Origin of the sequence: Paenibacillus sp. FSL K6-1096 (assembly GCF_037977055.1) — a bacterium.
Classification (GTDB): Bacteria; Bacillota; Bacilli; order Paenibacillales; family Paenibacillaceae; genus Paenibacillus_AQ.
Window position 1 is genome coordinate 1,672,472 of sequence record NZ_CP150274.1, and the last position, 115,343, is coordinate 1,787,814.

A 115,343-nucleotide genomic window follows, 5' to 3' on the forward strand; every position below is an offset into this window, starting at 1 on the left:
CCCTTCTCGTATCCGAACAGCTCATATTCGAACAAGGCCGGAGCAATTGCGGCACAATTAATGGCAATGAAGGGCCCCTTCCACTTCTCGCTTTTGAGATGGATATATTTCGCAATGACCTCTTTGCCCGTGCCGGATTCACCGTAGATTAACACCTTGCTGTCATAGGAGGCAATCTGGTTGCAGACCTTGATAATCTGCTTCATCGCCAGACTCTCGGCGATCAGGCCCTCCCGCTTCTCCGCTGCCGCTTTGCCGAGTTGCTTGTTAATCTGCTGGGCGACCGGCACATTCGCTTCATAATAGTTATGCTCCTGGCTGAATTCATTGGAGGTGGTGACGACCAGCTGTACCTCCCCGTCCTTGTCCAGAATGGGAATGGCCGACGAGAACACGTGGAAGCCTCTGGAGGTATTGACGGTCCTGGACACCTTCTGCTTGGTCGCTATCGCCTCCATTGTGATAGAACTGTTGTAATAGCCTGCCCGAACCAGGTCCTGAACGTTGGCCTTCAATAACTCTTCCAGATGAATGCCGAGGGTGAGCGCGGTAAATTCATTGGAAATTAAGATATTCCCGTTCTGGTCGGTGACAAACAGGGTCGAAGGATATTCTTCTACGAATTCGTCGAGCGCGGGTTTACCTGTGTTTTTGTTTTTTTTGGTCACATTCATCAGTCCCAATCCATGATATTAACGCTTACATTCAGGTTAGACAAAAAGCCAAACAGCATCATTAGATCAATGATACCATTTGGCCGGTGCAGAGCAAACTTTAATCAGGCATGAACCGCGGAATCAAAAGATACTTTGCTCATCTTCTCCATGACTTCCTGCGCCTCAGCGAACATGGTGGTAATCATCTCTTCCACGGTCGTAATCTTGTTGACCAACCCGCAGATCTGGCCGGCCATCACGGACCCGGTATCGGTATCTCCCTCAAATACAGCTCTGCGCAAGGAACCCAGGCTTAAGCTCTCCAGCTCTTCGCGCGAAGCCTTTGCATCCTCCAGTCTGAGGTACTCGGCAATCATGCTGTTCTTGATGCTTCTGACAGGACCGCCCAGGCTGCGGCCGGTTACGGTGGTGCTGGTATCATCGGCATTCACTACAGCCAGCTTGAAGTTCTCATGCGTCGGGCATTCCACCGTAGCCAGGAACCGGGTTCCGACCTGCACACCCTGTGCTCCCAGTGCAAAAGCTGCGGCAATCCCGCGTCCATCGGCAATCCCGCCTGCACCAATGACCGGAATCGATACGGCACTGGCTACCTGCGGCAGCAGGGCCATGGTAGTGGTCTCGCCCACATGTCCGCCCGCTTCGGTTCCTTCCGCGACAATGGCGTCAACGCCGAGGGCTTCCATTTTCTTGGCAATTTTGACCGAAGGGACGACCGGAATGACGATGATGCCGTTCTCCTTCAATGTCTTCATATAAGGGGCCGGTGTGCCTGCACCCGTAGTCACAATCTTCACGCCTTCTTCAATAATGACCTGAATCAGCTCAGGAATATTGTTCATCATCAGCATCAGATTGACGGCAAAAGGCTTGTCGGTGCTTGCCTTGGCCTTGCGGATCTCGTCACGGAGACGGTCAGCAGTGAAGCCGCCGGAGCCAATGATGCCCAGTCCACCTGCATTGGAGACTGCGGCTACCAGCGGGGAAACAGCGATCTGAGCCATACCGCCTTGGAAAATTGGATACTTAATTCCTAATAGTTGTGTAATCGACATTGTCATGTACCTCCATGTGTTATGTGAATTTGTATTGATATTGAGATTGAGATTAAAATCACTTCTTAAGCAGCCTTCACTATTTCCGGTTCAGGCTTCTTCTTCTCCATCGCCTGGTAGACGAAGGTCAGGGCGAAGCCGACCAGGGAGATCACCAGCGCGATATAAAAAGCGTTCGTGAAATTGCCGTTGTTCGCGGCGGCCACACTGCCGGCAATTCTCGGTCCGAAGAACGCGGCTCCCGAATAGCCGATGAAGGTGACGCCGTAGTTCACGCCATAATATTTCATCCCGAACTTCTCACCGACAATCGACGGGAAGATGCCCATCGTTCCGCCGAAGCACAGGCCAATCCCGGCAATTGCTACGGCAAATCCGGCTACGGAAGATGTTAAAGCAATCGTAAGCATCATCGCCGAAATGACGAGATAAATCATCAGCAGGCATTTCACACGGCCGATTCTATCAGATACTGCACCCCAGAATACGCGGCCAAGACAATTGCTCAGCGAGTACAGGCTCACGTACAGAGCGGCGGCTGCGGCGGTTAAGCCGAACATTTTCTGCCCAATGACCGAGGCATTTGCGGTTACCATCATACCAGACAGGGCCCCGATCAGGAACAGGCACGCTATCACATAGAACAAAGGCTTCTTGATCATCTCATTCCATGGGATGTTGACTCCGCCCCTCGCGGCTGCGGCAGCCGGAGGCGTCCAGCCCTCAGGAGCATAACCGGCAGGCGCGGGCTTCACCAGCAGGCCCAGGCCCAGAACAATGATCAGGAACGCAACGCCGAGCGTGATTAAGGCTGACTGCACACCATTACTGCTGATCAACGCATTGGCGATAGGAGCGATTACGATGGTGCCGCCGCCATATCCGGCTGTAACGATACCTGCTGCCAGCCCTCTTTTATCCGGAAAAAGCTTCACGCTGTTCCCGATCGTCGAGGAGTACACAATCCCCTGGCCAATCCCGGTGATCACGCCGTAGGTGATATACAGCATCCAAGGAGCAGTCGCCAGACCCGAGAGGATGAAGCCGAGGCCGAACATGGCCCCGCCGATGAAGACCGCCTTCTTGGCCCCTCCTTTATCCACCAGCTTGCCGCCCAGAATCATCGGAATCGGAGAAATCGCTGCATTAATGGTAAAAGCCATCATAATATCCGGCATCGTCACATCAAATACCTTGGTCAGCGGCAGTGCAAAAATACTGAAAGCATAAATGGCGCCTACACAGATGTTAATAATGGTTGAGGCAATCAAGATCCTCCAGCGGTTCAACTGTACGTTCATGATCTCATCTCTTTTCTGATATGGTTTATGATTACAGCATGCTGATGCTTACACTTCCTGCAACACCCGGTTCTTATCGGCGATAATCGATTTCAGCTTGCCCCAATTCTCCTGGAACATGGCGGGGTCCATCACCTTCAGCTCGGGCGAGATAACCGGCATGAATTCCATCTGATCCAGAACCTCCGTCTGCAGATCGATGCCTGGTGCGATTTCCGTCAGCGTTACTTTGCCGTTCAGCAGTTCAAAGACTGCGCGTTCCGTAACATACACGACCGGCTGCTCCACCTTGGCAGCATACGAGCCGCTGAAGGTGATCTGCTGCACCTTTCGGATGAATTTCTTGGCCTTGCCCTCCTGGATGATGTGCAGCTTGCCGTTCTCCACCTCGATCTGTAACCCGCCAGCTGTAAAAGTACCCGCGAACACCAGCTTCTTCGCTGCCTGGGAGATATTGATGAACCCGCCGCAGCCCGCTACCCGTGTACCGAACTTGCTGACGTTGACGTTCCCGTATTCGTCGGTCTGCGCCAGGCCAAGCACGGAGAGATCAATGCCGCCGCCGTCATAGAAGTCAAACTGTGCATCATGATCGACAATTGCCTCGGAGTTGTACGCATGGCCGAAGTCCTTCAGTCCGGCAGGAACGCCGCCAATTGAGCCGGCCTCGGTGGTCAGAATCAGCTGGTCGCTTACGCCCTCTTCAGCAGCAATGTTGGCCACATTGACCGGAATGCCCACGCCTAAGTTCAGGATCGTGCTTGGCTGAAGCTCAACGGCGGTGCGGCGGGAGATGATTTTGCGCTCGTCGAGCGGCAAGATTTCAATCGACTCCACAGGAACTTTGACATGGCCCGAGAACGCCGGATTATACTGCGTATTCTCGGTCTGGTAATGATTCTCCGGTGTGGACACCACGATGTAATCGACGAGAATCCCCGGAACCTTCACATCCTTCGGGTTCAGCGTGCCGTTCTTCGCTACGGTCTCGACCTGGGCGATTACGATGCCGCCGGAGTTGCGGACCGCCTGGGCGATCGGCAGGACCTCCATGTGCAGGCCTTCCTTTTCCAAGGTAAGGTTGCCGTTCTCATCTGCCACGGTGCCGCGGATCAGGCCGACCTGAATCGGGAACGATTTGTAGAGCAGCCATTCCTCGCCCTCCAGCTCAATCACCTTCACAATATCTTCCTTCGTGGACGGTGACATTCTGCCGCCTTCGACACGCGGGTCAACAAAAGTCTCCATCCCCACCTTGGTGATCACGCCCGGACGCTTGGCGGCAATCTCACGGTAGAGCTGAGTGATTACCCCCTGGGGCAGGTTGTAGGCTTCGCATTTATCCTCTTCGATCAATTTGGCCATCCCTGGAGATGCAATGGCAATCCCGCCGATCCAGCGCTTGATGAGTCCTTCATGGCCCAGGTGGCTCATGCCCTTGTCGCGGCGGTTGCCGACGGCACTGGCATGCATCACGGTCAGATTCTTCGGCTGTCCGGTCTGTACAAAGCGCTCTTCAATGGCGATGCCCATCTCCTCTGCCCAGCAGGATAATCCAAATCCGCTTGCTGCTACTGTGTCCCCGTCCTTGATGAGTTCCGCTGCTTTGGCGGCTGAAATTACTTTGTTCATTTCATCTGCTCCTCTTTATGTGAATATTTTCACTACAGGTGTTAAAAAAATAACGGCCTTCTGTGTGTCTCTCTCATCCTTCTGTGTCTCTCATTATCGCTGCTCTGTGGTGCCTCGTTTTGTTTGTGAAATATTTCGCAATGTCATCGTAATACAGAAAAAAGCAGCGGTCAATAGGGCGGAAATGGCTTAAAATCAAGGTTTTTAAGTGTTGTAAATTTGCGACTGTCTCCGCTGGACCGTCTGGAATCTCTGCCGTAATGTTCGTCAAAAATTCACAAGCCCGCCCCCATCGCCCCGCTGTTCCACACCGGATTTCCCTCAACCAGAGGCCGGGCATGAGTCGCAAAATATCCACACTATTTCCTTGCGCCCGGTATGAGCGTTATCCAGACAACCCGCAGGCAGGCTTCATCAAGCTGCAAATAGTGCAAACCCGTGAAGAACATGGTGCTGACCCGGGAATCTGGCATAAAAAAATTTTATTTTATTTCTCAGCAGACGGAATTCGCAGATTTGCAACAGTGGAATCGGGCTAAACCGGCCTATTCCGGGGGAAGGATCAGCTGGGTGGGACTGGAAGAGTTGTATGATTTCATCCTCCTATGCTATATTCGGTTCAACTTCGTATTGGAGAGAGAGGGAGCGTTGTCATGGGGAATTCTGCGATGAAGGAAGCGATTGTGCGGGGAGATACCTCGCTGGGTATCGAGCTGGGGTCCACACGGATCAAAGCGGTGCTGATCGACCGGCAGTATGCTGTTGCCGCATCCGGCACCTATGAATGGGAGAATCAATTAATCGGGGGGTACTGGACTTACGATCTGAAGGAAATGATTGAGGGCGTACAGGCGGCCTATCAGCAGCTGAAGCTGGAGGTTCAGGAGCGTTATGGGGTAACGCTGCAAAGAATCGGCTCCATCGGCTGCTCGGCCATGATGCAGGGGTATATTGTGCTGGACCAGGATGGGGAGCTGCTGGTTCCCTTCCGTACCTGGCGCAATGCCACCACGGCTGAAGCCGCAGCGGAGCTGACTAAGACCTTCCAGTTCAAAATCCCTGAACGCTGGAGCATCGCCCACCTGTATCAGGCCATTCTGAACCATGAGCCGCATGTGGCCGGCATCCGGTATATGACTACCTTGTCGGGTTATATTCACTGGCTGCTGACCGGCAACAAGGCGCTGGGCATCGGGGATGCCTCCGGGATGTTCCCTGTGGACGAAGCGGCGAAGCAATACAATGAGGATATGGTGCAGCAGTTTGACCGCTTGCTGGAAGGCAGAGGCTACTCATGGACCCTGCAAGAGATTCTGCCCAAGGTGTACACTGCCGGGGAACATGCCGGGAATCTCCATGAGGCGGGGGCCCGGCTGTTGGACCCATCAGGCAGCTTACAGGCAGGCATTCCCCTGTGTCCTCCCGAAGGCGACGCCGGGACCGGCATGGTGGCGACGAACAGTGTCAGGAGACGCACCGGTAATCTGTCTGTGGGGACCTCGATTTTTGCCATGTTCGTACTGGAGAGGAATGTGTCCGCCGTCTACCCCGAGATCGACATCGTGGCTACGCCGGAGGGCAGTCCTGTCGCGATGGTGCTGGCGAATAACTGCACAAGCGACCTGAATGCCTGGGTGGGCTTGTTCCGCGAATTCTACGAAGCCATGGGACAGAAGCCCGATGCGGACCAGTTATTCAGCGTCCTGTTGGGCCAGGCGCTGGAGGCAGACGCCGATGGCGGCGGCTTGTTGAGCTACGGCTACTATTCAGGCGAGAACATCACCGGGCTGGCCCAGGGCCGTCCGCTGTTCGTGCGGTCGCCGCAGAGCCGCTTCACGCTGGCCAACTTCATGCGGGTCCATCTGTTCAGCGCCTTCGCTGCGCTGCGGCTCGGGATGGATATTCTGACACAGCAGGAGCAGGTCACGTTTCAACAGCTTACGGCACATGGCGGACTGTTCCGGACCCCGCAGGTCGGCCAGCGGATCTGTGCCGCTGCGTTGAACGTTCCCGTATCAGTCATGTCCAACGCCGGAGAAGGCGGCGCGTGGGGAATCGCCCTGCTGGCCGCTTATATGCTTCATAAGGAGCCGGACGAGGAACTGGCGGATTACCTGAGCGCCAAGGTATTCTCTGAGGCAGAAGGGGAAGAAGTGCCTCCTGACCGCGCCGATGTAGAAGGCTTCAACGTGTATCTGGAGCGTTACCGCGCCGGACTGCCTATTGAGCAGGCGGCGGTGGATTATTTGGTGGAGAACAAGTGGCCATGAGGCTTATCTTACAAGCAGCCATCATTTCTTGTCTGCTGTTATCAGGATGCTCAAGCAAGATCACTATGGACAAGGCAAATGAAATCGCATTGGCAGAGTTCCAGGCCAACTACGAAGAAACCTTCAGCAATTACTCTATGGAGACCAACGAAGGATATTCCTTCAGTGAAAAAAATGGGGATCCAATCGCTTGCTATGATGTCACCTTTCTTGACGATCAAGTGGTTCCTATTGCAACCTATTTAATCTCTAAGAAAGATGGTGTAATCATTAAGTCGTTCAAACGCTGAAGGACAAAGTTACTTTAACGTGCACCTTTGCGACTACTGAATACATTCGGCCCACGTACCTTTTGATCTCCTATCCAACAACAGACTAAGGCAGTCCCGGACGAAATATCCCCAGGACTGCCTCAGTTTTCCCCTATATCTCACAAATACACAAACGGCTCCTTCGCATCCACGAACGTCACCGGCAGGCCGTCCACCAGCGGGGCGAGCCATTCGGCCATATACTTCATGCCCCATTCCTCGGAGCGCTCATGGCCGATCACAATCATCGCCTTGTTCATGCCCAGCATGGCGGCATCGTTGACGTAGGCGCAGAGCGTCCACTCGGTAATATCGCCGCAGATCATCACATCGAGGTTCTTCGCCTGCATCAGCTCCATCGGCATCTGCTCCCGGCCTAAGCCGAGACTGCCGCCGCCGACCAGGATGCCGATACGGGAGCAGGGCGTTTCCAATTCACCGACAATCTGGATCACCTTCATGCCGAGCCGTTCCTTCAGGAAGCCTGCCAGCTCGCCCACCGTAGTCTCCTCAATCAGATACCCCCAGGCATCCTTATCATCCAGCTTCTTGTCCGCCCAATCCAGCTCCTTCAGCAGCCCGTCATAGATCCGGTCCGTATCCGCCAGATGCATATGGTCGTGGAACCTCCAGATGACAATGCCATGCTCCTCGATGAGCCGCTTCTTGGCCAGATAGACCGGGTCCTCCTGCAGCCAGTCCAGCGTATCCTTTCCTGTAAAATACGTCGGCTCATGGGTAATAATCAGGTTGGCCCCCAGCGCAATGGCTTCCCGGATCACCCCCACCGTCGCCATGAACGTGGTCACGATACCGGTGACCTCTGCCTCCTCACTGCCGCTGGCGAGTACATCACAGGTCTGTTCCAGCCTCCGTCCTCCGCAGCAGTCGAGCAGAATCCGGTCAATTACCTCCTGCACTTTCATACGCTCATTCTCCTTTGCCTAATGGTTGTTAGCCTTTGACAGCGCCTATTACAACGCCGCGGGTGAGATACTTCTGCATGAACGGCAGGACGAACAGCACCGGCACAATGCCCAGCACCGCCATCGCCATCCGCACCGCTGTACTCGGGAGCTGTACTGTTGCCGTGCCCAGCACACTGCCGGCCTGGCCGGAATTCAGGAATTGAATATTGGTCATGAGCTGCATCAGCAGGTTCTGAATCCCGTACAATTGCGGCTTGGATACAAAATATAACGCATTAATCCAGTCATTCCAATACGCGAGGCCCATGAACATCCCCACGGTTGCCATCACCGGCATGGACAGGGGCAGCATAATGCGGAAGAAGGTCCGCAGCTCCGAGGCACCGTCAATCTGGGCCGCTTCGATAATCTCCAGCGGGACATTATTCTTGAAATAGTTGCGGACCAGCAGGACGTTGAAGCCGTTCGCCAGCAGATTCGGCAGAATCAGCGCGAGCAGCGTGTTTTTGATATGGAAATACTGGGTCCACATGATATACGAAGGCACGATCCCGCCGCTGAACAGCATAGTGAAGAATACGACGAAGGCCAGCACATTATGATACTTGAAATCGGAACGGGACATCGGGTAAGCCAGCATACTGGTGATCAGCAGCCCGGCGGCGGTGCCCAGCAGGGTCACCAGGAAGGACACCCCGTACGCTCTCACGAACACGTAGGCTGAGGAGCGGATATACCGGTAAGCGTCCAGGCTCAGATGCTCGGGGAAGAAGCTGTATCCGTTGCGGACCAGCGCCGTCTCATCCGTGATTGAGGCAATCACAATGAGCAGGAAGGGTACAAAAGCAAAAACCGTCAGCAGGAGCATCACAGCCGCAGAAAACACCGTAAATGTCCGTTCTCCCCTGGTTTGGATCATAAGTAGTTCCTCCTAGAACAATGCGTTTTCGGGATTAACCTTCTTGACGATGGCATTGACCGTAAGCACAAGCGCGAAGCCGACAACGGACTGGTACAGGCCGGCTGCGGCCGACATTCCGATATCGTTCAGCTGCATCAAGGCGCGGTACACATACGTATCAATCGTCTGGGTGGTGCTGAACAGCGCACCGGAGTTCATAGGCACCTGATAGAACAGGCCGAAGTCCGAGTTGAAAATCCGCCCCATCGACATCAGCACCAGCACGATGACCGTCGGCTTCAGCAGCGGCAGGGTGATCATGCGGATCTGCTTCAGCTTGCCGGCGCCGTCGATTTTGGCCGATTCATAGATGCTCTTGTCGATCCCGGCAATGGAGGCGAAGTAGACGATGGAGCCATAGCCCGCGGTCTTCCAGAGCTGAATCAGCACCAGCAGATACGGCCAATACTTCGGCTCTGAATACCAGTTGATCTCCGGGAGGCCGAGCGGCCGCAGGATCGAATGGTTGACGAACCCGCTGTCGGCATTCAAAAAAGCAAACACCAGCAGCGACAGCACGATCATCGAGATCAGATTCGGCAGAATCAGTCCGGTCATGAACAGCTTCGAGTACAGCTTGGTCAGCAGCTCGGACATCAGAATGGCAATCAGGATCGACACCACCGTGCCCAGTGCGATGAAGACCAGGTTATAGAGCAGCGTGTTGCGGGTCATGATCCAGGCGTCGCTGGTCTGGAACAGGAAGGTGAAGTTCTTTAGGCCGATCCAGTCGCTGCCGAAGATGCCCTTCGCATAATTGACATCCTTGAAGGCAATGAACACACCGAACATGGGAAAGTAGCTGTTAATGAGAAAATATAGCAGTCCGGGAGCCGCTAGAAGGAGCAGCGGGAGTGTTTTTTTGAGCGGCTTCGCCGGGGACTTGCGTCTGGCAGTCATGCCGGATTCACCTCCATGGCCGGGGGCAGAGCGCTGTTGCTGCTCCACCCTCAGCGAATTCAGATATTGGTTTATTTCTGCGCAGCCAGCCACTCATCGAGCTGTTTCTGCTTGCTGTCAATGATCGCCTGGGCACCCGCATCCTTCAGCGCACTGACGAACTTCGGAATAATCTCACCCGGGTCCACCGAGCCGCTGACCAGCGCCGGCAGATATTGACTCACCACGTTGTTCACCGCACTGATCTGTGTCTTCACCTCACCCTGGTCGAAAATAAATCCGAAATACGGTGATCTGGCCGTATCCTTATTCTCCTTCAGCTTCAGCTCCACATCCGACCAGTTGATGCCTTCGAGCTGGTACTGCAGCGACTCGGAGCCGACAATCCCGGAGCTCAGCATAGCGGTGTAAGGAACGGTGTTGGCGTCCAGGCCATCCGGGAATTTCACATGATGGTCATCCACCTTGACATAATCCTCCCCTTCAATGCCGAAGAGAATGGTGTTGATCAGGTCTTTGTCCGTGTAGAGCAGATTCAGGAACTTGACCGCAGCTTCCGTCTGCTTGGAGGTACTGGAGACCATCCAGGTCACAGAATTCACGGCACTGGTATCAAAATAGAACGGGGCGATCCGCTTCGTCTCAATGTTTTTGCCGACCTGCGCGCTCAGCTGCTTGCCAACCTCCATACCGCTGTAGCCGCCCAGGAAGGAGAAGCCGCGCCCGGAGGAGATCATCTCCATCGCCGTAATCGTCGTAGTTGCGGTATCCTTCTGCAGGTATCCGGCATCGTACCAGTCGCGCATCATTTGAATGCCTTTTTGGAAGACATCAGTCTCATAAAAGTTAACGACCTTGCCGCTGTCACCGATCACGACGCCAACGCCGGTGGTATCCGTCAGGTAGTCGACCTTGCTGGCACCCTTCATCCAGTTCACAATTCCCGTCTCTGTCGGATTGACGCTGATCGGGCCGAACGGCACCACATCCGGCAGCTTCTCCTTGACGGCCGCAAAGACGTTGGACAGATCCTCGACGGATTGGATGCCGTCTGCCGCTACGCCCGCTTGTGACAGCATATCCGCGTTGTAGATGAAATTGGTCGGCAGCGCCATGCCTTTATTGACCGGAATACCATAGACATGTCCGTCCATGGTGGTCGTTTTGAGGATATCTGCGCCAAAATCCTTCTCCAGGATCGCCGTCAGCTCCTTGCCGTGCTCAGGCAGCAGCTCTTCAAGCGGGGCTACCTGGCTCTTGGATACATAATTGGAGAACTGGCCGAGCGTAGTGAAGACATCCATCTTCTCCCCGCTCTGCAGTGCCAGATTCACCTTCTGGGCATAATCCGCAGGCCCGAAGAGCCGGAAGTCCACCTTCACTCCGATCTTCTCCGTAGTGATCGCATTAATCGCATCCGTGACCTTACTCAGATCATCGGGAATCCGGTTGAAGGACGGCAGGGCGAATACAATCTCAGCCGGCTTGGGCTTAGCTTCCCCGGATGCGGAGTCCGTGGAGGATGTATTGGAATTGCCGCCGCAGGCGGAGAGCAGCGAACCGCAGATCATTGTGGACAACAGCAGTGAACCTAACCCCTTTTTATTCATCATGTCTCTTGCCTCCTGTTCTGTATTTACACTCTCATTGTACCGGGCGCAGAGAGGGCTTACTTTCAAAAAGACGGGCTGTTTTTATAAAAAGCCGTACTACAGGAAGAAGCTCCGCCTCTACGCAGGGAGATGCGGAGCTTCTTGCTATAGTGCGGCCTTGTGCCTCAAGCGGTAAGCGGCCGGCGTCTCGCCTGTCAGCTTCTTGAATACCGTGGAGAAGTATGAAATCGTATCGAAGCCGGTATCCATCGCAATCTCGCCGATGCTGGCTGTGCTCTCGATCAGCAGCTGCTGCGCCGCCCGGATGCGGCATCCGTTCAGGTATTCGTTGATGCTCTGCCCGGTCCCGTTCTTGAACACCTTCGCCAGATAATCTGCAGTCAGGTACACGCTGGCGGCGACGTCCTCCCGGCTGAGCTCCCGGGTGTAGTTCTCCTGGATGAACCGCTTCGCCCGCTCGACGACCCCTTCGGACTCCAGCACCTCCTTGATCGAATCCACCGTCTTGTCGGTCAGCGCCTGCGCCCATTTCATGAAGTCGAACACACTGCTCTCGGCAGCCTGGGCCAGCCGCTGGCTGTGTGCGTCGGCGAAGAGCCGGTGCGCCTGAATATGGTGGCGCGAGAGCAGCGAGTAGACCACCTGCACCAGATCCTCCCGGATGGAATGGAGAGTGCCCGCGTCCAGCTTGCTCAGGCTGGCCAGCCGCTCCAGCTCCTTCTTCAGCCGGTTCACAATCTGCGCCTTCTCCTTCTGGACGAACAGCAGGGTGAACAGCTCGGTATCCAGGGTGAAGCGCTCGGTAAGATCATAGTGGAAGGGCTGGCCCGGCACATGCACCCTCCCCCGGAAAATAAGATTAGACTCATCCGCCTGCTCCAGCTCCGTCTTAAGCTGCGCAAGGCCGGTGATCCCGGCGGGCTCACTGAAATAACAGGTCGCTGCACATTTCAGATAGTCTCTGCACAGCTGAATAATCTCCTCTGCCCGCTCCTGCAGCCAGCTCATATCCACCGGACTCTCGGCGACAACCGCAATGAAGAATACCTTGTCCACCTGGTAAGGAATGATCCGGCCACCGCTCACCCGGCTGCTGACAATTTCCGTGACCAGATTCGAGAGCGCGTAGCTGAAAATACTCTCGTCCCACTCCCGCTCGATTCCCGAGCGGGGCACACTGACGAGCAGCAGCAGGTAATCCGCGTGGGCAGAGACGGACAGCTCCCGCTTCTGCACCTCGCTCTGGATCAGCTGAAGCCTTGGCGATATCGCCGCCGTCAGCACATCGCTCCAGAAGCTGCGCTCCAGCAGATCCTGGTTTTTCAGCCAGGCCTGGCCCAGCTTGCGGTATTCGCCCATCATAATTTTCTGCTTCAGCGTATCCATCGACTTGCGCAGCGCCGCCTCCAGCTCCTGCTTGTCCAGCGGCTTGACCAGATAGGAATCCGCATCATACGAGATGGCTTTGGAGGCGAAGCTGAAGCTCTCATGGCAGGTAAGGAAGATGAAGCCGCCCTCATACTGCTGCTCTCTGGCCCACTGGATCATCTCGATCCCGGAGCCTCTGGGCATCTCAATATCGCAAATGATCAGATCCGGCTCGCCGCTCCCGAATAATTGCTTCGCATCCTGGATGTTATGGGCGGCTACCACTTCGGTAATTCCGAATTCTTCCCAGTTCACAATGCCGCGCAGGGCTTCCACTGTAGGGATATCATCATCAATCAGCATACAACGCATCTTATTCCTCCTTCTGGATAGGGGGGTCTGCCGGTCTCACCGGAATCCATAGCTCCACTCTTGCGCCTGCAGACTCTGTATTATTGGACAGCTTAAGCAGATCATCCCGTTTGTAGAGAAGCTGCAGCGTCCGGCGGATATTGGCAATGCCGACCTTGGCTCCATCCTCCGCTGTCTCCGCTTGCTCCTGGGCGTCCAGCCACTCCCGGGCGAAGCCCGCGCCGTTATCCTCAATTACAATCCAGGCCATCAGGATGCCGTCTCTCAGGGTCATTCGCGCCCGGATGAAGATCGACAGCAGCTCCTGAACGAACATCGCATGCTTGAATATATTCTCCGTGAAGGTCTGAATGATGAACTGCGGAACCGGTACGTACCGGACTTCATCGCTCATCTCCGTCATGTAGAAGATTTGTTCAGGATAACGGATCTCCTGCATCCGGATATAATTCTCGGTGTGGCGGATCTCTTCCTCCAGCGTCACTTCCGTCAGCCCGCCCCTGAACATATACCGGAGATGCTCCGACAGGGAGTGAATCAGGCTGCGGATTTCTTCATTTTTGTTCTGATAGGTCAGGCTGGTGATGGTCGAGATGGCATTCAGGAAAAAATGCGGGCGGATCTGCATCTGCAGATATTTGATCTCCGCACGGCTGGTCTCGATCTGCTCCTCATACGACTGGATCTTCAGCGCCTTGATCTCGCTGACCATGGACTCCAGCGCATGGAACAGCTTCCTGAACTCCAGCGAATACGGGGCTCCCCGCGGAATTTGGTACTCGGTCTGCCCTTGCTCGACCGCCTTCGCGGCCTTGACCAGCTCCAGAATCGGCCTCAGCACATCCCTGGCCAGGAACCGTAGCACAAGCGGCACCACGATGACGGAGAGCACGGCCAGCAGCGCAATCCCCCACTGGATCAGCTTCAGTCCCGAGAACAGACTGCCCTTGGCGACCATATTGGTGATCCGGCCGAACTCGCCGATCGGCTCGGACACAATCAGGTAGCTGCCATGGTACGTCCGGGTTAAGCTCTCCAGTGTGATCTCCGCCTGGGGCAGGCCGATATGACTGGCAGCCAGCACCCTGCCCTCCGTTGTGCTCAGCACATACCGGTTCTGGTCGCCCGCCCCTCTGTCTACCATCGCTAACAGGTTCCCGGCCTGGACGAAGCTGCCGAAGCTGACCCCCGAATAGGTAATATATTTATACAGATAGTACTCGCCCCGCAGCCGGAACACCTGCCATTCCCCGTTCTGCCTGGGCGCAGCAGCACTGAATTCCTGCGTATTCAGATAATCCACCAGCGCCAGCTTGTCCTCCGATCCGATCCGGGCATTGAATTGCTCCAGGACCAGCCCTCCGGGCAGCCGGATGAACATACCGTCGCTGGAATAGCTGCCGGCCATTTTGGCCTGCAGATTGTTTTTGAGCTGCTGGACCTTGAAGTATTTACTGCTCTCATCCAGCCCTGCTGTATTCACTGCGGCATCAATGTTGCGGTCGAACACCTCGATCAGATCCTTGGAGAAGTTATTGAAGTTGTTGTGGATGTTCGCCTGATAGAGGGCAAGCGTATTGCGCGAGCTTGTTAAGGCATTGCTGCGCAGCACCTCCAGGGAGTAGATATTGCTCAGCACAAGGACTGACAGCAGGATCGCCAGAATCACGGCCATCTGTAAGGTGAATTTGAATACGATGCTGTTCGTTCGGATCATAGGCCTGCCTCTTCCTCCCTGGAATTCAGCACGCCCCTGAGCCAGCCGGACCCAGGGGCGTACAAGAGTATTATTTGCAGTTTTAGTTAATTAGCCGACTTGGTCGCCCAGCCCAGCGCAGCCTCGATATGCTTATCCCAGTACACCCAGTTATGGTCGCCAGGGCCTTCTTCATAGTAATGGGCAGCCTGCTCATCTAGGAGGAACTGGTGGAACCGGCGGTTCACATCCAGCAGCATGTCCTCGGTGCCGCACGCCATGTACAGCTCCGGCAGGGCAAGCCCCTGCGCCTTCACATCACGCACCAGCTGCTCGGGGTCCTTGTCGCTGCCGAGCAGCTTGCTCAGATCGCCGAAGACGCTGGCATAGTAGGAATAACTGGCAATTCCGTCTTTATAGTCTGGGGCAATATTGGCAACTCTATACGGAATTAAGGCCGAGGACAAAGCGATAATGCGCCCGAAGCGCTCCGCATATTTCAGCCCGTTACGGATCGCTCCGTAGCCGCCCATCGATAAGCCGCCGATCCAGGTATCCTCGCGGGCCGCCGACAGCGGGAACAGCTTGCGGGTGAAGTCTACCAGCTCCCTGCCGATATACTCCCCGTAGTATTCCTCCCGCAGCTCATCATTCACATAGAAGCGGTTCTCCCCGGCCGGCATGAACACCGCCACCTGATGCCTGTCCGCCAGCTCCCTGATTCTTGAGAAGTTCAGCCAGTCGTTATGGCTGCCGGAGAAGCCATGCAGCAGATAAAGTGATTTCAAAGGCTGGCCCGACCAGGCCGGCAGTCCCCAGCCCTCCGGCAGATCCACCGGCAGTATTGCACTAATCGTGACTTCCCGCTTCAGACTTGCCGAGAACAGGCTGATTTGCATTGTAGCCATCATCTTTTCCCCCTAACGAATTAGAATCAGACCCAGTATACCGCTTCCTGTCCCTGCTCATCTATATATTCGATAACAGTCTGATAACTTTGCAGGTTAATATGCAGCTTGCAATGTTCCGAACCCTGCTCCCACATCAGCCGGATCTCGTCATCGGCCGCATCCAGCACCCGGAAGTTTCCTCCGAAGGCACCGTACTCATTGCGGAAGCGGATCAGCTTCATCAGCCGCTGTACCACCTCGCGCTGCGATTCGGCTTCAATCTCCTCCAGCGTATAGTTATGGCGGTTAATCTCCCGTCCTTCACCCGTTAGGGCCACCTGCTCCAGGTCGTTTCGGCCAGCCAACAGACCCACATAATAGACCTGTGGAATCCCCGGCGCGAAGAACTGGATCGCCCTTGCCGCCAGATACGCGTCGTCATCCTCATTCAGCGCACTGTAATAGGTACAGCGGATCTGATGCACATCGAAGCCGTCCGGCGCTTTATGCTCCTCCGACAGAATCAGGCTCAAGTTCGCTCCCCGCTCTACGCAGAGGTCTACCAGCTCCCGGGCCTCCTTCGTATCGATCAGATCATCCAGATCGGGCTTCACCGGAATGCCGTCATGGCAATCCAGCATGGTGAACTGCTTGTGCGGGCGGGTCCGCAGATAATCATACAGCGCTGTATTGGTTCTGCCGGTCAGGGCTTCAAGCACCCGGTAAGGCAGGATGAAGTCGTAGATCCAGCATCCGTAATCGGACAGCTTCTGTTGAATGCTGTAGTGGGAATGCACTTCGGGCAGCAGCTCAATCTCCAGCGAGTCGGCCATCTCTTTGATCCAACCCAGGAATTCATAGATCTCCGGCTCCACAAAAAAACAGCTAGTGCCCAGCTTCTTAATCACATACCCGACCGCATCCAGCCTGACAATCCGCACATTCTGCTGCTTGAAATTCAGGAAGAACTGCCGCAGCAGGTCCCGGGTCAGCGGAGAATGAACGTCAAGATCAATCTGCTCGGAAGGATCGGTCTTGCCGAAGGTCGTCCAGACCTTCTCTTCTTCCCCGCTGCCGAGGGTGTAGGAGGAATAAGGCAGAGGACGCCGCAGGAACATTTTATCAATGTCGGACTGTACAGGGACTCCATCCTCCCATATTTTATCCAGCGTAAGGAACAGATCGGCATATTCCGAGGCCCGGCCCTTAGCCAGGAAGTCCTGGAAGTACGGTGACTGCCTGGAGATATGATTCACCATCAGATCCACCAGCACATCGAATTCAGCGCCGATGCGGCGTATATCCTCCCAGGTGCCGAACGCAGGCTCAATCTCCAGGTAAGTCAAAGGAGCGAAGCCGCGGTCCCCCGAGGACGGAAAAGGCGGAAGAATGTGAAGCCCCCCGGCGAACAGGCCGTCAAGCGGTCCATGCAGCACCTGATGAAGCTGCTTCAGGCCGCCGCCCAGCGAATCGGGATAGGTAATCAGCTGTACTTGATTCTTCAGTGTCATCTTAAGAAGCCTCCTACAGGTTATATTCTTCTTGGATCGCTTCCAGCGCAGGCAGCGCTACTACCGCACCTGTATATTTCAATTTATAAGCGCTGACGGCAAGCCCGGACTCCAGCGCCGCTCTAAGCGTGTAGCCTTTGACTACAGCGGTGTAGAAGCCCGACCAGAAGGCATCTCCTGCTCCCGTCGTATCTTCGATTCTGTCCGCCTTGGTAGGGAACGCCAGCGTCTCATGTCCATTGGAGACCAGAGCGCCATCCTTGCCCAGCGTCAGAATGACCAGCTTTGCACCCAGCGCCAGGAATCTGGCCAGCTGCTCCTCCGGGGTTCCGGGACCGAACAGGCGCGCGGCATCATCCTCCGAGGGCTTAATGATGTCCACCTGCGGGATCAGCGCTTTGACATAAGCGGCCCCGTCCTCCCCCTGCTGCCATATCGCCGGATGATAATTAGGATCGAAGCCAATCAGCAGCTTATGCTTCCTGGCGGCTGCAATCACCCGTTCCAGCGTATTCCGTGACGGCTGTCTGGAGACCGGCCAGCAGGAGAAGTGAACGATTCTCGATTGAATCAGGGCCTGCTCCAGCGCCTCGTTATACTCCAGCCGGCAATCCGCTGCGCGGTAGAAGATCGGGACCGGTGTCGCCCGGCTTTTCGTAATCACCACCATGCTGGTCGATTCCTCCACCTGCTGAATGCCGCTGATGTCCATACCGGCATGCTGTAATGTGTTAATCAGGAAGCTGCCCAGGCTGTCCCGTCCCACCGCAGAAGCAACCTGCGACCGGATGCCCAGCTTATTCACATTGAGGGCAATATTCGACGGCGACCCGCCGAAATGCCGGGTATAGCCGTTACATTCGATGGCATCGCCATACTCATTGGAGATCATATCCACGAGCAGCTCGCCTACTGTCAGCACATCATTCTTCTTCTCTTCAAACGGTATGGCCTCGTCAAAATTAAACATCCGTACTCCCCCTAACACTCCAGTATCCTGTGGTCATCTCTATTCTATGGTTTCCGGACAGGCGTTACTTTCAAAAAACCGTGCACTTTTTACAATTCAACGGGTAATTTCCCGGAGCACGGCATGACTTAAGAGTTCAGGGCCTTCGCCAGCGCATGGATATACTCCTGCATCGCTCTGCGGCTAACCTCGGCCTCCGGCACCACATGCTCGAAGCCGTGGTACCCGCCCGGGTACAGATGGAATTCCACCGCCACACCGGCCTGCGCCAGCCGGGTTACATATTCCATCGTCTCATCGCGGAACAGGTCGAGCTGCCCGATGCAGATATAGGCAGGCGGCAGGCCCGCCAGATCCCCGGCCCGGGCAGGAGCCGCATAAGGCGAAACCTCCGCTCCTCCGGCAGCGGCGCCAAGAACCATCTCCCAGGCGGTCAGATTGTTCGCCCGGTTCCACAGTGCAGGATGGGTAATCTCATGGCTGGAGGGGGTCAGATTGCGGTCATCAAGCATGGGGTACAGCGGAAGCTGGAAGCAGAGGGCGGGACCGCCCTTATCCCGGGCCATCAGAGCCAGGGCCGCCGCCAGACCGCCGCCTGCGCTGGCACCCCCGACAGCAATCCGTGAACGGTCAATCTTAAGCTCATTCCCGTCTTCCGCCAGCCATGCCAGTGCCGTATAGCTGTCCTCGATGGCTGCCGGGAACGGATGCTCCGGAGCCAGCCGGTAGTCGGGCGACACAATGACACAATTGGCCGCTTGGACGAAGCGGCCGCATAGAGCATCATCCCCGCCGGGATTTCCCAGAATATAGCCGCCGCCATGCGTCCAGAGCAGAGCAGGCAGCGCATGGTCATTTCTGTTGGCCGGCTCGTAGATTCTAACCGGTACAGGCTGAGCGCCGGACACGGACACTACCCGTTCTGTAATGCGTACGCCGTCCAGTGATTCGGCAGGCATGGGAACACTGCTTCTGGCGGCGGCCAGTCCTTCCGGCAATTGCAGCGGCGGCAAGCCGGCTGCTCCCTCTTGTAATTCAGGGGCAATGCGGTGAATGAAATCCATCTATGGTTCCTCCATATCGTTCGTGTGTGAATGAATCGCTGTGTACAGTCCGTTTAAGTGGTTCCCCTCTCGGACAACCGGACAGGTAGAATCGTCTCCAGCGGGACCGGCTCCCCGGCAATCTGCTGCAGCAGATATTGCACGGCCAGCTCGCCCATCTGCTTGATCGGCTGAACGATAGTCGTCAGATCCTCGGCCTCCAGGGCCGCAATGCCGTCGTAGCCTACAACCTTGACCTGCTCCGGCACCGCCCTGCCCAGCCGTCTGCACTGCTTCAGCACCTGCATCGCCAGCATATCGCTGCTGGCAAATACCCCGTCCAGCTCCGGACGCTCCTGAAAGAGGCTGCTGACCAGCTTCTCGTAATCCTTGTATTTGAAGCCGTTCAGATCGGTCTGCCGCACGGTATATTCAACATCTTGTCCGCTGACCTGCTCCAGGAAGGCGTCATGCCTTTGCTTGGCCAGCAGATTCAGGCGCAGATTCCCGCTTAGATAGGCGATGCTCCGGCATTGTTTGCGCAGCAGCAACCGGGTAGCCAGTACGCCGCCCTGATAGTTATCGGAGGCAATGAACGGGATCGTCTTCGAGATCTGCCGGTCCAACGACACCAGCGGCAGGTTGATCGACTTGTAATCGTTAACGCTCATTGTATGGCTGCCCATAATGATGCCGTCGACCCGGCTGGCCCGCAGCAAATCGATGTATTCCTTTTCTTTTTTCTTATGATGCAGGGAATTGCACAGCATGAGCTTGTAGCCTTGCTCGTAGGCATAAGCCTCAATATGCTTCGTGACCTCTCCGAAGAACGGATGAGAGATATCGGGCAGAATCAGTCCAATAATATTAGACTTCTTGCGCAGCAAGGAGCGGGCTACCTCGCTTGGATGGTAATTCAGCTCCTCCATGGCGCTGTTTACCTTGTGCTTCAGCTGCTCGCTCAGATACCCCCGGTTATTAAGCACACGGGAGACAGTAGTGACGGACACGCCTGCCTTCTCTGCGACATCTTTGATCGTTACAGTCATCCGTACCCTCCTGGCCCGGGTCAGCCTGCCGCCTCTGCTTCATAGGAAGGGACGGGGCTCTATGTTAACCGGTTAATATAATAGCCCAGTATCAGCTTTAAAACGATAAGAATGGCTTAATTGCAATCTGTACAACTAAATCGCCAGATATGCCGCCGAATCTCAGTTTAGCTGTATTTCGTGCATTTAAAATACCTCTATACCTGGATTTTCGCCCATTCCAGCAAATTTAGTTGTATGGAATACAGTTAGGACAGGAATGCCTTCCTTCTCACTGTTTTTAGTTGCACCGAATACACTTATCTCTGATTATTCCCTACGCTTGATGAGTAAGGGATGCTGCCAGCTGCCGGGTCAGGTTGTGCCGCGTTCAATCACCGTTACCGGAAAAGTATTCACCTTCGGCACCGCCTGGCCTTCAATTTGCTGAATAACCTGATCGATAATGGCTTCGCTCATCGCTTGAACCGGCTGCCGGATGGTGCTTAGCCGCGGCGAGATCAGTGAGGCGAGCTGTACATCGTCATAGCCCACGATACGCATCGCTGAAGGAATCGGCTTATCCAGCAGGTTGCAGGCATGAATGACCTCGGCGGCAATCACGTCACTGCTGGCGAACACCCCGTCGATTTCAGGATGCTCCTGAAGGTATGCGGCAATCGCCGTGTCGCCCCCAGTGTAGCTGCCGTCCTGCACTTCAAGCTGCAGGTTCACCGGCGCAAGTCCCGCCCGCTCCAGCTCCTCTTCATAGCCCTGCCTTCTCAGGCTGGCCAGCATGAAGTGATGCTGAGGACCGTCAATCCCCCGGTAGATATGGACAGGATGCTTACAGCCCTTAGAGATTAATAGCCGGGCCGCAAGCCGCCCGCCCTCGAGATTATCCGAGGTGACCACCGGAATATCGTCCGAGATCACCCGGTCGAAGGAGACAACCGGCAGATCGAGATGCAGATAATGCTGAACATCCAGTACGGCACTGCCCATGATAATGGCATCGGCCTGATTTTTGGCCAGCATCCCGATGTATTCCACTTCCTTCTGCACATCGCGGTTGGAATTGCACAGCAGGAGCTTGTAGCCCTTCAGGTCTGCGTAGTATTCAAGATAGCTGGTTAACTCTGCAAAAAACGGATGGGAAATCGTCGGGATAATCAGCCCGATCATATTGGACTTCTTACGGAATAAGGCCCGGGCCATCTCATTCGGCTGATAGTTCATTTCCTTCATCACCCGGTAGACCTTCTCCTTGGTCTTCTCACTGATATACCCTCTATTGTTAAGCACCCGGGACACGGTATTGACCGACAGCCCCGCCTGCTTCGCGACATCCTTCAGATTCGCCATAGGAACCACCTTGCTTTTTTAGTTCCAATTATAGAGGAAATCTGCCTGAATTTCAGCTATATTGGCGACCTCCCCTTATTTCAGCGCACCCTCCGTGATTCCCTTGATGATCTGCTTTTGCAGGAAGAGGTAGATGATCAGCACCGGAATAATGGTCATGATCAGCCCGGCCATCAGCGGGGCATAGTCCACAGAATAGGAGGAGAAGAAGGTGTACGTAGACAGCGGCAGAGTCTTCTGGTCGGGCGACAGCAGCACAAGGCTGGGCAGGAGATAGTCATTCCAGATCCAGAGCACATCCAGCACCAGCAGCGTTACGAACACCGGCTTCAGTAAGGGCAGAACAATGCTGAAGAACGTCCGCAGCGTAGAGCTTCCCTCGATAAAAGCCGACTCTTCCAGCTCATAGGGAATCCCCTTGATGAAGCCGTGGAAGGTGAAGACGCCGAACGGCACCCCGAAGCCGAGATACATGAACAGCAGCGTCAGCTTGGTATTCAGCAGCCCCATATTCCCGTACAGCATCACCATAGGAATCATGAGCACCTGGAACGGAAGCGCCATCGAGGCCAGCATCAGGAAGAAGATCACGCCATTCACCTTCCATTTGAAGCGGACGAACAGGTAACCGGTCATTGCCGAGAAAATAATTATAATCGCAACAGACACTCCCGTGATGATCAGGGAATTCATGAACCCCTGCAGGAAATCCATATTCTTAAAGGCGCTCGCATAATTGCCGAAGTGAATCGATGTGGGCAAGGACAAGGGACTCTCGAAGAATTGCTGGGTGCTCTTGAAGGAGTTCATGATAATCAGCAGGAATGGTGTCAAAAAAGCCAGCAGCAGCACGTACAACAATCCTGTCTTGAATCCGGCGAAAATGCGCTGGTTCGTCATTAGGATTCCACCTCCAGCTTCTTGAGCAGATAGGATTGCGTCAGTGCAATCACCGCCACAACGGCGAACAGGACCACAGCTTCGGCCTGGCCGACCCCGTATTGATTGGACAGGAAGGCCTTTTGCACGATATGGTAGGTAGCCAGCTCGGTTGAATTGAACGGCCCGCCCTTGGTTAAGGCCAGGTTGATGTCATACGTCAGGAAGGAGCGGGACAGTGAAATGAAAATACAGATGACAATCGCCGGAACGGTAAGCGGCAGAATAATTTTGCGGATGACCGAAGCCCGGCCCGCTCCGTCAATGCTCGCTGCCTCCAGCACATCTCCCGGAACGCTGGTGAATCCGGCGATGTAGATGATCATCAGATACCCGACAAGCTGCCAGGCGGTCGCAATAATCAGCGCCCAGAAGGCGGTTCCTGTGTCCGTCAACCAGGAGGTCTGGAACAGTGACCAGCCGTATTTGTTGCCCAGGTAAGGCAGCACCTGCGAGAATAAGGTCTGCCACAGATAGCCAAGTACGATCCCGCCGACCAGATTGGGGGTGAAGAAGCCGGTGCGCAGCCATTGCTCACCCTTCCCGCCCCGCGATAAGGCCAGCGCAATGAAGAAGGCGAACAGATTGGCAATCACCACGGTGAAGAATACATACTTCAGGGTGAACCACAATTGGTTCAGGAAGACCTTATCCCGGAATACCTCGACATAATTCGCGAACCCGATCAGGCTGCTGTCCCCTGTCCGCACATCCCAGTTCGTGAAGGTCAAATATAAGCCGACAATGAACGGTATGATCACAACGGCGGTAAAAGCCAGGATAGAAGGACCGCCAAAGACCAGAAAGGTCCCTGCGTTCCTTAGTGATAACTTTTTATTCATGGCGCTGCCCCCTTTCCTGCTTACAGGATGGGCCGTGGGAATCCCTCAGTCCATCCTGTTCCATCAGAAGCTTATGAAGCTAAAGTCTCTATTTCCCGGCGTAGGATTTCCAGTAATCCTGAACCTCCTGGGCGAGGCCCTGTCGGTCAATGTTACCTACGAGATATTTCTGCATCGAAGCGCCGGTCTTAGCCCAGTAATCCTGCGGGAGGTAATTGATGACACCAATGTTGATGATCTTTCCTTGCTTCACGTATTCGCTGACGGCGTTCGACATGATGTTGGTGCTCTCTGCCTTCAGATCCTTATACGGCATAGACAGGCCCATATCGGTAATAATGGCCTTCTGCCCTTCTTCACTGGTGACCATCCATTCGATGAAGGCTTTGGCAGCTTCCTGCTGCTCTGGTGAAGACTTGGAGTTGTCAATGGCGAACAGCTTCGGCTCGCTGTAAGCGACTTGCGTGTTGCCGAAGTCCTCCGGGTTGTTGCTGATTGGCAACGGCAGAATACCGAACTCCGCATCGCGGCCTTCAAGCGATCCGATCACCGCCCAGCTCCAGTCACCCATGAAGTAGAAAGCGGCATTGCCCTTGGCGAAATCGGCGCTGTCCCGGTTATAATCGGAGACCAGCGGGTCGCTCTTGCGGGCATTATATTGCTTCAGCAGGTCGAAGGTATCCATCAGGCCGGTAAACTGCGGATTCTCCGTCAGATTGACCTTCCCTTCCTTCAGCTCCTCTACGAACTTACGGTTGTCATCCACATTCTGCGACTGCAGGGAATAGGTCAGCCCCAGATAGTGGGCGCCGAGCGACCAGTCTGCCCCATGAACCATGACCGGCGCCTTGCCGGCCGCTTCAATCTTCTTGAACACCGCTTCCAGATCGTCGCGGGTCTTCACTGATGCAGGATCAAAGGTCCCGCCGATGCCCTCTTCTACGGCGCGCTTATTGTACAGGAGGCCGTACCCTTGAGCGGTCCAGGGAATCCCCAGGAATTGGCCGTCCAGCAGCGCGCCTTCAACAGCACCCGGGTTGGTGAGGGATTCATATTTGGCTTTTTCCGGCTCTAAATCAAGAAAATCATCTTTATACTGGAGAATCGTTCCGGCATCCAGATTGACCATCGTGGCCGGATTGCCGGAGGCCAGCAGGGACTGGAACTTCTCCAATTGCGCGCCTCCGATCGGTGTAGGAATCAGTTCAATCGTCACCTGCGGATTCAGCTCATGATATTTCTTGAACAGCTCTTCAAACACAGTGTTCACTTCTGCGGAGGTATTGAAGAAGGTAAGTTTAACGTCTTTGGAGGCCTGCTCTGTCTGTGTTCCCCCATTCCCCTTGTCTTCCTTGACAGCATTGTTTGCCGAATTCCCTTTGGAGCAGCCTGCGAGTAAACCGGTGACCACCGTCAGAGCGATAGCGAAGCTTGCAGCCTTTCTCAATTTCAAGTGAACTCCCCCTTGCTTTCGATTGGAATGAATGCGCATTCATTCTGAATGCAACTTTATGATAACCGGTTAACATATTTATGTCAATCGGTTATCATATTTAAATTTTAGCTAATGAAATACGCTCATGCGCCGCTCCCGGTCCCATTGTAATCGGTTTTTCACATACATTCAGTCCACGCGCCTCCCCCAGCCCAATTGTATTCGGTTTTTCACATACATTCCGTCCTCAGCCCCCGCAGCCGCCGAATGTATTCGGTTTTTCACATACATTCCGCCCTCAGCCCCCGCAGCCGCCAAATGTGTTCGGTTTTTCGCATACATCCAGCTAAAAAAGGCCCCGGCCCAAATGAGCCGAAACCTTTGCTGTTCGCGGAATAAGCATCAGCCTTCCCCCTACAGCTTCCCCCGGTAATCCTGGGGCGTCATGCCGAATTGCTCCTTGAACACCTTGATGAAATACTGGCTGTTGGCGTAGCCGAGCTGCTCCGAGATTTCATAGATTTTCAGATCGGAATCCCGGAGACTCGCGACCGCCTGCTCCATCTTGAGGTTGAGAATATACTCGCTGATGCTGGTGCCGGTTACCTGCTTGAACAGCCTGGAGACATACGCGGGATGCAGTGAGACGGCGTCCGCCACGAATTGTTGACTGGCTTCAGCCAGATTAGCGGCTATACAGCTCTGAATATCCTTGATGATGTCCAGCCGGTTGTTGCGGGTGTCCCGTTCAAGCTTGCCCTGCAGGGTATCCACCATCGTCTCTCCCCAGGTGATGAGCTGGGAGACCGAACGGAAGAGCGTCTTCTCCAGCAGCTCCCGCCCCACCAGATCCGATAACAGGGCATGATTCTTATGGGCAATATAGTGAAAAGAGCCCAGGATCATACTGCGGATCTCCTCGATATACTCTTCGTTGTAAGCGGGCAGACTGTTGCTGAAGTCCTTCATCTGCTGCAGCCTTTCCTTATAGCCCTGCCACTGGCCGGTCTCCAGCAGGTGCATCAGCGTCGGGGAAGCATACAGGTCCTTCAGCGGCTGAACCGGCGAGCTTTTCTGCTTATCCGTCAGAGAGATGAAATATCCTTGGTCATTGCCCACCTGCTGCCTGAGCGCAGACAGGGAATCGTCATACATGGAGCGGATATCCTGCGGGAATATGCCGGGATAGGATAGAATGACTGAAATGCCGCCGTTCAGATACTCGTTCACGCTGCTATGCAGCTGATGGGTTTTGTGGGTGAGCTGCTTTAGGATTTTGCCCGGGTCCGCCGTCTCCCCTTCCCTGCTCTTCACCAGAAAGACCAGATTCTCATAGGCATCCCGGCAATGCCATACCTCGAACCCCTCTTCCAGCAGCTCACAGGCGATATTCGTCACCGCATACTCGAACAGCAGCTGGCTGTCCAGCCCGAAATTGGTGAAATGCTCCTCCAAACGGATCAGGAACAGGAATACTGGATCTTGCAGGTGAAAATTCAGTTGATATCCGGCCAGCTTGTCCTTCAATCGCTCCTCCGGATAAGCCTTGCCCTGAATCAGCTCAGCCAGCAGCTTGTCCTTCAGCGCCGGAAGATGCTCCTTGAAGGCCAGCAGCGCCTGCTGATAGGATGCTGTCCGGTCCAGCTCAGTCTGTATCGTCTTGATCGTGCTCTCCAGCGCCGCGCGCAGCTTCTGATGATCCAGCGGCTTGACCAGATACTCGACAACCCCTTGCTGAAGCGCCTCGCGCGCATATTCAAACTCGGCATAGCCGGTAAGCAGAATACATTTGATCCTCCTGTGGGTCCGCCTCACTTGCTTCACCAGCTCCAGGCCGCTCATTCCCGGCATAGCTATATCCGTAATGACGATATCCACCGGGACCTGCTCCATAACCTGCAGCGCCTGCGGCCCGGAGTACGCCTTGTATACTTTGTCGATGCCGAATTCCTGCCAGGGAAAAGCAAGCTCCAGATCGTCCACGACATATTGTTCATCATCTACCAGCAGAATTTGCAGCATACGCCTCCGCCTCCTTTGCGATTCGTATCCAGTAACAGGTTCCTTCCGGTAGTGAGGATTCCAGGGATAGCCCGGAGTCCTTGCCGAAGTAGAGGCGTAGCCGCTGATTCACATTCCTCAGCCCGGTTCCAAGCCCTTCATTACTGATGATATTGTCATCGATATGGCGGCGGATCATGCTCAGCCTATCCTCCGTCATGCCGATACCGTTATCCTTCACCGTGATCAGGAGCCAAGAAGCCTCCTCCTTGGCCGTAATCTTGATAATTCCGGGCCTGAGGCCCGGTTCAATCCCGTGCTTGATGCAGTTCTCCACCAGCGGCTGGAGGATCATCCTCGGCAGACGGTATTTGCCCGCCTCCGCCGAGACATCGATCTCGAAGGTAATCTCTTTTTTGCGGAGATGCACCATGTGCAGATAATGCTCTACGAACGTAAGCTCATCCTGCAAAGTGGAATCGAGCTGTTCGATCTTGTGAATATACCGGCAATATGAAGCCAAATGAAGCGTCATCGCGGTCACCGCCTGATAGTCCTCAATGCTGGCCTTGCTCTGGATGAAATTAAGGCAGTTATAGAGAAAATGCGGATTAATCTGCGCCTGATACTGCTTCAGCTTCGCTTCCTTGACCTCAATCTCGCCCAGCAGCACCTGCTCAATCAGCGTCTGGGTATTCTCCGCCATCCGGTTGAAGGAGTTGCCGAGCGCCTTGAACTCATTGACCTCCAGATCGACGGCGCGGCTGGAGAAATCGCCCCTGTCGAACCGGTCAATCGCCTTACGCAGCGTAATCACAGGCTTCTGAACCTGCTTGCGGAGCAGCAGCGTGTAGAACATAATGCCGACCAGCACCACCAGCACCGCATAGAGGAACAGCCGGTTATTACGGTTAATCGGTTCGATATACTGGCGTTTGGGATAAACGTCAATGAAATACAAATCCAACAGATCCGCCTTCATGTAGTTGATCAGATACTCCGTCTGGTTCGCATTCATGGAGAGGGTGCCTCTGGCCCCGCTGATCAGAGGTCTGATGGACTCCATCAGCTCACCCGGGAATTCGGCCCTGCCCTGAATGAACTTCTGCTGCGAGGCATCATACAGAACCGGCGTGCCTGATACATATTGCTCCAGCATCTTCACCAGATTATCCAGCGAGATGCGGACTTCTATGAGCAGCGAGCTGATGTGGCTGCGGACCACATTGGAGTAATAGCCTTTACCGTCCTTATCCATGTGCAGCACCCAGCGGCTCCGCGCCTGCTCCGGAGGGCTGAAGGTGCTGAACGAGAAGGAGGAATCGGAGGATACCGTCTCTTTCTCATCCTCATAATACAGAATAACCGTATTCTTCCAGGAGGTGGAGGCCGTGTTCAAGGCCAGCTTATCAATGATGGTCAGCTTCATATCATATCGGGCATACTGATCACCGAACTTCAGAATATACGGATATCCACGCACAGACTGGTCCTGTGACAAAGTAATGGTATTTGTCAGCACCTGTTCAAACTGCGTGGATAGCTGGGAGGTCATGAATTCAACCTCGTACATTTTATTTTTTCTCAGCTCGCTCTGAATGTCCTTGACGTTCAGCCTGTAGATCAGCCAGAACGCCCCGACAATAATCAGGAGCATCAGCATCAGGACTAACGATAACCACTGAAAGATAGACAGACGATATTTCACACTTTGCTCCTCCGCATGAAAGGACGGCCTGAGGGGCCGTCCTTATCTGTTCATTCTGTTACTTCTGAATGGACTCGTACCACTCATTGACCTCTTCGGTTACTTTATCGCCGCCTGTGGTTTTCCATTTCTCTACGAAGGTATCGAATTCGTCCACGGATGCTTTGTCATAAATGATTTTGTTAAGAATTTCCTTCTCCAGCTTCTCCAGCATATCTCCACGGGAGAGCTGAGTTTCTGTAGGTGTACCTGTGAACATCTCAGGCATTACGCTGTCCTTCTGATCGATGATGATCTTGGCCGCAAGGATCTGCTCTGGAATACGTTCAGACAGGTTCTTCTCGTACTGGTTGGCAGGCTCTGCACCGTCAGCCAGCTTAGCCAATGTGTTCATCATCAGGTTCGGGATAATCGCACCGTCATAAGTCAGCGTGTAACGGATGGCATCCACCCAGCCGCCCGGTATTTTATCCGTATCCTGCTCTTTCAGGACGGTTCCGTCTTCAGCAATATCATAGTCGTAGCCTTTGGCGAAGCCATTAACGAAGGTAGTGCTCTCCGGGTTGGCCCAGTTGTCAAACAGATAGTTCTGGTAGACGAAGAAGGCATCCTTATGCTCCATATCCTTGTTGATCAATACAGCCCCGGAAGCGATCTTCGTACCGTGTCTGCCCACCTTGCCGTCAGGTCCTGCCGGAAGCGGATACGCCTTATGCACAGCACCCGGAACGTTCTTCTGCAGATCCGGCAGCGGCCAGCCTGTCATCCAGTAAGGGCCGACAATGATACCGGCTTTGCCTGCTGTGAAGGCTTCTGTCGCTTTGTTCTCATCATACAGACCGGATTCGGAGGAGATATATCCTGCCTTCATCCATTTCTGCATGGTTGCCAGGCCTTCCTTCATCTCCGGCTGAACAGAGCCGTAAGCCAATTTGTTATCTGCGGTCTTGTTCCACTGGTTCGGCATAGCACCGAACATCCCAAAGATCCAGCCGGCTTCAGACATCCAGGTATTGAGGTTATTTTTGAAGCCTACCGCGAGTCCCGTCGTATCCTTCTTGCCGTTGCCGTCAGGGTCCTGGTTCGTGAACGCATCCAGCACGGTTTCCAGCTCAGCCAGATTGGTTGGCGCCTTGAGGTTCAGCTTCTGCAGCCAATCTTCGCGGATATACATAACCGGGTCATTATTATAAGCGTTTTCGAGAATCGGAATCCCCATGCGCTTGCCGTCTCTCATGTAAGGGTTCCATACGCTCGGCTCTTCAGCCATCGCTTGCTTATAGATATCGGAAGCATATTTATCGAACAATTCGCCCGCATCCGTGAACTGGCCGCTGTCGATCAGGTCGGAAATCAGGGAAGGACTTCCACGGAAGGAGATGATGTCCGGCATTTTCTCGCCTGAGGTCAGCATCAGACGCAGCTTGGTTTCATAGGCGTTGTTCTGGTCGCTGACCGTCCAGAGATACTTGATGTCAATGCCCAGCGTATCCTTGGCCCATTTGGTGTGAACGTTGTTCTCAATGTTCTCGCCGTTCTTGAATTTCAGACTGCTTGCAATCGGGAATACGGTGGAAATCGTTACAGGCTCAGTGTATTTCCCATTCTCAAAAGGAGCGGAATACATCGAATCTTCACTTGCCGCAGGCTTGTCTGCTCCGTCTGTGTTGCTCTTGGCCGCATTATTGGTATCGCCGCCGCATCCTGCCAGCAGGCCCGCCAGCATCGCTGTAGATAACACTGCCCCGGCCGAGAATTTCATTTTCTTTATCATTTTAATCTTGCACCCCTTTAGATAAAATTTAATCATATTAACTATATGAGTCAATCTTTTTTAGCTTCCATCCAGCGCGTGCATCACCCCCTTTAGTAGGAAGGGCGGCTATTCCTTAACCGCCCCGAGGACAATTCCCTTCACGAAGAAACGCTGCAGGAACGGATACACGATGAGGATCGGCGCCATTCCGATGAAGATCTGGGCGGCTTTGACCGTCCGCTGCGAGATATTCTCCAGATCCTCCGGACGCACGGTCACTTTACTGAAGTCCTGCTGGACAATAACCGACTGCAGGAAGGTGGCCAGCGGATAGTTGCGGTGATCCGTCATATAGAGCAGGCCGTCGAACCAGGAGTTCCAATGCCCGACGATCGTGAACAGCGACAGTGTAGCAATGGCCGGCATAGATACCGGGAGATACACGCTGAACAGGGTTCTGAAGTGGCCGGCACCGTCGATGAAGGCGGCCTCCTCCATTTCCTTCGGCACAGCCCGGAAGAAGTTAAGCAGCAGAATGACGTTCCATACCGAGACGGCCCCCGGCAGAATCAACACCCATAAGGAGTTCATCAGGTGCAGCTTCTGAATCAGAATGTACATTGGCACCAGACCGCCGCTGAACAGCATCGTGAACACCAGCAGCCAGATGTACAGATTCCGGCGTCTGAACCGGGCGCTGTCCTTGGACAAGGCATAGGCGGCGAGAATGACGATTCCCATACTAAAAGCAGTTCCCAACACCGTCCGCTGCAGCGTCACCCAGATCGAACGGGTGAAATTCTCATTGGCTACGGTCTTGGTATAGGCGTCTATTGTGAAATCCACCGGCCACAGCCCGACCAGGTTGGCATTGGCTGCCGATTTGCCGCTGAACGATACAGCAAGAACGTGAATCAGCGGAACCAGACACATGATCGAAATGGCGATCATCAGAGTATAGTTGAGCACGGTGAAGATGCGGTAAGGTTTTGTTTTATGATACATGCCCTATTGGCCTCCATTCTAGAAAATACGGTAGTTAGCAAATTTATACGACAGGCGGTAAGCTGTTACGATCAGGACAAAGCTGACAACGGATTTGAACAATCCGACCGCTGTAGAGAAGCTGAACTTACCGTCAACAATTCCTAGTCTGTAGACAAATGTATCGATGATGTCCCCTTTATCGAAGACAAGCGCGTTGTACAGGTTGAAGATCTGGTCGAAGCCGCCGTTAAGCACGTTCCCCAGCGCCAGTGTTCCAACTACGATGGTAATCGGCAGCATAGCCGGCATTGTAATCGCCCAGGTCTGCTGCCAGCGCCCTGCGCCGTCCACTTCAGCCGCTTCATAGAGCGCCGGGTTGATTCCGGCCAGCGAGGCCAGGAAGACAATCGTATTGAAGCCGAACTCTTTCCAGACATCACTCACTACAACAACGAATCTGAACCAGTTCCCGTCACCCAGGAAAAATATCGGCTGGATGCCGAATACACTGACCAGCACCTGATTGATTAAGCCTCCATCCCGGGCCAGCAGGTCGGAGAGGATACCGCCCAGGATTACCCAGGACAGAAAGTGGGGCATATAGACAATGGTTTGTACCATTTTCTTGAACGCCATCTTGCGGATCTCATTCAGCAGCAGCGCGAACAGGAATGGAACGATCAGGTTCGCGATCATTTTCAGACCGGCAATAATCAGGGTGTTCCAGATGACCTGTACGTTCTCGGGAATGCTGAACAGATATTCGAAGTGCTCCAGTCCCACCCATTTGGAACCGTTGAAGCCTAAACCAGGCTTGTAATTTTTGAAGGCAATCGCCAGGCCCGTCATTGGGATATAGGCGAAGATCACGGTCAGGATCAGAGCCGGCAGGACCATCAGGTCCAGGCTGATCGTCGATTTCCATTTCGATTTTTTTCGGGGCTTCCCCGCATTGACATCCAGTTTCTCGCCTTTTACGCTCGCTGGCGTAACCAAGTTTTTCATGCTTCTGCTCCCCTTTGCTGGTCAACGTGTATCCGTTTACTTTGTTTATAGATTTATCATACCTAGCGGGGCATGGCAGTTACATGATAAATCCAGAGCATCGATAACAATTTGGTAACCAGGTTAAGTGTGGGATTTGGAGTTGCATGAGTTGTTGGCGCTTGGGTGGACGCTCGGAGCGATTAACGAGACGTTGTTCGAATCGCTTTTCCACAATCGTTCTGTGCTTTTCGCTATTTAAGCGGAGGGCAATATTATTGCTAAAGAACACATTAGTTGGAAAAACGTATCTTAATTTAGCCGGTTTGGAGCATTTGAGGAAATTAGGTGGATTTACGCTATTTATTTTCGAGAAAATCTTCTTTTTGTTCTGGTCCTGGTGTAACAAGTGTCTTTTTTCCAACTGTTGTCCCGCTAGGTCTATTCCGCGCGCGAACAAGTGCCTAAAATCCAATTATGTCCTGACGCAGAGGCCGGACTAAGCGGTAAGGCAGACAAAACAGCGGCCCTCCAAATTCGGAGAACCGCTGCTCTGTCCACTCTATCCGTTTGTTCTATAGACTACTCGTTCAAGCTGAAGGTCCGGTACACCAGCACTGCGGCCTGGGCCTTGGTCATCCGGGCCTTCGGCAGGAAGTAGCCGTCCGGTGTGCCCTGAATCAGCCCGGCTGCCCGCAGCTGCCCGGCAGCGGCCGAGGCCTCAGGCGTCAGTTGGCTCTGATCCTTGAAGCCTTGCACTGCTGCAGGAGACGCCTTCAGCGTAATCTGCTGCAGCTCAGCAAGTCTGTACATCATAACCGCCATCTCCTGGCGGCTGACAGCATCGTCCGGGCTGAACAGCCCGCCGGCTCTGCCTTTGATAATGCCCAGGGTGCCAGCAATACCAATGGCTTCGGCATAAGGCGAATCCTTGCTGACATCCTTGAAGCCCGGAGCGGCTGCGCCAGCCTGAAGGTCAAAGGCATTGACCAGCAGTTGAGCGAACTCCGCCCGGTTCATCAGGGCACCGGAGGCATAGGAAGCCTCTGTCCCGATAGGGAGAATCCCTCTGGCCGCCAGAGCCTCAATGCTCTCTCCAGCCCACTTGCTGTCCTTCTGCTCCGGGATGCTGACTGTAGACACGGCATACTGGCCAAGCTGCTTCGGCTGGAAGGATACGGTAGAAGAAGCCGGATCGTATTTACGGTCCTTCACTGCCGCAAGCTTCCCGTTCTCCAGCAGCTGGTATACAGCTATCTGGTGCGCGCGTTTGCCGGTCTTAAGCTCATAAGGCAGCTTAAGCGTAAGGGCATCCGCGCTGACCTCTGTGACCGCTGTTCCATGGATGGCAAGCGAGAAGTCCAGTACAGCGGCCCCATCCAGGCGGGCCTTTACCGCTGCCGGCAGACGATCCTGCGTTATGCGCTTCACTTGCAGCTGAAGCACGTCACCGGCCTGTGTGTTCTGCAATTTCAGCAGCTCCGTATTCAGGCTTAAGACTGCCCCGAAGCCGCTCTCAATCTGAATCTCCTTAATCTTCGGCTGTGCAGCGAGACTCTGGAGCGGCAGCCCCAGCTGTAGCACTTCAGCTCCTGCCGCAGGCTGGACGGCAATCCTCAGAATGCCGCTGTCCAGCGACTGCTGCACCGCCTGGCTCACCGCATCCGGCGCGAGATTCACCTTCACAAGTCCGGCCTGATCCGGGGCAGACTGTATGACAAGCTGTCCACCGGTGAAGCTCACTGCCGCAGCAGTGGCCTGGGAGGATGGAGCAGAGCCTGATGAAGTGGATGGAGACGAAGAGGTTCCATCTGTAGGGGTTTGCGGTACCTCCTCAGGTGCAACAAAGGTCAAAATCCCGAAATTAGACGTATCCTTCCACGTATTCTCTCCCTTGTCATTCCATTTGCTGGTACTGCGTGTGCCGTCGCCCCGGTCATCATTGATCTGGAGGTCCAGCCCGATCGCGCTTCCCGCCTTGGCCTTAATGGTTCCGAAATCGATCTTCGCTTCCACGCGATACCCGGTGTCCGTATGGACTACCGCGCTGGTCAATCTGTTATCCGAAGCCCCTCCGCCGAAGGAAGCTACATTATTGATATTGATCCGGTACTGGCCGTCGTCTCCCTCATAATAAGGGGTCCGATTGAAGTTCTCATCGATGAAAATCTCCACCGAGTCCTGATCCCACGGATCGACAGCATCTGCCTTAAGCACGGCATCCTTCACGTCAACGATCAGATAGAGGCTGTCCTCTGACCACATCGATCTGGCTTCTGCGGTGGTGCTGTATGGAGCGGAAGTCAATTTGACTGCAAAAGCCTTCGCCTGCTCCCAACCCGCATCCATCTGCCCGTCAATCTGCACCTCGCCCTTCACCGACTCCGCCGAATTAGGCATTGCAGCGAGCTGGAGCACTCCGTAACGGCTGGTATCCGTATCCTGGGACAGGCTTCTGTCGTTCCAGTAGGCAGGAACAGCATCCGGTGCACCGGCATCGCTGACACGGATATCGAAACCAAGCTCCTTCCCTGCGGAACCTTTGACGGTAACGAGCGGTATTTTGGCTTCAATAGAATACCCACCCTCACGTTCGGTGCTGGTGAAGCTGATGCCTGCTGTCCCTGTGCCCGAACGCTGCAGGCTGATCTTGCGGTCATCCGGCTCATAGACTGTGGTCTTCCCGTTGTTCTCATCCAGGAAAAGCTCCACCTTGTCTTCCCCGTTCACACTGGCATCGGTAACGTCTGCCTTGACATACAGGTTATCCGTATCCCACAGCGTATGAACCTTGGCCGTTACTGTACTGCCCTGTTCAAGCGCAATTCCCGCCGTCTTGCTCCACAGCGCTTGCCCGACTGCGCCTGTCTGAGGCGTACCCTCCAGCGCTGCGGCTACATTATGGATGTCCGGCAGCTTGGAGGGATCAGCCGCCCCCCAGAAAGCAGGCTTTGCCTTCAGCTGCTCATCGAATAACATGGCATGGTTATTGTAGCTTTTCTCATCCTGCACGCCCCAGATGGAGACTGAGGAGATCGTGTCCTTGTATTTCTTGTATAGCTCAAACAGATCATTATAGCGCTTGCCCTGCCTTGCAGCGATATCCGCCGGCAGCGGGGAGGACGGGCTGATGCCCGAATCGACATCCAGCTCGGTGATCTGAATATCCAGCCCCAGCTGGGAGAACTGCTGAATGGTCTTCTCAATCTCCGGAATGGACGGTGAATACAGTCCGTGATGAGATTGGAGGCCCACACCGTCAATCAGATTCTTCGCCTTGAGCGTCTTCAGCAGCTTGTAGATATGCTCACGCTTTTCGGGAACCTCGGTGTAATAGTCATTGTAATAGAGCTTCGCTTCCGGGTCGGCCGCACGCGCGAATTCAAACGCCTTCTCAATGTAATCCGGGCCGATCAGGGTATACCAAGGCGTGATTCTCATGCCGTCCGGACCGCCGCCATTGTCAGCAATCGCTTCGTTGACTACATCCCAGGCATAGATTTTGCCCTTATAGCGGTGCATCACGGTCTCAATATAATTCTGCAGACGCTCAAGCAGCAGCTCCCGGCTGGCCGGCTGGCCGTCAGGACCCGTGAACATCCACTCCGCAGCATCGATGTGCCACAGCAGCGCATGTCCCCGCAGCCCCATCCCGTTCGCCTGGGCATACTCCACATATTTATCCGCCCCGTCGAAGACATAGGTGCCCTCGGAAGGCGCAAGGAACTTGGGCTTCATTTCATAGGTGGCTGTGATACTGTTGAAATGCTTCTTCAGCAGCTCTCCGTAGACCCCTTCCATCTGCCAGGAATACGCTGCGGCTCCGATGGCGAAGTCGTCAGCGTAGATGTCTTTTAACGACGGAATATCCTGTTCAATGCTCAGCTCGGGAGCAGGTTCAACGGTTACATCATCCACATAGAAGGATAAGGTATCGACGGTATCCTCTGTAATATAAGGCGTCTCCACGAACAGGTTCAGCTCGGTCGGCTGGTCGCTGTACTGGAAATTCCCCTTCAGCAGATGCCATTGATCCCACTCATCAGCCTTAATGCTAACCTTATCGATTGCATTCCAGCTCTCGGAGCCGGCCTTCTTATACACGGTCATCTGCAGGCTTTTGTCGGCCTCCGGCTGCTCCTTCAGACGGACATACAGCGAGAACCGGTAGCTCTTGCCCGGCCGCAGATGCTCCTTCACACTCAGGCTTGGCCCGTAGAAGCTGCGCTCTCTTCCCTCAACCAGCATACTGCGGGTCCCGGTATTGGCGGTATCCTGGCTCACGGACAGGGACTCCGGTCCAATCCGGTTCTTCCAGCCCTGAAGCGTTCCGTCCTCAAAATCCGTGCGCAGCCCTTCCTCCCCGTCCGGGAATTCAACTGCGGCGGCGGTAATTGTGACATCATCCACGTAAAATGCAGTTCCTGCTGCAGCTTCCGCGTAGATTTCGGTGAAACCTGTCTTATCGCCTGTAACATAAGTGCCTTCCAGATAAGTCCATTCCTCCGACCACTGCCCGCCGTTCAATTCCGCTACAGCCTTCCAATCCTCAGCTTCGCCGATTTTGGTATGTACCGTGAATTTGACCGGCGACGGCGATTTCACCCATGCGCTTAAAGTATAAGCTGTGTTCGGAACCATATGGTCCGTCAGGACCTGATTGGGGCCCTCCCAATCCTTTGTCCGTCCATCCACATACAGGCTGTAGGCGCCGCCGTGATAGACCTCGTTCGTGACTGTAAGCTGTTCGTCGCCTTTCTTGGTCCAGCCCTGCACGGTGCCGTCCTCATAGTCCGAAGCGAGAACAACGGCCGGGCCTCCCTCAGCCGCCGCATGAGCCGGTGTGCGCATAGGCAGCACCGAGGCTGCGAGGACGACCAGCGCCAGCCCTAAGCTCATCATTCGTTTACGTTGAAGCATCTGTACCCTCCTTAGATTCATTATAATAAAGCGCTTACATAATGGATTATAGCCGATTGGAAATCGTTTACAAATAACAATTTGATAGGATTGATAACAAAATGATAAGCAGAGCGGGGGAAATAGCGGTTTTTCGCATACACCCGGCTCCCCTTGCGCCCAGTTGGTTGTTGCGCTGTCGCACACCACCAGCCAGCGCAATTGTATGCTGTTTTCCACATACATCCAGCCCGCACAGTACCAGCCAGCGCATTGTATGCTGTTTTCCACATACATCCGGTCCGCACAGTACCAGCCAGCGCATTGTATGCTGTTTTCCACATACATCTGGTCCGCACAGTACCATCCAACGCGAATGTATGCTGTTTTCGACATACATCTGGTCCGCACAGTACCATCCAACGCGAATGTATGCTGTTTTCCACATACATCCGGTCCGCACAGCACCAGCCGGTGCAATGTGATCGGTTTTTCGATTACATCCGGTCCACGCGCCCACGCAACCCAAAATGTGATTGGTTTTTCGCATACATCCGGTCCACTCGCCTTCCCGCCTGCACATTGTGTTCGATTTTCCGCATACATCGCGAACCCCTCGTTTACCCGCCGATCTCTGCCCCGCCGTAATCCGGTAGACTCCCCACTCCACACAAAAAAGCAGCACACTCCATCCCTCTGAAGTGTGCTGCAAACTGTACAGTCTATGAGTTACTCTTCCTTATTTACTCTACCCACATTACTCCGCATACCGCACAACAATGCGCTCCCCGGCCTGCAGTTGAACCCGCACCAATCCGTCTGATCCAGGCTCCATACGCTGCCGGAGTTCATCGCGTTCCACCGCTAACGGGCGGCCTGCCAGAATGGAGCATTCCCCGCCAAGAGGAGCGGTGATCTCCGCTTGCCCAAGGCTGCCTTGGCTCCAGACCAGGCTCACTTCGTAGCCGCCCCGGGCCCGCAGCCCCTTCACCCGGCCCTCGCTCCAGCTTGAAGGCAAGGCTGGCAGAAGCTCCAGATACCCCTGATGCGATTGCAGCAGCATCTCAGCGATTCCGGCGGTAGCGGCGAAGTTCCCGTCAATCTGGAACGGCGGATGGGCATCGAACAGATTCGGGTAGACCCCGCCGCGTTCATTATTGATTGCATCCGGCTTGACCAGAGTAAGCAGGTTGGAGATCAGCTGCTTGGCGCGGTCGCCCTGCTTGAATCGGGCCCATAGCCCGATTTTCCAGCCCAGGCTCCAGCCGGTTCCGCCGTCCCCGCGAATCTCCAGCGACGTTCTGGCCGCTTCGAACAGCTCAGGCACCAGCGACGCCGTGACCGATCGTCCCGGATAGACGCCGACCAGATGGGAGACATGGCGGTGGTGCACATCCTCGTCCTCCACATCCGCCGACCATTCCTGCAGCCGGCCGCCAGCACCAACCTGCAGCGGCAGCAGCCGCGCACGGGCGGACTCCAGCTCAACTGCGAACTCCCCGTCCAAACCAAGCTGCTCCGCAGCCAGGATACAGTTCGTGAACAGCTCAGTGATCAGCGACAGGTCCATCGTGGCCGCTTCGCCGACCGCATACTTCATGTCTCCGTTTACACTCTTATGCTCCGGGGAAGTGGACGGCGAGGTGATCAGATAGCCGTCCTTGTTCTCAATCAGCCAGTCCAGGCAGAACAGGGCCGCCTCCTTCATCACCGGGTAGGCCGTCTCCCGCAGATAGGACAGATCGCCGCCGAAGGCATAATGCTCCCACAGATGCTGGGTGAGCCAGACACCGCCCATCGGCCAGAAAGCCCAGACCGGGTCACCGTCGCCGAAGCCGCCGACCGGGGCACTCTGTCCCCAGAGGTCGGCATTATGATGGGCTACCCAGCCGCGCGCGCCGTAATTCGTGCGCGCCGTCTCACTGCCATTGACTGCCAGCCGCCGGGTATAGTCAATCAGCGGCTCGTGCAGCTCTGCCAGATTGGTGACCTCCGCCGGCCAGTAATTCATCTCCGCGTTAATATTTAGCGTGTAATTACTGCTCCAAGGAGCACGGGTATCCTGGTTCCAGATCCCCTGCAAATTTGCCGGCTGCGTCCCCGGACGGGAGCTGGCAATCAGCAGGTAGCGGCCGTAATGGAACAGCAGCTCGACCAGGCCCGGGTCCCCACTGCCATATGTAGCAATTCGCTGGTCCATCGGCATTCCTTCCGGCGCGAGGCTCTCCCCAAGATGCAGCTCCACCCGGTCAAACAGCTCACGGTGGTCGGCAACATGACGGCTCCTCAGCCCTGCATAAGGCTCATTGATGATCCGCTGTACTGCCCCCTCAGTCTGCTGCCTTACATCGTAATCCGCCTTCACCGTGCCGGACTGTGCATCGAAGGAGGTCGCGGCGCTGAAATACAGGACAGCCTCCGTGGCCTCTGTGACCTGGATGCCGTCAGCAGTAGCTTCAAGGCTGCCTCCGGTCTGCACTACGGCCAGACGGCCGTGGAACTTCAGGCTCCGTGGCGATTCGCCGCCGTAACGGACCGGCTGGTCGACATCATAGTAGTTCGGAGCCACATATTCAGGGGCATGTCCGGCAATTGTGTAATGCCCGTCCTCCACCGCCGAACGGAAGCGGAGCGGGCTGTCCAGCTTCGCCCGGAAGCTGAGCTTATGCTCCTTATCGGCTGTGAGGCGCATAACAATCACCTGATCGGGATGGGAGGCGAAGACCTCCCGGGTGTAGCGGACGCCGCCGATAACATAGGAGACGGTGCCAACCCCCGTGGACAGGTCCAGATGGCGGCTGTACTGATCCGCAGTCTGCCCGTGCCCCATCGTCAGCAGCAGATCCCCGAATGGCAGATAGGACTGCGCGTAGGGGCCCATCATTTTTTTGCATAGCTCATCTGCTTCCCCGTTGCGGCCTTCTGCAATCAGCTCGCGCACTCTCGGCAGCACCTCGCGGGCCTCCGGGTTATTCCAGTCGGTCGGATACCCCGACCACAGGGTGTCTTCATTCAGAGCCAGACGTTCCTGCTCAATGCCGCCAAAAATCATCGCCCCCAGCCGTCCGTTCCCGACTGGAAGCGCCTCCACCCAATAATTCGCGGGGGTATTAAATGATATATTCATTATGCCTGCTACCTCCATGCACCTCTATTTCTGAACCGTCAGATTCTAATCTATCCTGACAACACTACCATTATAGCTGCATCTGTCAGGAAAGACGAATCCTCATCGTGTAGTCCAGCGGAGTGATCAGCGTGACGATAACCTTCTGACAGCCGTCCGGGTAATTCATGCCGCGGATCGCTGCCAGGTGATGCTCGTTGCAGCCCTGCTCCAGCTCCATCCAGTCCTCCCCGGTGCTGTAGCGCAGCGTGCCGGAGGTCCAGAAGGATGCCCCGCTCATGTCCGGCACCGGAATCAGTCCCGGGCTGTCCAGACTGCCCTCACTGCCGAACAGCAGCACGATCTGGGTCAGCACATCGGCCGGAGACGATGCCGTGAAATGCAGCTCCCAGCCGTCCTCCCGCTCGCTTACCCCGACTTGAACGCTGCTCGTCTGGTTATGGGTCAGCGGCCGCTCGCCATGGGGCAGCAGATACCACGGGCTGGTAGGCAAGCCGGTGCGCGAAGGCAGCTTATCGGCAGGAATGGTGCCGTAGTACCCCTTCCCGGCTACAGACTCCAGACGATAGCCGCCCGGCAGCTCCGTCAGTGAATCCATCGTCACCAGCCCCGGCTCGAAGCTGGAGGCCAGTTGAACCCCCAGCAGTCTGGCCCGGCCATGCCGCAGCGAGAACAGGGAGGAAGCCTCGGTCATCACACTTACGCTGGTTGCTCCGCTGCGGACCCGGGCGACCGGTGCGCCGAATTCGGTGTGCTGCTTGCTGTGGCGGACAGGGCCGCCGTAGCCATTCTGCCCGATCAGGCTAAGCAGCTCCCCACGGTTGAACCCGCCGTTGATTACCTTGCGGTAGCGGTCCGGCAGCTCCGCCGGACGGACGGAATCCGCCTGCATCTGCGGGTATAACAGGAAGCCAAGCATAATCTGATTGGGCAGCGACCCCGGATGGGTAACCGAACGGCCCGCCAGCTCCGCCAGGGCAGCGAATTCGGGATCGCGGTCATGCTCGGCCATCAGCTTATAGCAGAGATAATAGTCAGCCAACGAGAATACACTGCCGAAGTCCTGCCGCCCGGAATAATCCGTAACCACCTCACCGTCCGGGTGAACGAGATATTTCATCATCCGCAGGTTCAGGCGGACCGGCTCCAGCAATTCAGGCCGGTTCAGATCCTGCGCGGCATAATAGAGCATGATGTCACTGACAGTATTGTAGATCCCGTTACTCCGCTCGGTCCATTCTCCGTCCGGGGTAATGTCCATCCCCTCCTGGAGCCATTCACCCGCTCTGAGCCGCAGTGCCTCCAGCCCGAAGATGCGGTACAGGGAGCCCAGCGCCGCCGTCAGCACCCAGCGGTGATTCGGCGTATGCACCCCGCCGCTCAGCATGGCCGGAATTGTCCGCTCAAGGAAGGTCCGGATCTGCTCAGCCACCGGCTGAAGCGGCGCCCAGCTCTGCCGCTCCAGCAGGGTGAGCATATTGGCGAAGCCCACCACCACGAACGCCGTATCCGGCGGCGAGTGGTAATTCGTCCAGCCCGGCGAGACCGTGCCGTCCTCATGCTGGAACCGCAGCATGAACGCCATGCCCTCCCGCAGCCGCTCCAGCAGCGCGGGATCATGAACATACCGCGACTGCGGATTCACCAGCGCCGCCGCCCAGGCCGCCAGATACTGGGCGGTTCCGGTATGATTAGGCCAGGCTACGCCGCTGTAAGGATCACGGACGCCTCCGAAATACCGGCTCTCCCGGTCCAGGATCTGCTGCTCCATGGATTCCTGTGTCCACTCGTCATTAATTGCCGTAATTTTGTTGAACATCTGCCTGCCCCTTCCTTAGCCTTTGACGGCCCCGGTCATTACACCGGACACGAAGTATCTCTGCAGCCAAGGATAGACCAGCAGAATCGGTACGGTAGCGAAGACCACGGTAGCCGACTTCAGACTCTCAGGTACGACTGTGCTGACCGCATTGCCCTCCATCCGCATCAGATCTGTCACCTGGCTGTTCTGAATCATATGGTACAGCTTCAGCTGGAGCGGATACAGCTCCGGCTTCGTGATATACATCAGCGTATCCTGGAACCCGTTCCACCGGCCCACCGCATAGAACAGACTCAAGGTAGCCAGCACCGGCATGGACAGCGGCAGAATAATGCGGAGCAGTGTACCGAACTGGCTGCTGCCGTCAATCTCTGCGGACTCCTTCAGCGCGTCAGGAATACCCGAGAGGAACGAGATCAGGATAATCATATAGAAGGGACTGATCAGCCCGGGCAGAATCAGCGCCCAGACCGTATTCAGCAGATGCAGCTCCCGCGTCAAAATATATTCAGGAATGATGCCGCCGCTGAAGAACATGGTGACCACGATGATGAACATGAAGATTTTGCGTCCCTTGAGATCCTTCTTCGACAGCGCATAACCGGCAGCAACCGTCATCATCATGCAGAGCGCCGTGAACAGGGCGGTCAGGAAGACCGTGAAGATCAGCGAGCGGATCATGGCCGCATCACTGAACACTTTTTTATAAGCCTCGATGTTGAAGTCCAGAGGAATTAATGTCACCTTGCCCGAAGCAATCGGGACCGTTCCGCTGAAGGATACAGCCAGAATATGCACGAATGGAATCAGGCACGCCAGCACCGATAAGGTCAGGCAGAGCACAATCCATGTATCAAACGCCTTGTTAGCTGCTCTTTCACTCATAATGTACACTCCCGATCCAATGGTTGATTATAGGATGCTCTCGTCTGTAAGCTTCTTGGAGATATAGTTCGCCGCCAGCAGGAATATCAGTCCCACCACCGCCTGGAACAGCCCGACCACCGTAGCCAGCGTGTACTGCCCCGACTCCAGACCGATCCGGTAGACGAAGGTACTCAGCACATCCGAGTATTCCATGACCGCCAGGTTGCCGATGACGAACGGACGCTCGAAGCCAATCGAGATCATGTTGCCCAGGTTAATAATCAGCAGCGTAACAATCGTCGGCTTGATTCCCGGAATTGTAATATGCAGGATACGCTTCAGCCTTCCGGCTCCATCGACCTCGGCCGCCTCGAACAGCTCTTTATTGATGCCGGTCAGCGCCGCCAGATAGAGAATCGTTCCCCAGCCTGCGCTCTGCCACACACCGGTCAGCAGGTAGGTGATCAGCCAGTAATTTTTATCAGAGAGAAAAGGAACAGCATCCAGCCCCAGGCCCGTCAGCAGGTTGTTGATCATCCCGGACTGGTTGCCGAACAGCTGATACACAATCCCGCCGATGATTACCCAGGAAATAAAATGCGGAATATACAGAATCGTCTGAGACAGCTTCTTGAACCACACCACCTTAAGCTCGAACAGCATAATGGCAATAATCAACGGTGCCGGAAAAGAAACGATCAGATCGAGAAAATTCAGCATCAATGTGTTGCGCAGCGTAATGTAGAAATCCTGGTTGGCAAACACCTCACGGAACCCGTCTAGGCCAATCCATTCACTGCCGCCGATCCCTTTGAAAAAGTTGAAATCCTTAAACGCAATCTGCACACCGTACATCGGACCGTATTTGAAAATAATAAAGAACAACATAGGCAGGACCAGCAGTGCGTACATCTGCCAATTTCTGCGGAAATAACGGGTGTATCCCACAACGATTCCTCCTCCACTGGGCCTTAGACACAGGTGTAGGGGGCCGCAAGACCGGCAGCCCAGCCGCCCCCTTACCTTCATGAATTATTTCTGCTCGCTGTAAGCCGCCTTGCGTTCATCGAGAATCGCCTGTCCGCCGCTGGACATATAGTCCTTCATCATACTCTCATAGGTGGCATCGAATTCGCCCGGGGACACCATGATCGATTTCACCATGAGCTGCTTCACCTTCTCAGCCAAGGTCGTGCCGTATTTGCTCTCCGCCTCAATCGGACGGCTGGTGTACACTTGCTCAATCGGATTCGTGTTTGAAATGTCCAGCGCCTTGGCAACGATCTCCTGGTACTTGGTGCGGAAGCTTTTCACGAAGGCTTCATTATTCTTCTCCTGGCTCTCAAAAATCCGTCCGTTAGCGATAATCCCGATATCCCCGCCGCCCATCAGCTTGTTGGCAGACTCCTCGGACATATCCGGAATGGATACTGGCACGCCATCCTCCAGCTTATAATGCTCTCCTTCAATCCCGTTCTGGATATATTGCAGATGATCCTCAGAAGCCATCCAGTCGAGATACTTCACTGCCTCCACCGCATGCTTGCTGGACTTCGGAATCATGATGTACATACCGTTCGGAGCGGATACCGGCTTGGCCGTCTTGCCCTCGCTGTTCGTGTACGGGTCAATGGCGGTCAGCACTGCATTCGGATTATTCTTCGACAGAATGTCGTAGGTTCCGTCAGGATAGAAGATCGCGTCATTGTCATCACTGAAGGCTCCTACAAGCCCGTTCCCGATATTCTGGGTAAGGGTCTCTTTATTCTCATCCAGGGCAAAATCCTTGCTGATCAGCCCTTCGTTATACAGCTTGTTCAGATATTGAATCGCATCCTTGAAGCCGGGCAGCAGCACCGGGTAATCGCGGGAGCTGAGGTTCTGCGTCAGCTCGAAGCGCTCCTGCTCGGAGACCGGCTTGATGAACGACCAGACCAGCGAATCATATTGCGCCGCAGCAATCGTCATGCCCAGCGGAATCACCTTGCCGCCGGTTCCGCCCGGGTCTTTTGTCTTGAAGGCGGTCAGTGTATTGTACAGCTCCTCCGTGGTTGCCGGAACCGGCAGCCCCAGCTTATCCAGCCAGTCCTGGCGGATGAAGGAAGCGTATTTGCCTACTGTAGAACGTTTCGCCGGGATGCTGAACTGGACGCCGTCATATTGGCCGTAGCGCAGCGTATCCTCACCAAGGAACTTGGTCAAGTTCTGCCCGTATTCCTGCAGCAGCGGGGTCAGATCGGTCAGTCCGCCCTGCTCGGCATATTTGTTGAAGGTCCCGGAATCATAGGTGAAGACGATATCAGGGACATCGGTTCCGCTGGCCATCAGCACATTCAGCTTGGTGACTTCTTCCGAACGGGGGATAGGGACAAATTCCACATTGATATTGTTGGCCTTGCCGAAGTTCTCTTTCACATAATTGGTCAAAAAGTTGTCCGAGGCGGTCAGACCCGCCGGAGCATTGCCGCGGTCAAAAATTTCGATCTTCAGACTGCCGGCTTTCTCTGTGCCGCCGCTGTTGCCTGCGGCAGAATTCTCCGATGAACATGCGGACAATACAATGGAAGATACAAGAACTGTCGAGAGACCAAGCGCCACTTTTCTTTTACCGTTGCCAATTGTCATATTTCCTATCACCTATCCCTTTCGAATTGTATTTCAATCAGCCCGCTGTCTCTACGTTACGTTTCAGGCTTGACCATGTGATGAATTATTACACTGAACGATTAATTGTACAATATACATGTTTCCTGTCGTTTTTTCATGAAAAACCAGCAATAACGCAGCATTTTTCATTGTAAATATACAATTATCGCAAAGGTTTATCGACGAAAATGATTGTAAAGGCAGATATATATCACACATATATAACATGTATTGTCGTTTATATCAGAAGAACACCAAAAAAAAGCGCAAACCCGGATTCTCCCTCCAGGCTTACGCGGTACTTATTCATTGTTCTGGAGCCTCAGCTTGCGGTAATCCCCCGGCGTCATTCCTGTAATGCGTTTGAAGACCCGCCCGAAGGTGATGGAATTAGCATATCCAATCTGCAGCGCGATATCCTGAATACTGTCTGAGGTATTCTCCAGCAGTTCCTTAGCCTTCCCTAGCCGCAGCTCGGCGAGGAAGTCCACAAACTTCATGTTGAACTCTTCCTTGAACAGATAGCTCGCATATTTGGCAGAGATCTGGAACCGGTCGCTCAGATGGTTCAGGGACAGGTCCGGGTTGGCATAATGATCTTCAATGTAATGCTTAACCTCCGTAATCATGACACGGTGGCTCTTCAGCTCATTGGCTGATACATAGACATGGTAGGTTTCATTCAGCCAGTCCGTTAAAATCTCCCTGATCTCTTCCAGATCGGTGCTGCTGCGGATGCGTTCCTTCATGCCCCCGGTCCATGCGGCGGCAAGCTGCCGGTCAAGCGTCTCCGATAATCCCTTCAGCTCCTGCTCCAGGGCCTGAAGCAGGACCTCCAGCAGCATATAGATTTCTTCATCCTTCAGGCGGTCCTGACGGAATGATTCGAAGATCTCCTCCAGCCTCATGCGCCAGTTCTCACCGGATAGCCGGAATTCCCGGACCAGCTGCGTGAAGCTGCCGAAGTACTTATAGCTCTTCAGCCCGGATTCCTCCTGCCGGTCTGCGTGGGCCGCCGCCACCCCCGTGCCCAGCGAGAGCCGGTGGCTCAGCACTTCAGCCGCTGCCGTATAGGAATGCCGGATCTCCTGCCAGTTCGTCACCGCCGGGCCAATCCCGAAGGTCAGCGAGAGCCGCAGATTGTCCATAATCCAGCTATGGCAGCCCTTGGCCAGCTCCAGCAGAGTATCCGGGTTATTCTCTCCCGGGGGCTGCCGCAGGCCGATAATGATTCCGAGCCGCTGGCCGCTGATCCACTCGGACCAGGCCTGAAGCTGTTGACCGGCCATCAGGTCGCCCATCACATTGGTAAGTGCGAACTTCAGCAGATTCTGATCCTGCACCGGCAGCGAATGCCAGTCCTTCTCCCGGTTCAGCTCTGCTGTCATGACCACGAAGGCTGCGAAGTCCCGTGTGCCCTCGAAGGGGTCCACCGCATCCAGCCGCTCCTCAGCATCCTCCAGCCGCTCACCGCCCAGAAAGTCCATGAACAGCTCCCGGCGCTGAATGACCAGATTCTCATAACGCTCCCGCTCATAGTCGGTCGTGACCTGAACCAGCCTGTCCAGTGCATGATGCATCAGCGCCAGCTCATCCGAAGCTGCAGCCGGGGCTGCATCAGCCTTCCGGGCCTCCGGCTGCAGAGACTGAATCCGCACCATCAGCTGATGGATCGGCCTGTAATTCCGCCGGGTGATATAGATGATATAGAACACGCCCAGCGCAATCGTGGCCAGTCCGATCACGAACCAGACATAAGAGATCACCGAGATCCAGTCGAATAAACGTCCGGCTTGAAGACCGCTCTCGAAGGTCCAGCCAAGATCCTTCGCTTCAATCGTAGACAGCGTTCTATTCTTCCCGCCGTCCTGGGCCGGCGAGGAATCGTAGATCGGGTTGCCTGCGGCATCTCTGATGCGCAGGAAGGACAGGTCTTCATTGGTCAGGCTCTCCACCAGCCGTTCCAGCCGGTATACGCTGACATTGATTACAATATAGCCTTCGGAGCCCCAGGGAATCGGAAGCCTGCCGGCCATGCTGATGACCGGACGCAGCTCGCCGGAGTTCCTGGGCTGAACCTTCCGCACTGTGCTCCAGCCGTTTGTCTCCTTGCCCGTGGAGAGGCGGTTCAGGTACTCCGCCTCACCGGACTGCTCCAGATTCACATATCCGCTCTGACCGAGGATCTGCTTGTCCTTGCTGCGATAGACATAGATGGAATCGATGAGGCTGAAGCGCTCAGAGAGCCGGTTCATGCTCTGCACAATCTCGTAGGAGCCGCTGACCGGCGAAGCGCCGCCGGAGGGTGCGTCCAGGTAATCGTTATAGGAATAGTTGCTCCCGATCTCCTGCAGCACCCCCAGCTCGATATCGCCAAGCGTCCGCTCCACCGTATCGGCAATGTAGCTGGTCGAGATATAATTGGCCTTCCGGGTCTCGCTGCGCGACAGCTCAGTCACAATCATGAAGGCCAGGAAGATCAGCACGGTTACTACCAGCAGAAAGACAGGGAAGTATGAAAATAGCATCCGACTATACCAACTGCGTTTCATCAATCTTCCCCCTCCTTCTTATGAATGCTGCTGCGGCGCGCGCGAGGCCGACTTGACCCGGTACAGCAGCACTGCGCCCAGCGCAGCACTGACGGTACACGAGAAATACATCAGCCGCGGTCCGCCGGTATCCAGCAGATAGCCGTTCAGCAGATTCCCGGCCATGCCGCCGAGACCTACGAACACCATATTGAACAGGCTCTGTCCTGTGGCCTGCAGCTCTTTGCCGGTGATGGAGGCCACATACTCCACGGCGGCGATATAGAAGAAGCCGAACGACAGGCCGTGCAGCGTCTGGACTCCTATCATAACAGCCGGAACGGGAATGAGCCACTGGATGGCCCAGCGGAGCATGTAAGCTATGGAGGCGAGCATCAGTGTTTTCTCATAGCCGTATTTGCTGAGAACCTTGGAGGCAACGAGCATAGCCGGGACGCTGGTGATCGAAGCGATCAGGAGCGCAATCCCGGACCAGGCGAAGCTGCCGCCCGCCATCTGGAACGTCAGAACAAAAAAGGAGTTGAACGCCGTCAGCGTCTGATTCACCAGGAAGCAGCCGGCCAGAAAGAGCAGGAAGACCCGGTTACCCAGCAGCCGCCGGATGCCGCTGGTGAAGGTGACATTGTTCGTCCGCCGCTCCACATTCACCGGAATCGTGATGACCAGCATCAGAGCCAGCAGATTGAAGAGCAGGAACGGAATCCACAGCTCCGTAACCCCCAGCCAGTTCAGATATAATCCGCCAAGGTATCCGCCGAGCGCCGTCCCGATACTGCCGAACAGGCGGATCGTCCCGAAGGAGGTGCCTGCGGCAGTAGCCGCACTGACAGCATAGGAATCGGCAATCGGCGTCTGTGTACTCTGAAAAATCGTATATATACTATATACCATAACGATAACTGCAAGCCATTTGACATTGTACAGATAGACTATCGTTCCCGGAACAACCAGGGTGAGCATCAGCACCAGCCTTGTCCGCTGATAGCGGTCCACCAGAATCCCCCACAAAGGCTGAAACAGAATCGCAAGCAAGGTGCCGAAGGCCATCATCGTTCCGATGTTCCGGCTGGTCATCCCCTGATGCACCAGAAGAGAGGTGACGTAAGGGTTGAAGCTGCCTCCCGCCAGGCCCGTGAACAGATAGAGCCCGCGCATTTTCAGGAGTGTGCTGCTTTCCTTGCTGCTTACATTGAATCTCATTATGCTTGTTCCGCGTTTCATGTTCAATCCCTCAATTCTTTCCTGTGCCGGCGGCCAGCCTGCTTCTTGCAGCACCGGCGGCGCCGAGTGCCCCGGCCTGATTACCAAGCACCGCCTGCCGGAGCGTCAGCTCCTGCCGGGGAGCATAACGATAGACCCGCCTTGCAATCTCCTGCACGTAGCCCGGATTCTTCTCCACGACTCCGCCGCCGAGCACGACCAGCTCCAGATCAAGGGTGAGCGCGATGTTCTTCACTGCCGCCGCCAGCTGCTCATAGGCCCGGTCCAGCAGCGCAGTTGCCGTTTCATCCCCTCTGTGCGCGGCAGTGAATACATGCTCTGCTCGGATCGGCCCGCCCTGTGCCAGTTCGCGGATCAGCGAGGGACGGCTGTGCTTGTGCAGCTCGGCTGCGGCCTTGACCCCGATCCCCGTGCCGGATACCTCCATCTCCAGCGGTCCGAATTCACTGTAATCCGCAGCGGATTTGGCGCTAACGGCCCCGGGCTCCACGATCAGATAGCCGATCTCCCCGGCAGCGTATCCGGCACCCCGGTACAGCCGCCCGTTCAGGAACAAGGCGCTGCCCACTCCCGTGCCCACTGTGATCATAATGAAATGCTCTGCACCCGCAGCCGCTCCGGCGTAATATTCCCCGAGCGCCGCCATATTCACATCATTGTCGAGCACAACCAGCCCCCGGTAATAGGAGGCGATAATCGGACGGATATCGGTGTCCGGCGGCCAGTTCAGGGCCGGAGCATTCGTGAGCGTCCCGGTCTGCTCATTCATAACGCCCGGGAATCCGATGCCCACCCCCTGAAGGGAGGACAGTCCGCCTCCGTTACGCTGGCAGAGCTGCTCCAGCTCAGCGAATAACCAGCGGAAGAACTCCTCCGGGTCCCGGCTCAGCCGGGTCTCCAGCTTATGCTGCACCAGGACAGCTCCTGCCTCATCGGTCAGGCAGATCAGGGTTTTGGTTCCGCCGACATCAATTCCGGCACTATACATTTCCATTCCGCATTCACCCGCATTCTAGTAGATTCTGAATTCGTGTTCATTGTTCACGCATGTCCCGCAGATGGCGGAACGCAGACTGCACCGCAATCTGCACCGCCCCAAGGACAACATCCCTGTCACCGTTGCCGGAAGCGGCCAGCCTCGGCTTCCGCTGAAGCCCGCTCAGCCGGGCTTCCAGCCTGGGCAACAGCACATCCCCGTGACGGCCAAGCTCTCCTCCAAGGATGATCGTCCCGGGAGCCATCACCGCGCAGATACTGCCGACCGCTTCGGCAAGCAGGCTGCAATAGGCATCGATGACTGCCAGGGCCAGCGGCTCCCCTTGGCGTACATTCCCGATGAGCTGCTCTGCCGTAATTGCCGTTTCCGCCAGCCTTGTTTCTGCCGGGTTGCCGTGCTCCCCGGCCTTCTGTGCAGCCAGCCGCAGCAATCCGTCTGCGGACAGCACCTCCTCCAGCCTGCCTGCGCTCAGCATCAGGTTCGCGAGCTCACCCGCACCGCCGCCATAGCCCCGGTAGATCTCGCCTTGGATAATCAGGCCGCCCCCGGTTCCCTCCCCAATGGAGAAGTACAGCAGGGATTGGCCCGCCGCTGCGCCGGAGCCGCTATACTCCGCCATGGCGGCGAGATTGACATCGTTCTCCGTCACGACCGGCACAGGGAAAAGCTCCGCCAGAGCAGCCTTGCTTAGCGCTGCCTCGCATCCCTGCAGCGGCGCTACAAGGTCAGACACTGTGCCGTCTGCCGGGTCGACCACGCCGGGAATTCCGAAGGCTGCCGCCCGGATCTTGTCCCAGCCCTGTCCGGCTGCGGCAAGCAATCCGTCCAGCGCCTGCACCAGGTAATCCTGAAGCGCGGTCCCGGTTGCAACGTTCTCCGGCAGCGGAAGCTGTTGAACATGCACTACCCCGCCGCTCATATCTGCCAGCGCCAGTCTCATGCGGCTGCCCCCCAGCTCCGCGCCTATGATATAGAAGCAAGTCGGGTTGAATTCCAGCAGCGTTGCCTTGCGGCCTTGAGCGTTCTCCGCCCTGCCGGTCTCCCGGACCAGCCCGCGTTCGATCAGCTGGCCAATCGCCGAAGAGACGGTAGGCTTGCTCAGGCCGGTATGGCGGCTAAGATCCGCCCTGGATTGCGGGCCGCCGGATATGATTTTGTCCAGAATCAGATATTCATTCAGATTACGCATGGCCTGGGGCGTCCCGGCCGTCTGCATCCTCATGACTCATACTCCGTTCTATTTTCTATATTGTTAATTAACTTTACTAACTTAATATACCTGCTTCCGCTTGATATTGTCCAGAGTTTATTCTCATACAGATTGATGCCATCCGGCTGCCATCCTATTCGTTTCAAGCCGCACAAAAATCCCGATCCTCCAAGCGAACCGGGAGAACCGGGAACAACATCGGGCAATTCGCTAATCCAGCAGCTTCTCCATATGCAGCACTTTAGTGAAACCGGCATGAGCCGAGAACAGCCGGGTATTCTGCACCTTGAAGGTTCTGAAGCCCACCCGCTCATACAGCTTCTTCGCCAGCGGATTCGTATCGACAACCTCCAGCAGCACCTTGCGGCGGTCCGCCTCCTTGGACCACGCGAAGACAGCCTCCAGCAGCCGGGTGCCGATGCCGAGGCCTCTCGCTTCGGCGGACACTACAAGCGGATCGATATGCACAGAGCTCGGAGGAGTGCTGCCATGGAGCAGGCGGAAGATGCCGTAGGCAGCATAACGCCAAGCGCCGCCGGGCACACCGAAGGTCTGCCTGAGCGCACGGTAACTCAGCGCCATGAAGAAGCCGTCTCCCGTCTCCAGACCGGCAAAGCCAACAACTTTCCCCTCATACACTGCATACAGAGCGTTCTCATAACGCAGGCAGCGGCTCAGCACCTTCACAATATCCTGCTCTTTACGGGAGAAGATCCATATCCCATTGAATTTCAAGACAAACGCCTGATAAAATAGCCTGGCGACCTCAAGTTTCTGTTCTTCATCCAGCCGGCTCACAATCTCTACTTGCAGCGTTGACATACCGCATCCCCCTTCTGGTCCTGCTTCAGATTCTGCCCGTTCTCTTTGCGGTTACCCGCCATCTCTCTGTCCTGTGCCGCTGCCGAAGCCCTGGATGACTGTAGTGACGAGCAGCTGCGGAGCGTCGTTCTTCGCCAGATTCCCCTTCTGGATCTCCTGCCAGGCAACGAACAACAGATTATACATGACCGTTATGATCCAGTGGGCAGGCATTCCCGCATTCAGCAGACCGCGTGCCTGCCAGCCCTCCACGGCTTCCCGCAGCGGCTGCTTAATCCGCGCTTCCTCGGCTACAATATGCGGATTCTCATCCACGGAGGCTGCATAACTGAGAAAAAACACCTTGCTGCCCAAAGGAATCAGCACCTCGAACACTTCCGTAAGGAACCGGAGCATATCGTGCTCCTCTACGGTAACTCCCCCCAGCGCTTCCTCCACCAGTCCGATCGCATTCAGCGCCAGCGCATCCAGCAGCAGCTCCCTGGTGGAGAAATAGCGGTGCAGCGTCGCAATGCCGATCCGTGCATGATCTGCTATCTCCTGCAGCGTAGCCGTCTGCTTGAGCGCCAGCAGCTCCGTGGCTGCATCCAGAATGGCCTTGCGTTTGTTATCTTTGACACTGGTTTTCATGGACATCTGCCTGCCTCTGTTGTAGGATGAGTGATATCTTTGTTAATATAATGATATTTAAGTTTTTATAATGATATGTTTATCTATCATTTTAGCTTATTTTATACCAGATGATTGGTGGGTGTCAAACTTCCAATGCACCTTGTCGGAAGGTTAACTGTAATTTGTACAACTAAAATGAACAATGCAGCCTCTATATGCGGTTTAATTGCATTTCGTACATCTATTTATAAGTAAATCATCTAAAAGCCTGATTTTGCCTCTTTTTAATTGTACAGAATGCATTTAACTAAGATTATCCGGGTTTTGGGCTACTTTTAGCTGTACGGAATACAATTAAACTCCCCCCCCCACAAAAAGAAGGGAAGACGGCAACCTCCCGTCTCCCCTTATCCTCTTATCTATGGTTTATCTGCGTTCATTTACACCAAGTTGCTCCTTCAATGCATCCTGTAAAATCCGTGAGTAATTCACATTATTTGTCGCGGCGAGGTCATCCAACCACTTGGGAATAGTTAGTGTTTTTTTCACAGAACGTTCTGATATGGAATTCCGGTAGGGTGGCATGAACACTTCAATAAGGGCAGCAACTTTCCCAGTCCCTGCTGTAATTTGATTGAGCGCATCAATACCAGAGGGCACAGGGATTAAGTCGCCATCCTCCTCCATTCCAAATAGGTGCAGAGCCAGGCAATCTTTGGCCATCTGGACAGCTTCGTCTATATTCTGACCGCAGGTAATTGCACCGGGAAGATCAGGGAATTCTACATTAATTCCATCTTCGTCCTGCTCAAAGGTCGCAAAAAAGCGGTAAAATTTTACTTTATCCTTCATTTGTATGATCTCCTTTCGATGGAACTATTGAAGCCCTGCCTGTTTGAGGATACTTATGATGGTTTTCTTAGGCAGATCTTTGTTGGAATGTGGCTAGAATAATACGTATTAAAACACGTGTCAATAGATGAATATGAGCCTTAAACATATTTAAAAACCCCTTAAAAAGCTCTAATAAGCTTCTTAAGAGGTTAGAATTTCGCCCGCTCAGATCACTCCGCCCCACACTCCATCCGCAGCACATGGAACGACTTCGGCTCCATTTCATAAATCATCCGGCTGGCGGTCTCAAGCGTCACACGATTAGGTGCGATGTTGCGCGGCGCTTCGATCGAGTTCACATCCGTCTCCTCGCCCTGCATTACATAGGCCTCCCCGCGTCCGGTCAAGCTCAGCGCGGTTTCCAGCTCCACCTGAACCTTGCGGTCCAGCGTATTCACCAGCTTCACGTAGAGGACCTGCTGCTCCTCATCATAAGAGACGGTGTAAGGAATCTCCTCCTGGTCGTGCACCGTCTGCAGCACCTTCGTGCCCATCAGCGTGCTGTACATCTGCTGCACATAATAGCTTGGCGTGCCGTAGCTGCTCTCGCCGTCGAACCAGATCATGTCCGGCGACCACTGGGCGTAGCCGAGTCTGGCGAACAGCGGAGCATAAGAGGCCAGCACCACCACATCGGCATTGCGCTCAAGGCCAGTAAGGAATGCGGCTTCAGCCAGCGCAGCCCCCCAGCTGTTGAAGTGCGGCGTATTCATCCCGTTGCCATAATGGCCCGCATACTCTCCGGCGAACACCTTGATATCCCGCGGATACTCATCATAGAAATGTACGTTCCCGCACAGCCATTCCGGCTTCACATAATAATGCTCATCGACCGCGTAGACGAAATTCGGGTTACCCTCAGCCCGCTTACGGTAGTATTCCCACGCCCGGGTGTAGTTGTCTGAGCTGACATCCGGCCCTGCGGAGCCAATCAGCTGCACAGCAGGATACTTGGCATGAATCGCTTCCTCGAACAGATCGTACCTGGTGAAGAAGTCCGCATGCTCCGTCTCCCACTGTTCATTGCCGATCCCGATCATCTCCAGACCGAACGGCTCCGGGTGGCCCATCTCACTCCGCAGGCGGCCCCACGGTGAATCCACCGGACCATTGGCGAATTCCATCAGGTCCAGCGCATCCTGGATATACTCCTGGAAAGCTTCATCGTGTACACCAACATGCTCGGTAGACTGGAACTGGCAGGCCAGCCCCACATTCAGCACCGGAATCGGCCGCGCGCCCAGATATTCACACAGCAGAAAATACTCATAGAACCCGATCCCCAGACTCTGATTATAATGGCTGTACTCGCTGGTGAACTGATTCTCTTCATTATTACCGTGCAGTGCCCAGCGGCTGCTGTTATTCTTGCGCTGCTCAGCGGCGCCCACACTCCGCTTCCATTGGTAACGGTTCTCCAGGTTATAGCCCTCAACAATACATCCTCCCGGGAACCGCAGGAATCCAGGCTTCATCTCCTCCAGCAGTCCGACCAGATCCCGGCGGAACAAGCCCAGCACTGCATCGGAGGGAATCATGGACACGAAGTCGAAGCAGACCGTGCCAGGAGCATTCAGCCGGATGACGAAATCTCCATAGGACACAGGCTCATCACAGCTAAGCTGTACCGTATAGCGTGTCCACTCTGCCCCTACCGCCGTCGCGATGACAGCCTGCGCCTTAACCGCGCTATTTTTCTCAACCGAAACTTCAATACTACCTGCATACCCCTCCGCTCTGGCATAGAAGGATACCTCATACGTAAGTCCCGGCTTCAGGGACACCCCATCATAGGCTTTATTGGTAAAAGCATTTTGCGTCTCCCCGGCGGTAAACGCCAGGTAATGGGGATTGACCTCATTCTGCGGATACTCCGCCCCAATCTGCAGCGTGGCTCCGCTTGCCTCTGCGGGATAAGCCGTCCAGCCATAGAGGCCGTCATAGCTCTCGCTGTAGCTCCCCCGGTCGCCCTGCGCCTTCATGAACTCGAAGGAACGGTTCTCAATCATCTCGGCATGCAGTCCGCCGTCCAGCCCGTAGTTGATATCCTCGAAGAACAGCCCGATCATCCCCTTGGAGATCGATACACCGGGCTTATCTGTGATTTGTAGTTTCATCTACTTCCCCTCCGCCGCTTTACCTTGTCTGTATAATTTCCAGTTCTCAATAGTACCGCTTACAAATAAGAAATAATCTCAGGCGTAATGCTGCTCTCATAGCGGTCGGAGATGCCGAAATCCATTTTTTTATAGGTCCATGCGGCCCGGCCGATCTTGTATTGCTCAAACACTCCATGCACGTCCTTGTACCAGTTCACCACGCTCTGCGATGGAGCTTGCTCAATGACACCGTACTCCCCGCAGTACAAATACACGTTTCGCTCGGCGGCAACATCAATCGCATTCTGGATCAGGCTGGTCATATACACCGGACCCATCTCGCTGATCCCTTCTGCATGAAGCCCTGAGCCAAAAGCGCCAATAGCTGCCGAAGTGCTGCGGTAGTTCTCCAGGTCCCCCGGATACTCCATGCTGCTCTTTGGCATCTGCTCCACCCAAGCCGCACGCTGGTGTGTGAACAGGAACGGTTCATAGAAGTGGAACGTGTACACGATATTCTCGTCATACGGCTGATCCAGCAGTCCGAGGGTATGTACGCTGTTCCACTGGATGCCGCCGATGACGATTTTGGTTTCCGGGGCGTGCTTGCGGATCTCGGCAATCGTCCGGTGAGCCAGTGCATTCCAGCGGCTGCTGTCCTTTTCCACAATCTCATTCAATAATTCAAAAGCCACAGTATCCTTATAGCCGGCATACCGGCTGGCAATCGATGTCCACAGATTCAGGAACCGCTGCTGGAGCGCCGGATCATCGAACAGGGAATTCTCGGCCACACTGTTGAAGGAGAAGCCCGGCGTCTTATGCAGATCAATAATAAGATTCAGCCCATTAGCAGCACACCAGCGGATGCAGTTGTCGATATGCTTGAACCCGGCGTAAGTCTCAGCATTCCCCGTATCCTCAATCACTTCATAATCCACCGGCAGCCGGACATGGTCCAGGCCCCACGAAGCAATCGTCTCAATATCCTTCTCCGTAATGAAGCTGTCATAATGGGAATGCTGATACGGACACTGGGACAGCCAGCCTCCTAAATTTACACCTCTGGTATAACCCGTCCATTCTTTCATCACGATCATCCTCTCCGGCCTCAGCCTTCAATGTATACTCAGCTTGCTTACCTGCCTTAAGCATAGATAAACTCGGACCGCAGTACAATTACACATCGTGCGTAAGTACTAACTTATTGTGCAATCGCAGTTTACTTGGCGGCCTGTTTGCTTTTACAATAGATCTATCTGCTAGGCGGGAGGCTCCTATGAACATACACAACATCGGCTACAATCACAGCCATGACGCGGACTTCATCATTAACCGGCCCCAGGGCTCGGGAGACTATATGCTATTGCTGCTGAAAACCCCGGCCATCTTCACTTTGAAGGGAGAGAGCCGGGTAACGGGGCCGGACTCCTTCATTCTGTACAGCGAGCATACGCCTCAGCTCTACCGGGCATACGGGCCGCAGTTCACCAATGACTGGTTCCATTTCCGGCTGGACAACCCGGGCGATGAAGCGCTGCTGGACCGGCTGGCGATTCCCACGAACGAAGTGGTCCCGATTGGCGATCTGAACGAATTGTCGATGATCATTAACCATTTGTGCTATGAAGCGTACTCCGGGAACCCGCATAAGGACGAGACGATCGAATTATATCTGCGCCTGTTCTTCATTAAGCTGAGCAACCGGATTCATTCCGCCCAGAAGGAGGTAGGCAACACCCACTACAACAAGATGTCCCTCATCCGCACCAAAATCTACAACCAGCCCTTCCTGAACTGGACCATCGACGGACTCTCTCACGAACTAACCATGAGCCGGTCCTGCTTTCAGCACCTCTATAAGGACTTCTTCGGCGTAAGCCCGATGGCCGACGTCATTGCCAGCCGGATCGAACATGCCAAGTATCTGCTCACCACCACAGACATCTCCGTCAAAAAAATCGCCGAGATGAGCGGCTACGCCAGCGAGATCCACTTCATGCGCCAGTTCAAGCAGCAGACGGGGCAGACGCCCACTCAGTACAGGGAGCACAAAATAAAGCCAAACCGCTGATCAGCAGTCTGGCTTTAAGTTCTCACTCCCAGAAATCAGCAAAATGCTCCAGTACAGCCTCGCTGCACAGTGCATCCTCCCCATTCCATTGCTCATGCAGATAGTAGACTTTACCTGCTCTTACCGCAGGCAGTCCATCCCAGTCCGGCAGACGGTGAAGCTCATTTCTAGCCTTGGCCTCACTCAAGCTGGAACGGTAAAATACAAACAGGCGATCTGCATGAAGCAGCACCGCCAGCCGCTTGGGATCAAGCGAAATATAATAGCTTCCGCGCTGGGGCCGCAGTTGGCCGTGTTTCTCACTCATGCGGAAGCCCAGCGGGTGATAGAGGATTTTGGCAAGTCCCCTGCGCCGATGAAGCAAATAGAGATCGCCGTTGTCAGTGTAATAGAGTACGGCAGCAGTCTCCCCCGGCTCAATACGGGAGCGCAGCTTATGCCATATCGCTTCACGCCGTTCAGAATACGCATGAAGCCACCGCTGCGCTTCATCGCGCAGATCCAGAATCTCCCCAAGCTTCAGCATCCGGCGCTCCATCGGGGCATATTCATTGAGCCCCACAATCGGGGCCATCTCCGAGATCGGTTCAGCATGCTCGTAGCCATATCTGCTCAGCAGCACCAGGTCGGGCTGAAGCGCACGCACCTTGTCCAGCTCCAGCGGGAATCCGATCTCCTTCGTCTCCTGGAGCTGCTCTGTGACCGGGTAACAGCGGATATTGGCCCCAACCGGCGATATCCCCAGCACCAGCAGGTCGCCTAATGTACTGGCATCATCATAAATAATACGCCTTGAGGCCAATGGCACGTTACACCGATTCCCCCGCCAGTCTGTTACCTGAAGTGCAATACGGTTCAGCCTTGCATACTCCCCCGGCGCAATACCGGTAACCTGCTTGAACCTCCGGTAGAAATATTGCTCATCCCGATACCCGACCTGCAGTCCTATCTCCCACACTTTGCCCTCCGGCTGCCGGAGCAGCTGCTTGGCCTTCTCCATCCGAAGATATGTAAGATAACCGCTGGGCGTATTCCCTGTTAACTGCTTGAACACCCGCAAATACTGCCAGCGCGGAAGCCGGGCAGCATCGGCCAGACTCTGCACCGACAACACGGAGGCATAATTCTGTTCAAGATATAGAATAGAATTCTGTACGCTTCTTCTCGGGTCCCAGGCCTTCCCGTCTTCTGCCACCAGCCGCAGCTCCTGTTCTTGATCCATATCAGACACCCCGCTTAGAACGGATTATTGTTAAGCAGGTCAGGGAAGTCCTGAATAAGCTTGCGGACGGTAACGACATCGCTGTCGTTGTACTCGAGGGGGATATAATGAATTTTTCCGTTTTTGACTTGCGGAAGCATCTGGAACAACGCACTTTGCTTCAACTGCTTGAAGCCCTCCTGCGCCTCATCATTATGGTCATAGACCAGGAAAAGATGATCCGAGACAATGGTATTGGTTATGGCTTCCTCATTCACCTCAATATAAGGGGAACTGCTGCTGGCCGCCAGCTTCTCTACTTCGGGCGACATTTTCATCCCGGACGGGTGATTGACAAGATCGAAGACACCGAAGTTTTTCATCAGATACATCTTTTTGTTCCAATAATAGACTACAACTGCTGCCGTCTCGTCCTTGCCGATGGTCCCCTCTGCATGAAGCTTGTCCCACATCTCTGCGGTCTGCTGATTAATATCAGCTACAATAGCCTTCGCCTCAGCCTGCTTCCCCACGAGATCACCAATCACCAGCAACCTGTCCTGAAAAGGAAGCGATTCATCAAAAGCGGCCACCGGCGCAATCTTCTCCAGCAGTTCATATTCGCCCTCTTGCGTCTCATACCCGAACACGATCAGATCCGGATTACTGTCCAGCACGGCTTCCAGGTTCGTCGGCATCCCAATATCCACGGCCTTCGCATTCAATCGCTCCCGCGTCTCCTTCAGAATCGATGAATCTGCCATATATCTGTATGGATAAGCAATCGGCTCATATCCCAGCTCCAGCAGATCAATTGTCGCACCGGAGCCGGCCACAGATACAATTCGCTGCGGAGCTGTAGGAATTACGCTCTCTTTTCCATTGAAATCCTTATATACCTTCGTAGAAGAAACTGTTTCCTTAGCTGCTCCGGACGCATCCTGAGTAGTGCCGGTTGCCGAAGGGTTCGGACCCGCCGGGCTACATGCCCACAGCACCAGCAAGAGAGATAGCACTCCTATACTTTTCCATGTAAAAGACCATGATGTTCTCATATCCAATCATTTCTCCATTCCCTATGTATTAATAATAATAATCATTATCATTTATACATAAGGATACCGTAACCCTTCAGCAAGTTTCAATGGACAAAAGTTACGAATCAAAGCCATTCCAAGAACTCAAGACGATTCCCAAAAGGATCATTGACATAAAAGCGCCTGACGCCTTCCTCCGCCCTTGCTTCATCATCCGTGACTTGAATGTTATGCTGCAGCAGATGCTCACGCAACTCATTCAAGTGCTGTACATGAAATGCCGGATGCGCTTTGGTTGCGGGAACAAAATCCCGTTGCACCCCGATATGTACCTGATGACTCCCACATTGGAACCATACTCCGCCGCGCTTTTGCAACAGTTCCGGTTTGGGAATCTCCGCCCAGCCTAACAAGCCATTGAAGAATTTTCGGACCTCAGCTTCACAGCCTTCCGGGGCTGCCAGCTGTACATGATCCAGACCATAATAATTGTAAGCCATCCATCTTCCTCCTCAATAGTTTCATCTGATGAAAATTAATTTCATAATAGAATTCTATATTATAGTAATATTCGATAAAAATCCATAAAAAACAGCCCGTCTAAGGCGGACTGCTTCATAACTAACGGTCCCGCAGGATCTTCGCAATGAACCTGCACATTGTATGCGTTTTTTCGTATACATTTTGTACACACACACTCTTACATCAAATTGTATTCGGTTTTTCGCATACATTCGGCCCACGTGCTCTCTCTGCATCAAATTGTATTCTGTTTTTCACATACATTTGGTCCATTCGCAATCCTACATCAAATTGTATTCGGTTTTTGGCATACATTTGGTCACGACTCTCTCAACTCCCCCGCCCCTACGCATACCACTTCCCCCGCGCCTCATACATCGTCCGGTACTCGCCCGCCGTGGCGGCGAAGCCTTAAATAAAAATGACTGTGCCGGAATTGGCAGCAGTCATTTTATTTGAACCAATTGTGGTATTCCCTTTAGGGCTGAATATAGGTGCTTATTTCAAGCTCTGCCCGCGGTAGTCCTGGAGCAACCGCAGTAACCTTAATCGTTCCGGAGACGGCTCCGGCCCGGATATAGGCCAGCAGCTTGCCGTGATGGGTATTGCGGGTATGGGAGCGGTAAGGCTCCAGATCCTGCACATTTCCATTCTCCAATCCCAATAGTTCACCCGCTCCTTCTACGGTCACCGTGACAGGAACCTCCGCGCCATATACGCTGGTGCCCGCCGAATCTACAATTTCGAGCTCCACATGGACGATATCACGCAGGTTTGCCCACAGCTGCAGAGTATCCGCTGTCAGCTTTAACTGCTCCGCCGCTGCTGCCGTGTGCAGCTCCCGCTTGACCGTTCGGCCCCGTTCGTCTGTCCCCGTTAAAAGCAGCGTTCCCGGTTCAAAGGTCACTTCCCAGCTCAGCAGCAGCTCCCCGCTCTCATCAGGACGTCCTCCCCCGAGCAGCTTGCCGTTAAGATACAGCTCCGCAGCCGCTAAATTGGTATACCCGTCTACGATCAACCGCTCGCCCGGCTCCCAGTTCCAGCTTGGCCCGCCGCCTGACCGGCCACCGGTATCTGATATGCCTGGTTCATTTGCCCTGCGGACGGCGAGATAAGCCATCGGCGTATCACTCCACAGACTCTGGCGGTAGTAATAGCTTGGTTTCGGGAAGCCGGCAAGGTCCATGAACCCTGCCTGCGAGGCCCGTATCGGCCAGCCATGCGCTTCTCCCAGATAGTCGATTCCAGTCCATATAAACTGTGCGCAGATATCGGGGTTATCGCGGACCGCCAGCCACTCCGGCAATCCCGGCGAATTCTCGCTGCCGTAGAGCACACGATCCGGGTAAGCGCTCCGATCCTTCTCGTATAAAGACTCCCTGTAATTATAGCCGACCACATCGAGCACATCGGAATAACCGATCAGATTGGCTAGTTCAGGATAAGCCAGCGCTGCCGTTACTGGCCGTGTCTTGTCACAGGCCTTCACAGCCTGCACCAGTCTACCGGCTATGACAGTAAGACGTTCAGCATTTGGCTTGTTCGGATCGTATACACGTTCTTCAGCAGGCTTGTTGGCATCATTGTTGCCGGTCATCGTCTGGAAGGAGGGGTGACAGTAAGGATCGTTAGGATAGTCTACCTCATTGCCAATACTCCACATAATAATAGAAGGATGATTCCGGTCGCGCTGCACCATCTCCTGAATATCCGTTATGCCCCAGTCCGGGAAATCCTCATAATAGCCGAAGTGCTTTGGAGGATAAACATTGTGTCCGGTGGACCACTTGTTTTTGACACCTTCCCATTCATCAAAGGCTTCGTCCATCACCATAAATCCCATTTGATCGCATAAATCCAGGAGAACCGGAGCCGGCGGGTTATGGCTCATGCGGATGGCATTGCAGCCCATCTCCTTAAGGTAGCGCAGCCGCCGGACCCAGACATCGCCGGGAACGGCAGCGCCGAGGCAACCGGCGTCATGATGTACACAGACTCCCTTGATCTTAAGAGCCTCTCCATTCAGCTTGAACCCTGCTGCCGGATCGAAATGAATGCTCCGGAGGCCGACGGGAGTGCGGACCTCATCCACCGTTGCCCCCTTCCAGATAATCTCTGTAAGCAGCGTATACATGTTGGGGGCTTCCGGCGACCAGAGCTTCGGTTCCTTCACTTGAATGACCTGTTGACTGAGTTCCGTACCGCCCGCCGCCGGCAGCAGTTCCACCGAGGTTCCCGCATTGATGCCATCATCATCTATAAGGGTGTGACGTACGCTGATCTCTGCCGGTTCCCCTGTTTCGTTCAGAATCCTGGTCTCTACCTGCAGCTCCGCCCCTTCCCGGCCAATTTCAGCTGTCGAGGCAAAAACACCGTACTCTGCAACATGAATGTCATGCGTTAATGTCAGATAGACATCACGGTAGATCCCTGAACCGGTGTACCAGCGGGAATCTGCTGTCTCCGCGTGGTTCACTTTTACCGCAATGATATTCTCGGCTCCGCCATACGCCAGCAGGTCCGTGATTTCATAAGTGAACGTGCTATAGCCATAAGGACGTTTGCCCAAATAATAGCTGTTTACCCAGACCTGCGAATGATTGTATACGCCCTCAAAGGTAAGGTACGCACGTTTACCCTCCAGATGGTCCGGCAACACAACATGCTTGCGGTACCAGCCGGTTCCGCCGGGCAGATATCCGCTGCCGCTGGAATAATCTTTGGAAAAATCAGCCTCGACGGCCCAGTCATGCGGAAGTGTGACTTCCCGCCAAGCTTTGTCGTCATATCCCTTATACCATGCTTCGGATACATCGCCCCGATTAAAGCACCACACCGCATTAAGCCATATCTTGCTTCTGGACTCGTTCATGCGCTTCTCCTTTATCCGGAATTAAGAATTGGTTATGAGCTGTTTATTGCGCTGCTTCCATTTTTTGCTTGAACGCATCCAGCTGCTTCTGCAATTCAGCCTTGACCTTATCATATCCGGCAGTCTTGATTTTCGCTCTGAACTCCTCCACTGCTTTGGCCGGATCACTTACCTTCCCGAAGTTGATCGCCGGCCCAAGCTCCCCGGCCACCTGCGAGATCGCAGTCAGTTCACTCTCTACAGGAGATTTGTCAAAGACAAACTGGCCGTAAGGATACGGAATTTTGATTTTGTCGTATTCGTCATAGAGTGTGCCGATTTCACTCCACACCGTTTCGCTCGGGATTTCGAATTTATCCACCCGGCCGCCCCAGAAATCTGCATAGAAGCTGTCGGAAGCTTCGTTGTAGTTGGCGGGCAGCGTTCTTTTTCCATCCTTGATCTCATATTGCACGCCTTCGATACCATAGTTGATCAGATGATAGATTTCCTCATTGTTGCGGATCAAATCATACGCCATCAGCGCCCGCTCCGGATTCTTGCTGTGAGCGCCCAGGGAGGTACCGCCGTGTGTAATCGACAGCTCCATCAGATTCTTCCCGCCAGTCCGGTTGAACGGGAACATCTGCAGCTCAGAGCCTGGCTGGGCTTTGTCCATCTCTACACGCAGCGTGGAGAAGGTCTGTGTGTGATGCTGGTCCAGACCGGATAATCCGGCTTTGAGGGCTATACGGTTGTCATTTTTGTTATTGAGCGCATCCTCGCGCCAGAATCCTTTATCGGCCCATTCTTTCATCAGCTTGGCATAATTCAGGAAGAGATCGCTGAAGATCGGCTCAGCCACGGTATATTTCTTATCGTTCGATACCGCTGTAAATACTGGCATGTAGCCTGTAGAGATCGGGAGGTCCAGGTTATCCGTATAGGACTGAATATAGCCGCCCCATGTCACCGCACCCGAGGCCATATCCCATGGAATGACGTCCGGCTTGTTGTCTTTGATATATTGCAGATATTGGCCGATCTCCTCCCAATTCTTGATCGGTTCGTTCAGCCCGGCTTCCTTCGCCCAGTCGCCGCGGTAGAAGAAGCCATGATTGACCCATTGCGTGTAATCGTTCTCAGGAATCAGCACAATTTTGCCGTTGTAACGGCTCTCGTTCCAATCCTTCTCCGGAATGGATTTCCAGGTTTCCGGTGCATACTTGGGAAGCAGCTCATCCAGATTCATGAAGGCCCCGCGCTGCGCGTTGGCCCATGTATCGAGCCAATCCGTTCCGATGGTGATCAGATCAACCGCCTCCCCGGAGGCCAGCAGCAGGTTGTATTTGGTCTGCCAATCGGCCCATTCGACCCATTTCCATTCCAGCTCGGCATTGATTTTTTCCTTCATAATTTCATTGACCTTGGCCAGCACCTTTTCGAATTGCCCATTCTTCGGCTTATCGCCCAGCACCACATAACTGATTTTTACAAACTTAGAGGTATCCGGCGCCAAGCTGTCTTTGTTTCCAGTGTCATTCGTCGTCTTAGCCCCATTGTTAGCCGCATTATTCCCGCCACCGCAGGCGGCCAGCGTAAACAGTAAGAGGAACGTCAACATCATGCTTAATGCTTTTTTGATCCCCATTCTTGTACAACCTCCCTGTAGTTAATTTACTCTATGTGAGAAGGCTTGATGGCCTTGGCACATCGTTGCAGCAGAAGTTTCTGGAAGATCAGCCCTTTACGGCTCCTACGGTGATTCCCTTAATAAAGTAGCGCTGTACGAACGGATAGAACAAAATGACCGGACCTGTGGCCACTACAGCTGTTGCCATCTTCATGGACTCCAGTGGCACATCGCGCAGCTGCACATTCGAGGCGGCAGCGGAATTGCGGACAAAATCGGCGCTCGTAATCACGTTATACAAAAATAGCTGCAAGGTGCGATATTTCATATCCGGCGACAGAAACAGCATGGAATTATACCATTCGTTCCAGTACCCCAGGGCGATGAACAGCCCGATTGTGGCCAGGGCGGGCGTGGTCATCGGCAGAATCAGCCGGAGGAAAATCGTAAAATCGCCTGCCCCGTCAATCTTCGCCGACTCCGTAATCGCGTGAGGAATAGAGCGGACGAAGCTTTTCATCATAATGATCAGGAACGGACTAAGCAGACCAGGGAGCAGAACCGCCAGGTAGTTATCTTTTAAATGAAGATACTGGGTGATCAGCAGGTAGAACGGCACCAGACCTCCGGAGAACAGTGTAGTGAAGTAGATGAAGAAAGAGATTTTGTTGCGGTACATGAAGTCCGGCCGTTGCAGCGCATATCCCGTCATAGCCACCAGCAGCAGGCCAACCGCCGTGCCTACGATCGTCATTAATATGGTTACTATATACGAACCGATGATCAGATCGGGGTTCTCGAACACGATTTTATAAGCGAACAGACTGAACTCCTTGGGCCAGAAGTTGAAGCCGGAGAGCTTGATGGCCGACTCTGAGGTGAAGGAGGTGCCCAGCACCAGCAGGAACGGCAACAGGCAGCAGAGGGCGAACAAGCCGATAAACAGATATCCGATCCACTGAACGACAAGTCCGCTGGCGTCGGTTTTTTTGCGTGCGCTTACCAAAGTCTCATCCATGGGCAAGTCCTCCTAAAAAAGTGAATTGTCAGGCGATACCTTTTTGACCAGCCAGTTAGCAGATAGAACCACGAAGAATCCGAACAAGGATTGATACAGGCTGACCGCACTGCCCATTGAGAAGTTAAAGTTGGTCATCAGCGAGCGGAACACATAGGTCTCGATAATATCCGTAGAGGCGTATAACGCTGTGTTGTTAGCACCCACCAGATTGAAGAATAATCCGAAGTTCCCCTTCAGGATTCCGCCAAGCGAGAACAGCAGCAGAATGATGAAGGTCGGTTTGAGCCAAGGCAACACGATATACCGGATACGCTGAAAAGCATTCGCCCCATCGATCTCCGCAGCCTCCACAATCTCACTGTCCAGCCCCATAATTGCCGCAAAATAAACAATGGAGCCATAACCGGTGCTTTGCCATAAATACGTGATAACTATGATAAAAGGCCAGGCCTCCGGACTTGAGTACGCCTTCACCGGATCAAGCCCCAAGGAGTGCAGTACCGAGTTCAAAATGCCATAATCATAGCTCAGAATGTTGTAAGCGATGAGACCAATTAGAACTGCGGATACGAAATACGGCAGGAACATCATGGTTTGGGATACCTTCTTGAACCATTTGGACCGCATCTCGTTGAGCAGCACAGCGACCGTAATCTGAAGCATGTTGCCCAGCAGGATAAACGCGATGTTATAGGCGATGGTATTGAACGTCAGGCGCCACAGATCACCCGTCATGACCAGGAACCGGAAATTCTCCAGCCCGGCAAAGGCGCTGCCGAAGATGCCGTCAGAATAGTTGTACTTGATAAACGCCAGATACAGCCCAGGCATAGGCAGATAGGAAAAGATAAGAAAAAACGCTATCGCCGGAAAGCACATCAGCAGCAATGTCTTGTTGTTCTTAAAACGTTTCCAGCGGCCACGCTTGGGTTTGGCATACCTCTTCTCTGTCAATTGGGCAGGTGAAGCAGTGGACATAAGACCCCTCCTTAGTTGAATAGTCAGCGGATTTCAACTGTAAAATTAATGAAACCCATTTCATTTAAAGCCAAAAAAATAAAACCCGTTATCCATCCTGTCACTCGTATTCTCGCAAATTTTCCAGGAAGTTTCCTTGATCATTGAGCAAGTAATCGGACTATTGATGAAATGGGTTTCATTAAAAAGTAAAATGTAAGGGCTTTCTTCACCAGAATAAGCCCTCGTTATTTCAAAGTCAACTATTAATTTCTAATGGTGGATCAATTATTGCTGGAAAGGTGCCGTCGTCTGGCGTACCCTTAGCTCGGGAATAACCGAATGTAAACGGGGCACCTTTTTGCCGGCGATCAGCTTGTGCAGCATTTCTGCCGCCAGACGGCCGATCTCGTTCGCCATCAGCGAAACCGTGGTCAGCTCCGGAATGCTGAAGGACGCAAAGGGAATATCATCATAACCAACGATGGACAATTCTCCCGGCACGGCAATCCCCGCCCGGTCAGCCGCTTTGAGTGCGCCGATGGCCACCAGGTCGTTCATACACATGATCGCTGTCGGCCGGTCCGGCAACTTCAGCACCTGCTCGGCAAACTTGAAGCCCATGTTGACAGAGAATCCCCCATGGATCATCCATTCCTTGCGGACCTCCAGACCATTGTTACGCATGGCTGTCCGGAATCCTTGAATCCGCTGCTGAGTATTGGACATATGCAAGAAACCGCCAATGACGGCGATATCCCGGTGTCCAAGATCGATTAAATGCTGTGCCGCCAGCTCCGCCCCCAGCCTCTGGTCAACCGCCACCCGGTGAATCTTCGTGTTGGGCAGATTCCCGTTAATCATCAGCACCGGAACACGTTTAGCCGCTTCCTCTACCTCCCGCACCAGCGCCGCATCCGGCTTGGACAAATCCAGCCTGCCGCCAATCATCACGATGCCATCGACCTGCTTCTCCATCAATATCCCCAGATACTGTGATTCCCGCGCATACTGGAGGTCTGTCTCCTCGTCCGAGGAGACGGTATCACACAAAAAACAGGTGTAGCCCAGCTTTCTCGTCTCCCGGTCAAAGCTGGCCAGCACCTCCGGAAAGAACGGGTTGGTGATATCCGGCAGGATGAACCCGATCATCCCGGTTTCTTTGCGGATCAGGCTTCGCGCAAGCGCGTTGGGCTGAAACTGGTGCTTGTCAATCAGCGCAGTAATCCGCTCTCTCGTTTCTTTTTTGACGGGGGCGGTATTATTAAGCACTCTGGATACGGTGGCCACCGAGACGTTGGCTTCCCTGGCAATATCATATACGGTAACGGGCTTCATTCTGCTCCCTCTCTTTGCCCATCGGCAATAACTGGTTTTGGCTTCATCTTATCGTTTAGCTCTGTATTAGTAAACCATTTATTGCTACTTCCGCTCCGGCCGGGACAAGCGTATGCTGAACGTCCTTACCATCTTCAATCCAGGCTGATCTGCAATGTAATGGGTTTCATTGAAATCCATTATAGTCCTGTCAGTGGCTTTTGACTACATGCCTAGTTACACTTTAGATCTTATACAAGGTAACATCATAGTCTGCAAAAACCTTCCCGATCATCTGCTCCACCACACTCCACTCCCCATTCGCCAGCCCGCAGCCAATGTTGTACGGGAGCGCTATGGACAACCCCCTGGCCTGCGCTTCTGCCTTAAGTGTGGTCAACGCCTGCTCCAGCGCAGCATAATCGGTATACCGGGTTTTGCTCCTCCCGAAGTGAAGCTGCCCGAACAAGTTCGCCGTATACTTCGCCCCCGTCTGCACCAGCTGGCAATGCCCAAGCAACTTCTCAGACGTGTGCTGGTTACAATATTTTTTATACTCAGGATATAAATTCGGATAACGCCCCCGCAGAATCTTCGCGATCCCCGACCCCATCACCCCCTGACAATTCACCTGATGCCCTAGAATATCTTCACCCGCGGCTAATAGATCACCGTTTACGATTTGGATGGTCATGGTTTTCTCCTTGTTTGTGGCTTGAGGTAGTTTGGTATTTAAAATTATACCATTTTCTTCTATACGAATCCCTCCTGCCCTTGGCTAATTGTGATACTATTTATATAAACAAAAACAACTGGCGAGGGTTGAAAATGAATCAGGATATTACTGCAATGCAGTTTATTGACTTGCTTCAGCAGGGGCAGAAGGTTTTCTACAAAATATGTGTAGAAGATGGTTCGCTTAGGGAGCGGGATTTATCCTCCCTTACATTTAAGGAGTGTTTATTCTCCATTGACTTTTCGGGCTCCAATTTGGAGTCAACACAATTTATTGATTGCAATCTGAAGACCTGTCTATTCACTAAATGTATCCTAACCCATGCATTATTCATCAGTAATTCTTTAGATACAACAGACTTCTCAGGAGCACAAGTGAATGGGATCACCTTTAAGGACAACACCTATCATTCTATTGTACTGACGGAGTCTCATCTTGCAGAGATGATTATATAAGTTTAGAAAAATCCCCCGCCCTCTACACATACCACTTCCGCTGCGCCTCATACATCGTCCGGTACTCGCCCGCCATGCTCATTAGCTGCTCATGCGTGCCGTCCTGCACGATCCTTCCATCCTTCATCACGAGGATTCGGTCCGCGAGCTTCACGGAGCCTAAGCGGTGGGAGACGAGGATTGCAGTTTTGTCCCGGCACAGGGCGGCGAAGTCATTATACAGACGGGTCTCCTCCAGGGGGTCGATGGCCGCCGTGGGCTCATCCAAGATCATCCAGTCACTGTCCCGGAACAATCCGCGCGCAATCGCCACACGCTGCCACTGGCCGCCGGATAGATCGGTGCCGCCGAACTCGCGTCCCAGCATCGTATCCCCCCCTTCCTTAACCCCTTCAACGGACAAAAGCACCCCGGCCTCTTCACAAACGGATACTACTGTAGCATCATCTGCTGGTTTGGAATATTGGCTGATCCGCACATTTTCCCGTAACGTCTCATTATACTTGCGATAATGTTGAAAAACAGCCGACGTTCGCTCATAGCTAGTCCGCGAAGCCTCCACGTTCCCGTACCACACTTCCCCTGCCGTAGGCGGGTATAACCCCATAATAATACGGCACAGCGTGGTCTTCCCGCTTCCATTCTCACCTACAATCGCCAGCGTCTGCTTATGCGGGATGATCAGGTCAATGTCCTCCACCGCATTTCGGGTCGCCAGCGGATAGCGGAACCGGACAGCTTTTAGCTTAATATCACTATCTGCGGGCCTTGGCATGTTATTAGTTACATGAACAGGTTCGTCGATGAAATCCAGAAAATTCTCCACAGAGCCGATATTCTCCGTAGCCCAGGCGATTCTCTCGGTGATCAGCTTGTTCATGAACCGGTACAGACTGCCAATCGAAGCCAGCACCGCCGCAAAAGCTCCAATCGAAATCTCCTGCCTCATCACAGACACAAACAGCATATACACGATCAGGCCGTAGCCCATAACCGTCACTATATTCAGAATGAGCTGCACTAGATGCTTGCGTACCTGCGTCCGAAGTACAATAGCGTTCAACCGTTGCAGGGCAGAGGTATACAGATTCTCGAAAAATGCAGTAGCCCCCAGCAACCGGGTCTCTGAGAGATACGCTTTGTCCGTCAAGCACCGTTCATAGTATTCACTTTTCCGCCGGATCGGGGCAGATGCCGCCTCCAGATTCTTGAATGCTGACATCAGCACCAATTGAGAGAGCATCACCGGGACGAATACGGCGACAACACTAAGCGCAAGCACCGGCTTGAGCGTGAACAGATACCACCCGATGAACACGAAATAAGTCGTATAGTAGAACAGAATGTCCAGTAAGGTAGTCCCGATCCAGATCAGCTTCCCGCTCCCGTTCACAGCCTTGTGGATATAATCCAGCCGCCCTGTGTCCTCGAATTCAGAGACCTGTAACGAATCTACTCTCTTAAAAATCATCAGGTTCAAGTGCTTGCCCACACTTAGCCCGTAAATCTCCTCATAACAGTTCCCGAGCCCGTCCATAACATGATAGAACAGATACATAAGCGCCAGTACGCCCAAGGACAAGAGAATCATTTTGAAGTCTATTCGATCTGTAGCATAGGCAGCAGCCGCATCTAAAAACCTCTGCATAAATAACACCTGCAGCACCCAGGAGACTGCCTGGAGCAAGGCAATTCCGATATATGTATATGTCATCCCGGGATTCACCTGGAATAAAAGCCGCAGGCATCTGACTCCGTTCTTAAGGAACCCCTTTCTCTGTATTCTATCCATGCTGCACCATACTTTCTGCCTCATACCACGACTTCTGGCTGGCGAACATCTTCCGGTATATCCCGTCAGGGATGTCCATCAATTGCTCATGGGAGCCCTGCTCCGCAATCCGCCCGCTACACACCACCAGGATCTCATCCGAGATTCTCGCTGCGCCCAGCCTGTGGGTGATATATATGGTGAACCGGTCTGCGCGGATGCTGCTGAACATTTCATATAGCCGGCTCTCTTCGATAGGGTCCAGGGCAGCCGTAGGCTCGTCCATAATATGGATGGCAGAATTAGAGTACAACAGTCTGGCTATCGCCAACCTTTGCCACTGCCCGCCGGAGAGGTCCAGGCTGTTCTTTTGGATTTTCCCGACATAAGTATCGAGACCCGCTTCCAGCCCCTGAACCATTCCGTTCAGATTCATCTTGCTTATACTGTGACGGATTCGCTCTTCATCCTTCCTCAGGATATTCCCCAACCGGACATTATCCTGGATCGTCAGCGCGTACCTGGCGTAATTCTGGAAGACCACCCCGATGATGCTTTTCAGCTCCGGATAGCTGTACTCCCTCAGATTCTTATGATTAATGAATATTTCGCCCTCGTAGTTATCGTACATCCCCGTGAGCAGTTTGATCAGGGTGGATTTACCGGCCCCGTTCTCGCCGACAATGGCATAGCTTTTCCCGCTAACCATTGTGAACGAGCATTGATTCAGTATGTATCTCTCCGTATCCGGGTAACGGAAGCTCACCTGCCTAAATTCCAGCGATTGAAAGACGAAGCCGTCTATCTCCACAGGTAGAGCAGCAGCATCCTTCTTCTCACTGAGTCCGGCAAAAGCAGAGAATTCCTTCAGATACGCCTTCATCCGTGCATGCTCCTGCATCGTCTCGGCTAACTGCCAGGACATCCTCTGCACAAGACTGAAGATCGCGGTCACCAGCGAGATGTACAGGCCAATCGATAGCTCGCCCAAGTGCAGCTCAGGCAGCAGCAAGGCCACTATAATGATGCCGATTAGCAGGGCGATGATCGAGCCGCTTTTCAGATGAATGAAGCTTCGGATCTGTATCTTCTTCTCCACCGCGTACGTCTGATCATACAGCTTGTCGTAACGATCCCTGAGCGCCGGACTATACCCGAATAACGTGCGTTCCTCCGCATCCTCCCGGCTGGTCAAAAGTTGGGCCAGATCTGCACTCCTCCTCCGTATCCGCTGCGCCTCCATCCCCAGCACATAATTCGCCTTGCCCGTCTTCATGGCAATATAGAACAAAGGCACCGCAACCAGCACAATCACAATCCCCGTAATGAACGTGGACGACATCACAATCACAAGCAGCGAAGCAGTCCCAATCAGCAAATTCAGTCCACTCATCATATTGTTGAATCCGCCCATGAAATGACCCACCGGATCGCCGCAGACCCTATCGATTAACTCCGCGGTCTCCTTATTCTCAATATGCTGATATGCAAGCCGCGCCCTCTTGAGCACCATCTCACGCTTCAGCCGCACATTCAGCCTATTGCGTCCCGTCAACTCAATCAGCTGCATCAGACTGGGGAGCAAATGAGTGATGATTACATAACCCATAATCAGCACAAGCGGCCTATAGATTAACGAATACTCCGCCCGGCCATTTACAATATCGGTCGCCGTATTAATGAAATAAGCCATCACCAGCGTCTGATAAGCAGGCATCAAGGCATCCACCAGCATGTACCCCACTGCCGCCACCGTCTGCACCGGAATCACCCGGAGTGGAATCCTGATCAGATCGAATACGGTATATTTTCTTGAAGTAAGCATGTAGTAGTCTCCTTGTTGGAATGAATGATATTAGGGCCGCAATAGGAAAGACTCGCAAAGCGTGCCCTAATCCATAGTATCATTTCCATCAGAAAGGAATAACCTGTCAGATTATAGGGATAGCGTAGAATAATAGAGAAGATTGAGGCCGTTATACACGATATGCACCACGACTCCCGGCCAGATCGAGCCTGTCTTGCGGAACAGGTATGCCACCAGAACGCCGACCATGAATGCGTCTAGCAGCATTCACTCTTGCCCGAGTCAACGATAAAGCTTGCATAAGGGTACTCGATAATGGAAAAGGGATGGACGAGGAAACACTACATCATCTATTCAACCGCTACTACCGGGGAACCAACACCGAGGAATCCACCGACGGTTCCGGCCTCGGCATGAGCATCGCCAAAACCATCGTCGAAGCACACGGCGGGGAAATCAAGGTACATTCGGTAGTCGGGCAAGGTACGGAGTTTGAGATTGTTTTGCCGTGCTGAGCAAACAAGGGTTCCAGTTCTGATGAGCTGGAGTCCTTGTTCCTGTTAGGATTGCCGAAGGATTTATGCAATCTCCATCGTTCTGTAGAGTATACTATGTGGATTTAATAGTTTATCTCTTTTTTTGTTGAATACAAAGTACTTCTATCGATGAAGGAGATGAGCAAATGGAGAGTATTTTAGAGAGTTTGTATCACGGTAACTTACATCCCGATGAGAAAATCATACCCGATGACCCGCAGTACTCTATTTTAAGAAAAAGAACATCTGGCATCACAGAGACATGGAAGAAGCGGCTTTCAGCGGATGAATTCGACCAACTAGAAGCGCTGTTAGACTTATACGGTCAATGTCATGGCATGGAGTTGGCGGCTAGTTTCAAGTATGGCTTTCGCTTGGGAGCGGGGATTGTGGTGGAGGTTTTAAGCGGGGAGAAGCGCAATAATTTGTAGGTTAAGTAGTGTTGGTCTAATACAACTATCGCTGCAAAAAGAGCCACTTTTCAGTGACTCTTAATTTGATGAATATTCATTTCCCCTCAAATTCAGACCAAACTAAGTAGAAAATCCCAAGTACAACTAGTGCAAGTGGAATTAATATTGGAAATGGTGGCGGAATCAAGGAAAGGTTGTTCTCCATCATAGTATTTGAAATCCCCGTAGTCTTAAAAGTAAGCGAAAAGGCAGCTATATAATGCAAAGACTCCCGGATGATATAAGCTCCAATTCCAAACCCCAACAGAAAAATCCCTATCCCTCTTTTACTCAAAGTCATTCCCTCCACCTTTATACATTTTAGTAGCTTGGTGCAGACGTACTTTGTTTTATTGTGTAGACACCATCAGGAAGTCCTGGAGATATAGTTTGTGTGCCTGTTGTTGACAAACATGAAAATAACAAAGGCCCGCCCGTTTATAAGAAGAACTGAATATGCAGTGAATGTATTTTCTCTTTCCAAAGTTGGTTAAAAACTTTAATCGCACTTATACAATCACGAATTTTTATCTTGTTTCCTCTATTTTTTTTAATGTGTTTTTTTGAATTATATTAGAATTGAAAACTACTAAATAATGAGATGTTTTATTTAGTTCGCTAGTATCAAATTTAGAAGGTACTTTTATATTTATTTTCTCTCCCCATTCCATGGTTACAGTAATGTTTTGTTTTTCTATTTCTGCAATTTGAACAATAGCAGCAGTACTTTTCATACTTCGGAAGAAAATAAATAATACTAAAATGATCAGTATCAACAACATGATTTTTATTTTTTTTGACATTATATTCTCCTTTTATTTGTTATTATACACTATGTGTGATATATTGGTAAATTTTATACTAAATAAAGGAAATGGAGGAATTGAAATTGAAGAAAAAAGGAATTTTAGCTACACTGGTATTACTATTAAGTTTTTCTGTAAATGGATCAAATGCTTTTGCAAGTGATTCAAGTACAAGTGAAGTTGAATTGAATGCGCTTACTAAAATCGACATAGTTCAGAAGAAAGCCATTGATCCTTATTTATCGGTAGATAAATATATGGATGGTAGAGTAGTTGGTATTGAAAATGTAGATATTTTAAACGAAAACCAGAAAACAAAAATATTAGAAGAGATGAGATTTAACTCTGAAGAGATAGACGCGATGCCAGAACAGTTGAAAAATGATTTGTTAGAATCCGGTGGTGTAAAAGTTGAAATTAATACCAATATAAGCGAGGAATATCACTCACTAGATGGAAAAACATATGTTGTTAATGAGAAAAACAAAGAACTTATTCAAAATATTAAAAGTGCTGATTTAAAAGAAATTCAAAAAGAATCTGGTCTATCAACAATGCAAACTGCAAAAAATTCAGTAAACGATGGTACTTTTTCAGCCTATCACGCATTAATGTATAGCGGAAAAACATCTAACGCTAAAGAATTTGTATATTCTTATGTAACATATTATACAATAGCGCCTCCAATTATACCTACAGGTAATGATAAAATAGGTACAGCATGGCAGGCATATGTTACAAGAACAGGCGCAACTGCATATAATTACAGGGGGAATTCTGGATACCAAGGGTCCGTTGATGTTTCTTCGGTATATGGTACATCAACAAGTTTTAACTCAGAGTTCTATACTAGAGGTTACATGCAAAACAACATTAATATCCCAGTTACTTATGTTGGACTAACTACTAATTTTTCAAGTTCTTATGCCCATCCATACACCCCCTTATCTCCAGCAGTTAGCATTGGTCCTCTTGCAGTCTCGTTTTCTTCATTTATTGGAAGTCAATGGACATGGGGGAGTTCGTTTACAGTTGGATCAACTTCTTTAAATCCTTAATTTATTTTGTAATAGCTGATATTATATTTACATGTTAAAGCGCCCAGTGGGCGCTTTTTCTGTCATCATTTCTGTAGAGCACTAAATTAATGGTGGAACTCTACTTGACGCTACAAAGATCCTAGCTCTGTTGGAGATCGATATACGAGCGTTTTGACCAAGCTAACTTCTTACAATAGGAATAAATAGTGCCCCGCTCGGGTTCCTTAACCCCCTTTAACATTCAATATCCGGCCGACCAAGCCAAGCATCGAAAAAATACCATTGATGGAGAGCATAAGCAAATGATACACCCGTCAGGCTTTACCTGACGAACCTTTTTCAGCTCCACCTATCCTCATGTTAGAATAAGCTAGATAACTAACAAGGAGGTTCAATCCATTGATACATCATATTGAAATTAACGTTTCAGACCTTAGACGTTCGGCTGAGTTCTGGGGATGGTTTCTGTCAGAGCTTGGTTATACGCAATATCAGCAATGGGAAGAAGGTGTCAGCTGGAAATCAGGTAACGCCTACCTTGTCTTCGTTCAAACCAAAGAGAAATACCTGGAAGCCTCTTATCATCGCAGTCAGATTGGATTGAATCACCTGGCATTCCATGCAGAATCAAGAGAACAAGTAGATGAACTGACCAGAATGGTTCGTGCTAAAGGCATGAATATTCTTTACGAGGATAGGCATCCTTTTGCAGGCGGGGAACATTATTATGCTCTATTTTTTGAAGACCCCGATCGAATTAAAGTAGAGGTAGTCGCTCCTTAGAATGATAAATATATATCTATGTACCTTCGCCTGAATACTGTTCGATCTTAAGATCGCCGGTGTCCGAGATCAGCTCGACAAGTGGCCCGCCCTCACCGATAGAACCATCCTGATAATCCGGCAGCGTGACCTGAACCGTTCCAGAATCGGCAGAGAACCCAGTGCGAAGGGCCTTAGGCGCTTCAGCGGTCTGGATGGTAATATCTCCACTATCCGAGACGGCATGGATATCCTGACTAATACGCTCCAGTGAGGCGGTGATTTTACCCGTATCGGTCTCCGCATGGATGATCCCCTCTGCGATATCCAGCTTGATCGCACCCGAGTCGCTTACCACCCGGTATTCCTTCGCCAGGACGGGGCCGACATCAATTTTCCCGGAGTCCGTTACCACCTCAAGCTGGTCCAGCCGGGTCGCAGGAATCCCAACCGAGAGCTTAAGGTCCGTATAGATATCAAAAAAGCGGTACCGGTTGTCCTGAACCACCTTAATCCGGGTCTGCCCCTGATCCTGAGTGATGTCCAGCTTGTAATCCTTCATTAATGCCTTGGTCGTCTTCCCGCTTAAGGTTGCCTTGATCTCATCTCCCTGAACGGGAACCACATCAATCGTTCCAATCCCGTTATGAAGAAGAACGCTGGTGGTCTGGTCCATCCGGACAGTCTGTTCAACCGATAGCTCATGCACATCGAAGGGTGAATTGCCTAACAGATACAGCACTACATTTCCAATGACTCCGGCAGCAATCAGGAGCAGGGCAAGTCTGGTTACGTTCCGGGATTTATTTTTCAAAAGAAACCACATCCTTCTTGATAACTGTCAGATTATACTTCAGGTACCGGATCACAAGATGGTAATACAGCCGGGTGAGCTTCAACGTTCCAAGGGCTACCAGCAGTCCTACGCCAACCAGGCCCAGCATCAGGAAGATGCTATTAATAGACAACGCCACCGACTGGTACTGAAGCATTAATAGAACCGGAGAAATAAGCAGACTAATAGCAAAAACGAACACCGCGGCAATCACAGTTAAAGAGGTAATAAAAGGTAGCAGAACGATAACTAAGTTGAACAATCCTAAGCTCACCGTTGCCATAACCGCTCTCGTCACGCTTAAGAGGGTTGGGGATTTGTCTGCTTTTTCAATTTGTGACTGGGTCAGTAGTTCGCGAGCGATCAGCCGGGGATGGCCCAACTTGGAGATCACTTCTGCTTCGGACCGTCCGCTTAACCGGGCAAACTCGAAATGCTCCTTGAACTCACCCATAAGCTCGGCACATTCCTCAGGAGGAAGCAGCTTCAGATACCGTGCCAATTCATTCAGATAGGCCTCTTTATTCAATCCGATCCCCCCTTAATAATCTCCTGAACCCCTATGGCAAAAGCATTCCATTCCTCAATCATGTCGTGCATGACTCTCCTTCCCTCATCGGTAATCTTATAGTACTTCCGGGGCGGCCCCTCCTCCGATTCGGATAGATAGGTCGAGAATAATCCATCCGCCGCCAGCCTTCTTAACAATGGATAGATCGTACCCTCCGCTATGGCAAATTTCTGCGAGATCTGCTCCACCAGCTCATATCCGTACCGGTCCTTCTGTGAGGTCAACACCAGCACACAAAGCTCCAGCACACCCTTCTTGAACTGAACATTCAAACCTTATCACCACGCTTTATTTAGTACTGTGCAATACACAGTAGTTGCTAATACAAAGATTACCATCTGCTACTGTTTAATGCAAGGTCGTTGTAACATCGAATTTACTCCCGGTCATCTTTTAGAGCTAGTGGGCGATGGCTCAATGTTTTGTATTCTACAATAAAATGAGCCATAAAAAAACATGCTAAAAGCTATATTTTTAGTATAATTTGACAGGTTTTTTTTTACTTTTTTATCAGCTATGATGTTCTCATATATCAAGCTAGGAGGTGAAACAAATGAATCTAGCAGATTTGGTAGCACAACTCAATAGCAGCGTAGCTGTCCCGTTAGGTGGCTGCGGAACAAAGAAAACAAGCTCAGCTAATACAGGATGTTGCTAAAAAACGAGGGGACGAAAGCTAATCTTTCGTCCTTTTTTATAAGGAGGCTCTTATGGATAATCATAAACCGAAAGATGATGTTGAGAACATGCTTTATGAAATGATAACAACTTTATGCGGCAAACCTAAGGACGTACATAATAACTCAAGTTTAGTAAATGATCTATCTTTATCTTCATTGGAAATTGTTCAATTAATAGTGATGATAGAGGAGAAATTCAATGTGGAAATTGATATGAATGTTGAATTTAAAGTTATCCAAGACATTATTGATTATATCAATAAGGAAGTTGGTTCGAATGTTTAGTATTGACTCAAAATCCTACCACGTATTTAAAGACAACGATAAGTACTTCTTATTTGATATTTATAAGATGATATTTTGTGAAATTAATTCTTCAATTTACAATGCATTATCTTCTAATGACCTTAGTTTATTAGGTGACGAGGAATTAATGCTCCTACAATCACTATCTGATAATAATGTTTTTTTTAATACCTCTATCCCCCATCAGCACGAGAATACTCCTGCAGACAAAGCTTACTTCTCATTAGCACCCGTTCATGGCTGTAATCTAAAGTGTCGATATTGCTTTGCATCATCAGGTAATAACTATACTAACCAAATAAGAATGCATGATGATCATACCTTACGAGATATTTCAAATTTCATTTGCTTTAATTGGATGCCTGGATGTAATGAATTCAGATTGGATTATGTTAGTGGCGGAGAGCCACTTATTAATAAAAAGGCATTTAGAAATTCTGTTATGACTCTCAAACACCAGTTCAAACTAAACAAGCGGGAATTATTTATATGGCTTTGCTCAAATGGAACACTGTTGGATGAGAGTGACCTTGCTTTTTTCGAATCACAAAATTTACTCTTTGGACTAAGTCTTGATGGTAATAAAGAACAAAATAATCAGCGGTTATACCATAATGGTAAAGAGACCTACGACGATGTAATAGAAAACATCAAGATGATATTATCTTCTGATTTCTCAAATAAAAGCAAGGAATTATGGGGCCTGTCAGTTATCACAAAACATAATTCGAATTTAAAGGAAATAATAGATCATCATTATAAACTAGGGTTTAAAACTGTTCAAATGAAACTGGTCAGATTATCTCAACAAGATAATAAAAATGTAGATTTTAATAAATCAGAAATAACTAATTTAAAGGAACATATTGCTCAACTATTTGAATATGTGTTGGCAGAAGCAGTTCAGGATAACCTTCAGCCATGGTTAACTTTTCTGAATGATAATGATCATTTTGGTAAATTAACCCGAAGAATTATATTAAAAAAGCCTTACGATTACCGTTGTCATGCAGCTCGTTCAAAACTGAGCTTTACCCCGGATAGAAAGATTTACCCTTGTGATAGTTTTATTGGCATGGAGGAATTTTGTATCGGGGATTTGGACAACGGTTTGGATCATTCAAAGCTTTCTAACTTTGAAAATCAGTCAATCTATGAACGGGATTCCTGTAAAGAATGTTGGGCTAGATTTGTCTGTTCAGGTGATTGTTTTCACAACTCCTATTTGTCTACAGGCAATATTTCCGAACCAGATCCTTTCTTTTGCGAAATCGTTCAATATACTACCATGCATTCCATTGTAACCTTAAATGATCTTTTAAGAAAAAATCCGCAATCATATAACAAGCTTTTTAAATTCCTTAATATCAGAGATAAAGTTAAAAAATAGGAGCAATGAACATGACAATTTATATTAACCCGAATGTTAAAGGAATTCACTATTTTGGAGAATGTAGCATTATTGAGTTTAAAGACGAAGAATATATATTAAACCCTGCTAAATCTTTAGTAATGGATATGGTACTAAATAATAGTGGTATTGAAATTGAAAAATGGAGCCTTCTTGATGCCAATATTGAATACCGGGATGAACTCAGACAGGCCGCTTTATTTTTTATTGAATCCGAATTAGGACAAAAGTTATTTACTACAACGGCCCCGCTGACACCATCTGCTTCAATTTTAAAGATCACTGGAAAACCTCAACATTACTACCCCAAAAAAATAAGTATTGAATTAACCAATAAGTGCAACTTATATTGCTCACATTGCTATAAAGAAGCCAATGATGGAAATGTCTCTTCTATGAATAAAGACGAAATTTTTGCCTTTTTGCATAAATACAAAGGTCTAATCCCTGCCATTCATCTCACAGGCGGTGAGCCTTTGGCTGCTCCTTATTTGGAAGAATTAATAGAGGAATTTAAGCATTACTATCATATAGAGCTTAGTAGTAACGGGACGCTTTTGCACACCTTAAAGAAAAGCACATTAGCTAGTATCTCAAATATAAGTTTGACCTTATACGGATTATCTGATGAGCAATACAAGCTAAATACCGGCAATGCAAAGGGATTTTCTATGCTACAAAAGAGTTGTTTGTTATTAAAAGAGATGAATAAATCCTTCAAAATGAATGTGGTTATGAATAAACAAGTTCTTCAAGGAATAAATAGTTATATTGAATGTGCCATAAGTTTAGGGGCCAATGTTTTAAACATTGGAGCGCCGCTTTCTGTAGGAAGGTTAACTCAATCAGCATCCGTTGATGATTGGAAGCTAACCGAAACACAACTAAATAAAGTTTTTAGAACTATACAGAAATCTCAATTACATTACACTGACCAGATTAAAATATTGCCTTGGGAAAGAGACATTTATTACAACGCTAGTGATTACAGAGAAGAAATGCAAAACATTTATTCATCCCCTTGTTTGGCATGTGGAGCAGGAAATCGTACCTGGGGACTTTCTGAAACTTTCAATTTTACTCCTTGTATCATTTATAAAGATTTATACAATTTAAATCTTACAAGCTGGGAAGAGTACATTGAAGGGGATTTAAAGATAGATTGGAATGAAGTAACGACCTCGTATAGGAATAATTGTCAGCAAAATTCCACCTGCAATAGAATGATTATATTCCAAAAATGAAAGCGTGTGGTTCCCTGATGACGTTCAACGTTCCGTTTGCAAAACTGGTTTGCGGTTTGACGTTAAGAAATCTTTTGGCTATTCCGTTTGGTTTGCTGACAGCATTCAAGCTAGCCCATATTTTGGAGGCATCGCTTAGAACCGATTTCAGAGCGTTACAAACCGGGAGTCTGGAGCTCCTTACGATAGTCATCGTGTATTATACAATAGATTACTTTTTTTATTTACTTTTACAACTCACGGTAGAACGAAAAAAAAACCAGTTGAAAATGTCCATGCTTCACCGTTTCTTGTCACTGGATATGCTACAGATTGAACGAATGGGCGAAGGCAAGATGATTGAACATCTCTCGAATGACCTGAACGAACTGGTAGATTATAAAACCACTGTGCTTCCTGGCTTGATTAGCGCCTCCGTCACTGCTGTTATCTATTCGGGTTATTTCCTGTCAGTCAATCCTATATTTGCTCTGATCCTTGCCTTCATATCCATACTGCATGTTATTCCGCCAATCGTAATCAGAAAATATATGTATACCCAGTATATGGACACACGAGATATTGAAGCCGAGCTTACCAATCATCTGATATCCGGTTTCAAGGCTTTTCGGATTCTCCAGATCTACTCCTGCCACCATTGGTTTATGCAGCAGCTCAAGAAAATTCATAATGAGTACAACGGAGTAGGCAGTAAGGCCGAAAAAACATTAGCTTCGGAGGAAGTGCTGACGAAGGGTGTGGAACACGCCGTCAAATTTGGCACATACGGCATTGTCGGATACCTGATCTGGATAGATGTAATTACGCTGACTAATGGCCTAGCCCTCCTCATGCTGAGCCCCGGCTTCTATTCAGCCGTTAGCACGTTATGCTCACATTTTTCTCAAAGAGCCGTTTATACCGCTGTAAATGAACGATTAAGTCTATTTCATAAGATCAACGGTACAGAATCAGAATCATCTAATTCTTTGCGTATTGCTGCAAAAAGGGAGTCTTCTCCCCCATTGTTACTCGAAGTAATGGATGCAAAGGCGGAGATAGACTCAGCTGTAGCTAATCAATCATGGAATTTCCAACTAACAGAGCATGATCATTTGCTGATACAAGGAAAAAATGGATCAGGCAAATCCACACTTTTACGCCTGCTGACCAGACAAGTCCCGCTAGCTGAAGGTCAGATCTATTTCCGGGGGACGGAGCTGGCGTCAATTCCAGAGGATGAGCTTTTCCTTGAGCTCTCCCTGCTTCCCCAAGCGGATTTGAAGCTATCCATAACTCCTATCCAATTATTCAGCCTTTTATATTCAGCCCATCCTGACATCCTCCAGAGAACCCTTCAACTGTGCAGCAGCCTCAATTTAAATGATGAAAGATTGAGCAAGCATACCATCAGTGAATTGTCGGGAGGAGAACGAAAAAAAGTCTATCTTGCCGCTGCTTTAATGAAGCCCTCGGCTTCACTCCTTCTTCTGGATGAACCGGATAACTCCCTGGATCACAATTCCAAAGCGGCACTGATGAAATGTTTGCAGGATGACAAACGTGCTTTAATCATAGTCAGCCATGATGATCTGTTCCAGGCAAGCTCAAATCTGGCCATCCAGATAAATAGAGAACCTACAGAAGGACAAGAAAGGGATCGTACTTATGTCTAAATCACCATTGCTGCAGACCGTATACTTTTTGCGTTGGACGATTGTACTGGGTGTTGTGGAGGGGGCATCCATAGGCGCTCTTTCTGTTTTTATCTACCAAACTATCGGGTCTGTCACCAACGACATCCTCTACGGTTCCCGTTCATTCCCTTCGACATCGCTGATAATGCTAGTTTTGGCTTTGCTTACAAGTATCCTGTTAATCCCTTTACTGCAATATGTTAAAAATATCTTGATGTTCCGCAACGCCCTGCAGCATGACCGGTACATCATCAATCAGTTCATTCATAAATCGATACCAGACATACAAATATTCACTGAAGCTGAGATTCAGTACAGGCTGGAGCAGGACCCTCATGAATACCGGATGGCTATCGTGAGAGTTCTGACGGATCTGCCGGTGGCTCTAATTGTCGGTACTGTTATTTTGACAAAGCTTTTCGAAACCCATATCTGGCTGGCTCTGACTTGCATCTTAGCCGCAGCTACTCCGCTTGCCGCCATTCGTATCACCAAACGGCTCGAAGCTGTGTACAAAATGCAAGTCCGGGATTTTGAGCTGGAACAGCGGAATCTGGAGTTTGACGTCATCAGCGGCGCCGGTTATTTTAAATTGTATGGAATAAAAGATCAATGGATTGCCCTTTTCCGGGAATCTTTCACGAACCACATGAACCACTCGCTAAAAAAGAGTATGCGCATCCTGTATGCTATCCGCAATGTAAGCTTCATCTCATCCTCTTGCGGCAATCTGCTCCTTCTGCTGGTTGGAGCCTGGCTTGCAGCACATCAAGAAATCATGGCTGGAGCCATTATGAGTGCTCTGGGATTATCCGCAAGCCTGACTGATGTGTATCAGAAATTAGCTTCCGCCATCAAAAGCCATGCCCTTTACAAGCAGTTCATGCCAAAAATCAGTGAAATTGCCGCTGGCTCTTCTGAGTCAGAACAAATCGTGCTATCGGACGACCCGCTGACACTTGAATGCCGCGGTTTGCAATTCCGTTATAGTGAATCCGTCGCACTGCTTGACAACATTGATATCACGATTAAGCCTGGAGAAAAGACGGCGATCGTCGGGCCGAACGGTACCGGTAAAACGACGCTGCTTCACCTTCTTTCCGGCATGCTGACGCCAGCAGCCGGCAGCATGCTTTTGAATGGTGAAAGTCTATCTGCAGTTTCTCCCTCTTCTTATTATCGCCAGATTGCGTATATCGAGCAGGAACCCTTTCTGTTTCCGGTCTCACTACTCGACAACATTCAACTGGCAAATCCGGATGCCTCAGCCGATGAGGTGCTTCAAATTATCAAAGAGGCAGGCTTGTTCGAAATCCATGAGCAAGGTACTGAGCCACAAAGCTATTCAGGAGGTGAGAAGCAGCGAATTGCTATCGCACGGGCACTACTGAAAAAGGCTCAGCTGATCTTCATGGATGAGCCAACTAATCATTTGGATGCCCAGGGTAAAGAGTGGCTTAAAGACATCCTTTCTGCTTCCGGTTGTACGATTGTATATGTCTCGCACGATCCGGAGTTTATTATGCTGGCTGACCAGGTGATTCATTTATCGGCCACTGGAGCGGCCATCTGAGCTAAGCCGATAGTAATGGGAGACAAATCAAACACCCCCAAGAGAATGCCTCCTTATCGTAAGATAGGGAGAAAATCTTGGAGGTGTTTTTTGCATGGGTAACCAGAGTAAGTTAATTACTTATTTGCGCCTCATTTGCTAAGCAATCAATTAATTTAGGTATCCATTCTAACTCTTTAGCTTTCATTGATACTAAATTAGAAATAATTATTTTTATTAGCTTTATGTTGTAGGCCAATATATGCTTTAAATATTGCTGTCTTGTAGTATATGCAAGATCCATAAGTGATTTGAATGGCGGAAAGAGCAGCTCAAATGTATCTTCACTGATTAGATCCCTCTTTCGCATGTAATTCAGTCTCATTAGCATTAGCTTTTTATGTTCATATATCAGATTCAATGGTCTTATGCCAATTTGATTCGTGACAATATTTTGTATTAGATAATCGTATACATCTACTCCATAAACCATATCCGGATCATAATTACGGCTGGTTACAAGACTTGAAAATGAATCAGCAGCATGAATATAGTCATTTAATTGTCTCTTCACTGATTCTATGTTAAAGCTGAAGGATCTATATATATGTGGTTTAATTAATAATATATTATGTTCTTTATCATTTATTAGAGCTTTTTCAAACTCTTCAAATGTCACTTTGCTATTTCCAAAAATATTACCTTGAGTATACCCCACAAGATCGAATGTCTTGTTTTCACTGTCATACCCATTAATCATGCTGGAGTGAATGCGGGAATATTCCCGATATGCCTCTCTTTCTGGTATGTAAAATTCATTTAGCTCAATGTCAATGTAGTTCCCTTCATCTATTGCATTAATTATCAGATCTATAATAGAAATATCCAGTTTTCCAATTAACGAATAATTTATTTTTTGAACGTTAAGAAGCGGACAAAAAGAGTAAAAATCATCTTTATGTGGACCCACATTGAAATCAATCGGGATCGAATGCATATTAAAATCTTTGTAACAATATAGTTGAATGAAATCTGAAGCGTACCAGTTCATATATGAGTTTTCTTCTGACGAACAAATCGCTAATCCCATGTAAAGCTTGTTCTTTGACTTAAAAGATACTTCTTTAAAAAATTTCAGATTATTCGGACTGCGGCCATAGTAAAGATTAACACTGTCTTTGACACGTTCAATTTTCAAGCTAATAGGAAAACTGGATTTATCTATATATTCTAATTTTGGTGTTTCACATTGCGAATCTCTCACTTGAAAGCATATCCCATTTACAGAAGGAGTTGCAAAAATAAATACATATTTCGAATCAGAACTGATATCTTCTCTAAACATTAACCCCGCTTTTGACCAAACACCCGAGTTTTTAATATGGTCGATTGAAATTTCTATACTCGAATCCCCTTCAATTGTTGAATAAATATACCTGAAATCATCGTTTTTATTCAACGATGAAATATCCCCATTGCTGCACGATGCACTTGTCCGACTAGAAATAGCTATATTGTTTAACACTTCTATTTCCTCGGAAGAACTGAATTGACTTATTTGTCGCTCAAACCAGACATTCCCTTCCGAAGCAGGATCTAATTTCACATTTGAAAACCACACATTTGCTTCTTCTTCTATTTTATCATCTAAAAGTATTGCTGAAATATTAGCATGGTAGGAATATGTTTTGATCAGATTAGCTAAGTTTATTGGTAAAACTTCCTTCATCCCTTATCACTCCTATGCTTATTTCACTTCGAACATTAATCTCTTAACTACATTGTATTTTGTCCCACATTGATTGTGAACCTTGCAAATCATTGTTTTATACCGTACAAATCATTGCTTTATTAACGACTTACTCATATACTATAATGTTTTGTTTTCAACCTGTTTAAGTTTCTTGTCGAAATCTTCAAACAACTTACAAATCCACTCAATAAAAAAAGAGCACCCCCAAAGGCACTCTCCAACTCCCCACTATCACTCCCCCGACACATACTCAACCAACTCCCACAGCTTAACGGTCGTATAACATGCTGCTCCAAGAGAGTATTCAGTACTTCCATCAGCTTAGGAACGCTCTATCGGAGGAGAAGCAGGATGCTGCTTTCCAGTATGAAGACACGCAACTCTCCCTTCAAGCCATTACTGAACGCTCCATTTACCTGCAAGGCTTTAAGGACGCGCTCTATCTCTTCAATGAACTGCAGAGTTCCTCTCCTGCATAATTCTAGCTTAGTTGCATATTTTCCTGTTTATTGATCTGTATGTATAGAAAAGACGCATTCACCTGAATGCGTCTTTCCCTACTTCCTATTAGTGCCGAGGACGGGGGTCGAACCCGTACGGTACTCACGTACCGCAGGATTTTAAGTCTTGAAGTAGCCCCTTTAGCTCCACATCTACATTAAGGAAAGATCACACATAAATCCTTTAACCATGCGGGTTGAAGGCTATTTTTTGTTCAATACACTTCTACGTTCAGGGATTGTGATATGCAGCAATGTTAGCAAAAATGTTAGCAAATCAAAGGGCAAAAGCTTACATTATTGCCCTTTATGTATGTATGCGAACTCTGTGCTATCATCGATGCACTCTGACGTGATGTAAGGGGCATTGACCTAAAAGGTCACCCAAGTATTACGATATAATGTTTTTTTTAAATTTATATAGGATGCTTTTATTATTAAAACTAAACCCATCAAAGCTTAACAAAATTAATTAGCATTATGAATATTATCAACGATGGAGTTTGTGAGTTTTGCTATCAGCTTGTTTTGCCAGCTCGCAACTAAAATTATATTGACCTAAATGCACAAAATTTCGGTCAAACACTTCAAAACCACCACTTTCAACATCAATCGACAGATAATATACTTTCCCTACTGTTTTTTTATAAACAGTTCTAAGTTTTGTACCTGAAGAATTTTTAGCTGATAGACCAATATCTTTCTCATAGCAATTATAAAAGGCCACAAGAGCACCAATTTCTTGAAAAATAGATATACTCTCATTTATTGACAATCCATTAAATTTTATTTTGTTTAATACGTAATCATTATACTTTGCACAAAACCTTTTTCTGGGAAAAATATCATCTTTATCGAAATTATCCTTTAGAAATGGAAGCATAACGTTTGTTAACTCAATTTTTATAAAGGTTGAAGTTTCTATTTTAAATTCTTTTGTTGCAAAAAATTGTAATGGTCTTGCAATGTTTAAATTATCATGACCAATAAACAACAAAGATTCTTCTCCTTGAATATAATTAAGATAGCTAAGAAATGCCTCTGTTAAATCTCCTTCGGGCAAATTCATTTGAGAAGTGCAGCGAGCTGGTGAAATACCCTCTAGGTCAACATATTCATGTATCATCATTTTTTGAATTACACTAAAAATATTAACTGTGACCAAATTATTAAGTGTAAAATTGTTACTATAATGGGGAATTTCCATCTTAAAACCCTCATAAGGAGCTTTTTTATAATATTCAAATCGTAACTTAGTAAAAAGAAAAAGGGCATCTATTAATTCTTTTAATGCCACATAGTGTAAAAATTCTTCTTCGTTAGAGCTATTTTGAGGTACCTTCAATAAACAGGGAGATAGAATTGCACGTTGCATATTACAATCTCCCTTTTGTAAGGTTACTAAACCCAGCCTGTACTATGTGACTCGTTTCAGCAGCAAACTGACTAAAAAATTCTGGCGGACAATCAGTAATGCCATTTATCTTATCAATTTTAACTTCTTCAACAAGCGATCCTTCAACTGAGTTCTTCACAAAATAGATTGCGATATTATCAATTATATTATTGTCTGGTGATTCAAGAGCCCTTCTTACCAAACGATTTATTATATGATCGCTATGCGTTTCAATAATTACCTTATGGTTTGTCTGTGATAAAGATATAAGAAAATCAGCCATTCTCATTTGCATTCTTGGATGCAAATGTATTTCTGGTTGCTCCAATAAGAATACTTGTTCATATTCAAGAGAAATACCTTGTACTATTATAGGTAATGCTTGACTCACACCAAATCCAACATCAGCGATATTAACGTTTCTTATATTAAGTTGTAATACATCTTGCTGATTTATGATGTCTAATTTCCCCAACTCAAAATAAGACATCCAGGCCTCAACTAACTCTAATAAATCATTTCTTTTTCCAATTGATTTTTCGGGAAAATTTTCTTCATGTTGAGGTGGAAAAAGATCTCCACTTATTTTCTTTTCTTGGTTTTTTGCTAATAGAAATGGTGTATCTGCTCCCGTACTACTAACAGTAACAGCATTTCTATTAATAATATATTGTCTTTCTGGGTTCTCTCTCAGCGGCCCAAGATACTTCATTCCGTTGTATTGATTAGCAACAATTCTGCAAACTGCATATACATTTGTTAAAAAATCATTTAATTTTAAACCTTTTTCTGCATTCTCATAATACAAATTATTTAAACGCATACCGCTAAAGTAACAAGAGCATCCTTCTAAGGTCTTATCTAGATTTTCACCGCTCAAAGTAGGAAAGTTTTTTAAACGAATATCATATTTCCCTTTTTTTCCAACACTATAATCTAGCCGGATTTCATATTTTTTATCTTCTAAAATATCTCCATTCCCTGAATATGGTGTAATACATATCTCATAATTTTCTATAAAATTAGTATCCCACATTGCTGAAACAATTCCTTTTTTAACCTTACACCGCACTTCTATTTCAAATGAGGATACTTGTCGATTAGATAATCCTGAAATTTTCCCTAACTCTCTGCCCGTTGAAACATCTTGCTTTGAATTAGATGTATACCTATTCCCATGAAAACCAATTGTAAATTTATTATTAATACTAAAATTTTCACCTTTAGATTTATGTAACACATCTTTCATAGTACCATTAATGGAGTAAGGCCCATTTAAGGTGAGTTCGTTCGTAGCCGATGAGTTCTCATAACTTTGCTTTAATAAAAGCAGACTTTTTAAGATAGAAGTCTTCCCTGCACTGTTTACTCCACACAAAATAGTCAAAGGTTTTAGATTTAGTGGCGGTAATTCTGAAAAGGCTTTAAATTTACTTAGTGATATTTCTTGTAACATGACATTTTATTTCCTTCCAAATTAGAGTTATTGGCTATTTTTAATTTTCCATTTCTAAATTTGTTCTTTTAAACGACGAATCAAATACCCTCTCTGATTTTCTTAAGTGCATTAAAATCAGTAATAGATAGAACATTTAACACAATGCCATCCAATAACCAAGCACTCTTAAATAAGTTTGTTACCTTTTTTTGCATTATAAAAAGCTCTTAACCCCATTTTCTCGGGCTGTACTGATTATCACTTGAACGTAATTTATCAAGCCAATCCATTATGAATTTTGCTTAATTTGTTCATATACTTCTTGTCGAGCTTGTTCTATTCTATCACAGTATTTTCCCCCATTTCTTAGTATACTTCCTTACAGACCTTTCGCCTCTTTTTCTTTTTTTGAAGATACACGAGTATAAATTAATAAATTCCTTATATTAAACCATCTTCTATTCAAATTCCAAAATAATCCATAAATTATTTATAGTTCAAAAATCCAGGTATAGACTTTTGAACTAAGCTAAATAGATAATTCGCTAATAATCCACCATCCCCCTTCCGAACTTGCGTTCTATTTAAGGGATTATGAAAATGTATCGCAAATCACAAAATTTGAAATCATATTATAAGAAGGATAATCAGAAGACACTTGGGAGGATAAATTTCTGAATTATTAAGGGAAAGCAATGACAGCTACACAGAATGGAGCATGACCGAATTCTCGAACGCAGAGTTTGAACAAAAACGACTCGTCGTGGAGTCTGTATAAACACCACTTCGAGCGTGTCGGAGATTTCGAATCTACAAGAAAAAGAAGTGCCGCTAGCAAAATGTTAGTAAACCACTCAAAAAACAAACAAGGGCTCCAGCTCTAATGAGCTGAAACCCTTGTTGTTGTACTGCCGAGGACGGGGGTCGAACCCGTACGATGGTCACCCATCGCAGGATTTTAAGTCCTGTGCTGTCTTGCCTTTCCACAAACCCTTGCTATGAGTACACTTTTGGCTATCTGTTCGCTGTTAGCTTAACAGGATTCGCTGATACCAAACTCAATAAAATCCTGTGAGCTTAAGTATATTATATCAGCATAATAACAGGAACACAAGTTCTCATTCTCAATTAGAATTGTCTTATAATTTGTTACTATTTATCATCATGATTAGCTGTTCTAACGTTAATGGGTTATCCTTTTTACGGTGAACCATTCTATGACAGTTTGCGCATAGGACTGCAATATCTTCTTTGGGATCTACATAGTGCTCTCCCTTTATACTAGCGAGCGATTCAAGATGATGTATTTCAATAAACCCCTTACCGTACTCACCATAATGTTCCTCGAAGTTAAACCCACACCCCATGCACGTTACACCATGAACCAATATGGCGGCCTTCTTTATATTTGGATCTCGTTCATATTTATTAACAGTAATTCTTTTTCCCGCTCCCTCTTTAAACAAAACTTCTTCATTGTCTATACCAACCTCATATGATTTATCATGTTCAATAAAACGCTCAACAATTTTATTAGGTATATAAATCCACCCTCCACCTGCTGTGGATAATCTTTTCGAAAGCTTATGCCCAAATGAGTCAGCATATTTAGTTAATTTGTCTAAATATAATTCATATTCATCAATAGAAACGGGATCAAAATAGTTCTTCAATAATTTTTGGGTTTGTCCCCCGTTTCCCTCCCCTTTATAATTTTCATGATTTGTATTACTATACCCAATGAATTTACTCGGAGCAAACAGATCCAAAATAGGGTGATAATACCAATGGTAGAACATAGTGAATTTCTTAGTTGCAAAACTTTTTGTATGTAATCCACGATTAAACTCTAGTATATTCCTCTCCATATATTCCCATCTCCATTGTTGAATACGCACCTATCCCTCACTCCTATTCTTCATTCACATAAAATACTATACCAATTAATAGCCATCTTTTTACTGACCCTTACTGTATAACATAGCTCCTTTCGCCTTCAAACGTAGCAGCTTGCCAGCAAACAAAAGTTTGGTCTATACTTTTTATACTGACCACAAAAGTTCAAGAATTCAAAGGAGCGTTACAAATGCAGCATCAAATGACTTACGGAACTACCACCATAGAATATACCCTGATACGTAAGCCAGACAAAAGAGACGTCTCCATTTCAGTAGATATGTACGAAGGAGTTCGTGTCATTGCTCCTGAAGGCATAGAGCAAGCCCAGATTGATCAGATCATGTACAATAAAGCGCCCTGGATATTAAAGAAGCAGTATGGATTCCGTGAGATTGAAGAACAGGTTTCGCATCATGAATTCCTAAGTGGTGAGAAGATTTCTTACCTTGGGAGAGCTTATCGATTGAAAGTTACTAAGCAACCCATAAAGACAGCTAAACTTCAATTTAAAAACGGGAGATTTAACGCAGATCTCCCTATTCATTACAGCCAAGAACAGCAAACGGTGGAACTTAAAAATCTCTGTATTGACTGGTACAAAGCTTACGGTACAGCGAAAATCAAAGAACGCATTAAACAATACAGCAAACTAATGGGTCTAACTCCTACCTCACTGCTCCTTAAAGACCAAGAAAAGCGTTGGGGTAGTTGTACGCAAAAAGGAGAGCTTCTGATCAATTGGCGTATCATGATGGCTCCCCTGCGTATTGTTGATTATGTAGTTGTTCATGAAATGGCTCACTTAAAAATTCCAGATCACTCCGAAGCATTTTGGAGCTTCCTTAGATCAGTAATGCCTGACTACGAGGAACGGAAGGAATGGCTCAGAATTAACGGTCCTTCGTTAACTCTATAGATCCTTACTATTACGTCCCCATTAATGTTCTTTAAGCATCCTTATTTTCGGTAATGAATTCCTGCCAGATCGACGAGCTGAATGGTCAATGACTCCAGCTTGTCTTCTGGACATTTAAATACCCGTAATTGACGCTTGGTTTGTTTCCGCATTTCCCGCTTTACATCATCCTTCTGCGTCCATTCAATAACGGACAGCTCCTGAATCTTTTCTGTGATGACTTCGGTTAAGGCTTTAAGCGCTTCTTTATCCTCCTCTTCAGGAAGCTGCTTTTCCAGCATCAAGAAGAAAGGGTATTGTTCGCGGGTAAGCCCAAGGTGTGCCCCCTGCTTGGCTGCATCCCGCATTTCACCCATAATCTCCTGCATCTTCTCCATCATTTCAAAGATATCCATCTGCTTCAGCTTCCGAGCTTCGATCAGCTCTTCCAGCTTCTTTTTCAGTGAAGTATATAGTACAGGGTTCTCCTCAAGCTTCACCCTAATTTCATGACGGATGGCATGCTCCATCTCAGAAGCTTTGGCTTCACCTTGGAACTGGCTCAAATGCTGTTCGAACTTACTAGACAAGATATCAATGGGATCATGCAAAATTTCCACTTTTGAAGCCCGCAGATGATCAGCAATCAGTTGTCTGACCTTTTCACCCAGGTCACTGATATCCATATCTTCCACCTTATATCGGGACTTGGCAGCTTGTCTTACTTTACCGAGAAAGGTCAGGTCGCTCACATAAGGCTGAGCCATCGGGTTAGGCAAAATCATGTCCATACTCTTAGCAAATAGCTTGAAAGCATGTTCAAATTCACTCCGCACATCTTCAGGTTCCAGAATTTGAATGCAACTCTCCAGATCGTCTTTACGGATATAGTCAAAATATCTCATTGCTGCACGATGACGGCTCTGTAATCTGGGAAGTTCGCTGCCGATTGGCATAAGTGCTCCTTGAATATCATCTATGGAGAAAATATCAAGCGCCTTCTCAAGAAAGCTAGATACGCCAAAGTAATCCACAATAAGGCCATAAGTCTTACCGTCATACGTACGGTTGGTACGGGCAATCGCTTGCAACAAGTTATGCTCCTTAAGTGGCTTATCCAGATACATGACCTGTTCAATTTGTGCGTCAAAACCTGTCAGCAACTTGTCACATACGATCAGGAAGGACAGCTTATCTTCATCCATCGACTTTTTGAAGCGTTCTATCAGCAGCTTTTCTTCATCTTTAGAGATTGCATATTCCTTCTTACGTTCGTCATCGTCGTTGCTGGATGAATAGATGACCGCCGACTCCAGATCGCTGAGTTCATCCATCTTCTGCTTATAGGTCACTGCCGCGTCTCTTGAGATCGCTACGATCTGAGCTTTAAACCCATTTGGTTGAATATGTTCTTCATAATGTTTGATAATATCCAGTACAATCTGCTCAATCCGTTTTGGGCTTGCGATAATGGCTTCTTCGTCAGCGTACTTCTTTTTAATCCGCTCCCTGGTATTTTCGTCATATTCGCGGAATTTACGGTCAAACAACTGATCCAGCGTTTCCCCTTCCACATGCAGATGTGACATACGCGCTTCGTAAAAGATAGGAACTGTCGCTCCATCATCCACCGCCTGCTCAATCGTATACTTGTCGATATAAGACCCAAACGTGCGTGTTGTGCTTTTATCTTCTTTATCGATTGGCGTACCTGTAAAACCTAAGTAACAGGCATTTGGTAGAGCTGTCCGCATGTTCATGGCAAGACCTTTATACTGGGAGCGATGAGATTCATCAATCATAACAATTATGTTTGATGCGGTAGAAAGCACAGGGAATTTGTCCTGGTCTTTGTCCGTTTGAAACTTCTGAACCAGCGTCATAATGGTTGAGCCTGGTCCCTGCTGAAGTAATTTTTTCAGGTCGCGTACGCCTTCAGCCTGCTGAGGATTAGCAAACCCACAACGGCGAAATGTATTCGTTATCTGATTATCCAAATCTTTACGATCCGTAACTATGATAATAGTCGGGTTACTTAATGCTTCGATTCGTCTCAGCTTGACCGCCAGGTATAACATGGTAAGTGACTTCCCACTACCCTGCGTATGCCATACTACGCCACCACGATCTCCTGGATCACTTGCCGTCAGGATGCGGTTTGCTGCCTTGTGTACGGCGCGGAATTGCTGATAGCGAGCCAGCTTTTTGATGACACGGCCGCCTTCAGGTTCAAAAACAATAAAGTTCTGAATGAGATCCAACAGGTTCGCTTTGGATAACATGCCTGCGACAAGAATATCCTGAGGTGTGGGGCTGATACCAACTTCAGCACTGGTTATAGGGTACGGATCTTTCCATTCTCCAAAGTGTTGTACTTGTGCCCCAACCGTTCCTGCTTTAGCACGGTCATTACTTGTAGCGATTAGGATCTGATTATAGTGAAAAAGATGCTCATAACCCTTTTGGTAACGAAGCATTTGCTTAACAGCTTTACCGATCTGTTCATCAATGGAGACCATCGGGCTTTTACATTCAATTACCACAAGCGGCAGTCCGTTGACGAACAGGATCAAGTCAGGACGAATCGGTTTTTCCCCACCAGTGATTGTGAATTGATCAACAACTAGGAATTCATTGTTAGATGAGTTATCAAAGTCGATTAATCTTACAGTCTGTCCTTTCTTCCCCTTGCCAAGATCCTGCTGTATGGAAATGTAGTTCACCAATATACTATGAAACTTCTCGTTGGCTTCCATCAGGCTGGCCGCTTCCACATGGGTAATAGAGCGGACAATTTTGCTCAGGTTGTTATACGAAAGCCAAGGATTCAAGTCTCTGATAGCTTTGGTTAGTCGCTGTGTTAAGACCACTTCACGGCCTGTTTCTCTTTCGGTATCCAGGGAAGGGCCATGCAGATGCTCATAGCCCATATCCTGAAGTTGCTGAATTAGACGGTTCTCGACTAGTTGTTTTTCATTCCAATTGCTTGAACTCATACCAGTACCTCTTCAGGTTGATCGGTGTGGACGCGGACTTTGCCTGTCAATAGACTTCCCATTAGTCCTGATTTTAAATTTTTTAGCATTTTAACTTTATTCATTTCAGTTGATATACGGTTGTCTAAAGACTGAAGGATACCTGCTATTTTTTTTTGCTCGGCCAATGATGGGAGACAAATACTTAAAGAAAGAAATGCCTGTTTTGAAATATTCTTCATACTCCCACTTGTACCTGTAGCAATTCCACCTATTTTTTCTCTCATATTAGACCAAGTTAATATAAAACTTAACCAAAGGGGATATACTCTTTCATGAGCTACTGTTGCTTGCCAAAGACGATCTGGAAGAAATAAATTCGGGTAATCCTTGTCAATATACGAACTCGATCCCACTAATGATGGTGTATTCATTCGACTAATAATAATGTGATCTTTTTTGGGATTAACCGCAGCTCTAGTGTACTCTTCGGGTAATATAGCTTTATGTTCATCAGAATTAAAAACTCTGTCTGAAACAGAGCTTGTTTTCAAAATCCCCAGTTCCGATTTAATTGTTCTTCTGTTCTCAGAATTAACACTTACACCAGCCTTGAGAGTTTCAATAACATCCCCTAAAGAGACATTTTCCCACGTTGTCGGGATCGCCCCTGTCTCCGTCCCCTTAAATTCCGTGTGCCCAATTCCCCTTGTCAGCAGCTGCTGCATTAAGCCTTTCTTTACTGTTTCGGTTTGGTCGATAATCGCTTCTGTCTTTTCAATGGCTTCATCAACGGAAGATAGGATATCAGCAATTTTTTGCTGTTCTTCTAACGATGGTAAATATATCTCATAATTCTCTAAGTCAGATTTTCTCACATGTACCAACCCCGAACCACCATGAGCTTTTTTTTCAATTTCTGAAGTTAAATGTTTAAGCAATTGATATAGGTAGTGCTTAATATTATTGTCCTTAGGAGTCACTTTAAAAATATGTTGATTTAGTAGCCCCTGTTGTCCTTTCCAAATATAAGGGCCAAAAGATGTGCCTCTGTTTCCTGACCAAGAAAATAATAAATCACCATGTGTAATTAAATGCTTGGCCTCATAATCCCCCAGGTAAAAATTAAACTGTATATCTCCATTCAAATTACTAATTCGAATTATCGGTAACCCTTGAGTAGACCACTCTGTTGATTTAAATCCTCTTCCATTAATTAATGTTACTAAGTCTCCCAACTTAGTTTTAGTCCAGTTGTTACTACGCATCATACCCCAACTCCTTCAAAAACCCATACATCTTCGCTTCAATCTCTTCTCGCTCTTGCTCCATCTGCCGAAGTGCCGCAATCGCTTCTTCCACGTCGATTTCTTCTTTCTCCTCAGCTAAATCAATATAACGAGCAATGTTCAGGTTATAGTCGTTTTGCTTAATCTCATCAAGACTAACCACCCGTGCATATTTTTCAATATCCTGCCAAGCATCGTAAGCAGAAACGATCATCTCAATATCCTGATCACGAAGCACATTCTGATTCTTGCCTTCCTGGTAATCCAGCGCCCCATTAATAAACAGTACATTACCCTTCTTGTGCTCTTCCTTATTCCGATTGAGAATCACGATACAAGCAGGAATTCCCGTTCCGTAAAAGAGATTGGATGGCAGGCCGATTACCGTCTCGATTAATCCTTCTTCACCGTGCAATCCTTCAAGCAGACCTCTACGAATCTGGCCTTCGGCTCCACTACGGAACAGAATACCGTGCGGCATAACAACACCAGCTTTACCGTTATGATTAAGCGTAGCCGCCATGTGCTGAACAAACGCCAAATCCCCTTTATCTTTCGGAGGAATACCAAAACGAAAACGTCCATGGGAATCGGCTTCCGCTTCTTCACGTCCCCAGTTACTAAGGGAAAAAGGCGGATTAGCGATAACACGATCATATAGAATAAGTTCGCTGTCTTCCGTTAACTTAGGATCACGGATGGTGTCACCCTTTTCAATACGGTGGTCGCTCATACCATGCAGGAGCAAGTTCATTTTACAAATAGCCCAGGTGTTGAGATTTCGTTCTTGGCCGTGCAGCGTCAGGTTACGAGGATTACCGCCTTTGGATTTGATATAATCCACAGACTGAATAAGCATACCGCCAGAACCTGCGGTTGGGTCACAAATACGCATTCCTTCTTCAGGTTTGATTAGCTTAACGATTAGCTCCACCACTTTACTAGGAGTATAGAATTCTCCCCCCTTCTTACCTGAAGCATCAGCAAATTGTTTGATTAAGTACTCGTAAGCTCGTCCCAACATATCAGGTTCAGTAAGGTTATCATTACGAAGATTAATGCTTCCAAAATGCTGGATTAGTTTTAGGATCAGCTTATCAGGCAGCTTTTCTTTATCATTAAAGTCTATACTAGCAAGAACACCTTGCAGCTTCGGATTCTCTTCTTCAAGACTTTCAAAGGCAATATTAATGGCTTCACCTACATTGCTGGTAATAGAAGTCATATAAGACCAACGTGCACGCTCAGGTACGAAGAACTGGTGCTCATCACGGTCTGTCCAGCCATAGGTTTCGCCTTCTTCACGCTCTATTTTTTCGGCCACTTCCACAAATACATCATTTAGCCGTTTAAGAAATAACATGCCAAAGATATAGTTTTTGTAATCAGATGAATCAATACTTCCGCGTAAAATATTGGCGGACTCCCACAGATGGGATTCAAGTTGCTGCTGTGTAAGGGTACTCATGTTAGCCTCCATGTATTTGATCTTTCTTGTAATGACTTAGGTCTAATTATCTATTAAATAAAAAACAGATATATAAATAATACTATAAACTCTCTGGTTAATATAGTAATATTAGTGTCCTCTTAGCAACGTTTGTCCCCTATTCCACATTAACATTCCCCTCTATTCCTTTACCTTCCAACCTTCAAAAAGCTTCGGAGAAGCAAACCTTGTACCATATTCATCTATGAAATAAACATATACTCTGTCATCATCCGTAATTACATACTTGTAATCCAGTATAGTCTGCGAAATTAAAGTTCCGTACGATTCAATAAATCGTTCTTTCTGAAAATCTTGAGAGTAATACCATGAATCTGAAATCGTAACGTCAATCTGACTCCAGCCGTTATCGCGTGGTTTTATTTCAAGAATTGCACCGTCCGCTTGCTTATATATTCCTTTTAGCTTTGCTGTCATTTTCTCAGCGTTTTGTTTCAAACGATCAAAGATATATACGACTTGATTGTGGCTATCTATCACTTTATAAACCAAGTAGTTTGTACGTCCATCATTGTAGGTAAGACTCGCTACAGCGCCTGAAATGGATTGAGCTTTTTCTTTAGCAACTTCCTTTTTTGTTTTGTTAAGAATGATTTTAATTGTCCTATCCTCATCCGATATTAAGTAGTAGTTAATAAGTAGATACCAAGACGTTTCACTGAAATTGTATTCCATTTCATTTTGCAATGATTTTGGAGTAAACAATGGAATACCATCACTGCCACTACTAGAATTCATTTCAGCTGCAGGCGACTTCATCCCATAAGTACCTTTTCATGTCCACTCCCCTAAACCATCATACAAAAGTGTAAGTATTATAAAATGTATTCTTTTCGAGTTAATCTTTTTCCTGCATATGGAATTGGCTCAATCGTTTTTTGCTTAAAAAATGCAAACAAAAAAGAGCACCCCAAGGCACTCTTTTATTCACTCCCTTATTCTCCTTACTCCCCCGGCACATACTCCACCAACTCCGAAAGCTTACATTTAAACGTATCGCATAACCTGACCAGCGTCTCCAGCTTAACAGTCTCCAAGTCGGTCTCCCGATATAGTTTGTTAATCGAATTCCGGCTTAGGCCTGATTTCTCCATCAGCTCGGTGATGTCGTCGATCCGGTGTTTGGCCATTAGCATTCTTAAGTTGCTTTTTAGCATAAGGTTCAGCTCCCCTCCACTTAATTATGTATCTATAGTTATGCTCCGCTTTCCGTTATCCTTATAGAGTTAAATATTAACTTTACATTATCACTTACAAGGTTATATAATAACCTTATAAGGTTAACGACAGGGAGGTGTCAGGTTTGTATCAATCTTTAGAAGCTTTAACTGATCCCTTGATTCGTATCCGGCTTGAAGCGATGTACCGGGAACTGCTGGATAACGATACTACGTATAATATGCTGCTGCAAGAGAGTGTTCAGTACTTCCACCAACTTAGAAACGCCCTGCCGGAGGAGCATCAGGATGCTGCTTTTCAGTATGAAGACACGCAGCTTTCCCTTCACGCTATTACTGAACGCTCCATTTACCTGCAAGGCTTCAAGGATGCGCTCTATCTCTTCAATGAGCTGCGTAGTTCCTCTCCTGCATAATTCTAGCTTAGCTGCACATTTTCCTGTTTTTGATCTGTATGTATAGAAAAGACGCATTCGACTGAATGCGTCTTTCCCTACTTCTTATTAGTGCCGAGGACGGGGGTCGAACCCGTACGGTACTCACGTACCGCAGGATTTTAAGTCCTGTGCGTCTGCCTATTCCGCCACCCCGGCATGAGTTGTGCGTTGTTCACGCGACAAGGAATATAATATCACGTATCTTAAGGATACGCAATCAGTTTTCACATAATTAATGACTGCAACAAAAGCCCGCCCAGCCGAAGCTGATACGGGCTTTGTCTCTACTCAATTTCTTGTTGGTGCTTCCCGGTCTAATGCCGGTCACGCTCACCAGTTCTGCTGCGCATGCCGGCCAGGCCGAGGAGACCGAGCAGACCGAGCCAGCCCCAGTTGGAGCGGTTGTCGTTGTTGTTGTTCGTGGTGGTGCTCTGTGCCCGGTAGCGGCCCGTGGTGTTATTGTTGGACAGCGGGGAGACGGAGCTGTTGTCGCCGGTACGGATTTTGTCGCGCATGATGGTATCATCCCGGCGCAAGGTATCGCGGGTATTATTCATCATGGTGTTGCCGCGGTCCATCATGTGGTCGCCCATATTGCCCATACGTCCGTCAGTGGTGGTGCTGTTCATGCCTGGAGCAGAGGTGCTCATAACGCCCGGAGTCGTGGTCGTCATACCGCCTGCTGCTGCGGAGATGTCACCGGCTCCGAGCAGACTCATGGACAGAACTGTACCGCAGGCAATCGTTGTAATCAGCTTGTTCAAAATATTGTGCCCCCTTCATGGATGGTGGTTTATCGCTGATAATTTCCCCATCCGGGACACGGTCTATACAGAGAACTTTATTCCTTCACAATGTTCACGGTTTTGGTGCGCGGATCATACGCCACTTGGGCTCCAAGCGCTTCGGCTATGGTCCGTACCGGTGCATAGGTTGTATCGTTATCCATGAGTCCGGTGGTCAGCTTGCGGCCGTTCAGTGTGATATTGACCGGAGTATCCTTGTTCACGTCTGGCTCACCTCCGTTTATCATGCTCAGCGCGGCCTTCACCTGCTGGGCGGTCGGCTTCTTGCCGGCGCGCAGCTCTGCAGTGGTCAGTCCGAAGCTCATCTGTAGATGCGAGTAATCCTTGAACGAGGTCCAGTCCCCGCCCCATTCGAAGCCAAGCTTCTTCGCCTCCTGCGCGACCTCCTGCCAGTCAGCGACCTTGTCGCCATCCCCGTCGCGGTTCATATCCCAGGACACATTCCTGCCGTCCGGCAGGAGCAGGGCGAAGTCAACCGCCAGTCCATAATTATGATAGCTGCTGCCGCCGCGGACATTCGTCACAATATTGCCCTTCTTCGTTCTTCCCTGTGCGTACAGTGCATTCTGTTCTGCGATGGTGCGCATTCCCTGCGTGATAATGATCGGGACCCCGCGGTTATAGCTTCGTCTGATCAGCTCGTTGGCCCCGGCCAGCACGGCCGGATGCAGATTGCTAAGCCTTCCTGCCGATTTGCTCTTCACTTGCTCAAGCGTAAGCATATACTCACCCCCTGGTACAGTATATGCATGTCTGTGCCGGACGGCTTGCTCCAGTTTCCCGGAGAACTACCCATTTTCCCGATAAAAGCATAGGATTCGACGAATTCCATCCGCCGCTTCCTGATAAATTCCGGCCGCTCCGGCCAGAATAAGCATATAGACTGTAAACTCCTAACCCTTCAGAAAGGCGGAATGAATATGGATATTCACAGCAACAGCTACCGTATCGCGGCATTTGACAACCGGGAGGAGGTCGTCGAGGTGATCCGCGAGGCTGAATCCGCGATTGCCAAGATGACCGGAATCCCGGAGGTCACACTTATTGCGTATGAGAAGACGGATAGCGGGGAATAACCGGATTCTTTTCACACCACAGCTCCCCGTCCTGTCTTCACCCTAGACAATATAAGCCTCCACCACATCATCTACCAGCAGCCACTTCCATTCCTCCGCCCACTGCAGCTTGAATTCACGCGAGTGGGTGTGGATGGAAGTCACAAATCCGCTTAAGCGTCTCCGCTCCAAAGGGCTATACAATTCAACCGTTACCCGCACATGACTCCGAAGCGACAAGGCCAGCGTATGCTCAATCTCCTCCACCTTCTGCGCATCCAGCACCGGCCTCAGGCTATGCCAGGTCTCCCGTTCCACCCTTCCTGCCTGCTCCATATACGAGGAAATAATCCGTCTGCGCTCTGCTAATCCGTTATCCTCCAGCTTCTTGCCCATCTCCGTTCCTCCTATCTGATGTATCTTTCCACTCAACACAGAACATATGTTTGTATTATAGCTGCGGCTCGGCCGCTTAGGCAAGCAGAAATTAATGTCATCCCGGCAGGCTAAGAGGAATAGAGCAAAGGGCCTATGCACAGCAAAAAGACGCCTACAGTTCAGCTGTGAAGCGCCTTCATCCGATTTCTTTTATGCAATTATCTTTAGTCTGCTATAGTCCCTGGGGCACTTTCCGAGCCTGTGTTGCTGCCAGCATCTGCTGCATCCTTCTTGGTTCCGGCATCCGCTTCAGTTCCGGTTCCCACACTGGTCTGCAGGCCGTCCTCTGACGTAATCAGTCCCACTTCCAGTCTGGCTTCGTTCAGCTTGGAGATGCCGTAGAGCATGGCTACGTCTGCCTGCTGGTTCATGGCGTTGAATTCCTCAGCGGTTACATCCGGTGACACCGCGCTCTTGGAGGCTTGCTCCTTAAGGTCATACGCACTCTTGAAGGCAATGAAGGATTCTCTCAGCAATGTCTCTATGGTGTCCGGCAGGCTCCCCGAGATCTTAATCCCGCTCACCTGATCTGATATCTCGGAGGCAGTATTCTGGAATTGATCTAGAGCCTTTTGCAGTTCCTTGCCGGTGGCTTGTCCGGTGGAATACGAGGTTAGTGTAGCATTGAAGTTCTCCAGCGAGGTTTTACCCATTTCGTCGAATTTCGACATTTCATTATAAAAGTTAAGTACCGTGTTCTGCACCTCTTCATGGGAAGCCGGTTCAGCACTGTTATTCCCGCAGGCGCTAAGGACCAGAACAGCAAATAGCACACCCGCCAGTAAAGCTTGTCTCATCTTGTCATCCCTCCACTTAACAGAATAATCGCGATTATGGTTAAGCGCAAATGAAATTATTGTAAAAGCGGAGGAAATGAAACATCTTTCTGCAGTAAAGCGTATGCAATGAATAGAAATCCGGTCCGGTTCCTGTGATGACGGAGGATTTCCGTTATATTATAATGAATCTATCTGTCAAATGAGAGGAAGCGATCCTATGCCTTATTGCACAGCCTGCGGTTCAGAATACAAGCAAGGTGCCAAGTTCTGCGGAGAATGCGGAGCGGACACGGGGGATCTTGCGGCGGGCGGTTCACAACGTACGGTTACAAGCAGAGGCGGCGGCTCCCAGCCGGAAACCGAGCTATGGCAGGGCAAGCCTGCCGGCATCTCCGACCGTCTCAAGGGGCTGATCGGGCTGAATACGACGAGATACACGATTACGTCCCAGCGGATCAAGGTGAGAAGCGGGCTGATCGGTAAGGATGCCGAAGAAATCGAGCTGCTGCGCGTCAACGATTTCTCCGTCACCCAGTCCATTATGCAGCGTATTCTGGGCATTGGAACGCTTATTATTTTGTCGGATGATACTTCATCTCCACAGCTTCCCTTCTATAGAATCCGTAGGGCTCATGAGGTTAAGGATATTCTGCGCCAGGCTGTCCGCGATGAGAAAATCGCCAACAACATCAGCTACCGCGAACAAATCTGATCTGTCTTCATCTGCTTATTCAGGGAGGTATAGAGCCTCCAGCGGAATCACGCTTCTGCCCTGGCTCTTGCTCTCCCACATCAGCACCGCACGCGCATCTCCCTGGTTCTCGTAATACTCCACCTTCAGTTCATGCAGCTTCCCCGCAATCAGGTCCACCGTGCCTTTCCGTTCCTCCCCGCTCTGCTTGATCCAGCTGTCAATGACCAGCTTCCCGTCGATCCATATCCGGATACCGTCATCCGAGTAGGAGTAGATCGTATACGTCTCGCTGAACGCTGCACTCAGTCTGCCGCTCCAGCGTACCGAGAACAGGTCTGCGTTGACCCCCGGGCCGGGCGAGGCCTGTCTCCAGGCGAAGTTAATATTGGCATCCGTCCGGGTCAGGGCAGGTGTGCCGCTAAGCTTAATATTATTGTAGTATTGCCCGTACAGTCCCGGCTTCGGAAGCACTCCTGCGGAGGCATCGAAGGCGGCTGCTTTGGCTGCATACTCGTCCCTGGAGAGCACGAAGCTGTCTTTCATAAAAGCCTGTATCGCCGCCTCCTTATTCTGCTCATACAGCAGCTTGCCCCAGGTTAACTGGTAGCTCCATTTATTCTGCTTACCTGCCAGAACAGAAGCCTGCGGAAGCTGGCCGTTCTCGCCAATGGCGATCAGCTTGCCGCGTCCAAGATCCCACATACTGTCATGATGGCTATCCTTGTAATCCCCGTCATAGATATCCGCTGCCAGCACATCCACTCTGCCGCTGCCGGGATAATACTTCGCCGGGTCCTCACTATTCTTGTTCTTCGCATTAGGACTCCATACCCACAGCAGATTATGCAGCTGATGATAGACGGTGTAGCGGTCGAACATGAGGTTCCATAGGGTGACAAAAGAGGACTTCTGCCCCCACCAGAACCAGCCGCCGTTCATCTCATGGTAAGGTCTCCAGAGGACGGGAACGCCGGCGTCTTGCAGTTTTTTGAGAAAGACTGCGACCTTATCCAGCTCTGCAAGCATGGCCTTGTTCTGAGGCGTTCCGGATGTGATGTACGGGGTAAAATTGGCTTCACTGAGGCTCATCGATACATTCGTCCAGGCCGGGGCAGTTCCCGGCAGATTGGCGTGGTAGCTCATCGCTACAATGCCCCCGGCTTTGTGCCAGCGGATGGCGCTGTCCGTCACCCCCTGGCGCTGGCTGGTGATCTGCTGCTCCGTCTGATTGCTGATTGGCCCCATCTCATAACCATGGACTCCGGCATACGTGCCGGCCGTATTCTTCAGCTTGTTATTCAGGTCGTCCGGGGCCTCCAGATAATCATGCAGCCCGCTGATGATCCCCTGCCCCTGCAGCCAGTACAGCGTCCCCAGCAGCTTCCTTGCCGGATCAGCCAGCTCCGCATCTGCGGGAGCCATCTGCACCTTGCGAAAAGCCGCCTGCCACTGCACATCGCCAATCAGCCGGGAAGCGGAGTCCAGCAGGTCCCTCAGATTGCGTTCTTCCACATTTTCCACCATCCTTTACCATGTGTTTGTACATTTTATGACGAATTGTGGAATTTCAGCACGGCGAATATCCAGCCATCCGGGCGGTTTCAATGCTATACTAATGTCAGCCGCAGGCTATATTACAACACCGTACAAGGAGCAGATATGAAAAAGCGTAAATCCGTCATCCGTCTCGTCATCCTTCTTCTGTTCAGTCTGGCTGCCTACTGGTTCGGGTTCGGGGAGAACGGACAGTGGCTGCCGCAGCCCGCACCAGGCCAATCCGAGGCCGTGAAGCTGGAATTCCCGGCACAGCGGTTCCCGGAGACAGCCAAGCACATCCGTGAGGCGATCCGCAAGGGGCATCCGGCGGTATGCACCATTGACCGGAAGGAAGCCGAGCAGAACCGCAAGGAATCCCTGAAGGGCGTGCCCGTCAAAAAAGGCTACGACCGCGACGAATGGCCGATGGCCATGTGTGCGGAGGGTGGAGCCGGCGCAGATATCAAGTACATAACCCCCGGCGATAACCGCGGGGCAGGAAGCTGGGTAGGCAATCAGCTGGAGGACTTTGCCGACGGCACCAGGGTGGAGTTCATGTTCAAATAGGCGTCAGCGGCTCTTGTTGTTTTATCCCATTTCATTTGAATGAAGCGTACAATGAAAGGGGAGCTAATAAAGAAGATGGAGAGCCGCAAGTGTTCTATATCTGTTACCGGGGCAGGCGGCTGTATGGACCGATGTCTGAGGCTGAAGCCTTACAGGAATGGTTCGCGCTCGCCGGAACAATCAAAGAACTCTATATTGTCGAAATCGATGCAGCCACCGGCAGAATCAAACGCCAGATCGGGCCCACAGTCCGCAAAAATAAGAAAAAATAGCCCTGTCCGGCACAGGGCCGTTCAGGGCTGCGTTTCGCTGCAGGTCTTTTTAGAACAGACAGGCTTTAGTGATGATAACCAGCAGGATGAACAATACCAGAATAGCGCCAGTGGAAGTCCAAGGGCTGACAACCGGAACGACTGGAGGTCCCTGATTTACTCCGCCAACGTTATTTCCACAACCGCAACCATATTCTGCTCCCATCATTAATTCCTCCTCTTGAATATTGAATACAGCACAGAATATGTGAAATTCCGTCCCGATGCATGGGCCTTACGGCAAAGAAATCACATTCACCTAACGGACAGGCGGCCATCGGCCGATATAAGAGAGGAAAGACCGGGTTCAAATCCCTGATGGAGGTTGCTGTTATGGATATTGCCGCTTTATCCGTGGTTATGAGCCAGTCTGCGTTACAGCAGGCCGCAGGGCTGCAGGTTATGAGTCTTGCCAAGGAGCAGGCCCAGAGCGAGGCCCAGAGTATGGTCCAGATGCTGAGCCAGGCCCCGCACCCCAGCTTGGGAAAAACACTTGATATTCGAGTGTAATTCCTTTATGCTTACATACATAGGAACACCCGTTCCATTCAGCCGCCGCTTGGAGGCGGATTGCTTAGCCCTTTAGGGCTTTTCTTTTGGCCAATAATACGAACATACGATCTTATATTGGGGTGATTGATGATGCAAGGTTATTATCAGATGACAGCATTGGAGCAATGGACAGAGGATCTCTATCAGCGGATCGGGGTCCGCCAGCCGTCCGACATCTCCATCGATTACATAGCGGACCGGCTGAATATCTGGGTCCACTATCTGGATGTCCGAAGCAAGGCGGTGGAAGCTGCGGCCGGAATGTACAGCGTGTATATCGACAACAGGCTGCCTCCCGAGCTTCAGCGGCTGGAATTCCTTCATGAGCTCTGCCACCTGCTGCGCCATGCCGGGAAATCGACCCTGATGCCCGCTGAGTTCACACAAGCGCAGAGGGATGAATCCGAGCGGTTCATTCTGTACGCCTCCATGCCCTATTCGATGATCTCTAAGGGCACCCTGCCTGAGCTTCGCGATGATGCCGTTGCCGAACTGGCGGTAACCTTCCAGGTCCCGGTTCCGCTGGCGGTGCAGCGGATTGACCAGATCCAACGGCGGATTTTTCAGGGGCAGCTTATGGCCGTTATGGAACGGGGCGAAGACAGAAATATCATCCACAGACATATTCGCTAAGCGATGCGGGGATAATACGGGATAGAGATATAGACCAGTAAGCACCTCTATACATGGTGAGATTCTACTGTAAAGGGGATCAAGATCGACATGGACGCCTTGCAGGTCATCGAATTACTGCTGACTCATCCTGATTATAGTGTGGATGCAGTGCATCCTGAAATTCCGGATTTCGTGGGTATTGAGACGATTGAGGTAGATCATGGAACCAAGACCTTCTCCATCCTGCTTCAGGAGCCTAAGGAATACGGCTGAGCTGTCTTAAGCGGCCCGCACACAAGTGACCCCGCCGGATGTCCGGCAGGGTTAAGCTTGTGGATTAGGGGATTACAGGATGACAATTACATAGAATAGTGCGGCCAGGACGAAGCGGTAGAGCGCGAACCATTCCAGGCGCAGCCGCTTGATCAGCTTAATGAACGTTACCACCGCAATCAGCGCCACCACAAAGGATGTCACGAAGCCGATCAGCATTAATGTCAGCGCATCTGAGCTTAGCAGATCCCGGCTGTCGTACAGATCGAGCAGACTCGCCCCGAACATCACGGGTACGGAGATCAGGAAGGTGAAGTCGGCAGCGGCCTTCTGGCTGGTCCCCAGCAGCAGGCCGCCTGAGATGGTCGAGCCTGAGCGCGAGAAGCCGGGCCACAGGGCCAGACACTGGAACAGCCCAATGCCGAAGGCTTGCTTGTAATTCAGGTGATCTACGGTCTCCGCCGTCTTGGCTCTTTTGCTGCGTGCCGCGAAGATCATCAGGATGCCGCCCGCCACCAGCCCGATCAGGACCGGCTCAGGGCCGAACAAGTGAGTCTTAATCAAGTCCTTGAAGAGCAGGTACACGATTAAGGCCGGAATCATGGCCAGGAACATATGTATGGCATTCAGTCCCTTGCTTTTCGAGAAGTCCATCTTCAGCATATTGACACCAATATGGAGATACTTCTTCCAATACAGCAGCAGCACGGCCAATACGGCCCCGAGCTGAATCACAATTTTGAAGGTGACGGCCGTATCTCCCTCGAACTTCAGCAGATCCCCGGCCAGCACCAGATGTCCGGTAGACGATACCGGCAAGAATTCGGTCAGTCCCTCTATAATCCCTAATATTATGGCTTTGATTGCATCAGTCACTGGTGAATAATCCCCTTTCTGAAATAGATCACTCTATTTCCAGTATAAGGGACAGCTCAGGAATCCCCCATCGAATCACCTAACAATCCGGGAGCAGGATGTGACAGTAGTGTCACTTGGAGGGAGAAGTTCCTGTTTTGTGCAACCTATTACACCCGGTGTGCGTACATGGATTAAGGAGTTGGTAATAATATGGCTGTTCTATTTATTATATTAGTTGTAATCATTGCAGTCCTGAATATCTTCTTCCCGGCCATGGGCTGGCATCTGCGATATGGCTGGATGGTCCAAGGCGACTCCGAGCCCAGCGATGCTTACCTCATGATGAGCCGAATCACCAGCGTGATTGTCCTGATTTTTTTTCTCTTGTACTTTTTGCCTTCGATGTTGGGTTAGGGAGTGGATTGGAATGGTAAGCTACATGTCAAAAAGAGCCGCCGGCGCTTCCCTGCCGGCGGCTTCTTTTGTTACTTTCTTTTAAAGCTTCTATTCCAGTCCAAAGCCATTTCCTGAAAGCTAACTTGTCTGCGCCAAGTGCTGCCAGTGGTCTCCCATTCCTTAAATGCTTGCGCATAAGGCGTGTAAAATCTCCAATCGCTAATATTCCAAGAACAATAAATCTTGCGGTAGCACTTCCCAAACGGGATATCCTCAGTGTACCTCCGCACAGCCTTGCTCGCCTGCCGTTTACTCCAGCGGCTGCCGTACTCTTTGCATACGGGTGTCTTCTTCATACTTCTGCTCAACTTGGCTCTAACCTCCTTAAAAGAAGCTAGAGACCGTCTAATAATTTCATTGATTCACCCCTTATTCGCCCATATTTCTATGTTTAAAAGAGGTTGAACGCTAATAAAAAGCCCCTTGCTAAGCAAGAGACTTAAGTGAAGTGGGCCCTACAGGACTCGAACCTGTGACCAATCGGTTATGAGCCGACCGCTCTAACCAACTGATATAGAGGAAAGGGATATATGCCCTAAACTCTATTAGTGAATCGTTGATTTTATTGGAGTTCGGGACTATAAGGTAAATTGGATTATAAAGAGTTCGTGACCAATTATGTGACCAATAAATCCTGGAGCAATCCAGGATTTATTCGCTGTTCTGGCAACTCTAACCATCTGAGCTTAGGGAAAGGGCGTTATGGTTCAGCAGAAACAAGATTTATCCCTAGTTTGCCGGAAGTGAAAGCTTTTTATTAAGAATATTTGCTTATAATTGAGACGTATTTAGTGTACTCAAATTAAGCATTTTATCAGTATCATTGGGATCTTGAGTACAATCTTCATTCTCAATAAAAAGAACACAACATACTCCACCACTCACTCTTGCACTGGGGTAGAGAATCCCATGAATTTTCTCACCATTTTCCATAGTGAATACACGTCTGAAAAATTCCGTAACAATTTGGGTAGGAACATATTCTATGTGCTCAATATTATTTTTAGTAACAGGCATTGATAAATCATAAACAAGGTTTCTTATAAAAATCACAGCATTTCTTAGATGTCTTTTTTCTTCATCAAAAAGACTAGGAAACTGAATATGTTTCGAAAGATCTAATAAATTTAGATTTTTTAAATTCTCAAAAATCCCTACTGTCACATATTTCTTATCATCACGAATTTCTTCAATAGCTGTTGCTTCATCTGTTGCTCCATAAAACATTGGTATACCTGCAGGACTCATTCTGTTGGAATAAATTGAAAACTCTCTAGGAGGTGAAGCCAATTCTTCAACTTTGGAGAAGCCAGTTGAATCATTATGAGTTCTTCCTCTGTAAAATCTATAGGAAACTGCTTTTGAATTTATTAAACCTAAAGTTATTATAGACTGTCCGATTGTTTCAAGTATTTGAGAAGGCTGAGAATAAATAATACCATAGCGGTTTGGATTATCTTCTATGTGAAAGAATACATATCTTGTTTCATGTTTTACTTGCTGACAAAACAGCTCCCACGTAACATAATTCTCTTCATACTCTCTAAGTAAATACGGGCTTATCTGACACCATTGTTGGTCACTAATCGAGCTATAAATATCTCTTTTTAGATCTTCATTTTCAATCCCAAGTTCATCACTAAGTTCATCACAAATTAGATCGTATGTATCAATAACTTTTGCCCCTTGCCAACCGCCTTCTCTACCATCCCAACCAACACCTTCATTATTAGGATCTCCCCATTCAGTCTTTATACCATCCATAATAACATGTAGAAGTTTTTCTATATGAACCGAGATTTCCTCATCACTTTGCTGACCACAATAATCACACTTACATTGTTCTGCGTTATCTTCGATAAACAATTTTAGAGCATAATCATCTACACAATTATGACATACAAACTTCTCTACTGTGCACTCAAATCCTTGTTCCTCAATCTTAGCCATGTACTCTTTTGCCCAGCTCATTTTTATCCCCCCAACACAAATGTTTGGAAACATATAGAAAGTGGGGTCATTGAGTTGCCCACTAAATCCATCTAGTAAAGTAATTTCAACACTTTGCCCCTTCTTCCCAACATAAACTTGATATTTTTACTATCAGGCTTCAGTGATGCGTATAGTGTGCCTATATTGAGTCCTGAAAATCCACTTTATCGGAGTAAAGAATGAAAAATTATTAGCTTTGCAGGGGAATTTGAACCCCAGCCCTACGTATTACAAGTGTGCCTCAGGCAAAACTATTTAAGGTTTTTCTAGACTGTTAAGGGATAGAACGTTTGTTTCAAGTGTATAGTTACCTCTAAAGATTTGTTTGTATTTGCTTTTTTTGGAAAAAAATTAAGAGACGCAAGATCGAAACTCCCCATAGCTTAATTACACAAGTCTATTTTATACAATTTTGATCAAAATTTATATATTAACCAAAATAATAAAATAAAAAAATAGTCTGATTTTTGACAATTATTTCGTTAGCTTCTAAGCGATAAAGACTTTTCCACTGTCCAGATCCTAAGTAAATTCAAAGTATTAAGAATTAAACAAAATAAAAGCCGAGTAACTCACTTAGCAGAGTAATCGGCTTTTCTCTAGTTAAATATTTTTATCATCTGAGGCCAAATCTTCCGAAATAGAAGCGTCTCTCAAATGATCATATGTAAATATTGCTATTGAATCATCTTCATCGGTATTTTCTAAAGTGAATGTGTGCCTTGTAGAATCGTCACTAACCAAAAAGAATCTATCGTCTGGATCGATACTTTCTAAAGAACGTGTTTCTATACAAGAATCAAATAATATAGGAAGATCATCTTCATCAGATGTTTCCGATGTCTCAGTAAGTCTAGTTGAATCTGAGAACTTTATACTGTTTGTAACAGTATCTTCAATATTTCCAGTTGATAAATCCTTTTTAGTATTTTCGAGAGGAATTGTTCTAATGTATTTGGATATGTAAGGTTCCTTCATTAAGTGTTACCTCCTTATAAAAATGATTTGTATTTCACTTTGCGAGAGTTTAAAATTTGAAGTAAAAACTTCTGTAACTGGAATATTATTATAATTATAGACTTTCAAAAAATCAAGTAGTCGCTGATAATTACTTGAAATAATATTACTATTTCTTATAAAAATTATTTCTTTAAAATCATTATTTATTAAATGTGTTTGTAGCTGCAATAATAACTTTTTATTGTTTTCTAGAAAATTTTCAGGATTAGATGAAATATCAAGACTTTGAATAGTGTTATTATTACTTTTAGATTCAATTTGTGTAGGTGTATAGTTAGTCGTAGTTGTCAACAGGTTAAATGAGAGGGTAGCTAACAAAATTATTACATTCCAAGAAACAATGCAAATCAAATATTTTTCAATATTCTTAATAAGACTAACTTCGCAAACATTATTGTTTTGCAATTCCTGCCAATCATAATACAATCCTGATAGGTATTTTGTAGATGCCTCCATAGGATTCTGAGCATTTTTAATACTCCTAAAAAGGAATTTGCGATATCCTTGTACTTTAATAAACTTATATGCAAACAATAGTATATTAATTAAAGAAAAAAGTGTAATTATACCAGAAATAATATATAAATTAGATAGGAGGATCGGTTTTTCTAAGATGTCACTTATTTTTGATATAAACGGAATATATATAGGAATCAATATTGCTATTATCGCTAAATATGCCAAAAATTTATTAAAGACTTTACCTTGTGTTGTTTGACAATCATTAATTTTAAATAAAATAGTTTGAGTTAAAAGTTCCTTTTCCTCAGGAGTTTTAGATGTTAAATCAATTTCAAAATCATTTCTTTTTTGATCTAATTCTGCATCAGGTATTCTCGGTTGTAATTTTGATAGATATATCATTTCTGACCATCCAAAACTAAATATCTTATCAGTACGAGGTAATCTATGAATCCATAATTTAAACATTGGTATATTAATTTCAGTATAGAGTAGACAATATATTACAGTGCCTAAGCTTACGCTAAAGATATTGAGACTAATTCTTTCTGAGTTTCTTTTTAAATCACCAAAATGACTTTTATCAATAACCCGAAAAATTGGTGAAAATGAAAGAAGTTTTATAAGAATGAACAAAAGTTTAGGCATGGGCAGATTCCTCTTCGGTCAAGTAGTTTATTATCGCAGTAGAAATGTTAAGTGAAAGTAATTGTTCTAACCATAACCATTGCCCATTCGGATTAACTTCCAGAAAATAATAGATGCCATCTCTATAGATAAAGTCGAATGCTCCAAATTGGATATTTAACGTTTCCATTAATTTGAAACATAGATTTATTAAATTTGCAGGCAAACTGGCTTTAGTATATTGAACATTTGCAGTTGTTTTCCTCCAATCCACCTTATCACTTGATTGAATCTCGACAGTGAACACACATTTTCCAACGATCGTAACTCTATATTCTGCATCTTTACTTACATATTTTTGGAAATAGGATGGACTTATTTCTAAATTTTGAACTGGAATAGAAGGATCTACAAGATTGGTTTGTATATAATTTATTTTTGTGGGTTCAAGTATTCTTCCAACAGATAAAGGTTTTACAATTGATACTTCATCTTTAATAAAATCAGATGCACAAACACTGTCATTAGTGATAAGTGAAGCTGGAAGTAGAAATCCAAGCTTAGAAGCAATATGTAACTGAGTAACCTTATTTTCTGCACGTTTTAAAATAGAAGGCCGTGTAAGGCTTCTTTTTCCCACTATTTCCGCGATACCTTCTATAAGAGTTAAAATATCACGTTGCATTAAAGAATGGAATTTATAATTATACAAAGACATGTCAGGCATCATTGGTTTTCGATAGTACACAGCATCAATAGAGTTATCTTCTATAACTCCCACAGAACTAGTAATCCTTAAGCTAGTGGTCCGTACTTCGAATTTATAGTTTGTAAGTTTATCAGTATCAATTCTGAAGAAGTTTACCCTTTCTTTAAAGTTATAAACTAAGTAATCGACTGTCTTATCAATTGAACTTGTAATAACTAAAATTGTCTTTATATTAATCACCTCAGTCTAATGTTTGACATAGAAGGACAAGTACCATAGATTGGCTAACTAATTATACCAAGCATGCCGTCTGGCAGAACATAGTCACGCACTCTCATATGTCCTAAAATGTACGGGATTACATGGACGAGTTGGAGCTGCAGGAAAGACTATAAAGGGTCTGGCTGTTTCCGCGGAATGCCTTTTCATTCGCAAAACGCTGAAAGGCTATGAACTAAACGCTCTGAGTTTGACCTCCGGACTAAGTAGGGATGAGCTAACCTCTTCTCAATTTGTCCTGATAAAATGAGCTAATTCATCATGGTCCCATCGGCACCTGAAAAACGCATTGGCTCATAGCGCTTGGCGTAAAGTATTCGAGCTTTGCTTTTTTTCCGTCTTTTCATGTAAGCGTCTCATGTGACTAACCCGAGTAAAAGCAAGCGTGCCGGCGCCATGAAACGGACTAAGAGGAATTAGAGAAAGCCGAGCTTGTTATTCTGAATAATTGGAAATATCTACTTATTGGCCTAGAGGAA

General features: G+C 49.6%; 98 protein-coding genes, 1 tRNA gene and 1 pseudogene (1 of these 100 cut by a window edge). 23 read left to right on the forward strand and 77 right to left on the reverse strand.

Features of this window, described 5'->3' with window-relative positions:
- The 4 genes from MHI24_RS07350 to MHI24_RS07365 all read right to left on the reverse strand — a co-directional run.
- Nucleotides 1-674: the start of a sigma 54-interacting transcriptional regulator gene (locus tag MHI24_RS07350; RefSeq protein WP_340024957.1), read on the reverse strand. Its footprint begins 715 nt before the window's first position; the window shows 674 of its 1,389 coding nt (coding positions 1-674); it begins with the start codon at nucleotides 672-674; the stop codon falls past the left edge of the window.
- Nucleotides 675-778: 104 nt separating this feature from the next.
- The gene (locus tag MHI24_RS07355; RefSeq protein WP_340024958.1) at nucleotides 779-1,732 is read right to left on the reverse strand and encodes a DUF561 domain-containing protein; all 954 of its coding nucleotides are present in this window, start codon (nucleotides 1,730-1,732) and stop codon (nucleotides 779-781) included.
- Between the two features lie 65 nt (nucleotides 1,733-1,797).
- Nucleotides 1,798-3,033, reverse strand: coding sequence for an OFA family MFS transporter (locus MHI24_RS07360; protein WP_340024959.1), 1,236 nt, complete (start codon nucleotides 3,031-3,033; stop codon nucleotides 1,798-1,800).
- Between the two features lie 48 nt (nucleotides 3,034-3,081).
- Complete coding sequence (locus MHI24_RS07365; RefSeq protein WP_340024960.1) at nucleotides 3,082-4,665, reverse strand: acyl CoA:acetate/3-ketoacid CoA transferase; 1,584 nt, start codon at nucleotides 4,663-4,665, stop codon at nucleotides 3,082-3,084.
- A gap of 338 nt (nucleotides 4,666-5,003) precedes the next feature.
- On the opposite strand from MHI24_RS07365, the gene MHI24_RS07370 reads away from it, so the two are divergent.
- From MHI24_RS07370 to MHI24_RS07380, 3 genes are all read left to right on the forward strand, one after another.
- On the forward strand, nucleotides 5,004-5,204 hold the full coding sequence (locus MHI24_RS07370) for a hypothetical protein (protein ID WP_340024961.1): 201 nt from the start codon (nucleotides 5,004-5,006) through the stop codon (nucleotides 5,202-5,204).
- Nucleotides 5,205-5,318: 114 nt separating this feature from the next.
- On the forward strand, nucleotides 5,319-6,935 hold the full coding sequence (locus MHI24_RS07375) for an FGGY-family carbohydrate kinase (RefSeq protein ID WP_340024962.1): 1,617 nt from the start codon (nucleotides 5,319-5,321) through the stop codon (nucleotides 6,933-6,935).
- Complete coding sequence (locus MHI24_RS07380) at nucleotides 6,932-7,225, forward strand: hypothetical protein (RefSeq protein WP_340024963.1); 294 nt, start codon at nucleotides 6,932-6,934, stop codon at nucleotides 7,223-7,225. The genes MHI24_RS07375 and MHI24_RS07380 overlap by 4 nt, the downstream gene beginning before the upstream one ends.
- Before the next feature lie 140 nt (nucleotides 7,226-7,365).
- Here the strand turns inward: MHI24_RS07380 and MHI24_RS07385 are convergent, their stop codons facing one another.
- The 35 genes from MHI24_RS07385 to MHI24_RS07555 form a co-directional block, all read right to left on the reverse strand.
- The gene (locus MHI24_RS07385; RefSeq protein ID WP_340024964.1) at nucleotides 7,366-8,172 is read right to left on the reverse strand and encodes a Nif3-like dinuclear metal center hexameric protein; all 807 of its coding nucleotides are present in this window, start codon (nucleotides 8,170-8,172) and stop codon (nucleotides 7,366-7,368) included.
- A gap of 28 nt (nucleotides 8,173-8,200) precedes the next feature.
- On the reverse strand, nucleotides 8,201-9,094 hold the full coding sequence (locus MHI24_RS07390) for a carbohydrate ABC transporter permease (protein WP_340024965.1): 894 nt from the start codon (nucleotides 9,092-9,094) through the stop codon (nucleotides 8,201-8,203).
- A gap of 12 nt (nucleotides 9,095-9,106) precedes the next feature.
- Nucleotides 9,107-10,036, reverse strand: coding sequence for an ABC transporter permease subunit (locus MHI24_RS07395; protein WP_340024966.1), 930 nt, complete (start codon nucleotides 10,034-10,036; stop codon nucleotides 9,107-9,109).
- A 71-nt stretch (nucleotides 10,037-10,107) separates the two neighbouring features.
- On the reverse strand, nucleotides 10,108-11,649 hold the full coding sequence (locus MHI24_RS07400) for an extracellular solute-binding protein (RefSeq protein WP_340024968.1): 1,542 nt from the start codon (nucleotides 11,647-11,649) through the stop codon (nucleotides 10,108-10,110).
- 144 nt (nucleotides 11,650-11,793) lie between these two features.
- A complete protein-coding gene (locus MHI24_RS07405) occupies nucleotides 11,794-13,389 on the reverse strand; it encodes a response regulator (protein ID WP_340024970.1) in 1,596 nt (531 codons plus the stop codon).
- Nucleotide 13,390: 1 nt separating this feature from the next.
- Nucleotides 13,391-15,106, reverse strand: coding sequence for a histidine kinase (locus MHI24_RS07410; protein WP_340024972.1), 1,716 nt, complete (start codon nucleotides 15,104-15,106; stop codon nucleotides 13,391-13,393).
- 86 nt (nucleotides 15,107-15,192) lie between these two features.
- Entirely contained in the window at nucleotides 15,193-15,996 is an 804-nt protein-coding gene (locus MHI24_RS07415) for an alpha/beta hydrolase-fold protein (RefSeq protein WP_340024974.1), read from the reverse strand.
- 23 nt (nucleotides 15,997-16,019) lie between these two features.
- Nucleotides 16,020-17,486: a sucrose phosphorylase gene (gtfA, locus tag MHI24_RS07420; protein WP_340024976.1), complete on the reverse strand. Its 1,467-nt coding sequence runs from the start codon at nucleotides 17,484-17,486 to the stop codon at nucleotides 16,020-16,022.
- Nucleotides 17,487-17,499: 13 nt separating this feature from the next.
- Complete coding sequence (locus MHI24_RS07425; protein WP_340024978.1) at nucleotides 17,500-18,456, reverse strand: sugar kinase; 957 nt, start codon at nucleotides 18,454-18,456, stop codon at nucleotides 17,500-17,502.
- A 128-nt stretch (nucleotides 18,457-18,584) separates the two neighbouring features.
- Nucleotides 18,585-19,520, reverse strand: coding sequence for an alpha/beta hydrolase (locus MHI24_RS07430; protein WP_340024980.1), 936 nt, complete (start codon nucleotides 19,518-19,520; stop codon nucleotides 18,585-18,587).
- A 53-nt stretch (nucleotides 19,521-19,573) separates the two neighbouring features.
- Nucleotides 19,574-20,548, reverse strand: a complete 975-nt coding sequence (locus MHI24_RS07435; RefSeq protein ID WP_340024981.1) for a LacI family DNA-binding transcriptional regulator — start codon at nucleotides 20,546-20,548, stop codon at nucleotides 19,574-19,576.
- A gap of 354 nt (nucleotides 20,549-20,902) precedes the next feature.
- Nucleotides 20,903-21,892 (reverse strand): LacI family DNA-binding transcriptional regulator, encoded by a 990-nt coding sequence (locus MHI24_RS07440; RefSeq protein ID WP_340024983.1) that lies wholly within the window; start codon nucleotides 21,890-21,892, stop codon nucleotides 20,903-20,905.
- A gap of 75 nt (nucleotides 21,893-21,967) precedes the next feature.
- Complete coding sequence (locus MHI24_RS07445; RefSeq protein WP_340024984.1) at nucleotides 21,968-22,792, reverse strand: carbohydrate ABC transporter permease; 825 nt, start codon at nucleotides 22,790-22,792, stop codon at nucleotides 21,968-21,970.
- Nucleotides 22,792-23,673, reverse strand: coding sequence for a sugar ABC transporter permease (locus MHI24_RS07450; protein ID WP_340024986.1), 882 nt, complete (start codon nucleotides 23,671-23,673; stop codon nucleotides 22,792-22,794). Before MHI24_RS07450 ends, MHI24_RS07445 begins: the two co-directional genes overlap by 1 nt.
- 88 nt (nucleotides 23,674-23,761) lie before the next feature.
- The gene (locus MHI24_RS07455; protein WP_340024987.1) at nucleotides 23,762-25,126 is read right to left on the reverse strand and encodes an ABC transporter substrate-binding protein; all 1,365 of its coding nucleotides are present in this window, start codon (nucleotides 25,124-25,126) and stop codon (nucleotides 23,762-23,764) included.
- 396 nt (nucleotides 25,127-25,522) lie between these two features.
- Entirely contained in the window at nucleotides 25,523-27,130 is a 1,608-nt protein-coding gene (locus MHI24_RS07460) for a response regulator (protein WP_340024989.1), read from the reverse strand.
- Complete coding sequence (locus MHI24_RS07465; RefSeq protein WP_340024991.1) at nucleotides 27,105-28,817, reverse strand: histidine kinase; 1,713 nt, start codon at nucleotides 28,815-28,817, stop codon at nucleotides 27,105-27,107. Before MHI24_RS07465 ends, MHI24_RS07460 begins: the two co-directional genes overlap by 26 nt.
- Before the next feature lie 58 nt (nucleotides 28,818-28,875).
- Nucleotides 28,876-30,591, reverse strand: coding sequence for an extracellular solute-binding protein (locus tag MHI24_RS07470; protein WP_340024993.1), 1,716 nt, complete (start codon nucleotides 30,589-30,591; stop codon nucleotides 28,876-28,878).
- A gap of 108 nt (nucleotides 30,592-30,699) precedes the next feature.
- Nucleotides 30,700-31,578 carry a carbohydrate ABC transporter permease gene (locus tag MHI24_RS07475; protein ID WP_340024995.1) on the reverse strand — a complete coding sequence of 293 codons (879 nt, stop codon included), beginning with the start codon at nucleotides 31,576-31,578 and terminating at the stop codon, nucleotides 30,700-30,702.
- An 18-nt stretch (nucleotides 31,579-31,596) separates the two neighbouring features.
- Nucleotides 31,597-32,565: an ABC transporter permease subunit gene (locus tag MHI24_RS07480; RefSeq protein ID WP_340024997.1), complete on the reverse strand. Its 969-nt coding sequence runs from the start codon at nucleotides 32,563-32,565 to the stop codon at nucleotides 31,597-31,599.
- Between the two features lie 561 nt (nucleotides 32,566-33,126).
- Nucleotides 33,127-37,464, reverse strand: coding sequence for an endo-1,4-beta-xylanase (locus MHI24_RS07485; protein ID WP_340024998.1), 4,338 nt, complete (start codon nucleotides 37,462-37,464; stop codon nucleotides 33,127-33,129).
- Between the two features lie 736 nt (nucleotides 37,465-38,200).
- Nucleotides 38,201-40,570, reverse strand: a complete 2,370-nt coding sequence (locus tag MHI24_RS07490) for a glycoside hydrolase family 95 protein (RefSeq protein WP_340024999.1) — start codon at nucleotides 40,568-40,570, stop codon at nucleotides 38,201-38,203.
- Between the two features lie 85 nt (nucleotides 40,571-40,655).
- Nucleotides 40,656-42,389: a hypothetical protein gene (locus MHI24_RS07495; RefSeq protein ID WP_340025001.1), complete on the reverse strand. Its 1,734-nt coding sequence runs from the start codon at nucleotides 42,387-42,389 to the stop codon at nucleotides 40,656-40,658.
- Nucleotides 42,390-42,404: 15 nt separating this feature from the next.
- Entirely contained in the window at nucleotides 42,405-43,277 is an 873-nt protein-coding gene (locus MHI24_RS07500; RefSeq protein ID WP_340025002.1) for a carbohydrate ABC transporter permease, read from the reverse strand.
- Nucleotides 43,278-43,304: 27 nt separating this feature from the next.
- Nucleotides 43,305-44,171 (reverse strand): ABC transporter permease subunit, encoded by an 867-nt coding sequence (locus MHI24_RS07505; protein ID WP_340026627.1) that lies wholly within the window; start codon nucleotides 44,169-44,171, stop codon nucleotides 43,305-43,307.
- Between the two features lie 120 nt (nucleotides 44,172-44,291).
- Nucleotides 44,292-45,884: an extracellular solute-binding protein gene (locus MHI24_RS07510; protein ID WP_340025004.1), complete on the reverse strand. Its 1,593-nt coding sequence runs from the start codon at nucleotides 45,882-45,884 to the stop codon at nucleotides 44,292-44,294.
- A 323-nt stretch (nucleotides 45,885-46,207) separates the two neighbouring features.
- Complete coding sequence (locus MHI24_RS07515) at nucleotides 46,208-48,457, reverse strand: helix-turn-helix domain-containing protein (RefSeq protein WP_340025006.1); 2,250 nt, start codon at nucleotides 48,455-48,457, stop codon at nucleotides 46,208-46,210.
- 18 nt (nucleotides 48,458-48,475) lie between these two features.
- The gene (locus MHI24_RS07520) at nucleotides 48,476-49,657 is read right to left on the reverse strand and encodes an MFS transporter (protein ID WP_340025008.1); all 1,182 of its coding nucleotides are present in this window, start codon (nucleotides 49,655-49,657) and stop codon (nucleotides 48,476-48,478) included.
- 31 nt (nucleotides 49,658-49,688) lie between these two features.
- Complete coding sequence (locus MHI24_RS07525; RefSeq protein ID WP_340025009.1) at nucleotides 49,689-50,672, reverse strand: ROK family protein; 984 nt, start codon at nucleotides 50,670-50,672, stop codon at nucleotides 49,689-49,691.
- A gap of 40 nt (nucleotides 50,673-50,712) precedes the next feature.
- Entirely contained in the window at nucleotides 50,713-51,897 is a 1,185-nt protein-coding gene (locus MHI24_RS07530; RefSeq protein WP_340025010.1) for an ROK family transcriptional regulator, read from the reverse strand.
- Nucleotides 51,898-52,095: 198 nt separating this feature from the next.
- Nucleotides 52,096-52,707, reverse strand: a complete 612-nt coding sequence (locus MHI24_RS07535; RefSeq protein WP_340025012.1) for a GNAT family N-acetyltransferase — start codon at nucleotides 52,705-52,707, stop codon at nucleotides 52,096-52,098.
- 51 nt (nucleotides 52,708-52,758) lie between these two features.
- Nucleotides 52,759-53,343 (reverse strand): TetR/AcrR family transcriptional regulator, encoded by a 585-nt coding sequence (locus tag MHI24_RS07540; protein ID WP_340025014.1) that lies wholly within the window; start codon nucleotides 53,341-53,343, stop codon nucleotides 52,759-52,761.
- 402 nt (nucleotides 53,344-53,745) lie between these two features.
- Nucleotides 53,746-54,171: a type II toxin-antitoxin system HicB family antitoxin gene (locus MHI24_RS07545; protein ID WP_340025015.1), complete on the reverse strand. Its 426-nt coding sequence runs from the start codon at nucleotides 54,169-54,171 to the stop codon at nucleotides 53,746-53,748.
- 212 nt (nucleotides 54,172-54,383) lie between these two features.
- On the reverse strand, nucleotides 54,384-56,330 hold the full coding sequence (locus MHI24_RS07550; protein WP_340025016.1) for an alpha-L-arabinofuranosidase C-terminal domain-containing protein: 1,947 nt from the start codon (nucleotides 56,328-56,330) through the stop codon (nucleotides 54,384-54,386).
- Between the two features lie 59 nt (nucleotides 56,331-56,389).
- Nucleotides 56,390-57,403 (reverse strand): cellulase family glycosylhydrolase, encoded by a 1,014-nt coding sequence (locus MHI24_RS07555; protein ID WP_340025017.1) that lies wholly within the window; start codon nucleotides 57,401-57,403, stop codon nucleotides 56,390-56,392.
- Nucleotides 57,404-57,591: 188 nt separating this feature from the next.
- On the opposite strand from MHI24_RS07555, the gene MHI24_RS07560 reads away from it, so the two are divergent.
- Nucleotides 57,592-58,386, forward strand: a complete 795-nt coding sequence (locus MHI24_RS07560) for a helix-turn-helix transcriptional regulator (protein WP_340025019.1) — start codon at nucleotides 57,592-57,594, stop codon at nucleotides 58,384-58,386.
- A 22-nt stretch (nucleotides 58,387-58,408) separates the two neighbouring features.
- On the opposite strand, the gene MHI24_RS07565 is transcribed toward MHI24_RS07560, so the two are convergent.
- The 12 genes from MHI24_RS07565 to MHI24_RS07620 all read right to left on the reverse strand — a co-directional run bounded on the left by MHI24_RS07565 (nucleotide 58,409) and on the right by MHI24_RS07620 (nucleotide 73,961).
- Nucleotides 58,409-59,608 carry a helix-turn-helix domain-containing protein gene (locus tag MHI24_RS07565; RefSeq protein ID WP_340025021.1) on the reverse strand — a complete coding sequence of 400 codons (1,200 nt, stop codon included), beginning with the start codon at nucleotides 59,606-59,608 and terminating at the stop codon, nucleotides 58,409-58,411.
- Nucleotides 59,609-59,622: 14 nt separating this feature from the next.
- Entirely contained in the window at nucleotides 59,623-60,585 is a 963-nt protein-coding gene (locus MHI24_RS07570) for an ABC transporter substrate-binding protein (protein WP_340026628.1), read from the reverse strand.
- A gap of 164 nt (nucleotides 60,586-60,749) precedes the next feature.
- Complete coding sequence (locus tag MHI24_RS07575; protein ID WP_340025022.1) at nucleotides 60,750-61,124, reverse strand: VOC family protein; 375 nt, start codon at nucleotides 61,122-61,124, stop codon at nucleotides 60,750-60,752.
- Nucleotides 61,125-61,624: 500 nt separating this feature from the next.
- Nucleotides 61,625-64,018, reverse strand: coding sequence for a glycoside hydrolase family 2 TIM barrel-domain containing protein (locus tag MHI24_RS07580; protein WP_340025024.1), 2,394 nt, complete (start codon nucleotides 64,016-64,018; stop codon nucleotides 61,625-61,627).
- 43 nt (nucleotides 64,019-64,061) lie between these two features.
- Nucleotides 64,062-65,648, reverse strand: a complete 1,587-nt coding sequence (locus MHI24_RS07585; RefSeq protein ID WP_340025026.1) for a DUF3502 domain-containing protein — start codon at nucleotides 65,646-65,648, stop codon at nucleotides 64,062-64,064.
- A gap of 88 nt (nucleotides 65,649-65,736) precedes the next feature.
- Complete coding sequence (locus MHI24_RS07590; protein ID WP_340025027.1) at nucleotides 65,737-66,648, reverse strand: carbohydrate ABC transporter permease; 912 nt, start codon at nucleotides 66,646-66,648, stop codon at nucleotides 65,737-65,739.
- Nucleotides 66,649-66,660: 12 nt separating this feature from the next.
- Nucleotides 66,661-67,530 carry an ABC transporter permease subunit gene (locus MHI24_RS07595; RefSeq protein WP_340026629.1) on the reverse strand — a complete coding sequence of 290 codons (870 nt, stop codon included), beginning with the start codon at nucleotides 67,528-67,530 and terminating at the stop codon, nucleotides 66,661-66,663.
- A gap of 366 nt (nucleotides 67,531-67,896) precedes the next feature.
- On the reverse strand, nucleotides 67,897-68,946 hold the full coding sequence (locus MHI24_RS07600) for a LacI family DNA-binding transcriptional regulator (protein WP_340025029.1): 1,050 nt from the start codon (nucleotides 68,944-68,946) through the stop codon (nucleotides 67,897-67,899).
- Between the two features lie 223 nt (nucleotides 68,947-69,169).
- Nucleotides 69,170-69,619 (reverse strand): macro domain-containing protein, encoded by a 450-nt coding sequence (locus MHI24_RS07605; protein ID WP_340025031.1) that lies wholly within the window; start codon nucleotides 69,617-69,619, stop codon nucleotides 69,170-69,172.
- A 519-nt stretch (nucleotides 69,620-70,138) separates the two neighbouring features.
- The gene (locus MHI24_RS07610) at nucleotides 70,139-71,830 is read right to left on the reverse strand and encodes an ATP-binding cassette domain-containing protein (protein WP_340025033.1); all 1,692 of its coding nucleotides are present in this window, start codon (nucleotides 71,828-71,830) and stop codon (nucleotides 70,139-70,141) included.
- A gap of 70 nt (nucleotides 71,831-71,900) precedes the next feature.
- Nucleotides 71,901-73,712: an ABC transporter ATP-binding protein gene (locus MHI24_RS07615; protein WP_340025035.1), complete on the reverse strand. Its 1,812-nt coding sequence runs from the start codon at nucleotides 73,710-73,712 to the stop codon at nucleotides 71,901-71,903.
- Between the two features lie 111 nt (nucleotides 73,713-73,823).
- Entirely contained in the window at nucleotides 73,824-73,961 is a 138-nt protein-coding gene (locus MHI24_RS07620) for a CPBP family glutamic-type intramembrane protease (protein WP_340025037.1), read from the reverse strand.
- Nucleotides 73,962-73,987: 26 nt separating this feature from the next.
- Here MHI24_RS07620 and MHI24_RS07625 point away from each other — a divergent pair.
- Nucleotides 73,988-74,209 (forward strand): annotated as a pseudogene (locus MHI24_RS07625) (HAMP domain-containing sensor histidine kinase); the annotation flags it as partial.
- Between the two features lie 167 nt (nucleotides 74,210-74,376).
- Nucleotides 74,377-74,661 carry a DUF6809 family protein gene (locus tag MHI24_RS07630; RefSeq protein ID WP_340025039.1) on the forward strand — a complete coding sequence of 95 codons (285 nt, stop codon included), beginning with the start codon at nucleotides 74,377-74,379 and terminating at the stop codon, nucleotides 74,659-74,661.
- Between the two features lie 76 nt (nucleotides 74,662-74,737).
- Here MHI24_RS07630 and MHI24_RS07635 read toward each other — a convergent pair whose 3' ends face one another.
- Together MHI24_RS07635 and MHI24_RS07640 are read right to left on the reverse strand one after the other, a co-directional pair.
- Complete coding sequence (locus MHI24_RS07635) at nucleotides 74,738-74,977, reverse strand: hypothetical protein (protein WP_340025040.1); 240 nt, start codon at nucleotides 74,975-74,977, stop codon at nucleotides 74,738-74,740.
- 232 nt (nucleotides 74,978-75,209) lie between these two features.
- The gene (locus MHI24_RS07640) at nucleotides 75,210-75,485 is read right to left on the reverse strand and encodes a hypothetical protein (RefSeq protein WP_340025042.1); all 276 of its coding nucleotides are present in this window, start codon (nucleotides 75,483-75,485) and stop codon (nucleotides 75,210-75,212) included.
- 86 nt (nucleotides 75,486-75,571) lie between these two features.
- Here MHI24_RS07640 and MHI24_RS07645 point away from each other — a divergent pair, with 86 nt between their 5' ends.
- Together MHI24_RS07645 and MHI24_RS07650 are read left to right on the forward strand one after the other, a co-directional pair.
- The gene (locus MHI24_RS07645) at nucleotides 75,572-76,546 is read left to right on the forward strand and encodes a hypothetical protein (protein ID WP_340025043.1); all 975 of its coding nucleotides are present in this window, start codon (nucleotides 75,572-75,574) and stop codon (nucleotides 76,544-76,546) included.
- Between the two features lie 381 nt (nucleotides 76,547-76,927).
- Nucleotides 76,928-77,311, forward strand: a complete 384-nt coding sequence (locus MHI24_RS07650; protein ID WP_340025044.1) for a VOC family protein — start codon at nucleotides 76,928-76,930, stop codon at nucleotides 77,309-77,311.
- 16 nt (nucleotides 77,312-77,327) lie between these two features.
- On the opposite strand, the gene MHI24_RS07655 is transcribed toward MHI24_RS07650, so the two are convergent.
- The 3 genes from MHI24_RS07655 to MHI24_RS07665 are packed head-to-tail and all read right to left on the reverse strand — an operon-like array spanning nucleotide 77,328 to nucleotide 78,968.
- A complete protein-coding gene (locus MHI24_RS07655) occupies nucleotides 77,328-78,104 on the reverse strand; it encodes a DUF4097 family beta strand repeat-containing protein (protein ID WP_340025046.1) in 777 nt (258 codons plus the stop codon).
- Nucleotides 78,094-78,654, reverse strand: a complete 561-nt coding sequence (locus MHI24_RS07660; RefSeq protein ID WP_340025047.1) for a DUF1700 domain-containing protein — start codon at nucleotides 78,652-78,654, stop codon at nucleotides 78,094-78,096. The genes MHI24_RS07655 and MHI24_RS07660 overlap by 11 nt, the downstream gene beginning before the upstream one ends.
- The gene (locus MHI24_RS07665) at nucleotides 78,651-78,968 is read right to left on the reverse strand and encodes a PadR family transcriptional regulator (protein ID WP_036724153.1); all 318 of its coding nucleotides are present in this window, start codon (nucleotides 78,966-78,968) and stop codon (nucleotides 78,651-78,653) included. The genes MHI24_RS07660 and MHI24_RS07665 overlap by 4 nt, the downstream gene beginning before the upstream one ends.
- A 438-nt stretch (nucleotides 78,969-79,406) precedes the next feature.
- On the opposite strand from MHI24_RS07665, the gene MHI24_RS07670 reads away from it, so the two are divergent.
- The 5 genes from MHI24_RS07670 to MHI24_RS07690 are packed head-to-tail and all read left to right on the forward strand — an operon-like array spanning nucleotide 79,407 to nucleotide 85,586.
- Complete coding sequence (locus tag MHI24_RS07670) at nucleotides 79,407-79,661, forward strand: phosphopantetheine-binding protein (RefSeq protein ID WP_340025049.1); 255 nt, start codon at nucleotides 79,407-79,409, stop codon at nucleotides 79,659-79,661.
- Nucleotides 79,654-81,072 carry an SPASM domain-containing protein gene (locus MHI24_RS07675; protein ID WP_340025051.1) on the forward strand — a complete coding sequence of 473 codons (1,419 nt, stop codon included), beginning with the start codon at nucleotides 79,654-79,656 and terminating at the stop codon, nucleotides 81,070-81,072. The genes MHI24_RS07670 and MHI24_RS07675 overlap by 8 nt, the downstream gene beginning before the upstream one ends.
- 11 nt (nucleotides 81,073-81,083) lie before the next feature.
- A complete protein-coding gene (locus MHI24_RS07680; RefSeq protein WP_340025052.1) occupies nucleotides 81,084-82,337 on the forward strand; it encodes a radical SAM protein in 1,254 nt (417 codons plus the stop codon).
- 17 nt (nucleotides 82,338-82,354) lie between these two features.
- Nucleotides 82,355-83,992: an ABC transporter ATP-binding protein gene (locus MHI24_RS07685; RefSeq protein ID WP_340025054.1), complete on the forward strand. Its 1,638-nt coding sequence runs from the start codon at nucleotides 82,355-82,357 to the stop codon at nucleotides 83,990-83,992.
- Nucleotides 83,985-85,586, forward strand: a complete 1,602-nt coding sequence (locus MHI24_RS07690; RefSeq protein WP_340025055.1) for an ABC transporter ATP-binding protein — start codon at nucleotides 83,985-83,987, stop codon at nucleotides 85,584-85,586. The genes MHI24_RS07685 and MHI24_RS07690 overlap by 8 nt, the downstream gene beginning before the upstream one ends.
- A 112-nt stretch (nucleotides 85,587-85,698) precedes the next feature.
- On the opposite strand, the gene MHI24_RS07695 is transcribed toward MHI24_RS07690, so the two are convergent.
- The 4 genes from MHI24_RS07695 to MHI24_RS07710 all read right to left on the reverse strand — a co-directional run bounded on the left by MHI24_RS07695 (nucleotide 85,699) and on the right by MHI24_RS07710 (nucleotide 92,550).
- Complete coding sequence (locus MHI24_RS07695) at nucleotides 85,699-87,294, reverse strand: hypothetical protein (protein ID WP_340025056.1); 1,596 nt, start codon at nucleotides 87,292-87,294, stop codon at nucleotides 85,699-85,701.
- A 1,014-nt stretch (nucleotides 87,295-88,308) separates the two neighbouring features.
- On the reverse strand, nucleotides 88,309-89,193 hold the full coding sequence (locus MHI24_RS07700; RefSeq protein ID WP_340025057.1) for a hypothetical protein: 885 nt from the start codon (nucleotides 89,191-89,193) through the stop codon (nucleotides 88,309-88,311).
- A gap of 1 nt (nucleotide 89,194) precedes the next feature.
- Nucleotides 89,195-90,670 carry an AAA family ATPase gene (locus MHI24_RS07705; protein ID WP_340025058.1) on the reverse strand — a complete coding sequence of 492 codons (1,476 nt, stop codon included), beginning with the start codon at nucleotides 90,668-90,670 and terminating at the stop codon, nucleotides 89,195-89,197.
- Nucleotides 90,671-91,791: 1,121 nt separating this feature from the next.
- The gene (locus MHI24_RS07710; RefSeq protein WP_340025060.1) at nucleotides 91,792-92,550 is read right to left on the reverse strand and encodes an HNH endonuclease; all 759 of its coding nucleotides are present in this window, start codon (nucleotides 92,548-92,550) and stop codon (nucleotides 91,792-91,794) included.
- Between the two features lie 188 nt (nucleotides 92,551-92,738).
- Between MHI24_RS07710 and MHI24_RS07715 the strand changes: the two genes are divergently transcribed.
- Nucleotides 92,739-93,467, forward strand: a complete 729-nt coding sequence (locus MHI24_RS07715; RefSeq protein ID WP_340025061.1) for a SprT family zinc-dependent metalloprotease — start codon at nucleotides 92,739-92,741, stop codon at nucleotides 93,465-93,467.
- A gap of 41 nt (nucleotides 93,468-93,508) precedes the next feature.
- On the opposite strand, the gene MHI24_RS07720 is transcribed toward MHI24_RS07715, so the two are convergent.
- The 5 genes from MHI24_RS07720 to MHI24_RS07740 all read right to left on the reverse strand — a co-directional run bounded on the left by MHI24_RS07720 (nucleotide 93,509) and on the right by MHI24_RS07740 (nucleotide 100,377).
- Entirely contained in the window at nucleotides 93,509-96,442 is a 2,934-nt protein-coding gene (locus MHI24_RS07720; RefSeq protein ID WP_340025062.1) for a type I restriction endonuclease subunit R, read from the reverse strand.
- Nucleotides 96,439-97,692: a restriction endonuclease subunit S gene (locus MHI24_RS07725; RefSeq protein WP_340025063.1), complete on the reverse strand. Its 1,254-nt coding sequence runs from the start codon at nucleotides 97,690-97,692 to the stop codon at nucleotides 96,439-96,441. Before MHI24_RS07725 ends, MHI24_RS07720 begins: the two co-directional genes overlap by 4 nt.
- A complete protein-coding gene (locus MHI24_RS07730; RefSeq protein WP_340025064.1) occupies nucleotides 97,682-99,178 on the reverse strand; it encodes a class I SAM-dependent DNA methyltransferase in 1,497 nt (498 codons plus the stop codon). The genes MHI24_RS07725 and MHI24_RS07730 overlap by 11 nt, the downstream gene beginning before the upstream one ends.
- Nucleotides 99,179-99,340: 162 nt before the next feature.
- Nucleotides 99,341-99,979 carry a hypothetical protein gene (locus MHI24_RS07735; RefSeq protein WP_340025065.1) on the reverse strand — a complete coding sequence of 213 codons (639 nt, stop codon included), beginning with the start codon at nucleotides 99,977-99,979 and terminating at the stop codon, nucleotides 99,341-99,343.
- 185 nt (nucleotides 99,980-100,164) lie between these two features.
- Complete coding sequence (locus MHI24_RS07740; RefSeq protein ID WP_340025066.1) at nucleotides 100,165-100,377, reverse strand: helix-turn-helix transcriptional regulator; 213 nt, start codon at nucleotides 100,375-100,377, stop codon at nucleotides 100,165-100,167.
- A 146-nt stretch (nucleotides 100,378-100,523) separates the two neighbouring features.
- On the opposite strand from MHI24_RS07740, the gene MHI24_RS07745 reads away from it, so the two are divergent.
- Entirely contained in the window at nucleotides 100,524-100,814 is a 291-nt protein-coding gene (locus tag MHI24_RS07745) for a hypothetical protein (RefSeq protein ID WP_340025067.1), read from the forward strand.
- 91 nt (nucleotides 100,815-100,905) lie between these two features.
- Here MHI24_RS07745 and MHI24_RS07750 read toward each other — a convergent pair.
- From MHI24_RS07750 to MHI24_RS07760, 3 genes are all read right to left on the reverse strand, one after another.
- Nucleotides 100,906-100,991, reverse strand: a tRNA-Leu gene (locus tag MHI24_RS07750).
- A 158-nt stretch (nucleotides 100,992-101,149) separates the two neighbouring features.
- Nucleotides 101,150-101,599: a WGxxGxxG family protein gene (locus MHI24_RS07755; RefSeq protein WP_340025068.1), complete on the reverse strand. Its 450-nt coding sequence runs from the start codon at nucleotides 101,597-101,599 to the stop codon at nucleotides 101,150-101,152.
- Nucleotides 101,600-101,676: 77 nt separating this feature from the next.
- Nucleotides 101,677-102,363, reverse strand: a complete 687-nt coding sequence (locus tag MHI24_RS07760; RefSeq protein WP_340025069.1) for a M15 family metallopeptidase — start codon at nucleotides 102,361-102,363, stop codon at nucleotides 101,677-101,679.
- A gap of 198 nt (nucleotides 102,364-102,561) precedes the next feature.
- On the opposite strand from MHI24_RS07760, the gene MHI24_RS07765 reads away from it, so the two are divergent.
- On the forward strand, nucleotides 102,562-102,717 hold the full coding sequence (locus tag MHI24_RS07765) for a hypothetical protein (RefSeq protein ID WP_340025070.1): 156 nt from the start codon (nucleotides 102,562-102,564) through the stop codon (nucleotides 102,715-102,717).
- 42 nt (nucleotides 102,718-102,759) lie between these two features.
- Here the strand turns inward: MHI24_RS07765 and MHI24_RS07770 are convergent, their stop codons facing one another.
- Both MHI24_RS07770 and MHI24_RS07775 read right to left on the reverse strand, forming a co-directional pair.
- Nucleotides 102,760-103,092, reverse strand: coding sequence for a YolD-like family protein (locus MHI24_RS07770; protein WP_340025071.1), 333 nt, complete (start codon nucleotides 103,090-103,092; stop codon nucleotides 102,760-102,762).
- Between the two features lie 206 nt (nucleotides 103,093-103,298).
- Complete coding sequence (locus MHI24_RS07775; protein ID WP_340025072.1) at nucleotides 103,299-103,931, reverse strand: hypothetical protein; 633 nt, start codon at nucleotides 103,929-103,931, stop codon at nucleotides 103,299-103,301.
- Nucleotides 103,932-104,130: 199 nt separating this feature from the next.
- Here MHI24_RS07775 and MHI24_RS07780 point away from each other — a divergent pair, with 199 nt between their 5' ends.
- Entirely contained in the window at nucleotides 104,131-104,625 is a 495-nt protein-coding gene (locus MHI24_RS07780; RefSeq protein ID WP_340025073.1) for a PH domain-containing protein, read from the forward strand.
- A 15-nt stretch (nucleotides 104,626-104,640) separates the two neighbouring features.
- On the opposite strand, the gene MHI24_RS07785 is transcribed toward MHI24_RS07780, so the two are convergent.
- Nucleotides 104,641-106,119 (reverse strand): glycosyl hydrolase, encoded by a 1,479-nt coding sequence (locus MHI24_RS07785; RefSeq protein WP_340025074.1) that lies wholly within the window; start codon nucleotides 106,117-106,119, stop codon nucleotides 104,641-104,643.
- A gap of 147 nt (nucleotides 106,120-106,266) precedes the next feature.
- Between MHI24_RS07785 and MHI24_RS07790 the strand changes: the two genes are divergently transcribed.
- A complete protein-coding gene (locus MHI24_RS07790; protein ID WP_340025075.1) occupies nucleotides 106,267-106,710 on the forward strand; it encodes a NucA/NucB deoxyribonuclease domain-containing protein in 444 nt (147 codons plus the stop codon).
- Between the two features lie 89 nt (nucleotides 106,711-106,799).
- Nucleotides 106,800-106,982, forward strand: a complete 183-nt coding sequence (locus MHI24_RS07795; RefSeq protein WP_340025076.1) for a hypothetical protein — start codon at nucleotides 106,800-106,802, stop codon at nucleotides 106,980-106,982.
- 49 nt (nucleotides 106,983-107,031) lie between these two features.
- Here the strand turns inward: MHI24_RS07795 and MHI24_RS07800 are convergent, their stop codons facing one another.
- A complete protein-coding gene (locus MHI24_RS07800; protein WP_340025077.1) occupies nucleotides 107,032-107,190 on the reverse strand; it encodes a YjcZ family sporulation protein in 159 nt (52 codons plus the stop codon).
- A gap of 164 nt (nucleotides 107,191-107,354) precedes the next feature.
- Between MHI24_RS07800 and MHI24_RS07805 the strand changes: the two genes are divergently transcribed.
- The 3 genes from MHI24_RS07805 (at nucleotide 107,355) to MHI24_RS07815 (ending at nucleotide 108,461) form a co-directional block, all read left to right on the forward strand.
- Nucleotides 107,355-107,531 (forward strand): YjfB family protein, encoded by a 177-nt coding sequence (locus tag MHI24_RS07805; protein WP_340025078.1) that lies wholly within the window; start codon nucleotides 107,355-107,357, stop codon nucleotides 107,529-107,531.
- Between the two features lie 129 nt (nucleotides 107,532-107,660).
- Nucleotides 107,661-108,206, forward strand: coding sequence for an ImmA/IrrE family metallo-endopeptidase (locus MHI24_RS07810; RefSeq protein ID WP_340025079.1), 546 nt, complete (start codon nucleotides 107,661-107,663; stop codon nucleotides 108,204-108,206).
- A 90-nt stretch (nucleotides 108,207-108,296) separates the two neighbouring features.
- On the forward strand, nucleotides 108,297-108,461 hold the full coding sequence (locus MHI24_RS07815) for a hypothetical protein (protein WP_238655892.1): 165 nt from the start codon (nucleotides 108,297-108,299) through the stop codon (nucleotides 108,459-108,461).
- A gap of 72 nt (nucleotides 108,462-108,533) precedes the next feature.
- Here MHI24_RS07815 and MHI24_RS07820 read toward each other — a convergent pair whose 3' ends face one another.
- The gene (locus MHI24_RS07820; protein WP_340025080.1) at nucleotides 108,534-109,337 is read right to left on the reverse strand and encodes an undecaprenyl-diphosphate phosphatase; all 804 of its coding nucleotides are present in this window, start codon (nucleotides 109,335-109,337) and stop codon (nucleotides 108,534-108,536) included.
- Nucleotides 109,338-109,529: 192 nt separating this feature from the next.
- On the opposite strand from MHI24_RS07820, the gene MHI24_RS07825 reads away from it, so the two are divergent.
- Nucleotides 109,530-109,733 carry a DUF6199 family natural product biosynthesis protein gene (locus tag MHI24_RS07825; protein WP_340025082.1) on the forward strand — a complete coding sequence of 68 codons (204 nt, stop codon included), beginning with the start codon at nucleotides 109,530-109,532 and terminating at the stop codon, nucleotides 109,731-109,733.
- Nucleotides 109,734-110,546: 813 nt separating this feature from the next.
- On the opposite strand, the gene MHI24_RS07830 is transcribed toward MHI24_RS07825, so the two are convergent.
- From MHI24_RS07830 to MHI24_RS07845, 4 genes are all read right to left on the reverse strand, one after another.
- Nucleotides 110,547-111,746, reverse strand: a complete 1,200-nt coding sequence (locus MHI24_RS07830) for a HEPN-associated N-terminal domain-containing protein (protein ID WP_340025083.1) — start codon at nucleotides 111,744-111,746, stop codon at nucleotides 110,547-110,549.
- 624 nt (nucleotides 111,747-112,370) lie between these two features.
- On the reverse strand, nucleotides 112,371-112,745 hold the full coding sequence (locus MHI24_RS07835) for a hypothetical protein (protein WP_340025084.1): 375 nt from the start codon (nucleotides 112,743-112,745) through the stop codon (nucleotides 112,371-112,373).
- 6 nt (nucleotides 112,746-112,751) lie between these two features.
- Entirely contained in the window at nucleotides 112,752-113,897 is a 1,146-nt protein-coding gene (locus MHI24_RS07840; protein ID WP_340025085.1) for a hypothetical protein, read from the reverse strand.
- On the reverse strand, nucleotides 113,890-114,657 hold the full coding sequence (locus MHI24_RS07845; protein WP_340025086.1) for a hypothetical protein: 768 nt from the start codon (nucleotides 114,655-114,657) through the stop codon (nucleotides 113,890-113,892). The genes MHI24_RS07840 and MHI24_RS07845 overlap by 8 nt, the downstream gene beginning before the upstream one ends.
- Between the last annotated feature and the right edge of the window lie 686 nt (nucleotides 114,658-115,343).

Excerpts from the sequence above, each read along its gene's own strand:
- MHI24_RS07355 (WP_340024958.1), bottom strand. The coding sequence starts at position 1,732 with ATGTCGATTACACAACTATTAGGAATTAAGTATCCAATTTTCCAAGGC.
- MHI24_RS07360 (WP_340024959.1), bottom strand. The coding sequence starts at position 3,033 with ATGAACGTACAGTTGAACCGCTGGAGGATCTTGATTGCCTCAACCATT.
- MHI24_RS07365 (WP_340024960.1), bottom strand. The coding sequence starts at position 4,665 with ATGAACAAAGTAATTTCAGCCGCCAAAGCAGCGGAACTCATCAAGGAC.
- MHI24_RS07370 (WP_340024961.1), top strand. The coding sequence starts at position 5,004 with ATGAGTCGCAAAATATCCACACTATTTCCTTGCGCCCGGTATGAGCGT.
- MHI24_RS07375 (WP_340024962.1), top strand. The coding sequence starts at position 5,319 with ATGGGGAATTCTGCGATGAAGGAAGCGATTGTGCGGGGAGATACCTCG.
- MHI24_RS07380 (WP_340024963.1), top strand. The coding sequence starts at position 6,932 with ATGAGGCTTATCTTACAAGCAGCCATCATTTCTTGTCTGCTGTTATCA.
- MHI24_RS07385 (WP_340024964.1), bottom strand. The coding sequence starts at position 8,172 with ATGAAAGTGCAGGAGGTAATTGACCGGATTCTGCTCGACTGCTGCGGA.
- MHI24_RS07390 (WP_340024965.1), bottom strand. The coding sequence starts at position 9,094 with ATGATCCAAACCAGGGGAGAACGGACATTTACGGTGTTTTCTGCGGCT.
- MHI24_RS07395 (WP_340024966.1), bottom strand. The coding sequence starts at position 10,036 with ATGACTGCCAGACGCAAGTCCCCGGCGAAGCCGCTCAAAAAAACACTC.
- MHI24_RS07400 (WP_340024968.1), bottom strand. The coding sequence starts at position 11,649 with ATGATGAATAAAAAGGGGTTAGGTTCACTGCTGTTGTCCACAATGATC.
- MHI24_RS07405 (WP_340024970.1), bottom strand. The coding sequence starts at position 13,389 with ATGCGTTGTATGCTGATTGATGATGATATCCCTACAGTGGAAGCCCTG.
- MHI24_RS07410 (WP_340024972.1), bottom strand. The coding sequence starts at position 15,106 with ATGATCCGAACGAACAGCATCGTATTCAAATTCACCTTACAGATGGCC.
- MHI24_RS07415 (WP_340024974.1), bottom strand. The coding sequence starts at position 15,996 with ATGATGGCTACAATGCAAATCAGCCTGTTCTCGGCAAGTCTGAAGCGG.
- gtfA (WP_340024976.1), bottom strand. The coding sequence starts at position 17,486 with ATGACACTGAAGAATCAAGTACAGCTGATTACCTATCCCGATTCGCTG.
- MHI24_RS07425 (WP_340024978.1), bottom strand. The coding sequence starts at position 18,456 with ATGTTTAATTTTGACGAGGCCATACCGTTTGAAGAGAAGAAGAATGAT.
- MHI24_RS07430 (WP_340024980.1), bottom strand. The coding sequence starts at position 19,520 with ATGGATTTCATTCACCGCATTGCCCCTGAATTACAAGAGGGAGCAGCC.
- MHI24_RS07435 (WP_340024981.1), bottom strand. The coding sequence starts at position 20,548 with ATGACTGTAACGATCAAAGATGTCGCAGAGAAGGCAGGCGTGTCCGTC.
- MHI24_RS07440 (WP_340024983.1), bottom strand. The coding sequence starts at position 21,892 with ATGGCGAATCTGAAGGATGTCGCGAAGCAGGCGGGGCTGTCGGTCAAT.
- MHI24_RS07445 (WP_340024984.1), bottom strand. The coding sequence starts at position 22,792 with ATGACGAACCAGCGCATTTTCGCCGGATTCAAGACAGGATTGTTGTAC.
- MHI24_RS07450 (WP_340024986.1), bottom strand. The coding sequence starts at position 23,673 with ATGAATAAAAAGTTATCACTAAGGAACGCAGGGACCTTTCTGGTCTTT.
- MHI24_RS07460 (WP_340024989.1), bottom strand. The coding sequence starts at position 27,130 with ATGCTGCAAATTCTGCTGGTAGATGATGAACAATATGTCGTGGACGAT.
- MHI24_RS07470 (WP_340024993.1), bottom strand. The coding sequence starts at position 30,591 with ATGATAAAGAAAATGAAATTCTCGGCCGGGGCAGTGTTATCTACAGCG.
- MHI24_RS07475 (WP_340024995.1), bottom strand. The coding sequence starts at position 31,578 with ATGTATCATAAAACAAAACCTTACCGCATCTTCACCGTGCTCAACTAT.
- MHI24_RS07480 (WP_340024997.1), bottom strand. The coding sequence starts at position 32,565 with ATGAAAAACTTGGTTACGCCAGCGAGCGTAAAAGGCGAGAAACTGGAT.
- MHI24_RS07485 (WP_340024998.1), bottom strand. The coding sequence starts at position 37,464 with ATGCTTCAACGTAAACGAATGATGAGCTTAGGGCTGGCGCTGGTCGTC.
- MHI24_RS07490 (WP_340024999.1), bottom strand. The coding sequence starts at position 40,570 with ATGAATATATCATTTAATACCCCCGCGAATTATTGGGTGGAGGCGCTT.
- MHI24_RS07495 (WP_340025001.1), bottom strand. The coding sequence starts at position 42,389 with ATGTTCAACAAAATTACGGCAATTAATGACGAGTGGACACAGGAATCC.
- MHI24_RS07500 (WP_340025002.1), bottom strand. The coding sequence starts at position 43,277 with ATGAGTGAAAGAGCAGCTAACAAGGCGTTTGATACATGGATTGTGCTC.
- MHI24_RS07505 (WP_340026627.1), bottom strand. The coding sequence starts at position 44,171 with ATGTACGCACTGCTGGTCCTGCCTATGTTGTTCTTTATTATTTTCAAA.
- MHI24_RS07510 (WP_340025004.1), bottom strand. The coding sequence starts at position 45,884 with ATGACAATTGGCAACGGTAAAAGAAAAGTGGCGCTTGGTCTCTCGACA.
- MHI24_RS07515 (WP_340025006.1), bottom strand. The coding sequence starts at position 48,457 with ATGAAACGCAGTTGGTATAGTCGGATGCTATTTTCATACTTCCCTGTC.
- MHI24_RS07520 (WP_340025008.1), bottom strand. The coding sequence starts at position 49,657 with ATGAGATTCAATGTAAGCAGCAAGGAAAGCAGCACACTCCTGAAAATG.
- MHI24_RS07525 (WP_340025009.1), bottom strand. The coding sequence starts at position 50,672 with ATGGAAATGTATAGTGCCGGAATTGATGTCGGCGGAACCAAAACCCTG.
- MHI24_RS07530 (WP_340025010.1), bottom strand. The coding sequence starts at position 51,897 with ATGAGGATGCAGACGGCCGGGACGCCCCAGGCCATGCGTAATCTGAAT.
- MHI24_RS07535 (WP_340025012.1), bottom strand. The coding sequence starts at position 52,707 with ATGTCAACGCTGCAAGTAGAGATTGTGAGCCGGCTGGATGAAGAACAG.
- MHI24_RS07540 (WP_340025014.1), bottom strand. The coding sequence starts at position 53,343 with ATGTCCATGAAAACCAGTGTCAAAGATAACAAACGCAAGGCCATTCTG.
- MHI24_RS07545 (WP_340025015.1), bottom strand. The coding sequence starts at position 54,171 with ATGAAGGATAAAGTAAAATTTTACCGCTTTTTTGCGACCTTTGAGCAG.
- MHI24_RS07550 (WP_340025016.1), bottom strand. The coding sequence starts at position 56,330 with ATGAAACTACAAATCACAGATAAGCCCGGTGTATCGATCTCCAAGGGG.
- MHI24_RS07555 (WP_340025017.1), bottom strand. The coding sequence starts at position 57,403 with ATGAAAGAATGGACGGGTTATACCAGAGGTGTAAATTTAGGAGGCTGG.
- MHI24_RS07560 (WP_340025019.1), top strand. The coding sequence starts at position 57,592 with ATGAACATACACAACATCGGCTACAATCACAGCCATGACGCGGACTTC.
- MHI24_RS07565 (WP_340025021.1), bottom strand. The coding sequence starts at position 59,608 with ATGGATCAAGAACAGGAGCTGCGGCTGGTGGCAGAAGACGGGAAGGCC.
- MHI24_RS07575 (WP_340025022.1), bottom strand. The coding sequence starts at position 61,124 with ATGGCTTACAATTATTATGGTCTGGATCATGTACAGCTGGCAGCCCCG.
- MHI24_RS07580 (WP_340025024.1), bottom strand. The coding sequence starts at position 64,018 with ATGAACGAGTCCAGAAGCAAGATATGGCTTAATGCGGTGTGGTGCTTT.
- MHI24_RS07585 (WP_340025026.1), bottom strand. The coding sequence starts at position 65,648 with ATGGGGATCAAAAAAGCATTAAGCATGATGTTGACGTTCCTCTTACTG.
- MHI24_RS07590 (WP_340025027.1), bottom strand. The coding sequence starts at position 66,648 with ATGGATGAGACTTTGGTAAGCGCACGCAAAAAAACCGACGCCAGCGGA.
- MHI24_RS07595 (WP_340026629.1), bottom strand. The coding sequence starts at position 67,530 with ATGTGCTTTCCGGCGATAGCGTTTTTTCTTATCTTTTCCTATCTGCCT.
- MHI24_RS07600 (WP_340025029.1), bottom strand. The coding sequence starts at position 68,946 with ATGAAGCCCGTTACCGTATATGATATTGCCAGGGAAGCCAACGTCTCG.
- MHI24_RS07605 (WP_340025031.1), bottom strand. The coding sequence starts at position 69,619 with ATGACCATCCAAATCGTAAACGGTGATCTATTAGCCGCGGGTGAAGAT.
- MHI24_RS07610 (WP_340025033.1), bottom strand. The coding sequence starts at position 71,830 with ATGACATATACATATATCGGAATTGCCTTGCTCCAGGCAGTCTCCTGG.
- MHI24_RS07615 (WP_340025035.1), bottom strand. The coding sequence starts at position 73,712 with ATGCTTACTTCAAGAAAATATACCGTATTCGATCTGATCAGGATTCCA.
- MHI24_RS07620 (WP_340025037.1), bottom strand. The coding sequence starts at position 73,961 with ATGCTGCTAGACGCATTCATGGTCGGCGTTCTGGTGGCATACCTGTTC.
- MHI24_RS07630 (WP_340025039.1), top strand. The coding sequence starts at position 74,377 with ATGGAGAGTATTTTAGAGAGTTTGTATCACGGTAACTTACATCCCGAT.
- MHI24_RS07640 (WP_340025042.1), bottom strand. The coding sequence starts at position 75,485 with ATGTCAAAAAAAATAAAAATCATGTTGTTGATACTGATCATTTTAGTA.
- MHI24_RS07670 (WP_340025049.1), top strand. The coding sequence starts at position 79,407 with ATGGATAATCATAAACCGAAAGATGATGTTGAGAACATGCTTTATGAA.
- MHI24_RS07675 (WP_340025051.1), top strand. The coding sequence starts at position 79,654 with ATGTTTAGTATTGACTCAAAATCCTACCACGTATTTAAAGACAACGAT.
- MHI24_RS07680 (WP_340025052.1), top strand. The coding sequence starts at position 81,084 with ATGACAATTTATATTAACCCGAATGTTAAAGGAATTCACTATTTTGGA.
- MHI24_RS07685 (WP_340025054.1), top strand. The coding sequence starts at position 82,355 with ATGACGTTCAACGTTCCGTTTGCAAAACTGGTTTGCGGTTTGACGTTA.
- MHI24_RS07690 (WP_340025055.1), top strand. The coding sequence starts at position 83,985 with ATGTCTAAATCACCATTGCTGCAGACCGTATACTTTTTGCGTTGGACG.
- MHI24_RS07695 (WP_340025056.1), bottom strand. The coding sequence starts at position 87,294 with ATGAAGGAAGTTTTACCAATAAACTTAGCTAATCTGATCAAAACATAT.
- MHI24_RS07700 (WP_340025057.1), bottom strand. The coding sequence starts at position 89,193 with ATGCAACGTGCAATTCTATCTCCCTGTTTATTGAAGGTACCTCAAAAT.
- MHI24_RS07705 (WP_340025058.1), bottom strand. The coding sequence starts at position 90,670 with ATGTTACAAGAAATATCACTAAGTAAATTTAAAGCCTTTTCAGAATTA.
- MHI24_RS07715 (WP_340025061.1), top strand. The coding sequence starts at position 92,739 with ATGCAGCATCAAATGACTTACGGAACTACCACCATAGAATATACCCTG.
- MHI24_RS07720 (WP_340025062.1), bottom strand. The coding sequence starts at position 96,442 with ATGAGTTCAAGCAATTGGAATGAAAAACAACTAGTCGAGAACCGTCTA.
- MHI24_RS07725 (WP_340025063.1), bottom strand. The coding sequence starts at position 97,692 with ATGATGCGTAGTAACAACTGGACTAAAACTAAGTTGGGAGACTTAGTA.
- MHI24_RS07730 (WP_340025064.1), bottom strand. The coding sequence starts at position 99,178 with ATGAGTACCCTTACACAGCAGCAACTTGAATCCCATCTGTGGGAGTCC.
- MHI24_RS07735 (WP_340025065.1), bottom strand. The coding sequence starts at position 99,979 with ATGAAGTCGCCTGCAGCTGAAATGAATTCTAGTAGTGGCAGTGATGGT.
- MHI24_RS07740 (WP_340025066.1), bottom strand. The coding sequence starts at position 100,377 with ATGCTAAAAAGCAACTTAAGAATGCTAATGGCCAAACACCGGATCGAC.
- MHI24_RS07760 (WP_340025069.1), bottom strand. The coding sequence starts at position 102,363 with ATGCTTACGCTTGAGCAAGTGAAGAGCAAATCGGCAGGAAGGCTTAGC.
- MHI24_RS07765 (WP_340025070.1), top strand. The coding sequence starts at position 102,562 with ATGGATATTCACAGCAACAGCTACCGTATCGCGGCATTTGACAACCGG.
- MHI24_RS07770 (WP_340025071.1), bottom strand. The coding sequence starts at position 103,092 with ATGGGCAAGAAGCTGGAGGATAACGGATTAGCAGAGCGCAGACGGATT.
- MHI24_RS07775 (WP_340025072.1), bottom strand. The coding sequence starts at position 103,931 with ATGAGACAAGCTTTACTGGCGGGTGTGCTATTTGCTGTTCTGGTCCTT.
- MHI24_RS07780 (WP_340025073.1), top strand. The coding sequence starts at position 104,131 with ATGCCTTATTGCACAGCCTGCGGTTCAGAATACAAGCAAGGTGCCAAG.
- MHI24_RS07790 (WP_340025075.1), top strand. The coding sequence starts at position 106,267 with ATGAAAAAGCGTAAATCCGTCATCCGTCTCGTCATCCTTCTTCTGTTC.
- MHI24_RS07800 (WP_340025077.1), bottom strand. The coding sequence starts at position 107,190 with ATGATGGGAGCAGAATATGGTTGCGGTTGTGGAAATAACGTTGGCGGA.
- MHI24_RS07805 (WP_340025078.1), top strand. The coding sequence starts at position 107,355 with ATGGATATTGCCGCTTTATCCGTGGTTATGAGCCAGTCTGCGTTACAG.
- MHI24_RS07810 (WP_340025079.1), top strand. The coding sequence starts at position 107,661 with ATGATGCAAGGTTATTATCAGATGACAGCATTGGAGCAATGGACAGAG.
- MHI24_RS07815 (WP_238655892.1), top strand. The coding sequence starts at position 108,297 with ATGGACGCCTTGCAGGTCATCGAATTACTGCTGACTCATCCTGATTAT.
- MHI24_RS07825 (WP_340025082.1), top strand. The coding sequence starts at position 109,530 with ATGGCTGTTCTATTTATTATATTAGTTGTAATCATTGCAGTCCTGAAT.
- MHI24_RS07830 (WP_340025083.1), bottom strand. The coding sequence starts at position 111,746 with ATGAGCTGGGCAAAAGAGTACATGGCTAAGATTGAGGAACAAGGATTT.
- MHI24_RS07835 (WP_340025084.1), bottom strand. The coding sequence starts at position 112,745 with ATGAAGGAACCTTACATATCCAAATACATTAGAACAATTCCTCTCGAA.
- MHI24_RS07840 (WP_340025085.1), bottom strand. The coding sequence starts at position 113,897 with ATGCCTAAACTTTTGTTCATTCTTATAAAACTTCTTTCATTTTCACCA.